The following is a 115,343-nucleotide window of genomic DNA, read 5'->3' as shown; positions in this document are numbered from 1 at the left end:
ATCGATTGTTTCATAATTTTGTTTTTCAGCTTCTACATATACATTGATATCTTTACCGTCTTTTTTAATTGTTGTCAGAACAGGGCGATCATGTTGATTAGAAAGTCCCATTCCAATTTGAGCAGCCGTTAAGCCCATTTTACTCAGCTTTTCTTGATCTGCGACTAAAGTGTACTCTGCATATGTTTTTGCAATACTAGAATCTATATCTTTTAAGTCTTTATTTTTCTTCATGATATTTTGAATATCTTTTACGACAGGCTTAATGTCTTCTGAGCTATCTCCGTAAACGTATAGTTTAATTTCGTTACTACCGCCACTTGCTCCGAAGTCTTGGTTTTTCCATTCACCTTTTCCAGACATTTTTTGTAAATCTTTCACGACTTCTTCTTTTTCTTTTTCGAAGTTTTTCGTGTCGTTATCATATTGAACGAAGAACATAGCTTGATTTGTTTGACCAGGGCTCATTGGATTCTCTCCACCTAATGAGAACTGAATTGTTTTCACGTCTTTATTATCTTGGAAGTGCTTCTCAGCTTTCGTTGCAATTTTTTCAACGTCTTCTAATGTTTGACCTGGTTCAGGTTTGTATGTTGCGATAATCATTTTTTCTTCTTCAGAAGGTAAGAAACTTACACCGATAACCGGTACAAGTGCGAGACTACCAACTAATAGAAGGACAGCAATACTAGATGTAATAATTTTGTGATTTAAAGCCCATTCAAGTATACGTTTATACCCATTTGCTAATTTGCTTGGTTTCTCTTCATGATGTACCTCTTTTTCCCTCGTGCTTTCTTTCTTAAATAAGGAATGGGCAAGCATTGGTACGATTGTAACAGCCACTAGTAACGATGCTAATAAAGCGAAGACAATAGTTAAGGCGAATGGTAAGAACATTTCACCAATCATACCTTTTACAAGTCCTAGCGGTAAGAATACAGCGATTGTCACAATGGTAGAAGACATAATCGGAATAAACATTTCTTTCGTAGCTTCACGAATTAAATCTCTTCCGCGCAATTTCTCTTCTGATAACGACATACGTCGGTAAATATTTTCAATAACAACAATTGAGTCATCAACAACACGGCCTATAGCAACTGTCATTGCTCCAAGCGTCATAATGTTAAGCGTAATATCCATTTGCTTTATGACTAAAACAGCAATTAATAACGAAAGTGGTATTGAAACGACAGAGATTAACGTTGTTCGAATATTTCGTAGGAACAGCATAATAATAACAATCGCAAAGATAGCACCGAAAATTGCTTTGCTTAGCATTGTTTCAACTGACTTTTCAATAGGTGCACCTTGGTCGAATGTTGAAATGATCTCTAAATCTTTATATTTTTTCTCAAGATCTTTTACTTTATCTTTTACTGCATTTACAACATCAACTGTATTTGCATCAGAGGCCTTCACAATTTGAATTCCAATTGCTTCTTTTCCATTTGTTCGAGAAATGGATTCTGCTTTCCCAACTTCTTTAATTTCAGCAATTTCGTCTAATGTAACTGTTGGAATTCCGTTCATAGCAGCTGGATTCATTTGCGGCGTTTGTGCACCAGCGCCAGCATTTTGACTACCTTGACCGTTAGGTGATGAAGGTATAGCTGGGATTTTGAGTTCTTTTAATGCTTTAATCGTTGTAATATTGCCATCTACAACAACTGATTTTTCCGTGTCTTTAAACGTATATAGGCCAAGTGGTAAAGATACATCCGATCCTTTAATTACATTTTTTACAGTATCTTCACTTAGTCCTAGTTCTTTCATTTTATCTTTCTTGAAGACGAGCTGTACTTCATCTACTTGTTGGCCTGCAATTTGAACAGATGCAACACCATCAAGTCCTTTTAAGCCCGGTACAATATTTTTCTCTACATTTTCAGTTAAGGTAGCTAAAGATTCATTCTTGCTTGCTACGCTTAACGAAATAACAGGAAAAGCATTGAAGTTTACTCGTGAAACCTTAGGGTCTTTAACACCGTCAGGGAGCTTTACATTTGTGAGAGCTTCTTTAATTTCTGTTTCTGCTTTTTCCATATTTTTATCAAAATCGTATTCTACTTGAATAGAAGATGCGTTTTGAAAAGATGATGAGCTAACAACGTTAACACCACTTAAATTTTGTAGTTGTTCTTCCATCGGCTTTGAAACTTTATCGGCTACTTCTTCTGGTGTAGCACCAGGATAGACCGTAGTTACTGTCACAATCGGTGTTGTAATATCAGGAATTGTTTCCAGCTTCATATTGAGGCCAGAGTAAATTCCCGCAATAGTAACAATAATGGTTAGTAGCCAAACTGCGAACTTATTTTTTAACGAGAAATTGATGATTTTGTTCATGTTTGCGCTCCCTTTGTATTATATTGACCAACTGGTCAGTCTAATACATAATATAACTGACCAGTTGGTCAATCGTCAATAAAAAGAGATGGTATAATAAATCCATAATAAGATGCGAGATTAAATTTAGGAGAGAAGATATGAAAGAAAAAGAGCGTTTAATTATAGAATCGGCTATGAAGTTATTTGCTACTAAGGGTGTAAATGCGACATCAGTGCAGGAAATTGTGACAGCTAGTGGTATATCTAAGGGAGCTTTTTACTTATATTTTAAATCAAAAGATGAGCTTTTATTAGCGACACTTCGATATTATTATGACAAAATTCAAAAGAAAATGCTGGATATTGAGCAAGAGTCTTTGTTACCACGTGAAAAATTTGCAAAACAATTACATTGTCAGTTTAATGATATACAAAAGCATAAAGAGTTTATTATTATGCATGCGAGAGAAAATGCGATTCCGTTTAATAAAGAAGTGGAAGAATTTATGATGCGGATGAAGTTAGAGTCTCATGCATTTTATCGAAATAGTTTATTGTCCATTTATGATGAAAAGATTATGCCATATTTATTGGATTTAGTAATTATGGTGGAAGGCATATGCCGTGGGTATTTAGAATTAATTATTTTACAAGCAACAGAAATTGATTTATCTTACATCTCTGCTTTTATTTTAAAAAGAGTAGATAATTTAGTAGATGGCTTGGTAGAATCTTCGGAAGAACCTATTTTACACGAAGAAAAGCTTGGAGAATTTCTTTGTAAATCAGAGCTCATTAAGGAACAGGTTAAAGAGCATTTTTTAAAAGAAATTATTGGATTTAAGCGTACTCTAGCTGATCAATTAGAGGACGATGAGCTGCTAGTAACATTAGATGTTTTAGAGGCGGAAATACGATTGCTTAATCCAAGAATTCCGGTAATTAGAGGTATGTTAGCAAATTTAGAGGTTTATCCGGAATTAAAAGAATTTCGCTTACGCCTTATAGGATACTACAATATAAAAAATTCTTAATAAAAAACTCCTTGTCTACACAAGGAGTTTTTTATTAAAGATTACTTACTATTTTGAGACCATTTTTCTACATCCCAAACCTTTGTGATCCAATCTTCATAGAATTCCGGTTCGTGACATACAAGGAGAATTGTTCCTTTATATGCTTTCATAGCCTTCTTAAGTTCTTCTTTTGCTGTAACATCAAGATGGTTTGTCGGCTCATCAAATAGTAGCCAGTTACTTTCTTCACCCATTAGCTTACATAAACGAACTTTTGCTTGTTCTCCACCACTTAATTGACTTAATGGACGAGAAATATGTTCATTTTTTAATCCGCATTTCGCTAACATCGCACGAATTTGATGCTGGTCTAGGCCAGGGAATGTATTCCATACATCATCAATTGGTGTTATATTATCAGCTTTAACTTCTTGCTCAAAGTATGCAGGCTCTAAGAAGTCACCAAGACTTGTTTTACCGTTTAAAGGTTTAATTTTACCTAAGATTGTTTTTAGTAGCGTTGATTTACCAACACCATTACATCCAACAATAGCAATTTTTTCACCACGCTCAATTGTCATTGATAACTTTGGTAGTAGCGGATGTGTATATCCGATTTCTACATTTTCACCTTCAAAGACGAAGCGACTACTTGCACGACTTTCTTTAAATGAGAATTCAGGTTTGATTGCTGTTTCCGGACGATCAATAAGTTCCATGCGATCAAGTTGTTTTTGACGACTCTTTGCACGACCTGTCGTTGAATAACGAGCCTTGTTCTTTGCAATGAAGTCTTCTTGCTTTTTGATAAACTCGCGCTGCTTTTCATAAGCGTTTATATGTTGATTTTTATTGATTTCTGCTAGTTCTAGGAATTTTTCATATGTCGCTGTATAGCGTGTCATTTTTGTGAATTCTAGATGGAAAATAACATCAACACATTTGTTCATAAATTCCGTATCATGAGAAATCAATAAGAATGCATGTGGGTATTCTTTTAAATAAGTTGTTAACCAATGAATATGTTCAACGTCTAAATAGTTAGTAGGTTCATCAAGCAATAACACTTCTGGTTGTTCAAGTAATAGCTTTGCAAGCAATACTTTTGTACGTTGTCCACCACTTAGTGCTGAAACATCACGATCTAAACCAATAGCATCAATTCCAAGACCACGTGCAGCCTCTTCAATTTTCATATCTAGTAAATAGAAACCACCTGCTTCAAGTGCATCTTGTATTTCTGCCATTTGCTCAAGAAGTTCTTCTAGTTCTTCTGGTGTAGCAGTTCCCATTTTTTCTGTAACTTCATTTAAAGCTGTTTCCTTTTCGAATAACGGTAAAAATGCATCCGCTAGTACGTCACGAATTGTACGTCCAGGCGTTAAAACCGTATGCTGATCTAAGTAACCGTAATGTGTGCCTGGTGTCCATTCTACACGACCTTCGTCATGAATAAGCTGACCAGTAATGATATTCATAAATGTTGATTTACCAACACCGTTTGCACCAACTAATCCAACGTGCTCACCTGCTAATAATCGCATAGATACATCTTTAAATAATGTACGATCGCCAAATGTATGTCCTAATTTTTCAACTGTTAATAAGCTCATAGTATCCTCCGTCCAACTTGAAATAGTACCTTGAATCATGATACTAAATTCTTTCATATAATGCCATCATTTCAAAATGTATATATTTTCAAAAAAATAGTTGCATTAATTTTCTGAAAATATATAATATAATTGAACAGTGGTTAATTATATGTGTGAGGTATGAAATATGTCGCCAAGGAAAGCAGTTAAACAAGAACTAACAAGAGAAATGATTATGAATGTAGCTAGGGAGCTATTTATAGCACAAGGATATCAACATACTTCAATGCGCAAAATTGCAACAGAACTTGGATATAGCCATGGTTCGATTTATTATCATTTTAAAAACAAAGCAGAGCTATTTTACGCAATGGTGGAACAGGATTTTCAATTATTAAACAAAAAGTTAGATGAAATTTGTAATCAAAAGTTATCGAGAGAAGAGCAACTAAGAGCAGTTTTATTCGGTTTTATTGAATTTGGTCTAAGAAATCAGAGTCATTATGAAATTATGTTTTTAATTAAAGATGCCGAATTAAAAGAATGTTTGGCAAATAGTCCTAATGTTAGTTATGAAAAATTTGCGAAGGTTATTTCTTTTTTATGTGATGGGGAATTAAATGCGATGATAATATGGTCTGTTTTTTTATCATTACATGGATTTGTAGCACATTATTGCAGAAGTGGCCAAACGTTTGAAGAACTACAAGGTTTGGCTAAGGTACATGTAGAGTTTATTTCAAAATCGCTTCTTATGTAAGTGATTTTCTTTTTAATATTAATTGAACAGTGGTTAATTAATTTAGGAGGGGATTTATAATGAAAAAGGCTTTAGTATTAGGTGCTTCTGGTTCAATGGGTTATGCAATTGTAAACGAATTATGTGGCCGAGGGATTCATGTGGTTGCTTTTGCAAGAAATAAGGAGAGATTAGGTGCATTATTTTCTGGGAACAAACATGTAGAAGTTGTAGCCGGCGATGTATTTGTAAAAGAGGATATAATGAATGCTGCTAAAGATGTTGATATTATATTTCATGTTGTAAATATTCCGTATTCAGATTGGGAGAAACAGCAAGAGAAATTATTAATAAACATATTAGAGGTATCGAAACATTACGGTATCAAACTAGGGATAGTTGATAATATTTATGCGTATGGAAGGCAAGGGGAAGGGCTTGTAAAAGAAGAGGCTAAAAAAAGACCACACACAAAGAAAGGGAAGATTCGTTTACAACTTGAAGAGATGGCAAAACAAGCTAATGTACGAATGTTTATTGCTCATTTCCCAGACTTTTATGGTCCAAATGCAGAAAGCACACTTGTTCATCATACATTAAAGGGAATACTTGCAAATAAAATGTCTAGCTTTGTTGGAGATAAAAAGATTGCCCGTGAATATATTTTTACACCAGATGGTGCAAAAGCAATGGTTGAATTAGCTTTACATGATGAGGCCTATGGACAAAATTGGAACATACCAGGTTATGGTGTTATTACAGGTGAGGAAATGATTCAACACATACGGGAATTAACGGGATATACGAAACGAGTAATAACTGTAAAAAGAGGAATGATCCAGTTTATTGGTTTGTTTGATAAGCAGATGAAAGAATTTATGGAAATGCTATATTTGACGGAAAAACCAGTTGTATTAAGCGGGGAGAAATATGAGAGGTATATCGGGGATATACCAAAAACTTCGTATTATAATGGGCTAAAAGAAATGATTATATCTATGCAAAAAAAGGGTGTGTAAATGTTAGTATATAAAAAAGTTACTTCTACCTACAGAAGTAACTTTTTTGTTATGCCTTTTGTTTAACTTCACTAACTTTCTTTTCAGCTACAATAAAATGCGGTCTACGTTTTGTTTCATAATAAATACGACCGATATATTCACCAATAACACCTAGGAATATGAGTTGAATACCGCCAATAAATAGTATAGCGGAAATGAGAGTAAAGTAACCAGGAACTTCCACACCACCAAGGATAATTTGAACGAACGTAGTGATTACATATAAAAGTCCAAAAATGGTTGTTAGTAATCCAAGATATATAGATAGGCGTAACGGTTTATTATTGAATGAAATTACACCATCAATTCCGTAATTTAATAATTTCGAGAAGGTCCATTTACTTTCTCCATCAGAACGTAATACATTTTCATATTCAATAATTAATTCGTTATAACCAATCCAAGAGAATAAGCCCTTTGAAAATCGGTTGTACTCACTTAAGGATACTAATGAATCCACTGCTCTTCGACTTAAAAGTCTAAAGTCACCAATACCATCTACTAATTCAATATCTACAAACTTATTCATCACCTTATAGTAAAGACGAGAGACGAAAGAGCGAACGGGTGAATCACCAGTTCTTGTCCTTTTTGCAATGACTTGGTCGTAGCCATCGTTATATCCTTCTAACAGTTCTTTTATTAACGTAGGAGGGTGTTGTAAGTCAGCATCCATAATAACAATGGCATCGCCTGTAGCGTATTTTAAGCCAGCTAACATTGCAGCTTCTTTTCCGAAGTTTCGACTAAACGATATATAGTGTACCGATGAATCTGAACTAGCTAAATCACGTAAAATATTTAATGTATCATCTTTACTACCATCATTAACAAAAACAAATTCATAATCGGTAGTTAATTTATGAATTTCAAGAGAAGTCTCTGAATAAAAGGCTCGAAGCACCTTTTCTTCATTGTAGCATGGTACAACGATTGAAAGAGTCATTTTTGACACTCCTTGTTTGTAGTGGGTTAAAACAATGTTATGCGTTTTTATATGAAGCTATCCAATTGGATAGCTTCATGATTCATTGATTGCTCATTATTGCTTTTTAAAAGAAAATTTTCGTCGTGCTTTTGGATTTGTGAAAATTAGTAAAGCTACACAAATAATTAGTGAGATAATTGATATAATCATACCTAATTTGAAGTAAGGTGTAACGTAAGTCATTTCGATTACATGTGAGCCTTTTGTAATGGGAACACCGATAAAGGCAGAATTCGCTTTCGTAAATTCCTTTTCTTTTCCATCAACTTTTATAGTCCAACCTTTACTATATGGAACAGATAAATATAGGAGCCCGTCTTTATTTGAGTTGATATCCCCTTTTAAATAATTGTTCTTATAATAAATATTTTCAAGTCTATTTTCAGTTAATTTTTTTGTTTCTTTTTGTACACTTTCATAGTTTACGATATTTGCTTGTAAGTCACCTAATTCATACTCACCTGCCATATCAATAGAGATAGTTAGGTTTTCTGGACGCTCAGTGCCTAAATTGTAAACAAATCTTTCTAACGGATACGAGTATGCACCAGCATCGTCACCTTTTCCGATTGTTTTTCCATTAACAGTTGCATTGAATGTACCTGTATTTTTCAATTTTAATTCTATCAGTAGGTCACCAGGCGTATTAGGATAATTGATAGGTACGATCATATTTCCAAAGCCATGAACAATTAGTTTATTTCCTTCTTTTACCATATTTTCGAATTTTGCTTTTTCCATTTTAATAGATACTGCCATTGACTTAAGGTCTTGTTTATTAAAATGGTTTAATGAAAATTCTTTTGTATTATTAACGACAACAGCATGTAATAATAATTGATCACGCTGAGCGAAGTTTAATTTAGAAAACTCTTCTTCACTTATAGCCGAATCATATACATACCCTAACGGTAAGGTATAGTTATTTTTGTAAATATTATATGGTCCTACTTGCTGTAATAGTTTATATCCATAAGGTACATTCTTTGGATCTGTATCAGCACTTAATACGCGATATTTTATACCTAGCATATTTTCAAGTAGCAGTCGACTATCAGCTTGATAAAACATTGAGGGTGTATCGTACATTTGGAATACGCCATATTTATTTTTCATAAAGTCATGGACATAATAATTAACCAAGCTTTGATATGTACTTACGCCATGATATCCTTGTAGCATTGGTGTGTTATATTCGCTATATGGATTAAGAATACGATAAAAGTCTTTATCATTTTCTTGTATGTAGCGAATTGCAGCAATTTCTTCTTTATTATCATAGCCTGGTTCGTGTAACTTTTCAGTTGAAATCTGGCTCTGTCCGTAAACGGTACTAAGTATATTATTCGCATACATATAATTCATAGAAATTGTGCTAACGAGTATGTTCAATACAACTAAAAATTGTATGAAAGGTTTAGAAATATAACGCCATAAACATACTGTAATAACAGAAAGAACGACAGTTCCGAGTAAAATGTTATCAACGTCTTGTAAAGGTTTATCAGTTACATTTATATTTGCTTTTCTATAAAATGCATAAATGAATAATCCAATAGACACTAATAAACTTATTAAATAAGTTAATTTGTAGTCTTTCTTATGAATAATCATCCAATCTAGAATGTATGCAATTGTTTGGGCAATGACAAATACAAATAAATAAAACCATCTAGATTGCATTGCTGAAAAACCATTAAATACAGAATATGTATATGGAAGCATAAACAGAATGAACATGAATAAAGTAAAGAATACTTTATTTTTAACGAGTTTATCACGTATAAACATTCCAAATACGATTAAGAATAAAATTAAAGCTGGTAAAGCTAGTTGATGATTTTCAGCACTATACATGAAGAAAATATTTTCCATTAAATCTTTATAAAATTTATCTTCAAATAATAGTGGTATCTCAAACTTTTTTGATAGTCGATCGGCGCTAAATACGGCATTAACTGATGGGAGGAAGCAAACGGCGGCTAAACCGAGTGATAGTCCGTACAATAAGCCGATTCTAATATAATAAGTTAGAAAAGAGACAATCGTTTTATTTTTTTGTGTCGCAAAGTATTGGAATAATGCATAAATGAATATGAAAATACTTGTGATAAAAGCAAAATAAAAGTTTGATGCTAACATTAAAGTAGCAGCGATTAGGAAAAGTCCGCGCTTCTTTTCAATAATATATTTATCAAGTCCCCATATTACTAATGGTAAAAATACAATGGCATCAGCCATGAAATCCCATAGTAAAGAGTGGCGGATGAAAGTAATACAGCCACCATATATAATAGCAGCAACAAAAGATGAGAATACTGTTTTATTATGGTAACGTAAAGAGCCATACATGAATAACATAGCTAAAAAGTTTTTTAAAATACTCATGTATAATTTCACGTCATACACTTGCTCAAGACTTAGTTTAGGTAGTAACAGTGTAATCCAGAAAAACGGTGATGTGCTGTAATAATAACTAAACTCTCCAAATAAATCTCCACCTAACCCATAATCAAAAGACCAGAAAAGGTTGCCATCTTTAAAGGCATGTTGCAGAAGAAACGTAAAGAAGCCAAATTGGCGTAATGCATCCCCTGTACCAGAAAAGGCTTGATTAGATGTTAAAAAGAAATAATGAAAAGCAAAAGCACACAATAATAATATTGGCATAATTATTATCGTTTTCTTGGAAAAGAACTTATTATTCGGCTTTATGCTCATAAAAATTGATAATCCTCCTTTAAAAGTTGTTATCATGTAGCAACTTGTTTTTAGGTAGCATATAAAAACACACCAATTTTTAAAGGTGTGTTCTTTAGTTTTAACATGAGAAAATATATATTTTTGTTGAAGCATATATATTTTTACAGGCGTTGAAATTCATAGTTTACATGTAATTTAGTATAAGGCATTTTCAGAAAGTAAGTCAATTTGACCTGGAATATATAGAATTTTTTTACTGAAGAAAAATAGTGGTATATAAAAAAACAAAAAGCTTTTCCATTTTTAAATAGGAAAAACTTTTTGTTTTTAAGCATGTTTGCGAATGAGCTTTTGTTTTATAAACCCTAAAACGAATCCACGTATTTGAGGGTCAATTAAAACCCCGATTATACCGTATAGTATACCAGTAAGCGTTAAAGCAACTAATGGTGGTAAGTTGATTAATGCGATTCGGTATATACCGTAACTAATAATAAAGGCTAAGGAATTAAATATAATTCCTTTAACTAATAATTGCATGCCTTTACGAATAAAGAGGGTAAATCCGATTAATAGTGTAATTTCGGTAAGGATAGCTGCGGCAGCTGCCCCCATCATTCCATATTTACTACCTAGTACAATATAACCTATGATGGCAACAACTAATCCAATAGTCATTGTTGTTGCGCGTTTCCATTGCTGGCCAATTGTTGTTAAATTGTCGGCTAGTGGATAGTTAATTGATTGTAAAATAACCATAAACGCTAAAATAGCAAGAGCGTCACCAGCGGGAGCGTACTTTTCTCCTAATAAACTAACAATCCAGAAACTTGGATCAGCAATAAAGGGGATAGAAATTCCCATTCCTAAAAAAGACATAAGTTTTAATTCAAAACTTGATAATTTTCTATGTTCTTCGATGTTTTTCTCATTACCAAAAGCAAAAAGCCTTGGATAAAAGGCAGCTGCAATTACTCCCGGTATTTGATATAGTACAGCTGGTATTTTAGATGCAGCACCAAAGAATCCAACTTGATTATATGTTGAAACCTTTTCTAAGATAATAGGCCCCAATTGTGGTAAGAGCATAATGATGATTCCATTGATTGTGAAAATAAGTAGTTGATCTAAAATACCTTTATCCCAACCCTTATGGACTTTCGTATAGCGTATTGTCATTATAAAGGCGATAACACCTGTTACAAGACTAGATACCCCGTACATGGCAGCAACCATCATAAGTGACCATTGGAAAGACATCCCTAGTAATAGGGCAGCAGCAGCTGTTACACCTTGTAGTACAGAAATAATAGCTGTAAATTGCATGCGTTCTGTTACTTGGAAGTAAGCCATCCCAACACCTTGTAAGGTTGCTCCGAACATTGTTGGTAGAACAACCCAATATACCATCGCACGTAAGTAAGCATCGGGATAGAAGAACTGGGCAAAAATAGCGAAAAGTACAGAAATTACGATAGCTAATATTAAACGAATACGTAAATAACTACTTATTAGCACGCTAATATTAGCATCGCTTCTCGTTCCTTCACGCATAAACGTATGTGTCAAGCCTGCATCTGTAAAGTAACAAATAACAGCTGAAACTGCTAACGCAGTTGTAAACATACCGTAATCACTTGGAGAAACATATCTTGCAAAGAAAATGGTTGCAATAGCCAGTACAAATCGAACAGTAATATTTCCTACAAATAGGTAGGAGGCATTTTTAAGAATCTTATTTGTTTTCATGGGAAAAAACCTTTCTATTCTTTAGGACCTTTTTTGTCTGTCCTATTTGTAAATTTGATTTGTTTACGGAAAGAGAGGTGAGTACTATATTTTCAGTTTAAGAAAACAGAAATTTAATTCGTACAAACCAAAGCATTGCATATAGTTTTTTACTACGCTTTCCGTTTTTTGAATAGATTTTACGGCAATATTTCTTTATATCTTTTTTGATTAATTGAACTTGGGCATTATTTAATTGAGAGTTTTCTTTAATGTATATACAAGCATTATTGATAACCGTATAAGGGAATAAATAAGTCTCAAGAATCTCAATAAGTGACTGAGGGTCTTTCGTAATGAAGACTTGAGATTTATTATGTACCCAGTCTTTCATACGATTGAATACTTCCAGTTCTTTAGTTGTTTTTAATTCGTAATCTTTATATTTAGAAGAAAGATTTCCTTCTGATAAGATTCTATAATATGTTAAATATTCATCGACATAGCATACATTTGTCACACTCATTAGTTTAAATAAAAACTCCAAGTCTTCTCCCCAGCTACATCCTGGTGTAAAACGGATATTATGATTCATTGCGATAGAGCGTTTGAAAATCCAAGTACTTGTTTGAGCAACAACTTGGTGTGTTAAGAATGCTTTTGCCATATCACCTTTAATAAAGTTTGTTGTATGCTCAACCTTTTCGCCTGTTTCTTCGTAGAAATTCATATAACCACAATAGCACGCGTCCATGTTGTTTTTATGCATACTCTCGATTTGTTTCTCAATTTTAGTTGGATGCCATAAGTCGTCACTATCAAGGAAAGCGACGTATTCTCCGCTAGCATTTTCAATCCCTGTATTACGAGCTACTGAAACACCTTGGTTTTTTTGGTGAACGTACTTTACTTGACCCGGATATTTTTCGGCAAGGTTTTTCACGATAGAAGGTGATTGATCTTTACTTCCATCATCTACAATTACAATTTCAATGTTTTTATATGTTTGATCTAGTATTGACTGCATCGTTTCTTCAATATATTTTTCCGTGTTATACAGAGGTATGACAACAGAAACAAGTTGCTTTTGTTCCATCATAGAATTTTTATCTCCTCAAGTTTTTTATGTCTTGCACCATATATACAAGCCCTTTGAAAGGGAGAAGATTACAAGAACATCTGTATAAGTTTAACGCATATAAACTTTGTAAATCAACTTTCTATTGTTGTACTTTGTATAAAAAGTATTTATTATAGAACGTATTGTGTTGTAAAAATATAGAAAAAAATTTTGAAGGTTATGTATCTGAAGGGAGAAGATGAGATGTTAGGGCGATTTACTCGCAAATCTAATATAGTCCTTTTAGGGATTATTATGATTGTTGGGTTTGCACTTCGTTTTGCAACTTTACAAACACATGGTGCAGATCTATCTATAGCTAGCGATGATATAGGTTATCAAAAAACGGCAAATATTTTATTGGAAACAGGGATGTTAACATACCATGAACCAGATAAACCAACGATTCATATTATGCCGGGTTTTCCAGCCTTATTAGCTGCTGTATTTTACTTTTTTGGAAATGGCAGTGAAGGTCTTTTTATAGCCAAATTAATCATTATTCTATTAGGGGTACTTAGTATTTTGCTAACTTATAAGATTGGTACTTATTTATTGAATCCTGCTGCAGGATTAATAGGTGCTTTCTTATTAGCTGTGTATCCTCCAGAGATTGTTATGGAAAATTTAACTTTAACAGAAGGGCCGTTTCTATTCCTTTCATTAGGATTAGTATATTGGAGTTTAAAATTAGCTGATACTCATAAAACGAAACATCTTCTGATTGTATTAATTTTCTATTTTTTAGCACTGTACCTCCGCGTACAAATTGCCTTATATCCAATCTTATTATTTGGGTATCTTTTAATGAAACGCTATCCATTCCGGATTATGATGAAGCAGGCGATTATAAGCATAGGAATAGGACTTATCGTACTTGGACCATGGTGGGCCCGCAATTACATTCAATTTGATAAATTTATCCCACTAACTGCAGGGGCAGGGAATCCGTTATTACTTGGAACGTATCAAGGGGAAGGTTACCCAGAAGGTAAGGATATGGGGGAACTTGAAATAGAATTACATGCAAAGTACCCTAATCTTGAAGCGCATGAATTTATGGAGTTAGAAGAAAAAATAGCCATTGATAAAATGAAAGAATGGTGGAAAACGAATAAGGGCTCTATGATAGAGAGTTATTTAGTCTTGAAACCAGAAATTCTTTGGAAAAAACCGTATTATTCTATAGAGCATAATATTGAAGTATTCAATGTTTCTGCAAAGGATATGAATGAAATATATAATTTTATTAAGACGACGTTTTTAATATGTACAGTACTTTCATTTATTTTCCTTTTAAAAAGGTGGAGAGAGACTACATTTTTATGGTCAATCCTTTTACTGCAAACAGCTTTAACATGTTTTTATGTTGCATATGAACGATATGCATTACCGTTAATACCATTCTTATTTATTATAATTGGAGTAGGGACCGTGGCAACGATTATGAAAATTAATAAATTATTAATTAGAAAAAAATAATTTGCAATAAAAAACATCTTAATTTTTTTAAAAAATTAAGATGTTTTTTTGTATATATTCATATTTAAATAGAAAACTATTCGTTATCGGTTTCAGTTTGCGTTACTTTTAATTTTTGCTTTAATAACGCATAATCTTGCGTTAATGTTACAAGTTGATGATGTAATTTAGAAATTTTTCTTGTTAAGTCAAAAATTAAGATGAAACAGAATAATAGTCCAAATAAAAATAAAACAGATGGAGGATATTCTACGTGTAATAGTTGTCCAATCCAATTTATAATTTTTTCAGTAGAACTTAAAATTGCCATTGAAACACAAACGAAAATCCATAAAATGGCATATTTAGTTTCTAAAGCTCCCCGACGAATAGAATTAATAATTAATAAAAATAATAATAGAATGAAGATAAATGAAAAGGTAATTATAGGCATTTATTATCAACCTTTCACAATTTTTTGCATCAATATAGCAAGGCTTACTTTAATCATGTAATATGCAGATTTAAGAGGTGTAATAGAAGATTGTCCCCCTTGGCGCTCTTGCATATTTACGGATATTTCATTAATGCGTAATTTTTTCTTTTTTAAATGAATAAGGACTTCTGGTTCTGGATAATCTTTTGGATAATTATGTGCAAAAATCTTAATTACTTCTCGATTGATAGCACGATACCCAGAAGTTGGATCCATAAAGGTTTGTTTTGTTAGTACTTTCAGTAGAGCAGTAAAATAAAAAATACCAACTCTTCTGGAAATACTACCTTTATAAGCTGTTTTCTCTGTAAAACGTGAACCTAGCACCATATCGCATTGGTCTTCAGCAATAGGTTTTATAATTTTGTACAAGTCATCAGGATTATGTTGCCCATCAGCATCGAACTGAATTGCAATATCATATCCATTCTCATAAGCGTATTTATAACCAGTTTGTACAGCTGAGCCAATACCTAGGTTATATGGTAAGTTCACAAGGTGAACAGGAAAATCATTTACGATTTGAGCTGTTTTATCATGTGATCCATCATTAATAACGCAAATGCTTAATTCTGTAAAATGCTGTTTTAGTTTTAATAGTCTTGTTAATGTATCTGCAATTGCTTCTTCCTCGTTATACGCAGGAATAATAATTAACGTTTTTGGTATTGAAATTGGTACCTCAATAGACATTATCGCACCATCCCTTATATACTTAATTATATTATAGTTATTTTTAAACGAACCTTATCTAATATACCATTAATAGTATAGCAAAATAAAGGAAAAACTGGTGGGTTATTTTAGGAGACAAACAGTAAATAAAAGATAAGAGCTGGAATTTTTTTATAATAAAAAATACATGCAAGGATGAAATAAACCTGTGCATGTATGAAGTGAGAGTAGCGTATTATATATTCCATGGCTTACTTAAAGTTAAAACTTCAGCCATCTCTTTACTTTTTAAACGTCCCTTTTTTCGGTTTTCCGCACGTTCTAAACCGGTTGTGTGTAACCAATGTTCTTCCTGGGTTTCAGGGAGTACTTGTGGTACGGACGAAGGTTTTCCATCTTTTATTGCCACAAATGTAATGAAGCAAGTAGCAGCAATTCTACGCTCGCCTGCTAGTAAATTTTCAGCGATTACTTTTACGAAAACTTCCATTGAAGATTTCCCTGTATAACATACAAATGCTTCATAACAAACAGAATCAGCTTGGTGAATTGGAGTTAAAAAATCAACTGAATCAATAGATGCTGTTACGCAATGTTTACGACTATGTCTTGCAGCCGCAATTGAAGCAATACTATCAATTTCTGCTAATAATTTCCCTCCAAAAAGTGTTTGGTGATTATTTAAATCGTTAGGAAAAACACGTGTTGTCTTAATTGCTTTAGATTCTCGCATGAATTTCTTTTCCATATATTCAGCCCCTATAGTCTGTTTTCAATCAGAATAATATGTGTAAGCGGAGTACTCATATTAGATATTTAATGAAGTAAAGTGTATTCCAAAAGAGAATGATTTAAACTTCTGTATTTGTATTCATATAACTGAAAGAAAATTTATTTTATCTAAAATGTAGTGTAAAAGAGGATTCGCTTACATTGCAAGTAAAAAGTAATGACTATGTATTTGTCATAGAAATTCCCTATCAGCCGTGTACCCATTCATGATAGAATCGTTTTGTTATGAATGGAAATAGAGGTGCAATGGACATATGAATCATATACAAACAAATTTTTCATCTTTCTTCAATAAAATTACGATCGGTGCGATGCTCGCATTTTTTGTTTATAGTTGTTGGGCAGCATTTGAGACAAGTAAGCAATTTTTTGGAGGAAGTACAACAAGTGTAACAATCATACTGGCAATTTTCGTCATACTCATTTTGTTAGTGGCATCAATCCTACAATATCGTTTTACAGATAAACAATTTCTTATTTTTCTTATAAGTATATCTATAGTTGTGAGACTTAGTATGCTGTTATTTGTAGATGCTCCAATAATTGGTGATATGAAAGTGATGTATGAGTCTGCAAAGCAGATTGCAATTGGTAATAATATAGGGACTGTAACTCATTTGCCTTTTATTATATATGAGTCAGTAATTATTCGTATATTTGGTGATACATTATTCGCTTTACAACTATTTAATGTGTTATTTTGCGCAGGAACCGCATTTTTTATTTATCGTATTGCGGCAATGGTTTTTGGAGAAGAATGCGGGCGTATTGCTTCTATATTTTATGCTCTGTATATTCCAAATATATTCATGAGTTCCGTATTAACTCCTGAGTCACTTGCAATATTTTTATTTTATTTTGCTTGTTACATACTTTTATATAAAGGATTAGATCATCCTTATATGTGGGTGTTTTCAGCGATTTTATTTGCATTTAGTAATATGATTTTCCCAATGGGATTATTTCTTCCTATTTTTATCACGGTATATATATTATTAATTGAAGTGTTTCAATCAGCAACGAAACAAAAAGTGTTACTAAAGATGATAGGGATACTTATTCTATTTTATATTGCTCATTTTAGTGTGAATTATGGAATTAAGACAATGGGACTGTCACAATATACGATTGCGAATGAGACGTATGTTCAATCTGTCTTAATTGGAAAAACGCAACATGAGGAAAAAATATCGAAAAATCAAAGTGTAACAGAGCATATTGATCAAAAGTTAAAAGAGATTGAGGGAGAAAGATTTAAACTTTTAGAACCGATGATAAATCAGTTTTCAGAGGAGGGGATAAATTCTATTCTTTTCAAATGTGAAAAACTGATATATATAGCCGTAACATTGTTTATGAATATAGCTCTATTACACTTCCTAATTAAGAAACAACAAAATGAGGGATATATGTTGTTCTTATTTTTAATTAGTGGCTACGTATTGTTAAAGCTCTTCCAAGTAGATATGGCATATTACAATGTAATTATGCCGGCATTGTTTATTTTGCAGAGCTTTGGTGTTTATATGAGTTATGTGTATTGTCAAAAAATATTTTTCAGAAAGTAAAAAGAATCCATTCTGGATTCTTTTTTTGATGAAAGATGAAATTTAGTAGTCAGTGCAGATGAAAAGTATGCCTGACCTGAATTTTGTCTTATCGATTTAGTTCTAGTTGCAAATTATCGGCTGTTAGAGCCATTTGTGAGGAATCATCTTGAATTCCTTTCATGACTTGTGAAATAGTTTGTAGCTCATGTTCAATTTTCTTATTCTGTTCTTTTGAGTTAGACATATCTTTTACAATTTCTTGGAAGTATCGATCTGTTGCCGACATACTATCCGTTCCTTCCGATACGAGAGAGCTAATTTGTTTCACGGAAGACGAGACACGGGTAATTTGTTCATTTGTTTTTTCGACGAGCTTTGTAACGTTAAATATCGATTCTTTCGTTTGCTCTGATAATTTTCGGATTTCACCAGCAACAACAGAAAACCCCTTCCCAAATTCTCCAGCACGTGCAGACTCGATAGCAGCATTTAGTGCGAGTAAATTTGTTTGCTCCGCGATCGATTTAACGATATCTATGATTTCGTTAATTTTGTTAGAAATATCGAGAAGTTCATGAGTATCTGTAATAATCGTTTCCATATTCATTTGAATAGATCCCATTCGTTTGTTTTGCTGGTTTAATTGTTCTTTCCCTTTATTCGCTTTTTCTTCAGATGTTGTAGCTAATGATGTACCTGTTTTAGCAATCTCTACAATAGTTTCAGACTTAGCGGTTAGTTTTTGAATAGAAGAGCTTGTCTTTTCAGATACAGCAGCTAGTTCTGTTGCGATATGCGTAATTGTCATAGCAGTTAGTTCTTTTTCTTTCTCATGCTCTTTTTGCATTCTTTCATATTCAGATTCATAAGCTGCAAGAACAAGTTCTTGTTCAAGAGTGAATAATTTATTTATGACATTTATAGAATAGGAAAAATCATCGATTGTTGTTATTTTTGTTTGCAAAATCTTCATAATAGAGCGGAATAATTCTTGATAAGCAGCAGTATACCATTTTCGATGTAAGCCAATTTGTACATGTCGTTTGGCAATCCTAACACGCTGTTCAATAAAATCTTCATGCATATTGCCGCTGAATAATTCTTTAATATGTGTTTTTAAAGTTTGCTTTAGTTTTGGAATAGAGCTGTAACGTTCAATAATAGTAATTAAATTAGGTTGTTTTGTAATGTTGGCATAGAATTTTTCAGTAATCCAATCAATTTCTGCATAAATAAAAGGCTGTAGTACTTTTACAACTTGTAAATCTTCTTTTGAAATGTGTAGCATATCCATTTGAATTTTCAGTTCAGAATTAGTAGGTACATTAAAAGTTATTTGTTGGTCCTTACTTAATTCGATTATACTAGCGTTTGTTTTATTAATATTTTTTTTGAAAACCCCAAGCATCATTCTTCCCCCTGTGTATAAAACGTTTTCAATTTTAAAACTAATATAGAGTAATTATATATGCTTATATATAATTACTCTATATTAGTTCGTAGAATAGTATATAAATTAAGAGAATTCTAGATAGAATTCTCTTAATGGCCTTTATTAATTTTAGCATGTGTTTTAAAGAAAACAGGGAAATGCACATTATATATTACAGTGACGACACGAATAACGAATGTTACTAATAAACAAACATAGAAAGCTAATACGTGCGCGCCCATAGCGTGTGTGATTAGGAAGCTAATTGCTCCTAAGATAGAAGCGATTGCGTAAATCTCTTTTCGGAATACGTAAGGGATATCTTGAGCACAAATGTCACGCAAAATACCGCCTCCAATACCTGTAATGACTCCCATTGAAACAACTAAAAATGAGGCGTCAACATGATGTGACATTGCCGCATTTGCACCAATAGCTGTAAAAACGCCTAAGCCAACAGCATCAGAAAGCATAATAACGATTTGAAGTTTATTGATGCGCTCAAAAAACATACAAGTAAATAATGCTGATAATACACTTACGAAAAAGTAAATGGGTTTTACAAATGCGACAGGGGGCAGGTTACCAATCATGATATCACGAATAATACCGCCGCCGAGCGCAGTAGCTACAGCTAAACAAAGGACACCAAATAAATCTAAATCTTTTTTTAAACCAACTAATGTACCAGAAATGGCAGCGGCGATAATGCCAAGAAACGTAAATATATCGATTAATAACATGGCCTTAATCCCTTCCTCTTAAAGATGTTCCAGAGAAAAAATATACACTAAAGTATTGGAAATAACAATTACTTTTCGTTACATGTAGAAAAACGGATAAAATACATAAAGAAAGCGTTTGAAAATGTTTAGGGGAAAACGAAGCAAGGTTAATTTTTAGTTGTAGGGTAGCCGAGTGAATGTCATTTTTTAACCGTTAAATTCTATATATCAATAAAATGATTAATAAATGTTTGCTATAATGCTGATAATAAGTGAAAGAGTGTTAGATAGTTTTTATAAAGATAGGGAAGGATAGCTAAAGGATAATATTTTCTAGTTACTAGTTACGATGGATTGGCTAGTTTCGGTATAAAAATAGTTCTCAATTTAAATATGAGTTATGTTATAATTGCTAGGTGTGTTTTAACGATAATAAATTATGATTAAAAGATAATGTTAAGATTTTGTATGGAGGTCTTGGAATGTTAGCAAATCAAGCTAGGGTTAGATTTGAGCATTTTTTGCTCTTTTTTATTATTTTACAGCCTGTTTTAGATTTATTAACGTCTCTTAGCATCACTTTATTAAAGTCAAATGCTACCGTTGGAATTTTAGTAAGATTCCTTATTATGGCTGTTGGTGGTATTTACATTTTAATTCAGGCAAAAGAGAAGGAAAATAGAAAGTTTTTAATTTATCTTATATTATTAGCCGGAGTTTTAGGGGTAGGATTTATTAATAATAAACTAGTTAAGGATCCTATTGTACTTAGTGAAGAAGTTAAATTCGTTGCGAAAGCATTATATATATATATTATGCTGGGGTCATACATTTTAGCTTTAAAATCATTGAAAAAGACAGTTAATATTAGTGATAAGGTTCGAAATAGTATTGTATATTCTACATTAATCATTAATGCAATTATGGTTATTTCTATTTCAACATCTACTGACTTTGGTAGTTATGAATGGATGAAGGTTGGTTCTCGAGGTTGGTTCTATGCAGGGAATGAACTAGGTTCAATCTTAGCTATTATTTTCCCTATTGTGGTACTATATTCTATTCAAAAAACAAAGAGCTGGAAACACATTTTATATTGGATTCCATCAATTTTAATGATTTATTCGCTAATTCAGGTTGGTACGAAAGTAGGAATGGGCTCAATTGGTGCTACGTTAGCGGCAGCAATCGGGATTATTTTACTTCAATTATTATTTGATAGAAAAAATCCGAACAAAAAATCCCTTGCGCTTAATGCAGTAATTGCTATTATCCTATTGGCCGGTGTAGTTGGAACGTTTAAACAAACGCCATTAGCACAAAATATGGGTATTCACAATAATTATTTATCAGAGCAAAATGTGGCACAGCAAGGTCAAAAAGAAAAAGAAATTAAAGAGAAGCTGAAAAAAGAGCAAGAACTTAAAGAAAAAGAAGAAAAGCACCATAAGGCTGAAAAACCAGAAGAAAAGGCGAAGATAGAAGAGGAAGTTAAGAAAGAGCTTGAGAAAGAGCAAAAGAAAGAAAATCAAGAAAACCTTATTTTCAGTGGACGTCAAGTATATGAAGAAAGACATAAGCAGTTCTTTAAAGAAGCGCCAATGTCACAAAAGTTATTAGGAATGGGTTATGCAGGTAACTTTAAATACAATGAACAAAAGCAGCCAGATCCAAAATTAATTGAAATGGACTTCCATGATTGGTTTTATGATTTCGGGATTATTGGCTTTGTATTACTAATGATTCCATTTATTTATTACGGGCTAAGAATTCTACTAGCATTTGCTACGAGATTTAAGGACATATTTAATATAAAATATGGAATGATTTCAGCAAGCTTATTGTTAGCGTTAGGTATTGCTTATATTGCAGGACATATTTTAACAGCACCAGGAGTTGGGATTTACTTTGTAGTGGTGCTAGCTTATCTAATAGTAGACCTAGAAATTGAATGATAAAAATAAAAGCTAACTTTTGTTAGCTTTTATTTTTTAGTACAGTAAAATAAAAATAGCTGGAAACGTAGCGAGGATTTAAAGGAGGAAAAAACATGAGAATATTGCATATGAATGCAGGAGCAGAAGATGGGGGAGGGAAAACACATATTATTTCACTTCTCGATCAGTTTCCAACTGGTGAAGTAGAATTAGCAGTATTTGAAGATGGAATTGTTGCGAAGGAAGCAAGGGAATTAGGGATAAAAGTCCATGTGTTTTCACAAAAATCGCGCTATGATTTATCCATTTTAAAGAATATAAGTGAATTTATTAATAAAGAAAAATTTGATGTAGTTCATACGCATGGTCCTAGGGCTAATTTCTATGTTTCTTTAATGAAAAAGAGAATAAAGGCAAAATGGGTAACGACTATTCATAGTGATCCATTTCAAGACTTTACTAAACAGGGCTTCAAAGGTTGGATTTTTACGAAATTAAATTTGAAAGCCTTAAAAAATATAGACTTATTTTTCGTTGTAACAAATAGATTGAAAAAAAGCCTGGCAGCATTAGGGATTTCAAATGAAAAGATGCATGTTATTTATAATGGAATTGAATACGATAAGGAAAAAGCAGAAGGCTATAATAAAAAAGAAATGTTCAATATTGCTGAAGATGTATTTACGGCAATCCAAGTAGCGCGATTACATCCTGTCAAAGGACATGAAGTTTTATTCGATGCGTTACAACAAACAAAATTGGAGAAAATTAAAGTATTATTAGTTGGCGATGGCCCATTAGAAGAAAATCTAAAGTCATTAGCTACTGAAAAAGGGATTAACGATAAAGTAGAGTTTTTAGGACATCGTCAAGATGTAAAACAATTATTTGCGTCGTCACATGTAAATTTATTAACTTCTCATAGTGAAGGGTTCCCACTAGTTTTATTAGAAGCGGCAAATCAACGCGTACCATCAATTGTGACTAGGGCTGGAGAAATTGAACCATTAATCGTAGATGAAACTTACGGATGGATTGTGCCAACAGATGATGGAAAGGCATTAGCATTAGCTTTAGAAGAAGCGTATGATAAGTGGAAAACTGGAGAATTAGCAGCAATGGGTAAACATATTTATGAGCATGCTACTATGAATTTCTCACTTCAAAAACTATATGAAGATACAAAGGAAACATATAAGCAATTAATAGCGAAAAACTTGTAATGATAGAGAGGATAGTTAACTATGGCAGTACAAACAGTTGATATTCTAGGCGTTCCTTTTTCTACAATGACAATGGATGAAACGGTCAAATATTTAAAAGAACAACTAGAAGCGGAGCGAACTCATACGTTTCAGGTAGTAACAGCAAACCCTGAAATTGTTATGTGCGCAAAAAAGGATGAAAAGTTCTATCAAACATTATTGAATACAGATTTAATTACACCTGATGGTATTGGGGTTGTAAAGGCAAGCGGCATGCTTGGTACACCTTTAAAAGAACGTGTAGCAGGTTTTGATTTAATGTGTAATTTACTTGCGAAGTTATCAGAAGATAGTAAACCAGTATCTGTTTTCTTATTAGGTGCAAAGCCGCATGTTGTACAAGCTGCAGCAGATCATTTAACAAAGACATATTCAGCTGTATCCATCGCCGGTACACAAGATGGTTATTTCAAACAAGAAGACGAAGAGAATATTATTTCTCGCATTCAAGAAGCAAAACCAGATTTATTACTTGTTGCACTCGGTTTCCCGAGACAAGAGAACTTTATCCAAAACAATAAGCATCGTTTAGAAACGAAAATGGCTGTTGGAGTGGGTGGAAGTTTAGACGTATGGGCTGGAGAGGTAAAACGTGCACCAAAATGGATTCAAGCGATTCATTTAGAGTGGTTTTATAGATTATGCAGTAATCCAACACGCTGGCGTCGTCAGTTAGTATTAGCGGAATTTTTAAAAGAAGTAATGCGTTCGAAAAAGTAGCGAAATATCGCTACTTTTTTTTATTTATTCATTTTTAATGAAGTGAAACTTTAATCAGTGAGTCATCCCTACTGATTATTAGCCCTCACCAATCGGGATAGACGTTTTACTTTTTGGGAATGATGAAGGAGAATTTTTTACACAAAAGTATTTTACTTATACAATTCACACATGTAAAATGATGTGTAAAGACACCTGTGTGAGGAGGACTTCTAGTGGGCAAGGTAAAAGAAATTTCGAAGCGCAAACTACTTGGTATAGCTGGACTTGGATGGCTATTTGATGCAATGGATGTTGGAATGCTTTCATTTGTAATGGTAGCCTTGCAAAAGGATTGGGGATTAACGAGCCAGGAAATGGGCTGGATAGGCAGTATTAACTCAATCGGTATGGCAGTAGGAGCGCTTATTTTTGGGATACTATCAGATAGAATAGGCCGAAAATCAGTCTTTATTATTACATTATTATTATTTTCTATCGGTAGTGGTTTAACTGCATTAACAACGACACTCGCGATGTTTCTCGTTTTACGCTTTTTAATTGGTATGGGGCTTGGCGGAGAGCTTCCGGTTGCCTCTACACTAGTATCAGAGAGTGTTGAAGCGCATGAGCGTGGGAAAATTGTTGTGTTATTAGAAAGTTTTTGGGCAGGTGGATGGCTAATTGCAGCCCTTATCTCGTATTTTGTTATTCCTAAATATGGTTGGGAAATTGCGATGGTATTGAGTGCAGTTCCAGCACTATATGCTTTATATTTAAGATGGAATTTACCGGATTCCCCAAGGTTCCAAAAAGTTGAAAAAAGACCATCTGTTATTGAAAATATAAAATCAGTTTGGTCTGGGGAATATCGTAAAGCAACAATTATGCTATGGATTCTATGGTTTTGTGTTGTCTTTTCTTATTATGGAATGTTCCTTTGGTTACCGAGTGTAATGGTGCTAAAAGGATTTAGTTTAATAAAAAGTTTCCAATACGTACTTATTATGACATTAGCTCAACTTCCAGGATATTTCACCGCTGCTTGGTTTATTGAACGTCTCGGTCGTAAATTTGTGTTGGTTACGTATTTAATCGGGACAGCTTGCAGTGCCTATTTGTTTGGGGTTGCGGATTCATTAACAGTATTAATCGTGGCAGGTATGTTACTATCCTTCTTTAACTTAGGTGCTTGGGGAGCATTATACGCCTATACACCTGAACAGTATCCGACGGTTATTCGTGGTACTGGTGCAGGAATGGCAGCAGCATTTGGGCGTATTGGTGGTATTCTTGGGCCACTATTAGTGGGGTATTTAGTTGCCTCAGAAGCTTCACTATCAATAATATTTACGATTTTCTGCGGATCAATTTTAATTGGTGTATTCGCTGTAGTAATACTTGGACAGGAAACGAAGCAACGAGAATTAGTATAAAGTGAAATTTTAAACGTAGCCCTGACCGTTTATTACCCTACACTACTCCGCTCTTTCTAGGCAGTTAATGTAGGATAAAGGAGGAGAGGAAACCGAAGTGGTTTCCTTTTTTCTGTTTTTTTAGATAAATAATGGTATAGTAAGAAAAAGGGATTATTTCTTATAAAAGCGAATGTATACAGCAGGACATATGGACAAAGAATTAGGTGGTTGAAGAAATGAAAATTTTACTGATCATGGAAGAGGCAGAAGAGAGAAGAGAGTTAGCTGAAAATTTCACTGAAAATATGAGAAATGTAGAATGTTTTGAAGCAAAGACAGGAACAGAATCTTTATTTATGATGAAAAAACATATACCAGACTTTGTTTTTTTAAGTTCCAAATTACTAGATGGTACTGGTTTTGAATATGCAAGTTTATTACGAGAAATAAATTGCTATACAAAATTTATTTTTGTAGGTGAAAACATAGAGGAATCTATTACAGCTTTTCGTTTCCAAGCATTTTATTATTTATTACGACCATTTCGTGAAGAAGATTTACAATTTCTTTTATATAAAATAGGTAAAGAACAAGGTGAGAAAGCAAAGAGTTATTTGCGGAAACTACCGATAGAAAGTCAAGAGGGTATACGATATATTCTTCCAGAAGATATCGTATATGTAAGTAAAAATAAAGAAAATAAAACTGTTTCAATTTACACAACGAATAATCAGTATATTTCAACATATACACTTCAGGAATTAGAAAATAAGCTAAATGCATATGATTTTTTACGTGTGCATAAAAGCTATTTAATTAATATGTCATATGTAAAAGAACTGAAACCTTATTATAATGGCACGTATAATTTGTATTTAGATAGGTATGATGAGTAACCGATTCCAGTCAGTCGTAATTATGTAAAACGCCTTCGAAATAACATTGAATTATAGTAGGTAATGAGAGTATTTTAACATGATAAACTGAAAATCCTTCATGATAGGGAGGATTCAAGTTAAATATTCAGAAAATTTAGTACAATCTCCACTAAGAAATAGTATTGGGGGAATTGTATGTGAAGACATTGAAATCGATTTTACTTTGGGGCGTTATTACAGCAGTAGAAGCAGGGGCTTTTGGGGTAATAGCTTTATCACAAGGTGAAACCATTAATGCTGTATGGCTCTTAGTAGCTGCTGTATGTGTATATGCAGTTGCTTATCGCTTTTATAGTAGATTTATAGCGAGAAAGGTTTTTAATTTAGATGATAATCGTCAAACACCAGCCCATACATTAAACGATGGGAAAGACTATGTTCCAACAAATAAGTGGGTATTGTTTGGACATCACTTTGCAGCGATTGCTGGGGCGGGACCTTTAGTAGGACCGATTTTAGCAGCACAAATGGGATATTTACCAGGGACCATTTGGATTATTGTTGGGGTAGTTGTTGCGGGGGCTGTCCAAGATTTTGTCATTTTATTTGCTTCGATGAGACGTAATGGTAAATCGTTAGGAGAAATGATTAAGGATGAGATTGGGCCTGTTACAGGACTAATTGCAATGATAGGTATTTTAGGAATTATGATTATTTTATTAGCAGTATTAGCGTTAGTCGTAGTAAAGGCACTGATTGGAAGTCCTTGGGGAATGTTTACGATAGCAGCAACGATTCCCATCGCTATTTTAATGGGAGTTTACATGCGCTATATTAGGCCTGGTCGTGTTGGAGAAGGGTCAGTAATTGGTATTATCCTACTTATTTTATCTCTTATTGGAGGACAGTATGTAGCAGAAAATCCAACACTTGCAAGTATGTTCACATTTAGTGGCGAAACAATTGCTATTATGCTTATTGTATATGGATTTATTGCATCTGCATTACCAGTTTGGATGTTATTAGCACCACGTGATTATTTAAGTACATTTTTAAAAGTTGGAACAATTGTTGGATTGGCGATTGGTATTTTAATTGTAGCACCTGATTTACAAATGCCAGCAGTTTCGCAATTTATTGATGGAACAGGTCCTGTTTTCTCCGGTAATTTATTCCCGTTCTTATTTATTACGATTGCCTGTGGTGCAGTCTCTGGATTCCATGCTCTTGTTTCATCAGGTACGACGCCAAAAATGATTGAACAAGAGGGACATGCACAGCCAATTGGTTACGGAGCAATGTTAATGGAGTCGTTTGTAGCTGCGATGGCAATGATTGCAGCTTGTGTATTAACACCAGGAACTTATTTTGCGATTAATAGTCCGGCAGCACTTATTGGTACGGATGTATCGCAGGCAGCTCAAGTTATTTCTTCATGGGGATTTGCTATTACACCAAATGAACTAAAAGAACTTGCTGTAAATGTTGGAGAGCAAACAATTTTATCACGTACAGGTGGCGCACCAACGTTAGCGATAGGTATGGCATATATTTTCTCACAAGTAATAGGTGGAACGGCGATGATGGCATTCTGGTATCATTTTGCTATTCTCTTTGAAGCCCTATTTATTTTAACAACGATTGACGCAGGAACGCGTGTAGGACGATTTATGATTCAAGATATTTTAGGGCATGTATATAAGCCGTTTGCGAAAACAGATTCTACATTAGCAAATGTAATAGCTACAACGTTATGTGTATTAGGATGGGGTTATTTTTTGTACCAAGGGGTAGTAGATCCGCTTGGTGGAATTAATACATTATGGCCACTTTTCGGTATTGCAAATCAAATGTTAGCAGGTATTGCATTATTACTTGGAACGACAATTTTGTTCAAAATGGGGAAAAAGGCATATGTTTGGGTGACACTTATTCCAACTGTTGGATTGCTTATTGTAACGATGACGGCGGGTTATCAAAAGCTATTTCATGAAAACCCTAAAATAGGATTTCTATCTCATGCAAAGGTGTTCCAGGGAGCATTAGATGAGGGGAAAGTGTTAGCACCAGCTAAAAATGTTGCTCAAATGAAGCAAATTATTTTCAATGATTATATTGATGCAGCGCTTTGCGGGATTTTTATGATAGTTGTAATCGCTGTATTAATTTCTGCAATTCGAATTTGGATTCAAGTATTAAGAAATAAGCCGATGCTGCTAAAAGAGGCAGCATATATTTCTAGAGATGAAAGTGAGTCGAGGAACTATTATGCTTAAACGACTACGGAAAGTATGGGGGGAAAGAAAACGCTTTATTAGTTTGCTCGTTGGGGTACCAAGTTATGAAGTATATGTGGAGCATATGAAAAAGCATCATCCTGAAGAAGAGGTTGTATGTCAAAAGCAATTTTTTGCTGAGGCACAAGAAGCAAGATTTAATGCAAAGGGTGGAAAAATATCACGCTGTTGTTAATGAAGAAGGGCGAGTTTTCGCCCTTTTTATTTTTTTGCTGTTTCACGTGGAACAGCAAAAAATAAACAAAAAACTTTGGGAATTATAGGGATTTCGTATACAATAAAGTGGGGAAGGGGATAGATGGAAAAGTAGGGAGATTATTTTATGTTAAGGGACTTATTTGTAAATACAACAATTATTCTTTCCTTTATTTTTGTTGGAGGTCAGCTTTTAAGAGATAGGCCGTTAAAAGAAGAGTTTTCTCTTTGGCAGAAATGTGTAGTAGGTATTCTTACTGGAATATTAGGTATATTACTAATGTATTTCGGTGTTCATGTTGGTACCATCCTATTGGATTTGCGCTACTTAGCTGTTATTTTAGCTGTTATAATTGGAGGCCCGATAGCGAGTACTATAGCTGTTAGTATGATTTTAGTAACTAGGTTATTATTTATGGATTATTCATTAGCTTCTCAAGTAGCTTTTTATACAATTATTGCGATAGGAGTAGGTAGTATCTTTATTTCGCGTCTAAATATCTCTCTAGGAGAAAAGTGGGCATGGTTACATACATATATTTTATCTATTCTAATCCCCTCACTATATATATGGTTAATTAAAGATATTAACATAGTAGGATTATATTTAATTTCTAGTATTATTACAGGCTACATAACATTCATAAGTGCAAATTACGTTTTACAATCCAATGAGTTATTCCAAACGATGAAGCAATACGCAACGGTAGACGCATTGACAGGTCTAGGAAACGTAAGACAGTTTGATTTAGAGATGAATCGTCATATTAGTAATAAGAACATGAAAAATGATTTGCTTTGTTTACTACTTATAGATATTGACCACTTTAAGTATGTAAATGATACGTACGGGCATCCTGCAGGGGACGAAGTGTTAAAACAAGTAGGATGTATTTTACGAGAAACTTCACAATTTCCAGATTTGGCTTTTCGAAAGGGTGGAGAGGAGTTTGCGCTTTTGATACCGAATAAGGGATTAGCTTACGGAATTCGTATGGGCGAGCAAATTCGTATAGCTGTTGAAAGTCACCCATTTCAATTGTTAGATGGAACAAAAATAAAAATTACGGTTTCGGTAGGGGTTTCAGAGTATGAAGGGTCATCAGAGCAATTTATTCAAGCGGCGGATGATGCGTTATACTACTCGAAACGAAATGGTAGAAATAAGGTCAGCTCTGCATCTTAAAGATAAGATGACCAGAAGACATAAAGCTTATAAAAAACACTCACAGAGGCAATGTATGAACCTTGTGAGTGTTTTTATTTATATATTAGACAAGTTCTTTTGATACAACGAATTTACGATATGCACCATGGTGAGTCGGACCTACGTATTCGTTAATTTTGAATGAGTAACGAATAGCAGCTGTGATGAATTCTTTAGCAGTTTTTACTGCTTCTTTCACAGGTTTTCCTTTTGCAAGTTCTGCTGTAATTGCAGCAGAATATGTACAACCTGCACCGTGTGTATTGGTTGTATCGATTTTTTCTGATTCTAGAAGATCGAATGTTTCTCCATCATATAGGACGTCGATTGCAGTTTCCGTACCAAGTTTGCTTCCACCTTTAATTAGTACGTATTTGGCACCTAAAGCGTGGATTTTCTTCGCTGCTTCTTTCATGTCCTCAAGAGAATTAATTTTCACACCGCTTAATTGGTAAGCTTCAAATAAGTTTGGTGTTACAACTAATGCCTTTGGCACAAGAACGTCACGTAAGCAATCGTTCGTTTCAGGATGTAATGCTTCATCTGCACCTTTACATACCATAACAGGGTCAACTACTACATTTTTGAAATTGTGCTTTTCGATTGTTTCTGCAACCAGTTCAATAATTTCTACTGATCCAAGCATACCTGTTTTTAAAGCGTCTACGCCAACACCTTCAATTGTTGTTTCTAATTGTGGTTTTAATGTAGAAGCTGGGATTGGAAATACGTTATGTGCCCAACCGTTATGTGGATCCATCGTTACGATTGTTGTAAGAGATGTCATTCCGTATACGCCAAGTTCTTGGAATGTTTTTAAATCTGCTTGTATACCAGCACCGCCACTTGTGTCAGAACCAGCGATAGTAAGTGCTTTATTTAATGTCATTATGAAAGCCCCCTCAAGTGATATAATGAAAACTATGTTTTCACCATTATATCAATGTTACGAATAAGTACAAAGTGAAAAGTAGATGATTTATTTTAAGAGCTATTTAAAATCTTGTATGCAGGAGACTGATTATGTTTCGAGATAATCGTACAAATGAATTAGTTATATTAAAGGAAATTGCAGAAACATTAAATACATCAAATGATACATATCATGTATTGCAAGCAGTACTAGAAAAATTGCTCAGTGTAACAGGTTTAACGACAGGCTGGATTTTTCTTGCGGATGAAAATGGGAAGTATACGAAGGTGATCGATTACCAGTTACCAGAGGCACTTACATATGAAAATAAACGCCCGATGTGTGAAGGTGAGTGTTGGTGTTTACGCGGCTTCGTAGATGGGAAATTAGAGAGAGCCGTTAATATTATTGAATGTAAAAGAATTAATAATGCAATTGAATATAATTGGGGAGATACAGAAGGAATTCTTCATCATGCTACGGTTCCTTTAAAGGCTGGAGGAGAGAAATTTGGTGTTTTAAATGTAGCTAGCCCAGGTAAAACACATTTTTCGGAAGAAGAATTAGTATTGCTCCAATCAGTTGCTTTCCAAATCGGGACAGCTTTAAAGCGAACAAAATTATATGAAAATGAAAAGCGAAGAGCACATTACTATGTGAAATTGGAGCGGTTTATTCAAGCTTTAAAAACGATTCATAAGTTTAATGTATTATCTGAAAAGGTGGTAAATCACGTAGGTGAAGTATTTCAGTGGAATCAAGTGGCGTTTTTTATTAGGGAAGAAATAGAGTTATCTTTGCGAGCTTCTTATGGGCAGGAAGAGTTACAAGAGGATGTAAAAGAAGCGGCAAAGAAGGCGTTAGAACAAGGTGAGCTAGCTCTATTAAAACGTGTAAATGGAGTTGTTATTGCTACGCCAATACATATTCAAAATCATATATTTGGTGTTTTATGTGTTAGTTTAAATAATGGAGAATTTGATGTTAATACAATAGATATAATTCAAGCGTTATCGAATCACGTTTCATTAATAATAGAGAATCTAAGATTAAACGAACAGCGCCGTGAACTCGTACGACTGGAAGAAAGAAACCGATTAGCAAGGGATTTACATGATTCTGTTTCGCAAAAATTATTTTCATTAACCTTTATGACAAAAGGGGCTGAGGCCGTTTTAAAAGGTCAAAATGAAAAGGTTGACCAATCTTTGCATGAGATGCGGGAACTAGCGCAAGGAGCTTTAAAGGAAATGAGAACATTAATTTGGCAGCTTCGTCCGGCAGGATTAGAAAAAGGTTTATTACCAGCTTTAAAGCAGTACGGTGAAAACTTGGGACTGAAAATTCGGGAACAAGTTACAGGTGTTCGTGATTTACCGCGTGTAGTAGAGGAAGCGTTATGGAGAATTGGACAAGAAGCTTTGAATAACGTAAGTAAACATGCGAATGTCAGAGAATCAACGATTTATTTCAAAGTGACAGAGAAGAATGTATCATTAGAAATAGTCGATCAAGGAAACGGCTTTGTAGAAAAGGATATAAAAGAGAAGAAATCACTCGGCATGACTACGATGCGTGAAAGAGTAGAATTAGTTGGTGGAACAATTAAAATTGTAAGTAGTAAGAAGCGAACGAGCGTAAAAGTAAATGTACCATTATGATGTGAAAATGAGGGAAGTTTGTGAAAATAAAAGTATTGTTAGTCGATGATCATACAGTCGTTTTAAAAGGATTAGCATTTTTCTTAAGTACACAGGAAGATTTAACGTTAGTTGGAGAAGCAAATAATGGGAAAGAAGCGTTAGTGAAAGTAGGGGAGACGAATCCAGATGTTGTATTAATGGATTTATATATGCCCGAAATGGATGGTGTCGAGGCGACGGCGTGCATCAAAAAAGAATATCCGAATGTGAAAGTAATTGTATTAACTAGCTTTTCTGATCAGGCGCATGTTTTACCAGCGTTAAGGGCGGGGGCAAGTGGGTATATTTTAAAAGATGTAGAACCGGATCAGCTTGTTGAAGCTATTCGAAGCGCATATAAAGGTAATATTCAATTACATCCGGATATAGCAAATACTCTTCTCTCTCAAACACTACCTGTGGAAGAAAAGGAAGAAGAACCTTCTATTCAAGTGGATGTGCTAACGGCGAGAGAAAATGAAGTGCTGCAGCTATTAGCGAAAGGGATGAGTAATAAAGAGATCGCTTCTGTTTTAGTTATTACAGAAAAAACGGTAAAAGCTCATGTAAGTAGTATTTTGAGTAAGTTGAATTTATCTGATCGCACGCAAGCGGCGTTATATGCAGTGAAAAATGGAATTGTATAAGACAAAAGTCGTAAGACCTAGTTCGCCTTTAGAAGGTGGACTTTTTTTATGGAAAAATACGTCTATGTGAGGACGAAAATGTATTGATATAAAGATAAAATATGTTTGTAAGCAACAAAACAACAATTACAAGGGATACCTTTTTTGAAAGCATATAACAACATAAGAGTGAGTACTAGGAGGAAGAAATAATGGCAACAGTTTTATTTGTTAAAGCAAACAACCGTCCAGCGGAACAAGCAGTTAGTGTAAAATTATATGAGGCATTTTTAGCGAACTATAAAGAAGCACACCCAAATGATACAGTAGTAGAACTTGATTTATATAAAGAAGAATTACCATATGTAGGTGTAGACATGATCAATGGTACATTTAAGGCAGGTAAAGGATTTGATTTAACAGAAGAAGAGGCAAAAGCAGTAGCAGTTGCTGATAAGTATTTAAATCAATTTCTAGAAGCTGATAAAATTGTTTTCGGCTTCCCATTATGGAACTTAACGATTCCAGCAGTGTTACACACATATATTGATTATTTAAACCGTGCTGGTAAAACGTTCAAATATACACCAGAAGGTCCAGTTGGTTTAATTGGAGATAAGAAGATTGCATTATTAAACGCGCGCGGCGGCGTATATTCAGAAGGTCCAGCAGCTGAGGTAGAAATGGCTGTTAAATATGTAGCAAGCATGATGGGCTTCTTCGGTGCAACAAACATGGAAACAGTAGTTATTGAAGGACATAACCAATTCCCAGATAAAGCAGAAGAAATCATTGCTGCAGGTCTTGAAGAAGCAGCTAAAGTAGCAAGTAAATTTTAATTTAAATTATAATCGTCACTCAAAGAAACAGCATTAACGTTTATGTTAATGCTGTTTCTTTATATTTTCAGCTCGTCAGCAAGCTTTTCTAATGTATTTCGATCTTGTATATAATATGTTCGGCCTTCTTTTTTTAAATAATTTTGTTGGCAAAATTGGTTTAATACATATAAAAGATGACGATAGCTGACATTTAAGTATTCTGCAGCCTCAGTATGCTTTTCTATATAACAATTATTTTGTTCTGTTAATAAAATAAAAGCAGCTAATCGATTTTCGAAAGGATAACTATAGTTTTTTGCGTAATTTTCAGTGCGAGTAATTGTCTTTTCTCCAATAAATTTGCATAAGTGCTGTAAAAATGTTGCATCTTGTAATAAAAGTTGCTGACAATCTTTAAGAGGAAGTGCTAAACAAACACAATCTTCTAGTACTTCAACGGACTTGGTGATATTTTCTACTCCTATTAATCCTAATTCCCCGATAAAAGATGGTGCTTGAATAAAATTAATTAATGAAACTTTCCCGTTTTTATGATTCATATATATTTTTGCTTTCCCAGAAATTAAGTAATAGAGATAAGGGAGGGCGTTTCCTTCGCTACATATCATCTCTTTCGTTTGAAAAGAATGCAGCTCTACATATGGCAAGACATGAAATGAAAATAGGGTATGGAATTGATGGATTCGCATGTATTGATAAATTTCTTCTTCATTTTTGCTGATTTTCATATTTTCACCCCTATTTATAGTATGAGATATCTCCTATTATCTTTACAAGAAGGAATGATACGATTTATGTAAATTTGTTTTTGTAGAAAAGAGGGTGTGATGAATTTATGAAAAAATATAAAACATTGCTATTTGATGTAGATGATACATTATTAGATTTCCAAAAGGCTGAAAAAGTAGCTTTACAGGTGCTTTTTGAAGAGAAGGGAATCCCTTTAACAGAGGAGATAGAGGCTCGTTATAAAAAAATAAATAAAGGTCTTTGGAATGCTTTTGAAAAAGGTGAACTATCACGTAATGAAGTTGTAAATAAACGATTCTCTATGTTGTTTAAAGAGTATGGAGAAGAAGTAGACGGTATATTATTCGAAAATAATTATCGTAGCTACTTAGAAGAAGGAAATCAACTCATGCAAGGTGCGTTTGAATTTATAAATCAAATTCAAGGGGAGTATGAGTTGTATATAGTGACAAATGGTGTTTCTAAGACGCAAGATAAACGTTTGCGTAATGCAGGGTTACATTCATTATTTAAAGGTGTTTTTGTTTCGGAAGATACAGGTTTTCAAAAGCCGATGAAAGAGTATTTTGATTATGTTTTTGAACGGATTCCTAACTTTGCACCTGAAGAAGGGCTGATTATTGGGGATTCATTAAGTGCCGATATTAAAGGTGGATATGTAGCGGGAATTGATACTTGTTGGTTTAATCCAGAAAGGAAATTAAATGATAGTGGGATTATACCGACATATGAAGTGCATAATTTTGAAGAATTATACGCTCTATTAAAACAGTTTGTTTAATGAAAATAGATGATTGGGGTTTATTTTACATGAATCATTTTTTCTAAAGGTCTTTTTCGAGTTAGTATGGAATATATTTCTTTTGTTGCTTTATATGAAATTGTTAATATTTATTTTAGAACATTCAGAAAAACTGTTTGACATTAGGAAATTATTGCTATAAAATCAACGGTAATTGCATAGTCTTATCAAGAAAAGGTGGAGGGACAGGCCCGATGAAACCTTGGCAACAGCCGTATAACGGAATTGTGCCAAATCCTGCAGGTAGTAATCCTGAGAGATAAGAAAGAGCCTTTAGAGCGTGTTTTCAAACTGCTCCTTTCTTGTTTTCAGGAAAGGGGCAGTTTTTTATTTTGTATAAAAGAAAGGAGAATGAGAGATGGGAGAATCATGGGGAAAAGGAACGATTTGTGTGCAAGGTGGCTATACGCCAAAGAATGGTGAACCACGTGTTTTACCACTTTATCAAAGTACAACGTATAAATACGATACTTCGGATGATTTAGCAGCCCTATTTAACTTAGAGGCAGAAGGATATATTTATACGCGTATTGGAAACCCTACTCTAGCTGCATTTGAGCAGAAGTTATCAGATTTAGAAGGCGGGGTAGGAGCTGTTGCAACGGCTTCTGGGCAAGCGGCTATTATGCTCGCAGTTTTAAATATTTGTAGTAGTGGAGACCATTTACTTTGCTCTTCAACTGTTTACGGGGGAACGTTTAATTTATTTGGGGTGAGTTTACGTAAGCTTGGCATTGATGTTACGTTCTTTAATCCCAATTTAACGGCAGATGAAATTGCGGCACTTGCTAACGATAAGACGAAGCTCATTTATGCAGAATCATTAGGAAATCCAGCGATGAACGTTTTGAATTTTAAAGAATTTTCAGATGCAGCGAAAGAGTTAGAAGTGCCTTTTATCGTGGATAATACATTAGCAACTCCTTATTTATGCCAAGCATTTGAGCACGGAGCAAATATTATCGTTCATTCTACGACGAAATATATTGATGGTCATGCAAGCTCTTTAGGCGGCATTGTCATTGACGGAGGGAACTTCGATTGGACAAATGGGAAATATCCTGAACTTGTTGAACCGGATCCAAGTTATCACGGCGTAAGTTACGTTCAAAATTTTGGTGCAGCAGCTTATATTGTGAAGGCGCGTGTTCAATTATTAAGGGACTACGGAAACTGTATGAGCCCATTCAATGCGTATATTAGCAATATCGGCTTAGAAACGCTGCATTTAAGAATGGAGCGTCATAGTGAAAATGCTCTCGTAGTTGCTAAGTGGCTTGCTAACCATGAACGTATTGAATGGGTGAATTATCCTGGATTAGATAGCAATGAAAATTACTCATTAGCACAAACGTATTTGAAAAAAGGTGCTAGTGGTGTTTTAACATTCGGCATTAAGGGCGGATTAGAAGCGGCGAAAGAATTTATCGCAAATGTAAAACTAGCAACTCTTGTAACGCATGTAGCGGATGCACGAACTTGCGTTATACATCCTGCTAGCACAACGCATAGACAATTAAGTGCTGAAGATCAGCGTCTAGCTGGCGTTACATCAGATTTAATTCGTTTATCTGTTGGCATAGAAGATGTTTCTGATATTATTGCAGATTTAGAAGCGGCGCTAGTCGGAGGCAAAGAACATGCCGATCATAATTGATAAAGATTTACCAGCTCGCAAAGTGTTGCAGAAGGAAAATATATTTGTAATGACGAAGGAGCGAGCAGAAACACAAGATATTCGGGCATTGAAAATTGCTATCTTAAATTTAATGCCTACAAAGCAAGAAACAGAAGCGCAATTACTTCGTTTAATTGGCAACACACCGTTGCAATTAGATGTTCATTTGCTTCATATGGAATCACATTTCTCTCGCAATGTAGCGCAGGACCATTTAATGAGCTTTTATAAAACATTTCGTGATATTGAAAATGAAAAATTTGACGGGCTCATTATAACAGGAGCACCAGTTGAAACTCTTTCTTTTGAAGAGGTAGATTATTGGGAAGAGCTTAAACGTATTATGGAGTATTCAAAAACGAATGTAACATCTACGCTCCATATTTGCTGGGGGGCACAGGCTGGCTTGTATTATCATTATGGTGTTCCAAAGTATCCTCTTAAGGAAAAAATGTTCGGTGTATTTGAACATGAAGTTTGCGAGCAACATGTGAAATTGTTACAAGGGTTTGATGAATTGTTTTTTGCTCCCCATTCTCGTCATACAGAAGTACGAGAGAGTGATATTAGAGAGGTGACAGACTTAACATTATTAGCAAATTCTGAGGAAGCGGGTGTTCACCTGGTCATTGGGCAAGAAGGAAGGCAAGTGTTTGCCCTTGGGCATAGTGAATATAGTTGTGATACGTTAAAGCAAGAATACGAACGAGATCGTGACAAGGGATTAAATATTGATGTGCCAAAAAACTATTTTAAACATAATAATCCAGATGAAAAGCCCCTTGTTAGGTGGAGGAGTCATGGGAATTTATTGTTTTCTAATTGGTTGAATTATTACGTGTATCAAGAAACCCCTTATATATTGTAAAGAAAGATTGTGTAACACGTGGCAACGTTTTCCTTGTAAAGATTAACCTTTATTTTTCCGAATGTTCGAAATACATTGTTTTTCAGATTTTTTATTCATATAATTTCATCTAAACACAATTTTTGAGGGGTGGACAGTACTATGAAAGAAATTCAAGTTGGTTTATTAGGTCTTGGGACAGTTGGGAGTGGTGTAGTTCGTATTATTACGGATCATCAAGAAAGACTCATACACCAAGTAGGTTGTCCAGTGAAGGTAACGAAAGTATTAGTGCAAAACATTGAGAAAGAGAGAGAAGTAGAGGTACCTTCTACTCTATTAACACAAGATGCAAATGAAATTTTAGATAATCCAAATATTGATGTTGTCATCGAAGTAATGGGTGGCATTGATGATGCAAAATTATATATTTTACAAGCTTTAAAAAGCGGAAAGCATGTTGTAACTGCAAATAAAGACTTAATGGCATTACATGGAGCTGAATTATTAGCGACAGCAAAAGATAATAAAACTGATCTCTTCTATGAAGCGAGTGTGGCAGGGGGAATTCCAATTCTACGCAGTATTGTAGAAGGACTCTCTTCAGATCTTATTACGAAAGTCATGGGAATTGTAAATGGAACGACAAATTTTATTTTGACGAAAATGTCAGACGAAGGGAGAGCATATAACGACGTGTTAAAAGAAGCCCAACAACTTGGATTTGCAGAAGCAGATCCAACATCAGATGTAGAAGGTTTAGATGCAGCAAGAAAAATGACGATTTTAGCTACTCTCGGTTTCTCTACAAATGTAGAGCTTGGAGATGTGAACGTAAAAGGAATTACCTCTATTACAGAGGAAGATATTGAATACAGTAAGAGCTTAGGTTATACAATTAAATTAATCGGTCTTGCAAAACGAGATGGTGAAAAATTGGAGGTTACGGTTGAACCAACTTTACTTCCAAATACACACCCTCTTGCGGCAGTACAAAATGAATATAACGCTGTGTATGTGTACGGTGAAGCAGTTGGGGAAACGATGTTTTATGGACCAGGGGCAGGAAGTTTACCGACAGCGACAGCTGTTGTTTCGGATTTAGTTGCTGTAATGCAAAATATTAGATTAGGGGTAACAGGAAATAGTGCTGTAGTCCCACAGTATCAAAAAGTATTAAAAGAGCCAGACGAAATAGTCGTGAAAAAGTTTTTAAGACTGCATGTAAAAGACGAAATTGGTGTATTTGCAAAAATTACTTCATTGTTCTCTGAGCGCGGAGTTAGCTTTGAGAAAATTATTCAAATGCCGCTTGAAGAGAAAGGAAAGGCTGAAATTGTAATTGTAACGCATCGTGCGTCTCTTGCTGATTATGATTATATTCTACATACGTTGCAAGGGTATGAAGAAATAGATTGTTTGAAAGCGAACTATCGAATTGAAGGGGATGCTAAGTAGTATCTCTTACCATAAAACAGAAAGAGCCTATTAAGCAGCTTGCTTAATAGGTTCTTTTCTATTTAAAATCTGTGTACCAACTTGAATAAATGCTTGGATAATCCAGCCTGTTGTAAAGGATAAGATGATGGTTCCAAAATAGATAGGTCCATCTAATAAAAAGCTTAAAGTTAAAAATAAAAAGGCTAATGAAATCTCTGTTCTTCTAAACGTCCATTTTTTCTTCTCAGCAACGGTTAAAACGAAAGCTTCTTGAGGCGCTGCGCAAAGGTTTGTAGAGACGTAAAGACCAATTCCAGCTCCAACGAATAGATTTCCGCAAATAAGTGTTATATATTTTGGAAGAGAGCGGATAGCGTCCATAATAGTTATAATGGAACCAATCCAATCAACAAAAAGAGAAATAAGAACCATCGTTACAATTGTACCGATTGTAATTTGTTTTTTATTCCAAAAGAGTACGATAAGTGTAAAGGCAAAGTTAATCATGAAAATCCAAAAACCAATACTTATCCCAAAATTTTGATATAGTGCAATAAAGAAGGAATCATAAGGGCTAAGTCCAAAGGAAGTAATTGTCGTCATCATATTAATACCGATGGCAAGAATGAGTAAACCGCCAATGAAAAATATATATTCTAATTTGAATCGAAGCATAGTTGTATATCCTTTCTAAATGTATTTGCTAGGAAAGGATATATTGTGGAAAGCTTACCAGGTCAAGAGAGAATTTTTGTGAGAAGGGGAAAGTGAGATGACAAATATAAGAAAGATTGCTGAACTTGCTGGAGTATCTGTTTCAACTGTTTCACGTGTACTAAATAATCATCCGTACGTAAATGAACAGAAACGAAAAGAAATTTTAGCGATTATAGAAGAATTAAATTACACGCAAAACGTGAATGCAATTCATTTAGTGAAAGGAAAAACGAATGTAATTGGCGTTTTATTGCCACACGTAAATGATCAATATTATAGCGCTATTATTGAGGGGATATCAAAAGAAACGGCAAAGAATAATTATAATATGATGCTTTGCCAGACAAATTATAGCGAAGAAAGAGAACTAGAAATTTTAAATATGTTAAAAATGAAAAAGCTTGATGGGGTTATTATTTGTTCTCGGGCAAATAGTAAGGAGAAGCTTGAAGAATATACGAAATTCGGCCCGATTGTTATGTGTGAAGAAATAGATTCAAAATGCATTTCAAGTGTCCATATTGATTACTACAAAGTATTTTCACGTGGGATGAAAAGCTTAATAGATGCCGGTCATACAAGTATTGGATATTGTATTGGAAGAAGTAATAGCGTTAATAGCCAAAGACGAAAGAGGGCGTATGAAGATTCGCTTCAAAAGAGTATCGTAACACCGTTAGAGACCTGGAAATTTGAGGGGTGTTTTACAGTGGAAGATGGACGCAATGTAATTAGAGAATGGGCTCATATGTCAGTAAAACCGACGGCGTTCCTTGTATCTTGTAACCATATTGCAGCGGGGATGGTTACAGAAGCAAAAAAACAAGGAATTCGTATTCCAGAGGATATTACGATTATTGGGTGTGATGATCAAGAGGTGGCAGATATATTGGGTATAACGACGATTTCGCATTCTAGTAAAAACGTTGGATTGAAAGCGTTTGAATTATTATATGAAAAGATTAATGAAGAGAAATTAGATGTGAAGCATATAGAGTTATTACCAGAGTTAGTAGATAGAGAAACGACATAATTGAGAAGGTGTGAAAATCGCTTTTCAAAATTTCGTTTGGTATAATTATGGACAATCTATGAGGGCTAAAAGGGGTTTTGATATGAGATCAAAAGTAGTAAAAGTAATTCTACTCATTACAATTGCATCTTTCTGTTTATTTGCATATGGCTTTGTTTCAGGTGTAAATGATGTATTAAATCCGAAAGCTTCAAATTTAATTAAAAAGACCGATGTAGTGGCAAAAGAGAAAAAGAAAACGGGAACGTTACAAATCGTTAGTTTAGGTGATTCATTAACGCGTGGCGTTGGTGATAAAGAAGGAATTGGCTATGTTGGGCGAATGAAAGAGGATTTACAAAAAGATTATAAGCAAAAAATTGCATTAACAAATTTAGCAGTTAGTGGTGCAAAAATGCCCGATTTATTAAAACAAATTGAAAGTAATGGCGCTCAATATTTAATTAAGCAAGCAGATGTAATCGTGTTAACGATTGGTGGGAATGATTTGTTCCCAGGCTGGGAATCGCTTGGGAAGATAGATTTAGATACGTATCGTCCTGACACAGAAACGTTTCAAAATGAAGCAAAGAAAATTATAGAAGAAATTCGTAAATTAAATACAGATAGTCCAATTTTTTGGCTTGGTTTATACAATCCTTTTGAAGATGTAGAAGATTTAAAAGGGTCTTCAAACATTGTTGTGGACTGGAATGCATCTTTAGAGAAGTTAGCGCTAAACGATAAAAATGTGTATATTACACCGACATTTGATTTATTCCAAAACCGCGGAAAAGATTTATTATACTCTGATCATTTTCATCCGAACGAAGTAGGTTATACGTATATGGCAGAACGTTTAGTTCAAAATGTTGTAAGTAAATTAAAACTAGAACAAGGAGGGGTAAAATGACGACGATACTTTCCGTACGAGACTTGAAGAAGGTAATTGGAAAGAAGACTCTTGTAGAGGACATTTCCTTTGATGTAAAGCAAGGAGAAGTGTTCGGGTTCTTAGGACCAAATGGTGCTGGAAAGACGACTACCATTCGAATGTTAGTCGGATTGATTACGGCGACAGAAGGTACGATTTCTATCGGTGGTTATTCGATTAAGGACAATTTCAGAGAGGCGATGCGTCAAATTGGGAGTATCGTTGAAAACCCAGAGTTGTATACATATTTAACAGGATGGGAAAATTTAAAGCAATTTGCTCGTATGTTAGGTGATATATCAGATGAACGTATTATTGAAATTGCTGAAATGGTTCATTTAGATGAAAGAATTCATGACAAGGTAAAAACGTACTCACTTGGTATGAAACAACGCCTTGGAATTGCGCAGGCGCTCCTTGGGAATCCAAAATTGCTCATATTAGATGAGCCAACGAATGGTTTAGATCCAGCAGGGATTAGAGAACTTAGGGAATTTATACATAAGCTTGTAAAAGAAGAAAATATGAGCGTGTTTATTTCAAGTCACTTGCTAAGTGAAGTGCAAATGATATGCGATCGCGTTGCTATTATTCATAAAGGAAAGATGATAACAGTTGCCAAGGTTGAAGAATTAATTAAAACAGCAAGTGATCGTGTAGAATGGATTGTTACACCAATTTCTAAGGCGAAAGATATGTTAGAAGCAGCCGAAGAAGTAAGAGAAGTGAGTGTAGAAGGCGAGCGATTATTATGCCGCATGGATATTGCATCTATAAGTAGTTGGAATAAACACTTGGTAGAAAATGAAATAGATGTACATAGTGTTAAGGAGCTTGTATTTACGCTAGAAGATTTATTTATTGAACTCACAAGGGGTGAGCAGCATGCGTGAATTTGCGAATCTAGTTTTAAATGAATCAGAAAAGATTTACCGTAAGAAACGTATTTTTGTTGTTATGCTTATTTTAGCAATCTTAATCCCGCTTTTTGTGTATGCGCAGTATCGCGAAATAGAAACGACACAAAAAAGACTCGGTACAACTGATTGGAAGGTTTCATTGCAACAGCAAATTGTTGATTCTCAGAACCGGTTGAATAATTCTAGATTGCCAGAAGAATGGCGTGATTGGTTAAAGGTAAGAGTTGAACAACAACAATATTATTTAGATCATGATATTAATCCGATGGCGCCAGGTGCACCGACTTTTGTCAGAGCATTTATTGAACAAGGAATTACATTGTTTATTCCGCTTCTCGTAATGATTGTCGCCATTGATATCGTTTCTGGAGAACGAAGTGATGGGACGATGAAGATGTTACTTACGCGGCCGATTCGGCGCTGGAAAATACTCCTTAGTAAATACGTGACGATGTTATTTTTCATTTCGCTCATACTGCTCCTTGTAGGTTTGTTTGCTTACATATTATCAGGGCTTGTATTTGGATACTCGGGATGGAATTTACCTGTTTTAACAGGATTCGTCATTGATAAGGAAACGTTAAATACGAACTTTGTGCACCTTATTCCGCAGTGGCAATACATCTTAATGGCGTATGGACTAGCCTGGTTTGTTGCTATCGTTGTCGGAACTATATCATTTATGGTCTCTGTTTTAATTCGTAATACACCAGCTGGTATGGGCGTTATGCTAGCTGCATTAATTGCAGGCGGTATCTTAAGCTCATTCGCAACATCTTGGGAAGGCGCGAAATATATTTTTAGCGTGAATTTATCATTAACGGATTATTTATCAGGAAAATTACCTGCATTACAAGGCTTATCAATGGGATTTTCTTTGATGAATTTAACTGTTTGGGCAGTTGTTTCTCTTATTATTTCGTTCTTAGTATTTACAAAACAGGATATGTTGAATTAATTGGACAGGAAGTGAAAGCATGGAAAATGTTTTAAGAAATGATTGGGGACCATTACTGGCACCAGAATTTGAGAAAGAGTATTATCTTACTCTATCCAGTTTTTTGACAGAAGAATACAGCACGCATGTTGTTTATCCGAAGGTGGAAGATATTTTTAACGCTCTTCAGTATACAAGTTATGAAAATACAAAGGTTGTTATTTTAGGACAAGATCCGTATCATGGACCGAATCAAGCGCATGGTTTAAGCTTTTCTGTACAACCTGGTGTTAAAACACCACCATCATTGTTAAACATGTATAAAGAGCTTCGAGATGAATATGGTTATGAAATTCCGAATAACGGTTATTTAGTAAAATGGGCGGAGCAAGGAGTATTACTACTAAATACCGTATTAACAGTTCGTCAAAGTGAAGCAAATTCTCATAAGGGAAAAGGATGGGAGCACTTCACAGATCGTGTGATTCAACTGTTGAATGAACGTGAAAAGCCAGTTATTTTCATATTGTGGGGGCGCCATGCGCAGGCGAAGAAGAAGTTAATTACGAATCCGAATCATCATATTATCGAGTCTGTACATCCAAGTCCATTATCAGCAAGACGTGGTTTCTTTGGTAGTAAGCCATACTCTAAAGTAAATACGATTTTAGCTAATATGGGCGAAAGAGAAATTGATTGGGAAATTCCAAATTTATAAATAGAAAAGGTAGTTAACAGTCGTTAACTACCTTTTTATTATTATTGCTCGTTCTTTAATTTTGCATCTAGTACAAAAGTACCAAATGGGATAACTGATGAAACGAATGCTCCAAGTGCCCATAAAATTGATTTACGGTGTACGATTGTTACTTGAATTACTGCAAAGATGAATAGAATAAATAGAACACCATGAGCCATGCCTGTAATTTTAACAGCTGTTGCAAATCCTGCGAAATATTTCAATGGCATTGCTACAAATAATAGTAATAGGAAAGAAATACCCTCAACTAGTCCAATTGCTCTTAATCGTCCGATTGGTGTAGATAACATAAAGTAGCCTCCTTTAACGAATGCTTGTATATAGTAAATTTGTATTCTTTTTCAAAATAAAATAGTCTATTTTGTTTCATTATATACAAAAAGAAAGTTTACACTACGAGAATAGTGCAAAGTTCAAAATATAGTCACAAAAGCATGAGAATTTAAATAAAAACCTATTTGAAGTATTTGACTTCAAATAGGTTTTGTGAATGAAAATATTAAACAAGTACATCCGTTTTTAAAACAAATTTCTCTACAACTTTTGCAACACCATCGTTCATATTTGTATCTGTTACGTAATTTGCAATTTCTTTAATATCATCAGGTGCATTGCCCATTGCAACGCCAAGACCAGCAAATTCAATCATTGCTTGGTCGTTATAGCTATCGCCCATTGCGATAACTTCTTCACGCTTAATGCCAAGCTTTTGAATCAGTTTGTTTAAGCTCGTTCCTTTTGTAACACCGGCTTCAGTAAATTCTAAGAAGAATGGTTTCGAACGCATCACGCTTAATTGGCCTTCTAGTTGTTTTTGTAGTTTCTTTTCAACTTCAACAAGGCGTTCAGCTTCTTTATTCATTAATACTTTTACTACAGGCTCTTTAACTGCGGCTTTAAAGTCATCTACTACAACAATTGGCATACCAGTAATATCGCCCTCAATTTCAGTATAAGGATTATTTTCTTCCGTTACGATATCATCGCCCATATAAGTATGAAGCCATACATCTTCAGTTTTACTAATTTCAAATAGGTTGTGAACGATTTCAGGAGATAGTGTACTACTAAAGATTTCTTCGTTTGTTTTACAGTTAATAATTTTTGCGCCATTAAAAGATAGAATGAAACTGCCGTATTCTTCTAAGCGAAGTTCTTTGGCTACATTGCGCATACCAAACGTTGGACGTCCAGAAGCAAGTACAACCTTTACCCCTTGCTCTTGTGCAGTCATTAACGCTTCTTTCGTACGAGGTGAAATAGTATGGTCATCACGTAATAAAGTATCATCTAAATCTAAAACAATCATTTTATAAGTCATATAGAAAATTCCTTTCTTTAATTGAAATCAAAATACATGTTCATGAAGATGTTGAGGAATAATAGTAAGACATCAAACCTCTTTGAAAAGAAGTAGATAAATCATTATGAGTGTGTTGCTCATAATATCGGTTAATAATCATTGGGGATGGATAAAACCCCAATGATTCAAGTTTGATTTTATCGTAACAACTCTAAAGGTAGAGTGCAATAATGGAAGTTTTCCAATTTACGATATTTGTTTTGCTGTGGAACGAGAAAATAGTATTTCTAGCAAAATGGCCATTACAGATCCAAGAACGAGACCGTTACTTAAAAACGATGCTAGAAATGGTGGAAGTGTGGAATATGCTCCTGCTGGAACAAACATAACTCCGACTCCTGTGAAGATTGAAAGACCGGCTACTTTAAATAATCGTTCTTTATCCTGGACAGTTTCGTATTCTCGAAAGGCAAGGCCAATCATGCTTGCGAATACAGGATAAATAGCGGCATAACCAACTGCAACAGGGATTGCTGCAAAGAATGAAGTGATCTTTGGAAATATACTAACGACAATAATAAAGCTTGACCCTAATATAAACGGGAGACGTTTATAAATATTAGTCGTTGCAATAAAACCTGCTGATCCAGAAATAGCGACAGGCCCAATAGCTGAAAATAGGCCGCCTAGCAATTGGTTGATTCCTGTTATAATGCCAGCTTGTTTAAAACGATCTGGTGCTGCATTCTTTTCATACTTAGAGACAATCCTTTGCACAACACGAATACTTGCTAACATATTTGTTAGAAGTAATAGTGTAACGAAAACGACCGTAATTGCCATGTTCCATTCAATACGAGGCATTCCGAAAACAAATAGAGACGGAAAACGGATTATATCTGTCACAGGCGTTACTGGATTTGATAACCCGAAGCATGCGAATAATATCCAGCCGCATACGATACTGAAAAGAACAGAATATTGTCCAATAATAGGTAGCTTCATGATGAAAAAGGATAGTAAAATAACAATGAGTGAAAGAATAAATACGTTAGGTTGTACTTCTGTATGTTTTCCATCAAGGCCAAACATTCCCTTTAAGAAGGAGCCACTAAGCTGCGCAACAAGAAGAAATAAATATGTTCCAATGACTGTCGGTGTAAAATAGCGAACGAGTTTATCAATAAGTCCAAAAGCGCTAAGAATAATACAAATAATACCGCTTAATAGGAAAGCATATTGAAGAACTTTAAGTGTCTCATTGTTTGATCCAAATAATACGACGCCTAAACTTGCGTAAAGGGAGAAAATTCCCCACCAAAGTCCAGCAGGACCTTCTTGAATAGGAAGTTTATGCCCAAATATAGCTTGCAAGAGACCAGCAAAGCCTAGAACAAATAATGTTCTTTGTACGAATGCGATAGCTTCAGCGCCATCAAGACCATAACTAGTTGCGACACTAATTGGTACAATAAGGCTTCCAGCTAAAATAAATAGTGCCCATTGTAAGGCGGAAAGAAATGTCTTCATTATATCAACCTCTTTCATAGATTCCGTATCTAGTATATACGTATTTTATTTCCACTGGCAAAGATTGTAGATAGAGAAAAGAGTTGAAATACGGTATGAATGCACGTAAGCAATTATGGATCGCAGTTATATGTATGACTTTTGTTGTAATTCTAGGAACGATAGGATTTATGACAATTGAAGAGATTAGTTTGTTTCAAGCATTTTGGATGACGATGATTACTGTATTGACTGTTGGATACGGAGATGCTGTTCCTGTAACGCAAGCGGGGAAAGTATTTGCGCTCCTTATTATTCCTGTTGGCGTAGGTATTGTTACGTATGCAATTGGGGTAGTGGCAGCTATGATTATTGAAGGGAATTTATTTCATGCAGTGCGGAGGAAGAAGATGGATAAACAAATAGCGCAGTTGAAAAATCATATTATAGTATGTGGTTGCGGTAGAGTGGGGCTTCAAGTTGTACATGAATTGCAAGAAAAGAAAATTCCATTTGTTGTTGTCGATAAAGATGAAAGTGTATTAGAGAAGGGAAAGCTTTTGTATATACATGGAGATGCGACGGAGGATCAAGTTTTACATCATGCTGGAATTTCAAAAGCGGCTGGTTTAGTTGCTATCGTAGCAAATGATGCTGAAAATGTATTTATTACATTAACAGCAAGAGGATTAAACGATGCAATTAAAATTGTGGCGAGATCTGAAAAGCCAGAAACTGAAGAGAAATTAAGGCGTGCGGGTGCAAATAAAGTTATTAATCCATCCAGTATGGCAGGAATTCATATTGCAAAAGGTATTGCGAATCCATTAACAGTTCATTATATTGATACAGTGCTGTATGGGATAGAACAGTCATTTGTCATTGAAGAAATTTTAGTTGGAAAAGATTCAATATTAGTTGGTAAATCGTTACTAGAGAGTGATGTGAGGAATCAGTTTGATGTAACGATATTAGCGATTTTGAGAAATGGGGATATTATACATAATCCAACGGGGCAGGAAAAACTGCAAGAACATGATATGATAATAGTATTTGGTTTAGTAGAGAAGCTGAAGCAATTTGAGAAAGAACTACAAAGTACGAGGTGATAAGGAATGCAAATATCGAGCGATAAGATTTTAAATAAAATGGCGAATGAAATTGCAAAGGCAAAAAGTAGTGAAGGACAAAAATCAAAAGATCATTTATTAGTTGTGCGTGCTTTATGCGATTTACTATTAGATGAACAGGTTGAATCTTCTACGTATAGGGAGCCGCAAATTCAATCGCAAGTAATTGGATCGCAGCCTATAAAGACAGTTCAACCAGTTATGCCAGTTTCTGGAGAACCTGTGTATATTAAAGAAGAAGGTGCAAATGGTAATTCTTTATTTGATTTTTAAGGATTAAATCGTTTGGCTTATATGAAAAAATTGCTTATGATAAAAGTAAAAAAGGGGAATTAAGATGAAAATTTTCTTTTTACTAGGTTGTATTGCAGCGGGGCTATCTGTTGCGTTAGGAGCCTTTGGAGCACACGGTTTAGAAAATAAAATTTCTGCGAAAATGTTAGAAGTTTGGAAAACAGGTGTTACATATCAAATGTTTCATGCAGGTGGACTATTCGTAGTTGCTTTATTGATGGATAAGGTTCAATCATCACTTTTAACTACTGCTGGTTGGCTTATGGTAGCTGGGATTATTATGTTTTCAGGCAGTTTGTATGCATTAAGTACGACAGGTATTAAGTTCTTTGGCCCAATTACGCCTCTTGGTGGCGTAGCGTTTATTGTAGCATGGATTTTAGTCGGAACTGCAGTTGTAAAAGGTTTATAAAAAAACAAAAGCTGGCATATGCCAGCTTTTTTTATGGTCTTGGAGCATAAGTTGCTTGTTGACTAGGTAAGTACGTAATTTCTTCGGGGAATTCCACATAATCTAAGTAAATCATTAATAGTAAAAAACGTTTCCCTGATTGTGGCTCACTAATTACAATATGATCGCGACCAGCTGCTTCGATAATACCTGTATACGATTGGGTACCGAGTGAGCTACCACGTTCATAAGTCATTACAACCGTAGCTTGCTTACCCTTGTTTAAACGAAGGATATTTTCAATATAGGATTGTTCTAATGGTAACATGCCTTGAGAAACGGCATATTGAGCTTGCGCCGCTTGTTGTTGCATTGCTTGCTGTTGTTGCTGTTGTTGTGGAGTCATTTGCTGCGGTTGTACATAAGTTCCAGATGGTTGATAAAATCCAGTTCCGTAATACGGGTTTTGTTGCTGTGCCATTCAAAAATCCCTCCTTATTATCAATCCTTAATAAACGCTAGGACAATCTTCGCCAGATGGCTGGAAGAAGCAGTGCTTTTTGAAGCGACCAGAGTTTTGTTGATTATACCAAGTTGACGGACAAGGGCCTTCAGGTCTAAAAAACCATAAGGAAAAATTTGCAGGCCAAAAGCGTTGTCCCTGAATCGTTCGCCTTGCTAAAGCAATATCTTGTTCCCTTGCACGTTGATAAAAATACCCTTTTTGTGTTGCCTCAAAACCACCAGGATTTTGATACACCATTTGACGTAAATTACGTATTTTTTTAAAATCTAAACAATTTCCACGGACACGATTTACCCCAACGTTCCCGACCATCAACATCCCCTGTTGTCCTTCTCCTTCGGCTTCAGCACGCATCAGTCTAGCTAATAACTTTACATCTTCTTCGTTATAAGCAATAACGCCCATTATGTGTCACCTCTCTTTTTGGAATACCTTGTGGAAAGAGGTTTATCCCGCATTAACGGGCAGTAAGACTCCCACCTTAAAATTGGGCTGGAGCAAAGAAGGTGGGTGGGAGATCAAACTGCCCGTAAAAGCCCGATTAGTTCAACTAATAATCAGTGGGAATGAACAAAACCCCCACTGATTAAAGTTTCACTTTATCTCTAGATGAAGTGTGTAACAATTACTAGTTCATACGTATGAGGAAAAGGACTCAGATATGACAACCAAACGAAGTTTTACATGGAGAGAAGAAAATAAAAAAAGCTAGCGTGAGCTAGCTTTTCATCATTATTAAAATACTTTAGACCATAAGTTTGAGAAGAAATCTCCAATAGAGCGCATTGATAATACAAACCAATTTGCTTTTTCAACTTCTTCTGTCGTTTTTGCAGTAGCTTTCATACTTTTACTACCGTCTAAGAAACCATATTTATCAGTTGATTCTAAAGTAATTGAGCCTACTTTGGTATCTTTCTTAACAGGAGCAACTAAATGTCCATCTTCAGCAAGGGATTTATCTAATTCAGTCCCAATTTTATAAGGCTCTTTGCTACCTTTTTTCGCAATTACTGTTATTTCTTTTTCGGGTGCAACAGTTACTTGGTCTTCTTTCCCTTTTACTACAGAGATTGTATTGTTTTTATTAACTTTTAATTTTTGTTTTTCAAAGTTATTAAATCCATGTTCGATTAATTCACGAGATTCTGTGAAGCGTTCATCCATTGATTTTGTTTTAATAATAACCGAGATAAGACGAACATCACCACGTTTCGCTGTAATAGTGAACCCATATCCAGCGGTATCAGAACTACCAGTTTTTAAACCGTCCGTTCCATCATAAGAGAAGGCAGCGCCTGGTAACATCCAGTTCCAGTTTTCCATACGAATTGGTTTTGGATGATTGTCTGGGAAGTTTCTAAATCTTTGTTTTGTATCCTCTAGCATTTCTGGATACTTTGTAATAATCGTTTTTGCAAGAATACCCATATCGCGAGCTGACATGGAGTTTTCTCCGGTCGGATCTGTTCCTTCAGGATGTTTTCCTTTTAAATCAGCATTATTTAACCCGGTAGAGTTTACAAATTTATATTTCTTTAACCCTAGCTTTTTTGCATGTTCATTTGCAAGATTTAAGAAGTTTTTCTCACTTCCTGCAAGAAGTTCTGCTAAAGCAATACTAGATCCATTTGCAGAGAATATAACAATAGAATGATATAATTCTCTTACAGTATATTGACGTCCTTTCTCGAACGGTACATTAGAGAATTCATTATTACGAGAGACTTCATAAGCGTAATCAGAAATATTTACTTTCGTATCCCAAGTGATTTTTCCTTCTTTAATTGCTTCTAAAACAGCGTAAACAACAATTAATTTTGACATACTAGCAATAGCTAGCAATTCATCTGGATTTTGCTCGTGAAGTATTTTTCCTGTATCTGCATCAAATAAAAGTGCAGCAGCAGCCTCAATATGTATTTTTTCTTCCGCATGGGATGTTGTTACTCCTAAGGAAGAAATTGACAATACAAGCAATAGTAAAATAGACAAGATTTTTTTCATATAGATTATCACCTTCGCATCGTTATTTAGCATATAGCTCGTATCATTTTAGCATAAATTTGGATATAGAAAGGTTACAATTTTGTAAGGTATTTGAAAGAGATTTGTCGATTTTTGTTCAAATTTGCGGAGAAAAGCAGTTTTTTGAGGAGAAATATGGAGGGTAATAAAAAAAGGAACGAATTTCGTTCCTTTTTTTACGATTTTATATGTGTAAAAATTTCTCTACCTTGTCGTCTGGTAAAATGTTTCCAACGAAAAATGTTCCGAATTCACCATAACGAGCACTTACTTCATCGAAGCGCATTTCATATATAAGTTTTTTAAATTGAAGAACATCGTCAGCGAATAATGTTACGCCCCACTCAAAATCGTCGAATCCAACTGACCCTGAAATAACTTGGCGTACTTTACCTGCGTATTGACGACCAATTTTACTATGACTGTACATCATTTTTTTACGCTCTTCCATAGGAAGCATGTACCAGTTGTCATCACCTTGGCGACGCTTATCCATTGGATAGAAGCAAATGTGATTTGCTTTTGGTAGTTCTGGATATAAGCGAGCTAAGATTTGTGGGTTTTGATATGGATCTTCATCAGCTGGAAGGTAGTTGCTTAGTTCAACAACAGATACGTAAGAGTATGCAGGAACCATATATTCAGCTAATGTTGTTTTATTCAATTCTGTCTCAATTTCATTTAACTCTTCCATTGTTGGACGTAAAATCATAAGCATAATATCAGCTTTTTGGCCAACAACTGTATACATTGCATGACTACCTTTTTTCGCAGTAGATACTTCGTTCCATTTTTCAACGACATTTAAAAATTCAGACACAGCTTGTCCGCGTTCGTCGCTAGATAATGTTTTCCATGCAGCCCAATCAATAGAACGTAAATCATGTAAACAATACCAGCCATCTAACGTTGTTGTTGCTTCACTCATTCTATTCACCTCAGTTAATGATAGTTTTACACGTTAACTATAGCATATATAGTTTTAAAATCATCTATATAAAGCTTTGGCGCATAAAATTGTCACATTTAAATTTACTTGAAAATAGGAGGAGATAAGGATTAAAGGGGATTTATTTTTAGGCTGAATTTTATGAAAATATAATCATTTTCATTTTATCTATTTTTTGGGAGCTATAAGTTTAAAATATAGAAGAAAAGCAGTATTCTTAAAGATAGAGTTTTTTTAACATATGTAGGAGGGTTTATTCGTGAGCAACTTATTTACAACAGTAAAAGAAAAAGTTCAAGGAAAAGGCATTTCTATCGTACTTCCTGAAGGAACTGATGAAAGAATTTTAGGCGCTGCAGAGCGTTTAGCAAAAGAAGAGTTAGTAAAACCAATCTTAGTTGGTAATAAGGAAGAAATTAGCGCAAAAGCTGCTAGCATGAATTTAACATTAGCAGGCGTTGATATTTATGACCCAGCTACATATGAAGAAATGGATGCAATGGTAGCATCTTTCGTTGAACGCCGTAAAGGTAAAGCAACTGAAGAAGACGCTCGCAAAATCCTTAAAGACGAAAACTACTTCGGTACAATGCTTGTATACATGGGCAAAGCACACGGTTTAGTAAGTGGTGCAGCTCACTCTACAGCTGATACAGTTCGTCCAGCACTTCAAATCATTAAAACAAAACCAGGCGTTACAAAAACTTCTGGCGTATTCATCATGGTACGTGAAGAAGAGAAATATGTATTCGCTGATTGCGCAATTAACATTGCACCAAACAGCCAAGATTTAGCTGAAATTGGTATCGAGAGTGCAAAAACTGCTGAATTATTCGGTATTGACCCACGCGTTGCTATGTTAAGCTTCTCTACAAAAGGTTCTGCGAAATCTCCAGAAACAGAAAAAGTTGTAGAAGCAACTCGCATTGCAAAAGAAATGGCTCCTGAATTAACTTTAGATGGAGAATTCCAATTCGATGCTGCATTCGTACCATCTGTAGCTGAGAAAAAAGCTCCAGGTTCTACAATTAAAGGTGATGCTAACGTATTCGTATTCCCAAGCTTAGAAGCTGGTAATATCGGTTACAAAATCGCTCAACGTTTAGGTAACTTCGAAGCAGTAGGACCAATCTTACAAGGTTTAAACATGCCTGTAAATGACCTATCTCGTGGATGTAACGAAGAAGAAGTGTACAAGTTAGCTTTAATTACAGCAGCTCAAGCACTTTAATTCTATAATGAATTGAAATAAAGACCGTCGCTATAATAGCGACGGTCTTTATTTTTCTAAGCCAAGTGCTTTATTGTTACGATCAATAATCCGTTGTAAATTCGTCTCATATAAAGGTATTTCATCTATTGTTAATTGAGATGGTGTTAACTTCGGAGCGAATTGCTGCAATGTTTTTAAAAGGCGCATCATTAAATCTTGTACTGTAATGGTTTCGCCAAGTAATTCTGAAAGTGAAGCCATCGTACTCGGTACAATTTCAGGATACGTAAAGCGTGTTTCTTCTCCTTGAATGGCTAGGTTATAGAAATCACGAACGAGTGCGGCACGCTCAGAGCCACTTCCTGTAGCACAAAGATAAATTTGGACAGCGACACCCCCGCGAATACGGCGCTGTGAAATGCCAGCGAATTTTTGATCGCGAATACTTAAGTCATAGCTACCAGGACAGTAAGAACCTACAATTTCTTTTGCCTCGATAGTAACGTCGTAATCCTTTAACATCTCCTTAATTAAATGCCACATCGTATCGTATCCAAGATCAATATCGATACCTTTTTCTGTTTCTTGGAATAAAAGTGATACGTTTAAAACACCTTCATCAAGCACGACTGCAAGCCCGCCAGAATTACGAACAATAACATTGAAGTTGTTCTTTTTTAACAAGGAAATGCCTTCTTCTAAGTGTGGTAGGCGTGAATCTTGAATGCCAAGAACAATTGTATTGTGATGAACCCAAGAACGCATTGTTGCAGCTGATTGACCATTTCCAATGCTTGTGCACAGTGTGTCATCCATTGCGAATGACTGCAATGCATGGAATGTTGGTCCCAAACTAGATTGATCTACAATACGCCACTCTGGCTGAGATAAAATGGAACGGGAATTGCTCATATAACTAACCCCTTATCTTTAAAATGACAATCTCTATTATAGCAAAAAAATGAAGAATAGAGTTTTCTCATATATAAAGGGGAAGTTTAGATGTGAAAGAATAAAAAGGATGCATTATATGCATCCTTTTTATTCTGCAATTTTTTCTAAATTACCGTTTCGATCCATTCGGAAAGATGTTTGAGAACGTTCTTCGTCATCCATGACTGCCAACTTACGAGCTCGGTTCATAATGTTCATAAGTGTTTCGTAATCTTCTTGTACAGTATGAGATTGCTTTTCTAATTTTTCTAGTTTCTTTTCTAGTTCTTCATTTCGAAGGATTTGTGCTTTAATTTCTTGTTTCAATCTCGTATTCTCGTTTTCAAGAGCTGTTACTTTTATATTTGAGGATCCAACTGTTTGTAAGAAATAAATAACATCTTGCATTGTCATAGAGCTTTTTGCAACAGGAACGGTAGATTCTTGATATGGAATAGCTTCTTTATATTGTACAATTGATTCCTCTTGTACGAATTCTTCATAATCAGTTATCGAATCTGAAGCTGGTGGTGTATAAAGTAAACGTTTTTTCGCTTGCTCACCGCTTGCAGCGCGCATTTTATCTTTACGATGTTTTTTTGCTAGTTGAAGAGCTTGTTCATAGCTATAGCGAACGACAGCATTCCAGCGGAAACCACAAGCAGCGGATGTACGATTTAACTGATCCCCTACTTCCTCAAATGCATTTAATTGCGTACTTCCTTCTCGAACATGACGAAGTACCGTTTCAGCAAGTAATAAATCATCCTCATCTGTCCAAGCATCTTGTCTTACTTTCATAGATTCAACTCCCTTTCTTTTTATGAACTTCCTATTTTTATAATGGGCAAAAAAATAAACTTTTATACAAAGCCTTTAAAAATATGGTAGATTTCGATGAAAGGTAAAAATTTTCCCATGAATGGTGAGCGCTTCTGTAGGAGAGCATATAAATATGTAGCATTATGTAGAGAATAGGCCCTGTAGGGAAACTTGCAACGAGCTTCAAAGAACGGTAAAATACCATTTAGTGTTTATTTTTAAATGTACTTGAGAAAAGTTTAAAATAGAGGAAGTGTTATATAATGGGAAACGAATTTCGCGTGTGCGATGACTGTCAGGCAACGAACGTTAAAACGTTAGTTCCGAAGTTAAAAAAAGTAGATTCATGTGCAACGATTGAAGTTGGATGTCAGTCTTACTGTGGTCCTGGTCGTAAAAAATCATTCGCATTTGTAAATAACCGTCCAGTTGCGGCTCCAACAGAAGATGAGTTAATCGTAAAAATTGAAGCAAAGTTAAATAAGTAAGAAAAAGAAGAGTGAAAAGATTACTCTTCTTTTTTATGCCCATAAGAGGAACGATTTATTCTGCGAAAGTGCTCTTGTGTGGACGAACGTTTTCTAAAGGATGGATATAACTTTTGTATTAAAGTTCTAATTTATATAAATTTGTATTTCAAAATAATGGTTGACAGTCTTTTAAAGCGATAGGTAGAATAGAAGTGTCTGATTCTGAGAATCATTATCAGGAAAATAACAATTCACCTAATTTTTTTATTACTATTTGAGAATAAATTTCATTTTAATAAATATATGTTGTTGGTTAGGATGGTTGAGGGATGGAAGCGAGCGCAAGCAGTATAGAACAGCAAGAAGAGAATGTTAAAGAGATTAAGAGCAGACCGCTCATTGCTTCTATTATTTTAGTAGCGGGTACAGTTTTGTTAGCTTTAAGCATGGCAGTTTCTATTTCTTTTGGGGCTGCAGATATTAGTTTAAAGACTGTATGGCAAGCTGTATTTCAGTTTGATGGATCTATTACACATCATAACGTAATTCAAGAGCTTCGCATGCCTAGAGCAATAGGGGGCGTAGTTGCAGGTGCCTTTTTAGCGGTATCAGGAGCAATTATGCAAGGCATGACGCGAAATCCACTTGCTTCACCATCGTTAATGGGGATTACAGATGGTGCAGTATTTGGAATTGCAATTATGTATGCATTTTTTCCTAATTCACCTTATTTGATGTTTGTTATTGCATCTTTTATTGGAGCTGCGTTTGGTGCAAGCATTGTATATGGAATTGGGTCTTCTTCACCAGGTGGATTAACACCTGTGAAATTAGCTTTAGCAGGTGCAGCTATTAGTGCTTTATTAGGGGCAATTTCATCTGGAATTGCATTGTATTTTAATCTTGCTCAAGAGGTGAGCATGTGGAATGCAGGCGGAGTTGCTGGAGTGAAATGGCAAAGTATTAATATGTTAGTGCCAATTGGCCTTGTTTGTCTTTTTATCGCAATTATGATGTCGAGATATATTACAATTTTGAGCTTCGGTGAAGAAATTGCGATTGGACTTGGTCAAAATACGACATTAATTAAATTTATCGGAACAGTACTTGTTCTTGTTTTAACGGGTTCCGCAGTTTCCATGGCAGGATCAGTTGGATTTGTTGGTCTTGTAATCCCGCATATGACTCGTTTCCTTGTAGGCTCGGACTATAGATGGGTTATTCCATGTTCTGCGGTCTTAGGCGGGCTGTTAATTGAATGTGCAGATATGTTATCTCGCGTTATTAACCCGCCATTTGAAACGCCAATTGGAGCAATTACAGCGCTAATTGGGGTTCCATTCTTCCTCTACTTAGCACGTAATGAAGGGAGAGGAAAGATGTGAGGACGAGTGTCTTAACAAAAAAGAACATTTCTATATTAACGATTTTAGTAGGACTAATCGTTTCTATATTTCTTATTAGTTTAAATACAGGAACTTTTAAAATACCGCCAATGGACGTATTAAAGTCATTGGTTGGAATAGGGGCTGAAGATCAGTCTGTTATTTTATTTGAATTCCGCATGCCGCGTATGGTGATTGCTATACTAGTCGGATCTGCTTTAGCGATGTCAGGTGCGATTTTGCAAGGATTATCACGAAATCCACTTGCTGATCCAGGTATTATCGGTATTAACGCTGGAGCGGGATTAACAGTTGTTATATTCGTCTACTTTTTCTTTGGAAAAGTTGGGACTGGTACATTTTTATCTGTATTTATCCTTCCATTCTTCGCGTTGGTTGGTGCAATATTAGCGGCGGTTATTATTTATTTACTAGCATGGAAAGACGGCGTTTCATCAACGAGATTAATACTAGTTGGTATCGCTGTTGCAGCCGGGTTTGGTGCTGTTAGTTTAATTTTTTCTATGAAGATGACATCTAACGATTTTCGTTTTGCTACGATTTGGTTAGCAGGAAGTCTATGGGGCACAGATTGGAAGTTCGTGCTAAGTGTACTTCCATGGATGGTTATTTTCTTGCCACTTGCTATTAGTAAGGCGCACATATTAAATGTAATGAACCTAGGCGATTCTACAGCAGTTGGTCTTGGTTTAAATGTAGAAAAGGAAAGACGTAAATTATTATTTATTGCAGTTTGCTTAGCTGGTGCATCTGTCGCTGTTGCCGGAGGAATTGGTTTTATCGGTTTAATGGCTCCGCATTTAGCGAGGCGCCTTGTTGGTGGTAAACATCAAATTATGCTGCCTACTGCTGCACTAATAGGGACGTTTTTACTCTTATTCGCAGACGTAATTTCAAGAAGCGTGTTAACAACTTCAGAAATACCGGTCGGTCTTGTTATTTCTGTAATTGGTGCACCATATTTCATATACTTACTTATGAGGACAAAATAAAGGGAGGCTTTTTGTATGGCAACTTTAGCAGTTGATGCGGTATCTGTTGGCTATAATGAAGGGTTAATTATTGATGGATTAACAGTTGAAATTCCGGAAGGGAAAATTACAACAATTATTGGACCAAATGGTTGTGGGAAGTCCACATTATTAAAAACGGCTTCTCGTATTTTGAAGGCGAAAAAAGGTACTGTTTATCTTGACGGAAAAGCAATCGAGAAACAACCAACAAAAGAAATCGCAAAGAAAATGGCGATTTTACCACAGACTGCAGAAGTGCCAACTGGCCTTACTGTGTTTGAACTTGTTTCATATGGACGTTTTCCTCATCAAAAAGGATTTGGAACGTTGAAAGAAGAGGATTATCGTTACATTCATTGGGCACTTGAAGTGACGGGAATGACAGAATTCGCAAATCGTTCAGCAGAGGCGTTATCAGGCGGGCAACGTCAACGTGTATGGATTGCGATGGCCCTTGCACAAGGAACAGAATTACTTGTATTGGATGAACCAACAACGTACTTAGATATGGCTCATCAATTAGAAGTATTAAACTTATTGAAAAAATTAAATGAAGAAGAAGGTAGAACGATTGTTATGGTTATCCATGACTTAAACCACGCTTCTCGTTTCTCAGATCATATGATTGCATTAAAAGCAGGTAAGTTAATGAAACAAGGAACGCCAGATGAAGTTATGACAAGTGAAACACTTCGCAGTGTATTTGAGATTGAAGCTCAAATCGTTCCTTGTCCAGTAAACTGTAAGCCAATTTGTTTAACATATGATTTAGCGATGATTAGTAATCAATTGCGTAAAAAAGCATAAGTAGAACCCCCTCGTGAAGAGGGGGGACTTCTAATGGACGTTGAGCTTCTTATATAAGGATGGGAAGTTGAACGCCCGTTAGAATGGGTTATTAACAACAATTAATAAATATATATAAATTAATTGTTATATTTGTTTCTTATAGTTCATTGTAACTTATAAGATAAATACAGCTAGAAGGAGTGGGAACATGAAGAATTTTAAAATGGCACTATTAGCAATGGTACTAGTTGTGACTTCTGTACTATTTGCAGCTTGTTCTAACAAAGAAGAAGAAAAGAAAGCAGATGCAAAGACTGAAGAGCGCACTGTAAAACATGCAAAAGGGGAAATTAAAATTCCTGCAAATCCAAAGAAAATTGCTGACCTTAGTGGTTCAACAGAAGAATTATTAATTTTCGGTATGAAACCGGTTATTACTGCTAATACATCTCAAGAAAAAATTGATGCACATATTGAAAAGAAACTAAAAGACGTTAAACCAGTTGGTTCTGCTTGGGGCGATAAAATTAACATCGAAGCAGTAGCTGCTGCAAAACCAGATTTAATTCTTGTAAATAATCGTCAAGAAAAGATTTATGATCAATTATCTAAAATTGCACCAACAGTTATGTTAAACACTCCATTAGATCAATGGCGTCCAAAATTCCAAGAAGTAGGTCAAATCTTCGGTAAAGAAAAAGAAACAAAAGAATGGTTCAAAAAGTATGATGAAAAAGCAAGCAAATTACATGACAAAATCGTCGCTAAAACTGGTGAAGCAACATTTATGAAAATGGCTGCATATCCAAATGCTTTCCGCGTATACGGTGACTACGGTTACGGTAGCGTAATCTTTAATGATTTAAAACTACCAGCAGTTAAAGGTACACCAACTGATAAACCGTTAGTACAAGTACAAAAAGAAGCTTTAATCGATTACAACCCAGATTACTTATTCGTATTTACAACTGGTGACGGTTCTCAGCGCTTAAAAGAATTCCAAGAAGAATCAATTTGGAAAAACATGAACGCTGTTAAAAACAACCACGTATTTACAATTAAAAATGAAGACTTAAACAAAGGTTACTTCCCACTAGGGAAAGATATGATCTTAGACGAAGTTGCTGAATTCGTTTTAGGTAAATAATGTATAAAGGAAATCACTTTTACTTCGGTAAAGGTGATTTTTTCTTTTTATAAAGGGAATTAATACAGTCTTTCATTTCTTTCTGTTTCTCATTTCGTTTATAATATAAAGTAAGAATGTAGTAAAGAAAGGGGGATGTCGGAAAGTGGTATATTTAAACGACAAACTCAGCGAAACAAAAGTGTTTAAAGACCCAGTACATAAATATGTGCACGTGCGTGATCGTGTTATTTGGGATTTAATCGGAACGAAAGAATTTCAACGCTTGCGCCGTATTAAGCAGCTTGGAACGACATTTTTTACATTTCACGGTGCAGAGCATAGTCGCTTTACTCATTCGTTAGGTGTATACGAAATTATTCGTCGTATGATTGATGATGTGTTTGATGGCAGACCAAATTGGAATGCTGAAGATAGATTGTTATGTTTATGTGCGGCATTACTTCATGATGTCGGCCACGGCCCATTTTCTCACTCGTTTGAAAAAGTATTTTCATTAGATCATGAGAAATTTACGCAAAAGATTATCGTTGGCAATACGGAGATTAATGATGTATTAAGTCGTGTTGATAAGGAGTTTCCACAAAAGGTAGCAGATGTAATTGCAAAAACGTCTACTAATAAATTAGCGATTAGTATGATTTCGAGTCAAATTGATGCGGATCGTATGGATTATTTATTAAGAGATGCTTATTTTACAGGCGTAAAGTACGGAAACTTCGATATGGAACGTATACTGCGTGTAATGCGTCCGTATGGGAATCAAGTAGTCATTAAAAATAGTGGTATGCATGCTGTTGAGCATTACATTATGAGTCGTTATCAAATGTATTGGCAAGTATATTTCCATCCGGTAACGCGAAGTGCAGAAGTTATTTTAACGAAGATTTTACACCGTGCGAAATCACTGCACGAGAAGTATTACACATTTAAAAATCATCCTGTTCATTTCTATTCTTTATTTGAAGAAGAAGTAACAGTAGAGGATTATTTAAAGTTAGACGAGAACGTTATGTATTACTACTTCCAAGTATGGCAGGAAGAAGAAGATCCAATTTTAAGCGATTTATGTCGCCGTTTTATGAATCGAAATCTATTTAAATATGTAGAGTTTACAGATAAACACGGTTTAGATAATTGGATGGAGTTAAGTAGTTTATTTAAAAAGATTGGACTTGATCCGGAGTATTATTTAGTAGTTGATTCAACATCGGACTTACCGTATGACTTTTATCGTGCAGGAGAAGAAGAAGAGCGTCTGCCAATCCTGCTTCTTATGCCAAACGGAGAGCTTAGAGAGCTTTCACGTGAATCGGATATTGTTGAGGCGATTACAGGTAAGAAAAGAACGGATCAAAAGTTATTCTATCCACATGATTTAATCTATGAAGATGGAAGAAAAGGAAAATATAAAGAGAGAATTATTGAGTTGTTAGAAGGAAAGAAATAAGAAGCAGCTAATGGCTACTTCTTATGAAAAAACTTGAAATTATTTGTCGCTTAAGCGTTTTCCGCCAACTGCATAATGGTTTTTAGACATTTCTTCGATGAAAACAACGATGTTTTCTTCAGGAGCACCAGTTGTTTCGCTTACTGCTGCTGTTACTTTCTCAGCAAGAGCTTTCTTTTGTTCTTCTGTGCGTCCTTCTAGCATTTTCACTGTTACGTATGGCATGTACAATCGCTCCTTTTATGTAAGTTACACTCTTATTATAGCGGATTATGGGGAAGAACAATCGAAAAAACAAATAATTTCTTTTTTTGACATATGGAAGAGGAGATGAAGTATGGATCAGTTATTTAGATATCCATTGCACGAAATTCCGTTGGTAGCAATGGCGATTATTATTGCATTATCCGTTCATGAATTTGCACATGCATATGTTGCATATAAATTTGGGGACGATACAGCAAAGAGACAAGGGCGTTTAACGTTATCACCGATGGCTCATTTAGACCCTATCGGTTTGATTGCAGTATTAATTCTTGGATTCGGTTGGGCAAGACCGGTTCCTGTTAACCCATATAACTTTAAAAGACCGCGTCTTGCAGGCATATTAGTTTCAATTGCAGGGCCGATTAGTAACTTAATTTTAAGTGCAATTGGTTTAATTATTTGGTATAGCTTATTAAAATTTGGTGTATTATACTCAATTCCATCTGCAGTAGCAGATACGTTAGCTCAATTTTTCCAGATTTTTATTATGCTGAATATCGTTTTACTTGTATTTAACTTATTACCGATCCCACCACTTGATGGGTATCGCGTAGTGGAAGATTTAGCACCAGCAAATATTCGCGCGAAAATGACACAGTATGAAAAATACGGGGCAATTGCGTTATTAATTCTCGTTATTACACCGCTTAGTAATTACACAATTCAACCTATTTTTCAGGTAGTTATTCCGCATGTATTTGTATTTTTAGATAGCATCATTGCGCCTATTTTTGGCCTTTTATAATTTTTAAGTGAGGAGGATTTTACATATGACAGAGAAAAAGAAAAAAATCGGTTTTAATATCGTGAAAAATGATTCAACAGATGGACATGGTGGATTTGGTGTTGGGGCATTAAGCTTAGAAAACATTTCACCTGTATTTGTTGATGTACTAGAGAAGACTGCATTCGTTGATATCGGTGCGATGCATGCGCGTAGTACAGTAGAAAAAGGTATTAAGTTTTTAACAAATAAAGATGAAGTTCCAAACGGAAAACCATTTTGGCTTGTTTGGGTAACGATTGAAAGAACTGCGACAGGTGCGTATTACGCAGGTGTAACAGCTTGTGAAATGACAGTTGACCGTGAGATTCGCCGCGGATATAAATCACTTCCAGAACACGTAAACAAAATGGATAAATCAATGAAGCGTCACATTATGGTTGACCATATGGATGAATCATCTAAAAAAGTACTTGGTACGTTCTTGAAAGAACATAATGAAGCGATTTGGAACGAATCTGGTGAAGAATTGCGCCGTGCATTATTAAGTGAATAAAAAATAGCTGACGGATGCCCGTCAGCTATTTTTTTTACCAAGGAAGATATTTTTTCCACCAACTTGTTTTTTTCTTTTCTTCAGTCGTTTTTTCAAATTCTTCTTTATCATCGACGTGATCCATACAATATTCAGTCGGTTCGGTACCTTTAGCGAAGTACATTTTCACAGAAATAGGACAATTTTTTGTAGCAATTTTACCGTTCTCTGGGTTGATATTAACCGCTACGACGTCACCTGGTTGTTTAAATTCTTTTTTTGGCTGTCCATCTAAGCCTTTCTCCATCGTATCAGTCCATATTTTCTTCGCATATCCTTGTTCTGCTACGTTTGAAATAGATTTAGGTTGATCGTATCCGACCCATACACCAGTTACGATTTGCGGAGTAAATCCGATCATCCAACTATCCGTTTCAGTAGAACCAGATTTTCCGGCATATGTTCTTGATAATTTTGATAACATCGATTGGCCAGTTACAGCAGCATAACTGCTTAGTTTCTTATTAAACATACCAGTCATCATTTCTTCCATTACAAACGCTTTGCTCTTGTCGAGAACTTGTTTACTCTCTAAATGAGCATCGTATAATATATTTCCTTCATGATCCATAATGCGGCGAATGAAAGTAGGTTTTACTTCTTTTCCACCGTTTGCGAACATGCTATAAGCGTTGACCATTTCAATTGGTTTTACTGGTGATGTACCGAGAGCTAGAGAAGGCACATCTTTTAATGCACTTGTAATTCCAAATTGTTTCGCTGTTTTTGCAAGCGCGTCATCTCCTAAAAATAAATTCGTTTTCACAGCATATATGTTATCAGAGACTGCGAGAGCTTGTGCCATCGTTACGAAATCATCGGCATAATAATCTTTATAGTTCTTCGGTTTATACTTTGAAACACCGTCACCTAAGGTGAATACAGTATATTCGCTTTTTAAGCGCGTAGCAGGTGTGAATCCTCGTTCTAATGCCGCATAATATAGAAATGGCTTAAATGTAGAACCAGGCTGACGGATGGCTTGTGTAGCCCTGTTAAATTGACTCGTAGTATAATCAGTTCCGCCAACAAGAGCAGCCACTTCACCTGTCGTTGGATTCATAGAGACGAGAGCAGTTTGTATGTTTGTTGTGTCAGGTATATGATCTTTTACAGCTTGTTCTGCTACAGCTTGTAGTTTAGGGTCTAGCGTTGTATAAATTCGCAAGCCACCTCGTTGTAAAGCTTGTTCGTCTAATCCAACATCACGAAGAAGTGAAGCTTGTACAGCATCTTGGAAATATGGTGCGACCTCTGCTACTTTTTTCGTATCTAATGAGGCAAAAGTTAGTGGCTCTTTCTTCGCTAAGGCTGCTTGTTGCTTCGTAATATATCCTTGTTCTACCATTTCATCTAATATGAGGGCTTGTCGTCCTTTAGCACGATCCTCTTTCAAAAAGGGAGAATAGACACTTGGTCCTTTTGGGATACCTGCGAGCATACTAGCTTCTGCTAATGTTAACTCTTTTGCTGTTTTATCGAAATATAGACGGGACGCAGCTTCGATGCCATAAGCGCCATGTCCGTAATAAATTGTATTTAAATATCCTTCTAAAATATGATTTTTATTATAGTTTACTTCAAGGCGGACAGTGTACATTGCCTCTAATAATTTCCGTTTCCACGTTTTATCATGATCTAAATACAGATTACGCGCGTATTGTTGTGTAATTGTACTAGCTCCTTGTACCTTTGCCATTGCTTTTAAATCAGCAACAATTGCACCTGCAATCCGTTTTAAATCGAAGCCGTGATGTTTATAAAATCTTTGATCTTCAATAGAAAGGGTCGCTTCTTTTACATAAGGTGAAATTTCATTAAGAGAGACATTGTAACGTTTTTGAATTTCGTTACTTTGTCCAATAACGGTATCATCGTTTGCGTAAAAGACGCTTGTTTGCGGGACCGCAACAGGAGGAGGTCCCATAATTTTTGCAACTATAATAATAACAAAAAAAGAAAAAACGAAGAAAAGGACGCAAGAAAACATTGCGGTGAAGAAAAGACGTTTATATTTTTTAAGTTTTGGATTCATAGTTTGATCCATCTTTTTTCAGCCCCTCATTAATACAAGCGTTATTGTATTAGTATTGAGGGTTTTCGTTTATTTTAAACAATGAAATTTCGAAAATAAAAAAGCCCCTTCCATTAAGAAAGGAGCTCAAAGGCACGTGCTGGCCAATCGGTAATGATGACATCTACACCATAATCAATCATAGTTTGTAAATCTTTGTATTCGTTAATTGTATATGGACGGAAAACATATCCTTGCTCTTGTGCTAACTGCACAAATTCTTTCGTTAATAGCTGGAAGTTTGGATGTAATCCACTTGCTTCTCTATGTTTTGCTTCGGCAATTGGATCAGCAATCGGTGTATCATATAAAATTGCTCTTGGAATTTCAGGAGCAATTTCTGCTAATAATGAAACAGAGTCATGGTTAAATGATGAAAATACAATTTGATTTGAAAGATGATATTCACGCACAAGTGCAACAACTTTTTCCTCAATATTTGGGTAATGAATAACATCTGTTTTTAATTCGATATTTAGTTGTAAGTTCGTTGTGGAAAGCCAAATGAAAACCTCGCGCAACGTTGGAATTTTTGCTTCTTGGAAAGAAGGGGCTTTATGGCTACCAGCGTCCAATGATTGTAATTCCTCTACCGTTTTTTCAGAAACAAGTCCAACGCCATTTGTTGTACGATCGACGGTTTCATCGTGAATTACGACAAGTTCACCATCTTTTGATAGGTGGACATCGAGTTCAATTCCGTGAGCGCCAATGCGTTCAGCTTCTTGGAAGGCAATCATCGTATTTTCGGGATGTGTTCCTTTTACTCCGCGGTGAGCAAAAATAAGTGGTTTACTCATATGAAAATCTCCTTATTATCTCTTTTCTTTCATTATGAAACTGCTTTAGGGAAAATACAATTGAATATGACAAACATTTACAAAAGTCTAACAGTTGCAGAAAAGTTAACGTTAACGTAAAATGTAATAATTGAGTGAAGGGAGGAATAAACATGTATAAAATTGATGAAGTAACAAAGCAAGTCGGTTTAACAAAACGTACACTTCGTTATTATGAGGAAATTGGTTTAATTCATCCCCCAGAACGTAGTGAGGGGAATATTCGTCTGTATACGGATGAGGATATTGCCAGAATTAAAAGAATTGTAGAAGCGAAAGAAGTGCTAGGAATCACACTTCAAGAAATGCAACATTTCTTATCACTAAAAGAAAGAATGGAGCAAAGAAGAAATAGCGAGAACCCTCGTGATCGTGAAGTGATTCAAGAAATTAAAGATATGCTTGAAAAACAAGTGCAAACGTTAGACGAAAAAATGGAGCAAATGCAACGTGTAAAGGCAGAACTCGAAGATAGTTTACATCGTGCAGTAATATTTTTAGAGAGCACAAAAGGAGAGTAATCAAAATGGAGAGCAAACAAAAACTAGGGAGATTGATTACAGTGGTAGCTACCTTTCTTGCCTTTTCGGGTATAGGGGTAGTTGACCCAATCTTGCCGATTATTGCTGAGAAAATTGGTGCAACGCATTGGCAAGTTGAAATGTTATTTACCGCTTATATTTTAACGATGGCAATCATGATGTTACCAGCTGGTATATTTGCATCGAGATTTGGTGATAAACGAATGATGACAATCGGTCTTGCGATTGTGACTGTATTTGCGTTTATATGCGGTATATCGCAAACGATTGCTCAATTATCTCTTTTCCGTGCTGGATGGGGATTAGGAAATGCGATGTTTTTTGCGACAGCAATGACACTGTTAATAGCATTAAGTAAAGAAGTTCATGAAGCAGTAGGATTATACGAAGCAGCTATCGGCTTAGGTATGGCTGGGGGGCCGTTATTGGGTGGAATACTAGGTGGACATTCTTGGCGTTATCCGTTTTTCGCGACGAGTATTTTAATTTTCTTAGCATTTATTTTAGTATTCTTTTTTGTAAAAGAACCAGAGCGAAAGGTGAAGCGTAAGGCTGCTGGCGTAGGGGAATTACTTAACTTGGTGAAGTATAAACCATTTATGCAAGGTGCTATTTCAGGGATGCTATACTACTACGGATTTTTTGTTGTGTTAGCATATTCACCACTTATTATGCATTTATCAGCTATTCAATTAGGCTTTGTATTTTGCGGATGGGGACTGGCGTTAGCTTACGGTTCTGCAATTTTAGCACATAAGCTAGAAGGGAAATATGAACCAAAAACATTATTGAAGGGGAGTTTACTCGTATTTGCGATTTTCTTAATTGCACTATTCTTTGTGAAAATTATGTGGTTACAAATTACTCTTATCGTTTTATCAGGATTGGCATCTGGCTTAAACAATGCATTATATACAAGTTATGTAATGGATATTTCACCTTATGAAAGATCTGTTACGTCAGGTGTTTATAACTTTGTTCGTTGGTTAGGTGGTGCGATTGCTCCAATTTTATCAGGAGTTATCGGGCACACAGTTTCACCACAAAGCCCATTTTTAGTTGGGGGAATTGTTGTGTTAGTTGGTTGTATTATGATCTTAATTCCAATTCGTAAACCAGTAGAACTAGAGACGAAAACCCTTTCTTAAGAAAGGGTTTTCTTTATACACATATGTTAGAACCCTCTGACTAAAATATATTTTCGGTATTTTTGTACTTTTAACTATACATTTTGGATGTTTTGTTTTATTTTTGTTAGGGGACATTAATGATGTCCCTATTATAAATTTGCATTGAAAGGCGTGATTGTACGATGGAACTATGGTTCACTGAAAAACAAACAAAACATTTTGGGATTACGGCGCGTATTAACCGCACATTACATACGGAGCAAACAGAATTCCAGAAACTTGATATGGTTGAAACGGAAGAGTTCGGAAACATGCTTATTTTAGACGGCATGGTTATGACAACAGAAAAGGACGAGTTCGTTTATCACGAAATGGTAGCGCACGTACCTTTATTTACACATCCAAACCCTGAAAACGTATTAGTTGTTGGCGGCGGCGATGGCGGTGTTATTCGCGAAGTGTTAAAACACCCAAGTGTAAAGAAAGCAACTCTTGTTGAAATCGATGGAAAAGTAATTGAGTACTCTAAACAATACTTACCATCAATTGCAGGCGCATTAGATAATGAGCGTGTAGAAGTAAAAGTAGGAGACGGTTTCCTACACATCGCAGAAAGCGAAAATGAATACGACGTAATTATGGTAGATTCTACTGAGCCAGTAGGCCCAGCAGTAAACTTATTTACGAAAGGTTTCTACGCTGGAATCTCTAAAGCGTTAAAAGAAGATGGTATTTTCGTTGCACAAACGGACAACCCTTGGTTCACACCAGAACTAATTACAACTGTGTTTAAAGACGTAAAAGAGATTTTCCCAATTACTCGTTTATACACAGCGAACATCCCAACTTACCCAAGTGGTCTTTGGACGTTCACAATTGGATCTAAAAAACATGATCCATTAGAAGTAAGTGAAGAGCGTTTCCACGAAATCGAAACGAAATACTACACAAAAGAATTACACAATGCAGCATTCGCATTACCGAAATTTGTTGGCGATTTAATTAAGTAAGAAATCGAGTTTGAACAAATAAAGTGTAGGTAGCTCATTTAAGGTGTTTGTCCAGAAGACTTGAACATGCTAGCTACTTACACTCCTGTAAAGAAAATCGTCTTCTTATTGTTAAAAAAGAAGACACCGGTAAATCGAGAAAGAGGAGCAGTTCGCTCCAAATTTGAGAAATAATGAAAGGTTGGGATACCTTAAGTTCCACATAAGGAGGAAAAGAATATGCGTTTTGATGAAGCTTATTCAGGTAAAGTATTTATTAAAAGTCATCCAAGTTTTGAAGAGTCAAAGGTAGTTATTTACGGGATGCCTATGGATTGGACAGTAAGTTACCGTCCAGGTTCTCGCTTTGGTCCTGCACGTATTCGTGAAGTATCAATCGGTCTTGAAGAATATAGCCCATATTTAGATCGTGAATTAGAAGAGGTAAAATATTTTGATGCGGGTGATATCCCATTACCATTCGGAAACGCACAACGCAGTTTAGACATGATTGAAGAATATGTATCAAAACTTTTAGATGCCGATAAGTTTCCACTAGGTCTCGGCGGTGAGCACCTAGTGTCTTGGCCAATTTTTAAGGCAATGGCAAAAAAATATCCGGATTTAGCAATCATCCACATGGATGCTCATACTGATTTACGTGAATCGTATGAAGGGGAGCCTTTATCCCACTCTACACCAATTCGTAAAGTGTGTGATTTAATTGGTCCGGAAAACGTATATTCTTTCGGAATTCGTTCTGGAATGAAGGAAGAATTTGAATGGGCGAAAGAAGTAGGTATGAACTTATATAAATTTGACGTATTAGAACCATTAAAAGAAGTATTACCGAAACTTGCTGGACGCCCAGTCTATGTCACAATCGACATTGATGTATTAGACCCAGCTCACGCTCCAGGAACAGGAACGTTAGAAGCTGGCGGTATTACATCTAAAGAATTATTAGATTCCATCGTAGCAATTGCAAATTCAAATATAAATGTAGTTGGAGCAGACTTAGTAGAAGTAGCTCCGGTCTACGACCATAGTGATCAAACACCAGTCGCAGCAAGCAAATTCGTGCGGGAAATGCTGCTCGGTTGGGTGAAGTAAAAGTGAAGCCGACTGTTTAGACCCGGTGAATAAGGTTCTTCCCTGCAAAAGGTGCTTTTTACCTTTTAGCAGGGAAGGTTCTTAGACGCAAGGGTCTAGGAGGCGTAACTGGATAGAAATAAAAGCGGAAGCGGCTCGCTCAGAATGTGTCGGTAAGTCGATATATAAAAAAATCGTCGATATAATCTTATTTACCATGGCAAGACATGAAAAAAAGAGTTATTCTCAAAAGGTGAGAATAACTCTTTTTCTTATGCAACTTTCTCTTCCGAATTAACGCCGCGAATTTCATCAGCAGAGCGGATCGGATATTTGCGGAACACAATAGATCCGATGTATCCGATAATAGTGGTAACGATTCCACATAGTACAGCAGCAATCGTTACTTTTATAACGTCATTAAATCCGAATAGGACGAGAAGACCTGGAATTGGTGATGCTGTTCCTGGTGCATTATTAACAAGCTGGAATAGCGATGTAATAATACCGGCAAGTGCACCGCCAACGAAATTTGTCATATAAATTGGAATTGGATTTGCTGAGACAACATCGGCTTGTGTTAAAGGCTCGATTGCTACAGCAATTGTATCTTTCTTTGAACAAATTTTTAATCGTTTAAAGAAAATAAAGTTCATCGGGGCTGAAGCTGCTACGGCAAGACTACCAATTGCCATTGGTAAACCTGTTAATCCAAGCATTGCAGTTAGTGCCATAGAACTCAGTGGAGAGGTAGAAATAACTGTTATTAATCCACCAAGCATAATACCCATAATGATAGGACTCTCTGTAGTTGCAACTGAAATCATAGAACCGATTTTACCAAGTGTTGCGTTAACGAGCGGATCCATAAGCATTGCCATTCCACGTGAGATTGGTGCAGCGATAAATAGGATTGCTAAAAATTCCACACCAGCTGGTAATTTCTTTTCGAGAAATTTCACGACGAAGGCACAAACGTATCCAGCGAAAAATCCTGGTAAAATACCGAATCCACTAGTAGCGATACCAATTAAAACAGCGTATACGGGGGAAACACCGATTGCTAATGCGACTAAAATCGCTGCTGCAACACCGCTCATACTACCAGAAGCTTCTCCTACTGATTGTAAAAAGTCATTGTGAAACATTTCTCCACCTATATAACGGTGAAATGCTTCAATAAGAAAACTTGCGATTGCTGCATTAGCTAAAGCACCCATCGCCTTCATTCCGTAAGGCGCACGGTAACTGAAAAGTGTAAATAGACAAAGTACAACAAGTAATAGTGCTAAACCTTGCAAGATAGCCATTTGAAAACTGTCTCCTTTGATTTTTGTAATAAAAATTCGTATCATTCAATAATAATATAAAAGTGTATGAAACGGAAAAATTTTTTCTTGGGAACTTGCTGTAAGAAAAAATCCCTTACAATAATGTAAGGATTGTGTAAGACTTTTCGATAGAGTATAGTATACCCTTTTCCGTATAATACAGGTATAGACATAACATTAGTGAGAAAGAAGTGTAAAACAGGAGGCGCATGTATGAAATTGGTCATTAAAGTTTTAGCTGTATTCGCCATTATTCTAGGGGGAACAGCGTATTATTTGAATACAAAAACAGAAGGTGTACATGCTTTTGTAGACAACTTCTTTTCAAATAAAGAAATACAAGATTATTATGCGGTCGTAGATAAAGGTGAGAAAAAAGACGGTGAGTATTTGTATACATTTAAAGGGTATACAGAGGACGGAAATCAACAAATTATTAAAAGAATGGTAAATCGTGAATTGCATGCAGGTGCTTTTATAAAAATTTATGCAAAAGGTATGCAAGGAAAAGGATGGGCTGAAATAACGAAAGAGTCAATCCCGCAAAAAGCGTTGCAAAAAATAGAAAAACCATAAAAGGAGCGACTCATTCGCTCCTTTTTTAGTACGCTAAAATAGTGATAGATGTCTTTTCTTTGTTAGAAATAATTTTTGCACGTCCACCAATTGGGAAAGTGAAAATCGGGGTTGTATGCCCGAAACTTGCGTTTGCAATAATAGGAATATGTGCAAGTTCAGGTTTTGAAGCAATCATTTCTTGAATGTCCGCTATCGTACATTCTGCTTCTTTTTGCATTCTTCCTATTACAATACCTGTTATATGTTCAAAATTAGGTTGCTGCATAAGGGAATGTAGATAGCGATCAAAAGTTTTAAGTGTCGATTTTCCTGTTAAACTGTCTTCTTCAAGGAATAAAATTTTGCCCTTTAAGTTTGGCATATATGGTGTGCCTTGTAGTAAATTAAGTGTGCTCATATTGCCACCGATAATTTCTCCTGTCGCTTCCCCCTTTTGAATTGGAACATACCCTTCATTTTTAATAAATTCTCGATTTTCCTGATCCATATACCAAGAATCATCGCTCCACGTTTCCGCCGGAATGATTTCAATAGGCTCATTAGCGGTTAAGCATTGTAAAAAGTAATCAGCCGTGTAATGGAGTCCTTTTTCCATTCCAAATGAAGAGAAGTGGGGACCTGAATATGTAACGAGACCCGTTTTTGCGTAAATTGCATTATTTAAGGCAGTAATATCAGAATAACCACAGAAAAATTTTGGGTTTTCACGAATTAAATCAAAATCGAGATATTTCAATAAACCATTCGAGTTGTATCCGCCAAGTGTAGTTAAAATAGCTTTTACATTAGGGTCTCTAAATGCTTCATGGAGGTCTTGGACGCGGGAAGAAATAGAAGAGGAAGCAAATCGATCTATCTCATCGGCATATTTTGAGAATGTCACTTGAAAGCCCATGTCAGTTAATCTTTTTATAGCAAGTTTTCTATTTTCATTTGAAACAATACTTAAACTACAGGATGGTGAAATCACGCGTATTTCATCACCCTTTTTTAACTTTGTTGGTATCATTGAATTCACCTCTATAATTAAAAGAATATTTAGATTTAAAAAATATTTTATCATATGAAATAAAGTAGGAGGGAATTATTTTTTGAAATGGAGTTTTCCTGATTTTTCAGCAGACAGACAGCGTCTTTTTTTGATATGATAGGAAAAGTGATTTATTATAAGTAGTATTTAATATCTATAACATTTGAAAGGTGTGCAAGACGTGAAGAAACAACTTGCAGGCTTGCCGGTACACGTTCATTTCGTAACAGAAATCCGTGAAGGGGCGAGGAAGGAAACCGTTGCTTTTGAAGAAAATGGTCAATACTATGTAAAAGGTCAAGGTACATATGTAACATTCCAGGAGCCGAACGAACAAGGCGAAGTGAAAACAATTATTAAAATTCAAGATGAACAAGTTCTCATTATGCGTTCAGGTGCTATTTCTATGCGTCAGACGCATGTGAAAGGTGAATGGACAACGGGTACGTATACGAGTGAACTTGGTACGTTTGCACTGCAAACGAAAACTGATAACGTTCTTTTTAAATGGTCGGATGAAAAGAAAAAAGGACAACTCTTCTTAACGTACGCATTGCTTCTAAGTGAACAAGAAGCTGGCAGATATACAATTACAATTAATTTGAAGGAGGCAAAATAATGAATTCCTTAGAACAGGTAAAAGGATTGATTAAAGAAGAAATTCAAGCTGCTGTATTAAAGGCAGAATTAGCGACAGAAGAACAGATTCCAAACGTTGTATTAGAATCTCCAAAAGATAAAACAAATGGTGACTTCTCTACAAACATGGCAATGCAACTTGCACGCGTTGCGAAAAAAGCACCTCGTATGATTGCAGAAGAACTAGTTGCAAACTTCGATAAAGCAAAAGCTTCTATTGAAAAAATCGAAATCGCTGGTCCTGGTTTTATTAACTTCTATATGGATAATAGCTACTTAACAGATTTAATTCCAACAATCGTAAACGCTGGTGAAGCTTACGGTGAAACGAACACTGGTAAAGGTGAAAAAGTACAAGTTGAGTTCGTATCTGCGAATCCAACAGGTGACCTTCACTTAGGACATGCACGTGGTGCGGCAGTGGGTGACACTTTATGTAACGTATTAGCAAAAGCAGGATACGATGTATCTCGTGAGTACTACATTAATGATGCCGGTAACCAAATTCATAATTTAGCTCTTTCTGTTGAAGCTCGTTACATGCAAGCTTTAGGTTTAGATAAAGAAATGCCAGAAGACGGTTACCATGGTGCGGATATCATTGGAATCGGTAAACGTTTAGCTGAAGAGTTTGGCGATCGTTACGCAAAAGCTGATGCTGAAGAAAGCTATGAATTCTACCGTTCATACGGTTTGAAATATGAGTTAGCAAAACTTCAAAAAGACTTAGAGAGCTTCCGTGTTAAATTTGATGTATGGTTCTCAGAAACATCATTATACAAAAACGGAAAAATCGATGCTGCACTTACTGTATTAAAAGAGCGTGACGAAATCTTTGAAGAAGGCGGAGCAACTTGGTTCCGTTCAATGACTTACGGTGATGACAAAAACCGTGTATTAATTAAAAATGACGGTTCTTACACATACTTAACGCCAGATATTGCTTACCATCGCGATAAATTAGAGCGTGGTTTCGATAAGCTAATCAACATTTGGGGTGCTGACCACCACGGTTACATTCCTCGTATGAAAGCTGCTATTCAAGCGCTAGGTTACGATAAAGAAACACTTGAAGTAGAAATCATCCAAATGGTACAACTATACCAAAATGGTGAAAAAATGAAAATGAGTAAGCGTACAGGTAAAGCAGTTACACTTCGTGAGCTTATGGAAGAAGTAGGCGTGGACGCAATGCGATACTTCTTCGCAATGCGTAGTGGTGATTCTCATTTGGACTTCGATATGGACTTAGCTGTATCAAAATCTAATGAAAACCCAGTATACTATGCACAATATGCTCATGCTCGTGTATGCAGTATCCTTCGTCAAGGTGAAGAGTTAGGATTAGCTGCAGATGGAGACGTGAATTACAAACTTGTTACTTCTGAGAAAGAAGTAGAGTTACTGAAAAAGCTTGGTGAATTCCCAGCTGTAGTTGCGGATGCAGCACAAAAACGTCTGCCACACCGCATTACAAGCTATGCATTTGAATTAGCAGCAGCATTACACAGCTTCTACAATGCAGAAAAAGTATTAAACCAAGATAACTTAGAATTAAGTAAAGCTCGTTACGAGTTAATGAAAGCAGTACGCACTACGCTTCAAAATGCATTAGCAATCGTAGGAGTATCTGCACCAGAAAAAATGTAATGAAGAAAAGCGGAGCCGACTGTTTAGTCCCGAAGGCTAAGGTTCTTTCCCACAGAAGATGCATTTTATCTTCTCGTGGGGAAGGTTCTTAGACAGAAGGAGCTAGGAGGCAGAGCTGGACATAAAGAAAAGCGGAAGCGGCTCGTTCAGAATAGGGGGGGGATGGAGCTCCTGACAGAGAGGCGTACTTTGCCTCGGAGGAAGGCGCGAAGCCACCGAGTATTCTAGCCGCTGGAGCTAGACAATAAAGAAAAGCGGAAGCGGACTTTCGTTTTTAAATAAAAGGCAATCACATGATGTTGTGATTGCCTTTTTGTATGGAGATAATAAAAAAATAAAATTTTATCAAACAAAAGGATAATTTGCGTCGTCTTATATAAATGACAGGAGGCTTATGATGGAAGAAAAGGTAGAAGAATTAATTGATATATATAAGCAGCAAATATATTCCTTATGCTATAAGTTAGCGAAAACGAAAGAAGATGCGGAAGATATTTTTCAAGAGACGTGGATAAAGGTTTTTTCATCAAGGCATCAACTTTCCTATGTGGATAATTATAAAAAATGGATTGCTACAATTTGTGTTCGTACGTTTTATGATTTTTATCGTAAGAAAAAAAGGTGGAAAGATCGAATATTGGATTTGTTTCATAAAGAAGATGGTGGAGAAATAGATTTCGCAGATGAAGTAAATATATCAGAAGAATGTATTCAAAAAGTGGAAGCGGAAATGATACGGGAAGTTATACAGTTATTGAATGAAAAGTATAAAACTGTGCTCGTACTCTACTATTATGAACAATATTCTTATAAAGAAATGAGTGAAATATTAAATATACCGATTGGTACAGTGAAATACCGCCTTAATTATGCGAAGAAGCAAATTCGAGAACATTTGGAGGGGTTCGTTTATGACGGAAGATAAGTTTGATCAGAAGATAAAAAGTAGCTTAGCGGGAGAGATGGTTCCTAACGAAGAGCTAATAAACCATACGAAACAGAGCGTGCGAAATGCTCGAAAATTAGAAAAGAGATGGGTTGTTTTCATTCATGCTATTTGGATGATTGTATTAACAGTCACCCTAGAGCAGTTTGTTAGTCATTTGGATCATAAAATATCTGTCATTATAACGATAGTTATTATGATGCACATATACATTCCTATATATGTTGTCATACAGGCATTTTTAAAGAAGGAGTATAAATTACATGATAGGGTTCGCTAATCCATTTGTAGTATTTGAGATAGCTGGGATTACAATGTTTTTGGCTTTTATAGCACTTTTAGTATGTGTAGCATCATGGGTATATACAGATGCGAAAACGCGTGGAATAAGTAAGTGGTGGAGTGTTATAGCGATTATATTGCCATTTTTTATTGGAGTTTTGTTATATATGACACGCAGAAATAGCCGGAAAGTAGAAGGAGAATATACGATGAAGGGTATGAAAAAGCAAAAGGTAACATTAGTTGTTATATTTGCAAGTGCGATGTTTGTATTACTTAGCGGCTTTGCTTTCGTTCAAACGTTAGATGATATGTGGAGAGCTGGTGATATATATTTAGAAAATGAGAAGAAAGGGGAGACAAGTTACGAGGCAAAATTCTCATCATGGGATATTGCTGGGAAAGATATTGAACTGGAGTATGCAAAAGATACAGAAGTAACATTTTCTTATGAAACAGATGCAAAGCGTGGTAACTTATGCTTTAGCTTGTATGAAAGACAAGGAGAAGGGATAAAGGAATTAAAGGAGATTTGTGAATCGAAAAAAGGTACTTTTAAAGCTACATTAAAAGCAAATGAAAAGTATGTATTCAATATAAGTGGTTTAATGGTGAAAGATGGTTTTGTAAAAGTGAATTGGGAAGCAAAATAAAGGGCCCCTGAGAAAGGCCCCTTATTTTATTGGATTGTATAAGTAACAGAAAAACTAACAGGACTATAGTAAACGTAAGGTGCATGAAATTGAACATACATATTTCCATCTGTTTTTGCAGTGAAAATTCGGCCGTAACCATCAGAATAACGCCCAATAAGGTTATGATTTGAGTCATAAACACTGTAACTAGGAGTTTTGCTGTTAGGATGAATTGTTAGTTCTTGTCCTTTTTGAAGGAAAATAGGTTCTTGTTCAGAACTACCTCCAGTTTGCAAAGAATAAAATTTTGTAAAGCTTTGTTCTTGAGCGGCAGCAGCGACTTTTGTTTCAGGAATAAACGCGGTAGCTCCGGTAATTCCTGCTAAAGTTAACGCACCTACTAAAATCATTTTTTTCATAATAGAAAAAGCCTCCTTATTAGTTGTAATCGGTGTTGTTACAGTTAATATTGTATACGATAATGAGTAGGATAAAATATGCTTTTATTGATTAAGCAGCTTTCTGCTCAGTTTGAGTAATAGGTTTTTGAAGCGAGTTATAAACTCCTGTTCCGATAACGTCTAATGCCATTTTCATTCGTTCAGGTGAAATGTTTTCTAATACGTTATCTTGGGGTGTATGGTATACCTTCTCGATATGATAGATTAATGGATTCCAACTATCGACACCCATCCAAATAAATAGAGCAGCAGGAATACCAGCTTCAGCAAACGGTACGTGATCACTGGAGCCAAATTTCCCTTGAAGAACGAGGTCATTATTTAATTGTTTACCTGCTTGCAAGGCAGCATCTGTTACAAAGTTTGTAGAGCCATCAGGTGTCATAGCGTATAAATTCTTTGCTTTATCATAATTTGTTGCAACCATATCAGCATTAAAGACGCCTAAAATATGGTCACGTTCTTTTTGGGATAGACTATTAACGTAATAATCCGAACCAAGTAATCCAGTTTCTTCAGAACCAAAGGTAATAAAGCGAATTTCTTTATCAGTTTCTACATTTTGAAAAGCACGAGCTAGTTCTAATACTAATCCAGTTCCAGAAGCATTATCATTTGCGCCAGGTGCTCCAACAACACTATCATAGTGCGAGCTTACAACGACTGCTTTTTCATTACCTGTACTCTTTTTTGGTTTCTTTTTTGCGATAACATTTAGAGATGTTAATTTAGATTCATGTCTCGCTTTTAGGGAAAGAATTGTTGTCTCTTTTTTAGCGATTTCTTCTTTAAATGCATTTCCTTGCGCATAAGCAAGACCAAAGACAGGGATAGATTGCTTTTTCGTTAGGCGGGGATTGAAGGTTTGTCCATAATTTCCGCGTCCGCCAATTAAACTGTATAAAAGAACACCTTTTGCACCTTTGCTAACAGCATTTTCAACTTGTTTATTATAATCTGTAACTGTCGTTCCTCTTTCAAATAAAACAATTTTACCGTTTACTTCATTTGGAATATCTTCTAATTTTGTCCCACCTTGAACAAAGATAAGGGGAGCTGTAATAGCTTCTGTAGATATTAGTGCATTAGGAGCAGCACCAGCTTGCCAATTACGTTTTGTTGATAGTGGTGATTCAATGAATCCAACGTATTGATCGGGCACCTGAAATGGCTGATATTCTACGTCATAACCCATTGATTTAAGCTGCATACCAATGTAACGAGAAGCCGATTCTTCGGATTTTGTTCCACCGGGTCGAGGCCCAATTGTTTCAGATAAGAAACGAACATGTTCAATGGCGCGGTTTGGATCAATTTGTTTTGTAATAGATGGAGTTTGTGGAACTTCTGAAGTGGAATCCGCTTTTGCTTGCCCAATTGGAGCTAAGCTAACAGCAAGTGATATAGCAAGCAAAGAGCTTACTATTTTTTGTTTCAATGATTTGCTCATTTTTTCCTCTCCTATTCTTCTATTCTCTCTGACTGACAAAAGAAGACGGATAATGACTTTATTTTACCTTTGTGTCTTTTATTTTTCAATATTCTGACATTGAGAAATAAAAACAATATATGCATATTTGCATATTTTTGAGGGAGATATGTATGCTATCATTTTAAACGAAGGTTCGCTTTCTACTCTGAAAGCCCCTACATTGCATGAATCTAGTGTACCCAAACTTTAGATTATGTAGAGGAATGGAACCACTGTAGGGTTTCATTCCTCATGTTTGAATCAGTTGATGGTAATTATGTTTCCGCATTTCATAATTATTATCAGTGATATATGTAAGGCATCCATATGAAAATACGAGGCTGTTCAAAGGTTTTCCGTACTTTTGGGCAGCCTCACCCCGTTAAAAGGACGATACTTTATGTATCGTCCTTTTTGTATAAAAAAACACCCAATCAATTGAGAGATTGATTGGGTGTGAAAAAATTATTAATAATTTTTTTTGCGTTTTTTAGCTAAAATACTTAATAATCCAGCTAGTAGAAGAACGATACCTACTGTTTGTGTAGGATCTTCTTTATGACCTGTATTTGGAAGGTGCTTATCCGTATTTCGATCATCTTGCTGTTTGTTATCTGTTTCATTTGATGTTTCTTCGGAAGTTCCGTTTTTGTGTTTCTCAGATGTTTCATTGCCTTTGTTTTCTTCTTTATTTGGAGGAGTAACTGGCTTGTCATCTCCACCTGACGAAGATTCAATCTTTTTATTTGAAACTGTAATTTGTAGTGGTGTAGCTTGGGCTTTATCAATTGTAAAGTTTATTGGTGATGCATCTAATTGATAGCCTTTAGGAGCCTGTGTTTCTACTAATTGATAATTACCAGGTTTCAAATCATTTACGATTACTTTTCCGTGTTGGTCTGTTTTTAAACCTTCTCGGATGATTTTTCCATCTTGGTCTAAAATATTGAAAATGGCACCTTCAAGTGTTCCATGGTGATCAATATCAACTTTAGTTAACTCAATTGAACCTGTTGTTAAACTATTTAAAGCTGTAACAGAGGTAATCTGAGATTGTCCTTTCGTAATTGTGAAAGGAATTGGTTTAATGTTTAAATCATAGCCAGTTGGAGCTTTCGTTTCAATGAACTGATAATCTCCTGGACGTAAATCAGAAACAGAAATCTTACCATCTTTATCAGTAGTTAAATCAGAATGAACATCCTTACCGTTCATATCTACAATTTTAAAGATAGCCTCTGCAAGAGTAGTACCATCGATGTCATCAACTTTAGTTAATTCAACTGCGCCTTTAGTTAAGCTGTTAGTAGCAGTAACAGAAGCTTTAGCAGTTTGACTCTTTTCAATAGTAAACTTGATAGGATTTTGATTTAAGTCATAATGCTTAGGAGCTTTCGTTTCAATGAACTGATAATCTCCCGGACGTAAATCAGAAACAGAAATCTTCCCATCTTTATCAGTAGTTAAATCAGAACGAACATCCTTGCCGTCCATATCTACAATTTTAAAGATTGCTCCTTCAAGAGTAGTACCATCGATGTCATCAACTTTAGTTAATTCAACTGCGCCTTTAGTTAAGCTATTCGTAGCAGTAACAGAGGCGATTTTTTCTTGGCCTTTTTTAACTGTGAACTTAATAGGTGTTTTGTTTAAGTCATAGTGTTCAGGAGCTTTTGTTTCGATAAACTCATAGTCTCCTGGCGGTAATTCATCCACAACTAAACGGCCGTTTTTATCAGTAGTTAAATCGGTACGAACATCGTGTCCATCCTTATTAACAATTTTAAATACTGCACCTTCAAGTGTTGTGTTTTGCTTGGCATCATCAACTTTAATTAACTCAACACTACCTTTCGTTAAGCTATTAATAGCTGTAACGAAGACATGCTTTGTTTGACTTCTTTCGATTGTGAACTTAATTGGTTCTTCATTTAAGTCGTAATGTTTAGGAGCTTTTGTTTCAATAAATTGATAGTCTCCTGGTTGTAAGTCTTTAGCGATGATTTTTCCATCTTTATTGGTAACTAAATTCGTACGAATGTCGTTACCGTTCAGATCAGTAATTTTAAATACCGCACCTTCTAGCATTTCTTTCTTATCTATAGAGTCAACTTTCGTTAATTCCACGCCACCTTTTGTTAGGCCATTCTTAGCAGTAACAGAAGCGTGAGTTAGTTGACTTTTTTCGATAGTGAAGCTAATAGGTGTTTTATTTAAATCGTAATGCTTAGGAGCTTTCATTTCAATGAATTGATAGTCTCCTGGGCGTAAGTTCGTAGCAGTAATCTTACCATCTTTATCAGTAGTTAAATCAGTGCGAACAATTTTACCTTTCGCATCGATGATGTTAAACACTGCATCAGAAAGTTTTGTATCTGGATTTATATCATCCACTTTTATTAATTCTACAGCACCCTCAGTTAAGCTATTTGTAGTAGTAACTTGGAGCTTTTCTTTTTGGCTTTTCTTAATTGTAAACTTAATAGGTGTACTATCTAATTTATAGTGTTCAGGAGCTTTCGTTTCAACAAACTGATAGTCCCCAGGACGTAAATCAGAAACAGAAATTTTTCCATGTACATCTGTTGTAAGCTCAGTGCGAATGTCATTACCATTCATATCAGTAATTTTAAATATCGCATCTTTAAGAGCGGTACCATCAACATCATCCACTTTAGAAAGCTCCACAGTGCCTTTCGTTAAGCTATTTGTAGCTGTAACAGAGACAGGCTCAGCTTGGCTCTGTGTGATTGTGAATGGAATTGGCTCTTTGTTTAAATTGTAGTGTTTCGGAGCCGTTGTCTCGATGAATTGATAATCACCAGGACGTAGGTCAGAAACGCTAATTTTACCTTGTTGATTCGTAACAAGATCTTTGCGAATTACAGTACCATTCATATCTACAATTTTAAATACTGCGCCTTCAAGAGTAGTGCCATCAACGTCATCTACTTTAGAAAGTTCCACGCCGCCTTTTGTTAAACTATTTTTCATAGTAACGGTAGCGATATCTTTTTGGCTTTTTTCAATTGTAAATATAATTGGTTTTTTGTCTAAATCATAGTGTTCAGGAGCCGTTGTTTCAACGAATTGATACGTACCAGGACGTAAGTTTTCGACAACGATTTTACCTTCACTGTTTGTTTTTAAATCTGTTTTAAGTACCTTGCCATTTTGATCTAGTAAATTAAATACCGCATCGGCAAGTTTTGTTTGATCGTTTAAATCATCAACTTTAAGTAATTCGATACTACCTTGTTTTAAGCTATTTGTAGCAGTTAAAGAAATAGATTTCTTCTGTCCTTTTTCAATAGTGAATTTGATTGGTGTTTCATCTAAAACATAATCCTTAGGAGCTTTCGTTTCGATGAATTGGTAATCACCAGGACGTAGGTCGTTAATTTCGATTAGTCCTTGTTCATTTGTAACAAGGTCTTTATGAACTACATCACCGTTCATATTAACAATTTTAAATACTGCATCTTTAAGAACAGTGGCATCAACATCATCTACTTTAGAAAGTTTAACAGCACCCTTTGTTAAAGCATTTGTAGCAGTGACATGAAGAGCTTCAGTTTGGCTCTTTTTAATTGTAAATACGATAGGTTTTTTATCTAAAACGTAATGTTCAGGAGCAATTGTTTCAACGAATTGATACGTACCAGGACGTAGATTTTCAACAACAATTTTACCTTCATCATTTGTTTTTAAGCCTTCTTCAACTAGCTCTCCGTCTGCATCTAATAAATTAAATACGGCGTTAGCAAGTTTTGTATTTATATCAATATCGTCAATCTTTGTTAGTTCAACGCTACCTTTTTTCAAAGCATTTTTACCTGTAACATTGATCTCTTTCGTTTGACTTCTTTCAATTGTAAACGGAATTTGTGTTTCTTCTAATACATAGTGCTCAGGAGCTTTTGTTTCAATGAACTGATAGTCTCCAGGGCGTAAATCAGAAACAGAAATTTTTCCGTTTTTATCTGTAACAAGATTCGTATGAACTTCCTTACCGTTCATATCAACAATCTTAAAGATTGCACCTTCGAGCATCGTACGATCGATGTCATCGATTTTTGTTAATGTTACTGCACCTTTCTTTAAACTGTTAGTAGCAGTAACAGTAATATTCTCTTTTTGACTTTTTTCGATAGTGAACGGAATAGGCTCTTTGCTTAAGGTATAGTCTTTTGGAGCTTTTACTTCAACAAATTGATAGTCTCCAGGACGTAAATCAGAAGCAGTAATTTTACCGTTTTTATCAGTCGTTAAACCTTTGCGAATTACCTTTTTAGTATCATGAGCGTCAACGATTATAAATTCTGCACCTTCAAGAGTAGTGCCATCAACATCATCAACTTTTGTTAAAGTGACGCCACCTGTAAGTAAACTGTTTTTTACAGTAACAGGGATAGGAAGATCTTCCTTACTACCTTTTTTAATTGTGAACTTAATAGGTGTTTGATCTAATTTATAATGTTCAGGAGCTTTCACTTCAATAAATTGATAATCGCCTGGTGCTAAATCAGGGATGACTAATACTCCGTGTGCATCTGTTATTAAATCTTTCATAATTTCTTTGCCAGTTGCGTCTTGTAATGTGAATACAGCGCCAGCAAGAGCTTTCGCGCTCTCCACGTCATCTTCTTTAATTAATTTGACCTTTCCTTTCGTCAAACTATTTTTGAAAGTAATAGGGATGAGTTTTTGTTGACTCTTTTCAATTATAAATTCAATTGGTTCTTCATTTACATCGTAATAAGTAGGAGCCTTCGTCTCGATTAGCTTATAATTACCCGGACGTAAGTCTTGTACTACTAATTTACCGTCTTTATCAGTAGTAAGTTCCGTACGAACATCCTCACCTTTGTCATTAACAATTTTAAATACTGCACCTTCAAGGGTTTCCTTAGCATTTACAGAATCAACTTTTGTTAATTCAATACCACCTTTTGTTAAGCTGTTAGTAGCTGTAACGTTAATAGCAGTCGCTTGGCTCTCCTTAATTGTAAATTCAATAGGTGTTTTATTTAAGGCATAATGCTCAGGAGCTTTCATTTCGATAAATTTATAGTTACCTGGACGTAAACCAGTAGCAATAATTTTACCTTCCTGATTCGTAACTAATTCTGTACGGACATCTTCATTTTTATTATTAACGATTTTGAATACGGCACCTATAAGTGCAGTGCCATCAGTATCATCGAGTTTTGTTAGTTCAACATCGCCTGGTAGTAGACCATTTTCAGCTGTAATAACAATCGGTGTTTTTTGACCTTTCTCAATTGTAAATTCAATTGGTGTTGATCGCAGTTCATAATGTTCAGGAGCTTTTGTTTCAATAAATTTGTATTTGCCTGGACGTAAGTCAGAAGCTTTAACAGTTCCGTTTGTGTCGGTAGTTAATTCTGTACGAACGTCTTCGTTCTTATCATTCACGATTTTGAACATAGCTCCAGCAAGAGGAGTCTTTTTATCAAATTCGTCGACTTTTAATAGCTCAACAGCACCTGTAGTTAAACTGTTTTTTGCAGTAATTGAGATAATGCTTGTTTGACTTTTCTCGATTGTAAACGGAATTGGTTCTTTATTTAAGTCATAGTATTTAGGTGGTGTTGTCTCAATAAATTGATAATCACCAGGATCTAAATCTTTAACGGTCAAAGTTCCATCTTTTTCTGTTTTTAAGTTTGTACGGACATCTTCATTTTTGTCGTTAACAATTTTGAATACCGCACCTTCAAGGGTAGTGCCATCAGTATCATCCACTTTTGTTAACGTAATGTCACCTTTAATTAAAGCGTTTTTTGCTGTAACAGAAGCGACTGTAGTTTGGCTTTTTTCTATTTCAAATAGAATAGGCGTTTTGTCTAATTCATAATGCTCAGGAGCTTTTGTTTCGACAAATTGGTATTTACCCGGACGTAAATCTTTTGCTTCTATTTGTCCATGTTCATTTGTTGTTAATTTTTCATATCCAGGAATATTTTTTCCGTTGCGATCTTGAACAGTAAACTCTGCCCCTGCTAAAGTTTTATTATAATTATCCACTTTTGTTAAAAGAGCAGATCCTTTAGTTAAACTATTTGTCGCAGTTAGATTTACTACTGTTGTTTGATCTATAGAGATAGTAAACGGAATAAGTTTGCTATCTAATTGATAATGCTCAGGAGCCTTCGTTTCTTGTAAGTAGTAAGTTCCTGGTTTTAGTTTATCTATAATAATTTGTCCGTTATTATTTGTTGTTAATTCTTTGTGTTCTGGAATTACTTTTTTATCTTTATCCAGTAGTGTGAAAATAGCGCCTTGTAGTGTTGCATTTTTGTTCAGGTCATCAGATTTTATTAAAACTACTTTCCCGACAAATTTCTTATTTGCAAGTTTATATGTTGTAGTCTCTTGTGTACCAAGTTCAACAATTTTCCCTTGTTTTAAATCCCAGCTAATTACATAGCCTTCAGGAGCCTTTGTTTCTTTTAATAAATATTTATCACGTTTTAAATTATTAAATTTAGCGATACCGTCTTTGTCTGTTGTAATTTTACGGATAACAGTTTTACCTGTACGATCGTATAAAGTAAATTCTGCCCCAGCTAATAGTACGTTCTTATTGTCGTTATCTACCTTTATAATTTCAAGGTTTCCACGACCTTTGGTAGCAGATCCTCCACCTGAACCAGAAGACATTCTCACTTCAATTGTTTCAGTAGTTTCTGTGTTTTTAACTGTCAACTTATTGCCTGTGATTTTCGCTTTATTACTTACTTTTTCTTTATCGTCTGCATTAATAAGTGAGCGATATTCTAAAATATAAGCTCGATCAATTTTTTTCAAGAAGGCAATTTCGAAATGTTGCTTTCCGGTAGTATTGTCTGTTGTTATTTTGAGTTTATAGTCTGTTCCTTCTTTTAATTCGTTTACTTTATCTTTTGTTAAATTTCCATATGGATCAACAGTTGTAGGATATAAGTGGAATGAATCTTCCACAATTACCTGATTTTCGGTTGGGTCATCTGTTACAACCGCATCCGCAATGGTTGATTGGCTTTCGTTAATTGCGATACTCCAATTAATATAGTTGTCGTCTTGCACAGCTTTTTTAGTAACGAAGCTGCCACCTTTATTTACTTGAGTATCACCTGTAAGGGTGTTAACAATTTTAGAGCCATCTTTTAAATCTGCCTCGTTTTTGTAAGTGCCTTGGATAAGTTCACCATCAAGGCTTGTTTTAAAGATAATATAGTAAGGTGAATTAATTGATTGTTTGAAATGAACCTTTAGGGTGTTTTTATTTTTCTCTGTAGGTTCTTCAAGTTCATATTTCTCAGTTGGTACAGCATTACCAGGTTGTGCATTATCAGGATTTCCATTTAAAATCATATCGCGTACTTCAATGGATCCAGGAACTAATTTTTGTTTATCTTGTATTACGTCTATAACAGAAGGATCTTTAATCTCAACATTATTATAGTTAAAGCCTATTATCCAAGTAATTTCCTTCGTTTGAGCGTTATAAGAACCGTACTTATAACCATTTGCCTTTGTGAAAGTATCAGGATCGAAATTAGCTTCAACTTTATTTGATTGTGGCTTAGAATCCGTATCTATCCAAGATAGGTTACCTGTATTTTTAAATGAAGTTTTACCACTTTCTAGCTTTGTATAATCAAAGTCTGTCGTATATTTTACAACTAATGTCTTTGTCATATTAGACTGATATGTACCTATAAGAGTAATTTTGAAGCCTTTATCTGTTGCATCTAAAACATAGTCAGTCCCAGCTTGAAGGGTATAATTTCCATCTTTAATTTCTAGTTTTTTATCTTTTAATTGTAATCCACCATGATCAAAGGTGTCCGTAATGATCGCGTTGTTTAATGGGTAGTTGTTATTATTTACTATAATTGTCCAAGTTGTTGTTTTGTCTTTATAATTTGTTTCAGCTTTATTATTAGATTTAATAATATTTTGCTGCTTGAAGCTAGCTTCATTTTCTTTACTTGAATCATTATCAGCTGTAACTTTATTTTTTACTTTTCCATCTTCTATAACTTTATTAGTTGGCTTGGTTTTATAGGTAATCACATAAGCACTATTAATATCATCGTTAAACTGTAAATCGAATCCATTCTTCTTGTTATTTACAGTGTAATTATTCACAGCGTCACCTGTTACAAGCGTTCCCTTTTCATTATATGAAGCGTTTTTCACAACAATAGAATTTGCATCTAGTTCGTGTGTATCGTCAAAAATATCTTTTAAAATCGCGTCTGCTTTTTTGATCTCTCTTTGATCACCATTGTAAGTAATTGTCCACTCAATTGTTTGCGTCTTTGGATCATATTTACTTGTTTTATTTAAGTGTGTACCACGAGAAACCGTTACAGTAGAGCTTGCGTTTTGTTGCTTTTGATTATCACTCGTTATCGTAACGTTATTTCGAAAACTTTTAATATTTTCATCAGTAATTTTTGTGGCATATTCGATTTGATATGCTTTATTGATAGAATCTTTAAAAGCAATCTCCAATTTTGAGCCATCTGATGAAATAATATTGTAATCTGTTGGCTCAGCTTCTGCACCACGCATTACATTTCCATTAACATCAACTTCTAAATAATAAACTTTAATAGAATCTTTATTTAAGCTTGTACCCTGTGGGATGTTATCTTTAAAAACAGCATTTTTAAGGGTTTCTTTCGTTTTGTTCATCTCTACTTTCCAATTAATTTCATTTGTATTAATTGGTCTATCAGGTACCCCTTTTTTATTCGTAGCTGTTTGTACATTAGGCTTAAAGTCAACTGTAATAGAAACATCCTTATCTTTAATTGGGAAAGGAATTTCTTGTGTTGTTGTACCTTTAATTTCAGCTTTATTAAATTCTGTCTTTAATTGTAGGTTACCAGCAACATCTGGATGCTCTTCAACATAATCGTTGAATGTCATCGTGACTTTTCCGTCTTTTGTAACAGTAAAATTACCAATTTGATTGTTTTCACTATCATATAAAGGACTGTTAATTGTATTGTAGATCTTAAAATGTTTAGGAAGATCAAAAATATAGTAATCTCCGCTTTTCACATTCATTGATTTTAAAAGCTCCCATGTAAACTCAATATTGGCAGGGGAATCTGTGCTTGGACGGTTATCCTCTGTAAATGGTTTTCCGTCTTTATCCGTCAACTTTACACCGGTTAAAATGTTTGTTGTTATTTGCTTTGGACCTGAATTTGTATTCTCAACAGGGCTGCTTGCTAGCTTATGTTCTGGATTGCCAGTAGCAATTTTAGCTGCTGGGTTTTGTTCCGGATTATCGGTAACAGGTTTAGTTGCTGGGTTTTGTTCCAGATTATCGGTAACAGGTTTAGTTGCTGGGTTCTGTTCCGGATTATCGGTAACAGGTTTAGTTGCTGGGTTTTGTTCCGGATTATCAGTAACAGGTTTAGTTGCTGGATCTTGCTCCGGATTGTCAGTAACAGGTTTAGTTGCTGGATCTTGCACTTGTTTATTAGTATCCTGTTTGGTGCCATCTTCTTTAGAGTCTTCTACCTGAACAGGAACTGATATAGGTTGAACGATTGTTCCTAAAGGAAAAGCGATTTGAACTGATTTTTCTCCAGTTTTTAAAGTTGAGTTAAACACGGTATCAACTTTAATTTTTCCTTTAGCGTCTTTCAAATTTTCTACTTGATCATTAAATATTAATTTTAATTTATTATCTTTAGCTGTTATAAAATATTGACCAATATTTTTTTGATCTGTTACTAAATCCCCTTGCAAATCTTTAGATACTTTTAATGCAAGTGGTATTTGAACTACTGCTGTATCATTTGCATGTGCAACTTGTTGATCCTTTATTGACCAAGCGTATTCTACTTGAATGGTTGATCCTATCTTTATTAAGTTGTTAGGATTTTTTGCTTCGTCAATAATATGATTCGTTGCATCTTTCATTTCAACAGTGTCAAATAAGGAATCTCCTGTTAACGTTTCCGCTTTTACTTGATTGTATGGAAAACTAGCAAGCTGCGAAAATAGTACGAATACAATTAAACATATATTGAAAAGTTTTTTCATTTTTCCTCCTCTGAACATTCATTTGTCCATTGGGGACTTATTCCACATGAACAAATGGAATATTAAAAGTATTTGTTATAAGCTATTTGTTTTTGCTATCCCTCCGTTTCTATACGCGTTCTCAGACAAACTGGATTATGTTCAAAGTAATATTATTTAACGTAAAACAAAATGTATATTTACACAGTTATTTGGAAATATACACAATTCGACAAAAAATGTCGAAAAAAATACTGATATAAAGAATGATATCAGACCTTTATATGTGAGATAGTTTTCATGTATATCTAGTAAAAAAGAATGGTTATAAAGGTAAGTTTTACGATACATACTAACCAAGGTAGTGTATCCCCTTGTGAAGGCTTATTTTTGCCTTAAAGTTATGTGGAAATAAAAATCTAGATAGGGTTGTTTTTGGTCAGAATGAAGACAATATGTACTTTGAAAATAGCCATCTATTTTGTCTAAAGAGAGTTGTACGATTAGTGGACCGAAGTTGAAAGACGATAGTTTCTTACATTGTTAGAGGGATATAAGGATTACAGAATATTCGACTAACCCGTTACTACGGTCATTTTTGAGACTGTTTAAACAATAAAAAAGAAGGTGTTTTCCTCCTTAGCTACAATATCTTTTTAGTAAAGATAAGCTTAAGTAACCTCCGCTAAAGATTATATACTTAAATGATAAAGAGTTCAACAATAGTTCACATATTTTCCCAAAATTAAAAAACGGCTGTTTTATGTGGAATAAATCTACAAAACAGCCGTTTTTTTATATTAGATTTCTGTTAAGATTATTGGTTCGCCGCGTGTTACGACAACGGTATGTTCACATTGTGCAACAAGACTTTTATCAGGTGTAATGAATGTCCAACCGTCGTCACCACGCTCAATAATATGATCAGCTTTCATAGATATGAACGGTTCTACAGCGATAACAAGACCGTCTTTTAGAAGCGTATTATCCATTGGATCATAGTAGCTTAAAATGTGATTTGGTGCTTCATGTAAGCTAAGACCAATGCCGTGACCAGTTAAGTTTTGAATAACATTGTATCCACTTTTATGTGCGAAGTTTGAAACAGCACGACCAATTTGATTTTGTTTTGAGCCAGCTTTAACCTTTTTCATTGCTGCCCAAAATGCATCAACCGCTGCTTGGCAAAGCTTTTCTTTTGCCTCGTCTTCTCCAAGTACAAATGAAATACCTGTATCAGCATAATAGCCATCAAGTGCAGCAGATACATCGACGTTTACTAAATCGCCTTCTTTTAATACACGATCTCCTGGAATACCATGAGCAACTTCTTCATTTACACTAATGCAAGTTACACCTGGAAAATCATATTCTTTTTCAGGTGCAGAAATAGCACCATGCTCATCTAATACTTTTTTACCGATCAAATCAAGCTCTTTCGTTGTCATACCTGGCTTCGCTTGTTTTTTCATTTCTTCACGTGCAAGCGCAACGATGCGGCCGATTTTTCGTAAGCCTTCTAAATCTTGTTCATTACGAATAATCATGAAAACCACTGTCCTTCCTCGAATATATATCTTATCCGATTGTATCATGTTTATTTTCGTCCTGCTACTTGCTTGCGGTATGCGGGCTGATTCCTCTCACAAGGAATATATGACAATTGTCATATCGATGTCATGACGTATCATACTGTTTCCTAAGTTTTCCAGGTAATACAATGTAAATATAAGAAACAGTGGGGGTGGAGAGATGGAAAAGATTATTGAAGTAAATGGTGTTTCTAAAACATTTAAACATAAAAACGCAGTAAATAACGTTTCATTTCACGTGGATAAAGGAGAAATAGTAGCATTACTTGGACCAAATGGTGCGGGGAAGACGACGATAATTTCGATGATGCTTGGATTAAAAGATCCTACAGAAGGTACGGTTTCTATATTTGGAAAGAGTCCAAAGCAGAGAGGCGTTCGTAATAATCTTGGGGCAATGTTACAAGAAGTAAGTGTGATTGATAGCATTACAGTGGAAGAGGCAATAGAGCTATTCCGCAGTTATTATAAGAATCCTGTAGCGAAAGAAACGTTACTGCAGTTATCAAATTTAGAATCAGAGCGAAAGCAAAGATGTGAGAAATTATCAGGTGGGCAAAAAAGAAGGTTAAACTTTGCGCTTGCACTTGCGGGAAATCCGGATTTGTTATTTTTAGATGAGCCGACAGTCGGAATGGATATTACGTCTCGAAGAACGTTTTGGGAAACGATTCGAAAGTTAGCAAGTGAAGGGAAAACGATTATTTTAACGACGCATTATTTAGAAGAAGCAGATGCTTTAGCAAATCGTATCTTATTATTTGCGAACGGAAAGATTATCGCAGATGGTACACCAGACGAAATGAAAGCAACGATTTCGAGAAAAACAATCACATTTTATTCGAAGGAAAGCATTCCTACAAAATTACTAAAGGAATTACCAAATGTAACAGAAGTAAAGTCAAACGAAGGACGCTTCATTTTAACAACGGAGGATACGGATGCAACTTTAAAAGCCATTTATCAAAGGAGTTTACCTGTAACAGATGTTTCAGTTGAACGTGGAAGCCTTGATGAGGCATTTGAACAGTTTGTCGCAAATCAGAAGGGGGAAATCGCATGAGAGCGTTATGGATGCAATGCAAAATAGAAATTTTACGTACATTCCGCAATAAATTATTTATTTTTTTCTCATTATTAATGCCTGTTATGTTTTACTACATTTTTACAAATGTTGTTCAAGTACCACAAAACGGAGATGCGTGGAAGGCACACTATTTAATTTCGATGGCAACTTTCAGCATTGTAGGGACTGCACTCTTTAGTTTCGGTGTGAGACTTTCTCAGGAAAGAGGGCAAGGGTGGACACATCTTCTAAAAATTACACCGCTTCCAGAGGGAGCATATTTAACAGCAAAAATTATCGCTCAAACAGTAGTAAATGCTTTTTCAATATTAGTTATCTTTATTGCAGGGATACTAATTAATCATGTTGAGTTAACGGTAGGGCAATGGATTGGTGCGGGGCTATGGTTATTGTTAGGGGTAACACCATTTTTAGCATTAGGAACAGTAATAGGTTCCATTAAGAAGGCGGACGCAGCTGCTGGCTTAGCAAATATTTTAAATATGAGTTTAGCTATAGTTGGCGGGTTATGGATGCCGATTGAAGTATTCCCCAAAATATTAAGAACGATTGGTGAGTGGACACCGACATACCATTTCGGAAGTGGTGCGTGGGATATTGTAGCTGGAAAATCAATTGGATGGGAAAATATCGCGGTATTAGGAGGTTATTTCCTTATATTTGTTGTAGTATCAATATATATAAGAAAAAGACAGGAAGCGGTATAAATGATAGAGAAAAAGAGGATTGAGGTTTTTCCGAAACATATGGGGTTCTTTCCGTATATGTGGCTTGTGTATTTAGCGTTTCCGATTTATGCACTTGTACAAGAGGAGGGCTTAAGGTTAATGTTTGGGGCTGGTATGCTAATTCTTTTTGTATTAGCATACCAGCTGTATTTTGTTACAAAAATGTTCGCGATGTGGGCTTGTATGCAAATGGTTATAGCCTTGTTATTTAGTTTTTTTTATAGTCCGTATCTTATTTTTTTATGTTTTTTCACATCAAATGCCATAGCATTCGCACCTACGAAAAAAATATTTCGAATACTATTGGGATTATTAGTTGTAACACTTATAACATTTGTATATGGTGCGGGTTTTTCATTTACAAGCTTTATAAATACTGTACCGATGCTTATTTTAATGCTTGTTGCGCCTTTTGGGATGCGCAATTTTAATCAAAAAAAGATATTAAGAAATCAATTAAACGAAGCAAACGAGCAAATTAAAGACTTAGTAAAACGTGAAGAACGGCAGCGGATTGCGAGAGATCTTCATGACACATTAGGGCATACGTTATCTCTTATTACTTTGAAAAGCCAGCTTGTAGAGAAGTTAATTGTGAAAAATCCAGAGCGTGCAAGTGTGGAAGCGAAGGAAATTACACAAACGTCTCGTACAGCCTTAAAGCAGCTGAGAGAATTAATTTCTGATATGCGTATGATTACGGTAGAAGAAGAGCTAGAGCAAATAAAGGCAATCTTACAAGCAGCTAATATTGAATTAGAAGTGAGGCAAGAAGCAAGCTCGAGCTCGTTATCACCAATTGAACAAAATATTGTCGGGATGTGTTTACGTGAGGCCGTTACAAATGTTGTAAAACATAGTAAGGCAACGCGGTGCGCAGTTTCTGTATTAGAATCGCAAGGTGAGATGATTTTGAAAGTAGAAGATAACGGAATTGGTTTAACAGATCAAAATCATGATGGAAATGGTATCCGCGGCATGAAAGAACGAATTGCTCTTATTGATGGATTTGTTGAACTAGGTACAATCAATCCAGGGACGTTGTTAACAGTAAAAGTTCCAGTTGTTATTAGAACAGGAAAAGATGAGGTGAGGGCATGATTCGAATTATTATTGCAGAAGATCAACGGATGCTTCGTGGTGCATTAGGTGCCTTACTTGATCTAGAAGATGATATCGAAGTAATTGGGCAAGCGGCAAACGGGGAAGAGGCGCTAAAATTAATTGAATCGTTAAAACCGGATATCAGTATTATGGATATTGAAATGCCAATTCAAAGTGGATTAGATGTTGCTGAAGCGTTAAAGAAAGAAAAATCACCATGTAAAGTTATGATTTTAACAACATTTGCACGGCCAGGATATTTTGAAAGAGCAATGAAAGCTGGCGTGCACGGCTATTTATTAAAAGATAGCCCAAGTGAAGATTTAGCAGCAGCAATTCGTAATGTAATGAAGGGGAAACGAGAGGTCTCCCAAGAGTTAATGTTCGGTCTATGGCAGGAGCAAAATCCGTTGTCAGATCGCGAAAAGGAAGTATTGTTGCTTGCGAAAGAAGGAAAGACGGCAAACGAAATTGCGAAGGCACTTTATCTTTCACCGGGTACAGTACGTAATTATATTTCTGAAGTATTAACGAAGCTCGATGCGAAAAATAGAATTGAGGCAATTACAATTGCGGAAGAAAAGGGTTGGATATAAGAAGAAGTTTACCTAAGAGGAGTAAACTTCTTCTTTGTTATTGTACTTCTATTACCTTATTTACTTTTTGTAACGACTTGTAACCATGTGCTTCAAATGCCTTTGCAAATTCATTTGATACGGCAGTGCCATATAAATCTTTTGCAGCTTGTACGATGTGAGATTGAAGTGATTCAAAGTCTTCAGCGGAAGTTGCATAATTTTGCAATGCACGCATAACAACTTTGCTTACTTTTTCATTGCCTTGTTTTTGAACAGCAACACCGTTATATGTTTTACCTTCAGCTAATTGATATAATACGTGACTGATAATACCAGAATTCACGTGAGATTCTTGATTATTACCATCATTATAGAAATCTTGTAAATTTGTATATAATTTATGACCGCCGTCACCAATTTCCCTTGGGATATCACGAATTGTTAGGCCACCTAATGTATCGCCCATAATCCAGTTTCCTTTATCTTTCTTTACGTAATATTCGATTTGTGTACCCCAGAAATCCGCTAATCCCTCGTTTAGTGCAGATGTTTCAGCGCTTGGATATCTCACGACTTTATTTTTCGTCGTGCCACTGAATACAGCATGTCCAAATTCATGAGCTGTTACATCAAGAGCTGATGTTAGTTTGCCGTCTAAACCATCACCAAATACCATTTGGTTCCAAGCGGGATGCCAAAATGCATTTACATAGTCTTCTTTTATACCATCACTAACTTCAGTAGAATCAAAACCGTGTACACTAGCAACAACTTTTGAATCTTTATTATCGTAACTTTTTAGATTATGTTCTTTCTTAAAGTAATCATAAATATCACTCATGTTCTTCATAGCGCCCGCGGCTTCTTTATCTGCAAAATTAGGAGTGCTACTTGAAATTAGTGTCCCTGGATAACCAGCTTGACTATATCCCCCGAGGGAATCGGCGTAGTTTGCATTATAAATATAAATACCATTTCCGCGTGATAAATCCGCTAAATAAAATTTCCCATCAGTTCCTTTGGCAATATTGAAAGAGATGTTTTCTTGAAGTGCATTTTTCCCAGTTCCTTGCTCACTTGCAGTGGATAATCTAGGTGATGTTACTTGATTTATAGTCTTATTCTCTTTGTTTTTAATGAATTTTTCTTGGAAAAGTACTTCGCCAGTTTTTAGATCAACGATAGCATTGCCATTTATAATTTGTTCATTGTTTTCATAAGTAAATGTAATAACAGTTGCGAATGTATAATAGCCATCTTTTTTCTTATAAACAACGGTTTCGCTAGAGAATTCTGTCTCAACCGCATCACTTGGAATTTGAACTATATCGCGTAATTTAGATTTCACTTCATTTTTCGACAAAAAATTTGTTATAGTAAGATTAGGTTGTTGATTTAAATTTTGAACAACTTTACCACTAACAGTTGTGATCACTCCATTTTTATCTACTTTTACAATGAGATCTTGGCCATATACTTTATAGTTTTTATATGTTTGTGCAAGGCGAACTTCGGTTTGATTTTCTTTGGTTTCTTTATTTGTAGGTTGGAAATCTACATTTTTTTCAGTAGTGACTTGTTCTTGTTGAGCTTTAGCCCCATCTACCTCACCTTTTAAATACTTTTTAGCAATATTTTCTTTCGTATCATTTTGAGGTTGTGTTAATTTCCCGATTGTTAAACCAGGCTGAGCAATTTCAACTTTGACTGCACTTTTGTCTAATTCTTGAGCATGAATAGCTTCTGTTGATAAAGGGTAAAGAAGACCGAATGTAACGAAAGCACTGGCAAGTTTTCTATAATTCATCTATAACACTCCTAATCTATTATTGTATGTGAGATGAATTGTATGAAAAATTTGCCGAATTTTATATATATTATGCATTATTTCATATCAAAAATTGTCGAATGCACATTATTGTAGTGGTATGACAACTTAAAAAATTAGATTGTTATAATGGGATGGTGAGTAAGTATGCAAGCAGAGAAATTAGGAAGTGAAATTAAGAAAATTAGAGTGTTAAGAGGACTAACACAAAAACAGTTATCCGAGAACATATGTCATCAATCGGAAGTAAGCAGAATTGAATCGGGTGCAGTATACCCAAGTATGGATATATTGCAAGGTATTGCAGCGAAATTACAAATTCCCATTATTCATTTTTATGAGGTACTCATTTATTCGGATATTGAAAGAAAAAAACAGTTTAAAGATCAAGTCATTATGCTTTGTAAGCAAAAAAGATATAAAGAAATTTATAATAAAGTATGGAATGAGCTGAAAAAGGAAGAATATCATCCTGAATTCCAGCAATTTCTTCAATGGCAATATTATGTAGCTGCTTACGTGTTGAAAAAAGTCGATTACGAATATTGTATTTTAGAATTAAAGAAATTGCTCAATCAACAATTGACAGGAATTGATGTATATCAGAATCTTTATATTGAAAACGCAATTGCAAACATTTATGCTGAAAATGGCTATTTGAAGAAGGGTATTGATTTATTTGAACAAATATTAAAACAATTAGAGGCATTGCATGATAATGAAGAATTTGACGTGAAGGTAAGGTATAATCATGCAAAAGCATTATACTTAGATAGTCGATATGAAGAATCACTTTATCAAGTAAATAAAGCGATTGAAATATCATGCCGAATTAATAGTATGGCATTAATTGGACAGCTATATTATCAAAGAGGTGAATGCCTAAGGAAGTTGGAGTATGAAGAGGCAGAGATTGAAGATGCATATAAGAAGGCAAGTTTCTTTTTTGATATATTAGAAATGCATGCATATAAAGAAGCGCTCGTAAATAAAATCAGCAGATAAACAACCTAAAAAGTGGATATGCATAATTGCATACAATGTGAATAAATTTTCATGATATATTAAAAGTAAAAAATGTGGGTGATGGAATATGAAAAAATTACTTATTGGTAGTTTATTAACGTTAGCAATGGCATGGGGTATTTCATTAGGTGATACAACATTAGAGAAAAGTCAAATAATTTCTCATAATGATCAAGAGGTACAAGTAGCTGCAGATTTACCTTTTGAGTTTTAAAAAACAACCGCCTTATTTAGACGGTTGTTTTTTTATGGAGTAACATCCAAACGTCTTTACTAGAAACAGGTTTGCTAATAAAGAATCCTTGAATGTGATCACAATTTTGTCTATGTAAAAATTCCCATTCTTCTTCCGTTTCTACACCTTCTGCAATCACTTCTAAATTTAGTTCTTTTGATAGTGTAATAATGGAAGAGACAATTGCTTCTTCTAAAGGACTATTTGTAATTCCACAAATAAACTCTCGAGCAATTTTTAATGTGTTGATTGGATATTTTGTTAAATAAGCTAAAGAACTATAACCAGTTCCAAAGTCATCGATTGAAATTTGAATGCCGAGATTTTGAAGCTGTTCTAGTTTTGCAACTACAGATTGATTTTGATTAATTGCGATGCTTTCCGTAATTTCAATATCTAGTGCTTCTGGTTTCAGTTCTGTTTCTTCTAACACCTTTGAAATAGTTGGGATTAAATCAGCATGGTTAAATTGAACAACAGATAAATTCACACCAACTTTTAAGTGAGAAAAACCTTGATTATGCCATCTTTTTGCCTCTAAACAGGCAGTACGTAAAATCCAATTACCAAGTTCAATAATAAAACCAGTTTCCTCTGCTAGAGGAATAAATTGGGCAGGAGATACGATACCGAGTTTTGGATGCTTCCAACGTATTAATGCTTCAAAACCGATAATTTCTTTTGTTTTTGTGCTTACTTGTGGTTGGTATTCAAGGAAAAATTCATTTTGTTGTAATGCTTTTGAAAGTTCACCTTCTAAGAATTGAATTTCATTTTGAGCGATACTCATTTCTTTTGAGAAGAAAACAAATCTGTTTTTTCCATTTGCCTTCGCACGGTACATAGCCATATCAGCATTTTTCATTAACTCATTTACATCAGTTCCATAATCAGGATACATCGCAATTCCGATACTCGGTGTAATAGAGAGTTCTTCGCCTTGAATGAAGAATGGTTTGTTTAAAATAGTTAAAATCTGTTCAGCTATAAAAATTGCACTTTTTTCTGAGTACATTTCTGGTAATAGAATGGTAAACTCATCTCCACCTTGGCGAGCGACGACATCTTTTGAACGCAAGCAACCGCGTAGTCTGTTTGCTACTTCAATTAATAATAAATCTCCGACGTCATGACCAAGTCTATCGTTAATTTTTTTAAATCGATCTAAATCAAGGAACATGACGGCGACATCATTTGCGTTAGTTTGGGCTGTATTCAAAATGGCTTTTAAATCTTTTTCGAACTTTCGGCGATTTGGTAATCCAGTAAGTGCATCGTGAAAGGCTAAATGTTCTACTTGTTTTTGTTTTTCATATAAAGTGGTAATATCACGCGCTATCCCAAACATTCCGACCACTTCTTTGTTTATAAAAGTAGGGATAAGTGTAATATGGAGATAATAATAATAGCCTTCTTGTTCTTTTGTACGAACTTCTAACGTTTGTGGCTTACCTTCCTTTGTAATTTGTAAAGCCTTCTTAAGTAGTTCGTGGTCTTTTGAATCAATGAAGTGTACCAGAGAATAGCTTGCCACTTCGCAATAATAGGCAGTAAATAAGCTTTCGCATGCCTTATTAGATTGTTGAAAAATGCCATTCATATTTAAAGAGAAAACGGCATCGGGATGATCTTCGAATAAAGATTTATAGCGTTGTTCACTTTTTGATAATGCAAATGCACCTTCTTCAACTTCGCCCTCTAGTTGTGTAGTCAACTGTTCATATGTATGGATTAGTGCTTGATTATCTTTCCACATGTAAAGTTGCCGCAAGAATAACAAAATAAGTGATAACACGAGGCCGATTAACATGAATTTATCATCCCAAGGTTGAATGATAATAAAAGAAAAAGTAATAATTATACTAAAATAAGGTAGTATAAAACGTATATAATCGAATCGATAATATTTTGCTTTCGTTTCATGCTGCATTGGTTTATCCAAAATATATAGTATGGAAGAAAGTCCAATTAATAAAATAGAAGCAGTGTGTATTAAATAATTAATTTCAGCGGAAGTTTTCATCCCAAAATTCAATTGAAACAGATGAATATAACCGTATACGAGTATAATAGTGAAACCGATAATTAATGCGATTCTACTAGAAGAATATTGTTCTCTTCTATATAGGCTAATAACGGCGTAAATTACTAATGATTGTGCAATAAAATACCCAATTAAAATCCAAGTGTCCTTTGTTAACATGCGGAAGCTTGAAATATCTAAGATAAAAGTTAAGGTGAAATAAATGTTCATAATAATAATAAAGATGCTATCGAATGAGAATTGAGAAAGTCCCTTAATAGAGTAATTTTTTATAAACTTTATAGCAAATCCAACAAAGAGCAAAATATATTGTATGATAAAAAAAGGTAATGCTTTATATGAAAATATAGATTGATTATGCATGGAAATCGAACTAAGAAATAGGGTTATCTCCATAACTAATCCACATAGGCAAGTGCATAGTAATAAAATCCAAAATAGTTTATCACTGCGTTTCATTTTTTTAATAGCTTTATATAAACAGTGGCAAGAAAAAAGTGCAGCAAAACAGAATAAGAAAAGAATCCCAATTTCCTTTATATGCGACTCATTTGGAATAAAGAGTATCCAAAGAGCAAATATAGATATGTATATTATGACAAATTGTACATACTTTTTTTGATTAATCATATTATGACTCCGTTTCAATAAAGTTGAATCTCGGGGGAATGCTAATTTAAATAATAGCATATAAAATAGGATGTTTTTTACTATAAAAATTACTTTTTTGAAAAAATGGTGCAAAGTTACAATTTACCACTGTAACATTGCACCACTTATTCTTTTAATGCCTCTTATAGCAGAAAGTTCATCTATTAATCGGAATAGTGCTAAGTCTTTTTGTTTACTTTCAATCATAATATCGAAATTATGATTGTTTTTTTTTGCAACGTGTAAGAAGGGCTTAATAAACTCTAAATCGATATATTCAGCATGAGCCCTAAATTCTTTTTCCGATCTTGGGGAGGAAATGTGAACTTTAGGAGAGATATTTGTATGTGACCAAGTTTCAAAAATTGCAGGAAGCAACTCTTCTAGTGGTTGCTCGCAAAGATTGGCCATATGATGATGATAATCAAATACAAATGGGATATTTTCTTTTTGGCAAATTGATAAAGTTTCAGAAGTTGTATACGTTTTATCATCGTTTTCAAGGGTCATTTGTTTTTTTATATGTGCAGGAAGTTTTTTTATGTTTTCATGGAAGCGCTCAATTGCCTTTTCTTTATTTCCATAGGCTCCACCTACATGAATATTAATGTAAGAAGAATCTGCAATGCCTATAGCATCCAATATTTTATAATGATAAGTCATATCCGTAATAGCGTTAGTAGTAATATGTGGCTTGTCACTTGTAAATAAAGTAAATTGATTTGGATGAAAACTTATTCGTAAATTGTGTTCTTTAATTAAAGCCCCTATTTTACGCCAAAGTGGTGTGAATACCCCAATATAGTCAAACTCGACTTCGGGATGTGTTGCAAGTGGGACGATGGAAGACGATAGGCGATATAGCGGGATTTCATGCGCTATATTGTAATGAAGGATACGTATTGTGTGCTCTAAATTTTGCCTTATAACATGGTACAATTTGTCTTCTCGCTCTTGTTTGCTGAGTTTCTTAAAGCTTGTAAACGTCATTGTTTTGGCAGGAGAACAGTCCCAGAGTGCCATTGCATGTGAGACATATCCAAACCGCATAATCATATGAGATACACCTCTTTTATTCATTGTCTTTCCTATAAAAAGAAAGCAAGCATTGTTCCAATCCATTCTTTTCCTCTATCGATAAGAGAAGGTGGGTTTACATCGCTATAGGAAAGTACGGATGCATTCTCTAGATCTTCATGGAATTTATTTTTTACTGTTCGAATGAAATGTTTATTATATAACAGGCAGTTTATTTCATGGTTAATATATAAACTTCTCATATCAAAGTTTGCTGTTCCAATATCACAAATATCATCATCCACTATAATAATTTTGGCGTGAAAAAAACCTTGTTGAAATGCGTAAATATTGCAACCAGCCTGTATTAATTTTCGGCAGTACGGGAATTTTGCTTCTCGAACGAGAGGGTGATCAGCTTTTTCTGGAACGAGAATTGTGATTTGAACCCCTCTCTCTCTTGCTTTTAATAAGGCATTCATAATTTTTTTTCCAGGAATGAAATATGGTGTACCAATACAGATTTCTTTTTTTGCTCCGTTAATTAAATGTAAAAAAGTATGCTGTAAATAAGCACCATCAGTCGGAATAAATTGATGCATTATGGTACCTGGGTTTTGTTTTGGAAAATAAAGAGAAACATCCAATAAATTCTGTTTCGTATCATCAAACCAGTCATGCAAAAATTGCTTTTGTAAATCTTGAACCCCTTCTCCTGTAAGACGTAAATGATAGTCTCGCCATAATCCTAAATATTCATTATGCCCTAGATACTCTTCGCCGATATTAAAGCCCCCGATATAGCCAGTTTTCCCATCAATCACTGTAATTTTTCTATGATTTCTTTGATTGGCAGAAAAGAAAAGTAGAGGAAATTTTATCTTATGACAAAATGAAAAAGATACACCATGTTTTCGCAGGGAGCGAATAGCTTCGTTTGATAAATAATGGCTGCCAAATCGATCAAGTAAAAGTCGTACTTCAATTCCTTCCTGAGCCTTATCAATCAGCAACTTTAAAAATTCACGACTGATTTTATCGTTTTTTACAATGAAGAATAAAATATGAATGTGGTGCTGTGCTTGTTTTATATCAGTAAATAAGGCGTCATACAAATCTTTCCCGTATGTATAAAGGTGAAAATCACTTTGACGTAAAGGGAAAGTGCGAGAGCTTACCCGCTTTAAATGAAGAAGTCTCCCGTATGAAAGGTCAATTGTAATCCAAAGAGCAACGGATATTAACAAAAGAGATAAGTAGAGCATCAGTGAATTCCCTCCTTCGCATTCTTTTCACCTTCAGTGTGTTACAAATGATACGGGTAGCGCGGTTGTTATTATAAATTTCATCAGAGGATAGTATGTTGCACTGATTAAAGTTTCACTTTATCCCGCTTTAACGGGCAGTAAGCTTCCTACTTCAAAAACTGATGAATAAGTAGAAGTTAGTTTGGAAATCAACTGCCCGTAAAAGCCCGATTGGTTCAACTAATAATCAGTGGGGGATGAACCACCCCTACAGATTAAAGTTTCACTTTATAGTTTCACCGAAATAAACAGCTTTATGAAAAAATGTGTTGTTCTATAACAAAAAACTGTTGACTGAATGCTCACTCATTATATAATGGGGGTAGGGGATATAATTCAGAAAATTATATATTTTTGAAGATTCTAAAAAGAAAGAGGGCTTACAAAGAGAGGGGTAGCATAAAAATGAATAGCTTACTGATCATTAATTGGCTGGCTGCCATTGCTGTTATTGCTTATGCAGGATATTTGTTTGTATATCTTATACGGACGAGAATAGCCTACATACAATTAGGAAAAAAAATTGAATTTGACCGTCGTTTTAAAGAGCGTTGGGATCTTCTTAAGGTCAATGTTTTCGGTCAGAAAAAGCTGCTGAAAGATAAGAAAAGCGGCATCATTCACGTTATGTTCTTTTACGGATTTATTCTTGTCCAATTTGGAGCAATTGACTTCGTTTGGAAAGGACTCGCACCAGGATCACATCTTCCACTTGGACCACTATACCCTGCATTTACATTCTTCCAGGAAATTGTCACACTTGTTATTTTAATTGCAGTATTTTGGGCTTTTCATAGACGTTATGTAGAAAAGCTTGTTCGTTTAAAACGTAACTTCAAATCAGGTCTTGTTCTTATCTTTATCGGTGGTTTAATGATCTCTGTGCTACTTGGTAACGGTATGGGACTTATATGGCATGGCGAGGAGCTTTCATGGAGTGAACCAATTGCTTCTGCAATCGCTTACGTTTTTAGCGGGATAAATGAAACCGTAGCCATTTCAGTGTTCTATTTCTCTTGGTGGGTGCATTTACTAATTTTGTTAACGTTTTTAGTGTATGTTCCACAATCAAAACATGCGCATTTAATTGCGGGACCAGCTAATGTATTTTTCGGTCGTATTTCAAATCCAGGGAAGCTTGAAAAGATTGATTTTGAAGATGAAACACAAGAAACATTTGGTGTTGGTAAAATTGAAGACTTTAGACAAAATCAACTTATTGACTTATACGCTTGTGTAGAGTGTGGCCGTTGTACAAATATGTGTCCAGCAACAGGCACAGGGAAAATGTTATCGCCGATGGACTTAATATTAAAACTTCGCGATCATTTAACTGATAAAGGGGCTGCGGTAACATCAAAAGCACCGTGGGTTCCAGTAGTTGCCTTCAATAATACACAAGGAAATCAGTTAGCGATGATGGCAGCTGGAAAAGGACAACAAGAATCAGCGGCTACAACGCTCGCTTACGATCCGAGTTTAATCGGAGATGTTATTACAGAAGAAGAGATTTGGGCATGTACAACGTGTCGTAACTGTGAAGATCAATGTCCAGTTATGAATGAGCATGTTGACAAAATTATTGATTTACGTCGATATCTCGTTTTAACAGAAGGAAAAATGGACGCGGAAGCACAACGCGCGATGACAAACATCGAGCGTCAAGGAAATCCGTGGGGTCTGAACCGTAAAGAGCGTGAAACATGGCGCCAAGGTGATGACGAAGTAACAGTTCCAACTGTAAAAGAAAAATCAAAAGCTGGTGAGGAATTCGAGTATTTATTCTGGGTTGGTTCAATGGGATCATACGACAACCGTAGTCAGAAGATTGCAATATCATTTGCGAAGTTAATGAACGAAGCAGGCATTTCATTCGCAATTCTCGGTAATAAAGAAAAGAATTCTGGAGATACACCACGTCGCCTCGGAAATGAATTTGTATTCCAAGAGATGGCGACAAAGAATATCGAAGAATTTGAAAAGGCAGGAGTGAAGAAAATCGTTACGATTGATCCTCATGCTTATAACACATTTAAAAATGAGTATCCGGACTTTGGCTTGCAAGCAGAAGTCTATCATCATACAGAATTGTTAGCCCAGTGGGTGAAAGAAGGGCGTTTAAAGCCTGTTCATGCTATTGAAGAAACAGTTACGTACCATGATTCCTGTTATTTAGGAAGATACAACGAAGTGTACGAAGCGCCACGTGACATTTTGAAAGCGATTCCTGGAGTGAATCTTGTAGAAATGGCACGTAACCGTGAGACTGGAATGTGTTGTGGCGCAGGTGGTGGCTTAATGTGGATGGAAGAAACAACAGGCTCTCGTATTAACGTTGCTCGTACAGAACAAGCATTAGCTGTACAGCCATCCATTATCGGTACAGGTTGTCCATATTGCTTAACGATGATCAGTGATGGCACGAAAGCGAAAGAGGTAGAAGAAAAAGTTCAAACTCTTGATGTGACAGAGATTTTAGAACGATCTGTTATCGGACAGAAAAAAGAAGCGATGTAGTTTATAAGAATGTATACAACTTTAGAAAGAGGTGCAATGATTGCACCTCTTCTCAACGTAGGGATACCGAGCGAGCGCTCAGTGTTAAAAAATGAAATGGGGGAAAGAAACATGAGTAAAACAGTTATTTTAAGTGCTGCAAGAACACCAGTTGGAAAATTCGGAGGATCTTTAAAAGATGTAAAAGCGACGGAACTTGGAGGAATTGCAATTAAAGCAGCGCTTGAAAGAGCAAATGTTGCAGCTAGTGATGTTGAAGAAGTTATATTTGGAACGGTTATTCAAGGTGGACAGGGACAAATTCCATCGCGCCAAGCTGCAAGGGCTGCAGGAATCCCTTGGGAAGTGCAGACGGAAACAGTCAATAAAGTTTGTGCATCAGGCCTTCGTGCGGTTACGTTAGCGGATCAGATTATTCGTACTGGCGATCAATCACTGATTATAGCTGGTGGTATGGAGTCGATGAGTAACAGTCCTTACATTTTACGCGGAGCAAGATGGGGATACAGAATGGGCAACAACGAAGTTATTGATTTAAACGTTGCTGACGGTTTAACATGCGCATTTTCAGGTACACACATGGGTGTTTATGGCGGAGAAGTTGCGAAGGAAGATGGAATTTCTCGCGAAGCGCAAGATGAATGGGCATATCGTAGCCATCAGCGTGCGGTTTCAGCGCATAAAGAAGGACGTTTTGAAGAGGAGATCGTTCCAGTAACGATCCCGCAAAGAAAAGGCGATTCTATTGTCGTTGCAAAGGATGAGGCGCCACGTGAAGATACAACGATTGAAAAGTTAGCAAAGTTAAAACCTGTATTTGATAAGACAGCGGCGGTGACAGCTGGTAATGCGCCAGGCTTGAACGATGGTGGTGCCGCACTTGTATTAATGAGCGAAGACAGAGCGAAGCAAGAAGGAAGAAAGCCATTAGCGACAATTTTGGCGCATACAGCAATTGCAGTGGAATCTAAAGATTTCCCAAGAACGCCAGGTTATGCAATTAACGCATTGCTTGAAAAAACAGGCAAGACAATTGAAGATATCGATTTATTCGAGATTAATGAAGCATTTGCAGCGGTAGCAATTGCAAGTACAGAAATCGCAGGAATTGATCCAGAAAAATTGAATGTAAATGGCGGCGCAGTAGCGATGGGACATCCAATTGGAGCAAGCGGAGCGCGCATTATCGTTACACTAATCCATGCGCTTAAGCAGCGCGGCGGCGGAATTGGAATTGCTTCGATTTGTAGCGGTGGCGGTCAAGGGGACGCAGTGATGATTGAAGTTCACTAATTAAAGTTCGAGGGTATAAAATTTATTAACAATTAAGGGGGAAGAAAAAATGGGTGTACAAAACATTGTTGTAATTGGTGCAGGGCAAATGGGATCAGGAATTGCACAAGTATGTGCAATGGCAGGATATGACGTGAAGGTACAAGATTTAAAACAAGAGCAATTAGATAGAGGTTTGGCTATCATTACGAAAAACTTAGCGCGCCAAGTAGAAAAAGGACGCATGAAGGAAGAAGAGAAGGAAGCGACATTAAATCGTCTTACAGTAACGCTTGATTTAGATTGTGTGAAAGAAGCGGATCTTATTATTGAAGCAGCTGTTGAGAAAATGGATATTAAAAAGAAAATCTTTGCGAATCTAGATGAAATTGCTCCAGAACACGCAATTTTAGCGACGAATACGTCATCTCTGCCAATTACAGAAATTGCAGCGGTAACGAAGCGTCCGGAAAAAGTAATCGGTATGCACTTTATGAATCCAGTTCCAGTTATGAAGCTTGTTGAGATTATTCGTGGTTTGGCTACAGATGATGCGGTATATGAAGCAATTGAAGATATTACGAAAAAAATTGGGAAAGTACCAGTTGAAGTAAATGATTTCCCAGGTTTTGTATCAAACCGCATTTTGTTACCGATGATTAACGAAGCAATTTATACGTTATATGAAGGTGTAGCGACGAAAGAAGCAATTGATGAAGTAATGAAGCTGGGTATGAACCATCCGATGGGGCCTTTGACGCTCGCTGATTTTATCGGTTTAGATACGTGTTTATACATTATGGAAGTGTTGCATGAAGGATTAGGAGATAGTAAATATCGCCCATGTCCGTTATTACGTAAGTATGTGAATGCAGGATGGTTAGGTCGTAAAACAGGTCGTGGATTCTACGTTTACGAATAAATTCCCCCTTTGTTACAAAATAGTGGTCTTACCAAATTGTTAAAAGGATATATAGCAAATGGAGGCGGAGTATATGAACTTTCGTTTTAATGAAGAGCAGCAAATGATGAGGAAAATGGTTCGGGATTTTGCACAGAAGGAAATAGCTCCCTTTGTTCCTAGTATGGAACAAGGGGTGTTCCCAAAAGAGGTTTTACAAAAGATGGGTAATCTTGGATTAATGGGGATTCCAGCGCCTGCAAAATACGGCGGGGCAGAAATGGATTTTATTTCTTACATTCTAGCAATTGAGGAAATCTCAAAGGTAAGTGCAACAGTTGGTGTAATTTTAGCTGTACATACGTCAGTTGGAATGAATCCGATTTTATATTTCGGAACAGAAGAACAGAAGAAAAAATATGTTTCTAAACTTGCAACCGGGGAATATTTAGGCGCATTTGCTTTAACAGAGCCAAATGCAGGATCGGATGCAGGGAGTTTGAAATCAAGAGCTGTAAAAAAAGGCGATCATTATATTATTAATGGATCGAAAGTGTTTATTACAAATGGTGGTGAAGCAAGTACGTACATTGTATTCGCTTCTACAAATCCAGATGCAGGAAAAAGTGGTATTTCTGCATTTATAGTAGAGAAAGATACACCTGGTTTAATCATCGGAAAAGATGAACATAAGATGGGGCTTCTCGGTTCTCGTACGGTACAACTTACTTTTGAAGATATGAAAGTGCCAGCTGAGAATTTACTTGGGGAAGAAGGACAAGGATTCAAGGTGGCAATGGCGAATTTAGATGTTGGGCGAATTGGAATCGGTGCACAGGCGTTAGGAATTGCTGAAGCGGCGCTTGCATGTGCGATTGATTATGCAAAAGAACGAGAGCAATTTGGGAAACCAATTGCGGCGCAGCAAGGGATTGGCTTCAAACTTGCAGATATGGCAACAAGTGTCGAAGCAGCAAGGTTACTCGTATATAGAGCGGCGTCTCTTAGGGCACAAGGATTACCATGCGGTAAAGAAGCATCTATTGCGAAATTATTTGCTTCTAAGACAGCGGTTGAAGTCGCGATTGAGGCGGTGCAAGTATTTGGTGGTTACGGTTATACGAAAGACTATCCAGTAGAACGATTTTTCCGTGATGCGAAAATCACGCAAATATATGAAGGAACAAGTGAAATACAGAAACTTGTTATTAGCCGTGCTTTATAAAAGGGCGAGGGGGAGACGGAGATGCATTTTAAACTATCAGAAGAACATGAAATGATAAGAAAAATGGTTCGAGATTTTGCTAAAAATGAAGTAGCACCAACAGCAGCTGAGCGTGATGAGGAAGAGAGATTTGATCGAGAGTTATTTGATCAAATGGCAGAGCTTGGTTTAACCGGTATTCCGTGGCCTGAAGAATACGGAGGAATTGGAAGCGATTACTTAGCATACGTAATTGCTATTGAAGAATTATCTCGAGTTTGTGCTTCAACAGGTGTAACACTATCTGCACATACTTCACTTGCGGGATGGCCAATTTTTAAATTTGGGACAGAAGAACAAAAGCAAAAGTTTTTACGACCGATGGCTGAAGGGAAGAAAATTGGTGCATACGGCTTAACGGAGCCAGGATCTGGATCGGATGCTGGTGGAATGAAGACAATCGCAAAGAGAGATGGCGACCATTATATTTTAAATGGATCAAAAATTTTCATTACAAATGGCGGTATTGCTGATATTTATGTTGTTTTTGCGCTAACTAATCCTGAATCGAAGCAGCGCGGTACGAGTGCATTTATTGTAGAAAGTGATACACCGGGATTTTCAGTTGGGAAGAAGGAGAGCAAGCTAGGGATTCGCTCTTCACCAACGACTGAAATTATGTTTGAAGATTGCCGTATTCCTGTAGAGAATCTACTTGGAGAAGAGGGGCAAGGATTTAAAGTTGCGATGCAAACATTAGATGGAGGTCGTAACGGTATTGCGGCGCAAGCTGTTGGTATTGCACAAGGGGCTTTAGATGCTTCTGTAGAATATGCAAGGGAGCGCCATCAATTTGGAAAGCCAATTGCGGCGCAGCAAGGGATTGGCTTTAAACTTGCGGATATGGCAACAGATGTAGAAGCGGCACGCCTTTTAACATATCAAGCGGCTTGGCTTGAATCAGAAGGGCTTCCGTATGGAAAAGAATCAGCGATGTCAAAAGTATTTGCGGGGGATACAGCGATGAAGGTGACGACTGAAGCGGTGCAAGTATTTGGTGGTTACGGTTATACGAAAGATTATCCAGTAGAGCGTTATATGCGAGATGCAAAGATTACACAAATATATGAAGGAACACAAGAGATTCAGAGGCTTGTAATTTCTCGTATGTTAACGAAGTAGGAACGAAAGCGTAGGTATTTTCCTACGCTTTTTCCTTCCAAAAAATAATAGAGAGAGGTGAAGGTAATGGTTAAACATAATGTACATGCATCGGTGAAAGATGAAAAATTAGTTGCGTTAAGACGTGAACAAATGATTAAAGGTGCGGTGCAACTGTTTAAACAAAAAGGATTTCCGCGTACAACAACGAGAGAGATTGCAAAAGCGGCGGGATTTAGTATAGGGACACTTTATGAGTACATTCGTACAAAAGATGATGTTTTGTATTTAGTTTGTGATAGTATATATGAACATGTAAAAGAACGATTAGAGGAAGTAGTATGTACAGAAAAAGGGAGTATAGAAAGTTTAAAGATAGCGATAACGAATTACTTTAAAGTGATGGACGAATTACAAGAAGAAGTATTAATTATGTATCAAGAAGTACGTTTTTTACCGAAAGAATCTCTCCCATATGTATTAGAAAAAGAGTTTCAAATGGTAGGAATGTTTGAGGATATTTTAGAACAGTGTACGGAAAATGGAACGTTTATATTAAATAAAAAAGAAATACAGCTTCTTGCACATAATATTTTTATACAAGGACAAATGTGGGGGTTTAGACGCTGGGCGCTGCAAAAACTGTATACGCTTGAAGAATATACAGAAATGCAAATTAGGTATGTGTTGCAAGGTGCCCATATGCTTCCGAAATAAGGAACAGACAAATTATTAATTTTATTACCATATAAAAGTTTCCCGTTTTTTTTGTAGCATATTTGTGCGACTTTTGTTTATAATGAATAGTATGGATTTTTTTAAGCAGACCGTTATATATAAGGTTATATTTGATGAAAGGAAGTGCCGCATAAGTGAATTTTAAGCAATATTCACCAGAAGAGCTAAAAGAATGTTCAATGATTGAAGTTGTACATAGCGTTTTAGGGGATAAAAGACAAGCAACGACATTCAACGAGTTGGTTCAAGAAATCGCTCAAGTGCTGGGACTATCTCAAGAGCAAGTTAATGCGAAACTCGCACAATTTTATACAGACTTAAACATCGATGGACGTTTCATTAATTTAGGAGAAAATCGTTGGGGACTACGCAGCTGGTACCCATATGAGCAAATTGATGAAGAAATCTTACCGCAGCCAAAACCGAAGAAGAAACGTAAAGTTGAAGAAGACGGTTTTGACGACTACATTGAAGAAGATGAAGATGACTTTGACGATGCAGACGGAAATGCAGACGAAGAAGATGATGTAGAAGATTTGGACAAGGTTCTTGAAGAAGAAGACGGAGATGACGACGATCTTGATGATTTAGAAGAAGATGAAGAAGACGACTTCGCTGAAGAAGAACTTGAGTATGATGAAACTGAAGAAGAAGAGGAAGAACTGTAGTTCTTGACTTTTCATTATCGTCCATGTAGAATCATTTTTGGGCTCTTTAAAAAAGGACGATAATACTTTTAAAGTGTAAATATAAAAGAAAATTGCTCCCTACTTATTACTTTATGTGATGAGGGGAGCAATTTTCTTTTTTGTTTTTTGTTTAGAAAATAAAAAGAGTCTAACAATAAGATGGATACAGTGTTATCTACATACGTTGCGCTTTGCAACGGTGATTATATAACAGCAAAATAGAAGGGAGCTTTTTCATGACTAAGTATATTTTTGTAACAGGCGGTGTAGTATCGTCTTTAGGAAAAGGTATTACAGCAGCATCTCTTGGAAGACTTTTAAAAAATCGTGGTTTAAATGTAACGATTCAAAAGTTTGATCCATACATTAACGTAGACCCAGGGACTATGAGCCCATACCAACACGGTGAGGTATTCGTAACAGATGATGGCGCAGAAACTGACTTAGACCTTGGTCACTATGAGCGTTTTATCGACATTAACTTAAACAAATACAGCAACGTAACAACAGGTAAAATTTACTCTTCAGTTCTTCAAAAAGAGCGTCGCGGTGAATATTTAGGAGGAACAGTTCAAGTTATTCCTCACATTACTAACGAAATTAAAGAGCGCGTATATCGTTCTGGCCGTGAAACAAATGCGGATGTTGTTATTACAGAAATCGGTGGAACTGTTGGTGATATCGAGTCTCTACCATTCTTAGAAGCAATCCGTCAAATTAAGAGCGACATCGGTCGTGACAATGTAATGTACATTCACTGTACGTTAATCCCGTACTTAAAAGCAGCGGGTGAAATGAAAACAAAACCAACACAACATAGTGTTAAAGAACTTCGTAGCTTAGGTATTCAACCAAATATTATCGTTGTTCGTACAGAACTTCCTGTTTCTCAAGATATGAAAGACAAGCTTGCATTATTCTGTGACATCGATACAAAAGCAGTTATCGAAGCTCGCGATGCAGATACTTTATATGCGGTTCCATTATCTCTTCAAGAACAAAACATGGACCAAATCGTTTGTGATCACTTAAAATTAGACAATCCAGCTGCAGATATGACAGAGTGGACTGCGCTAGTTAACAAGGTACGTAACCTTTCTAAGAAAACAAAAATCGCTCTTGTTGGTAAATATGTAGAACTTCAAGATGCATATATTTCTGTTGTAGAAGCACTTCGTCATGCTGGTTACTCATTCGATACAGATGTAGAAGTAAAATGGGTAAATGCTGAGCACGTAACAGCAGAAAATGTACAAGAATTAGTAGGAGACACAGATGGTATCCTTGTACCAGGTGGCTTCGGCGATCGTGGTGTAGAAGGTAAAATCGTTGCGATTCAATATGCTCGTGAAAACAAAGTTCCATTCTTAGGAATTTGCTTAGGTATGCAACTTGCATCAATCGAATTCGCACGTAATGTATTAGGTTTAGAAGGTGCTAACTCTTCTGAGATTAACCCTGATACACCATACGCAATCATTGACCTATTACCAGAACAAAAAGATGTAGAGGACCTAGGTGGTACACTTCGTCTTGGTCTATACCCATGTAAGCTTTCTGAAGAAACAAATGCTTACAATGCTTATAATGAGCCGGTTGTATATGAGCGTCATCGTCATCGTTATGAGTTCAACAACCAGTTCCGTCCGGATATGGAAAAAGAAGGATTCGTATTCTCTGGTACAAGCCCAGACGGTCGTCTAGTTGAAATCATTGAATTAAAAGACCACCCTTGGTTCGTAGCAGCACAGTTCCACCCAGAACTTGTTTCTCGTCCAAACCGTCCACAACCATTGTTCCATGACTTCGTAAGAGCTTCTATTACGAATAAAGAGAGCAAGTAATAAAAAAAGCGCCGTCACTTTAAAGTGACGGCGCTTTTTTTTAATATTCGTTTAACATTTCATCGATTGTAAATTTGATTCCGTGATAAGCAAATAAAGCTACTATTAAGCTTGGGAACCCGTAGCGATTACCTTCATCGTCTGGAATAAGGCCTTTTAACAGTTTTGTATCAATATGTACGTCTGTATATTGTTCCAGTGATTTCGTACCTTCTTGAAGAGCAGAAATGCCGACAATAGAGTGTCCCTCTTCTTGTAGTTTTTTTGCAATTTCTACAACTGCTTCATCTGTTGAAAAACGGCTAATAAGAAGTACACGATCCGCAGAGGTTACTTCTGCTTCTTTACCATTTTCAAATAAGCGTTTTGCTTGCTTCATTGGTTCAGCACCGAATAGTGCTTCGGTAACAACACCATCCATTTCATTTGTACCATATAAATAAATGAAACCATCGCCAATTAGTGCTTGAGCAAGTAAACGAGCGCTATCTTCTATATTCATTTCTTCTTTTTGAGAAACTCTGGAGAAATAACCACTTAATTGAGTTGAAAAAATTTTTAACATAATGTTACTCCCTTCGTACGTGTTTGCCGGCTTTCATTATAGTTTATTTTTTTAGAAAGGTGAAATCGTAGGGTAGCATAACAAAATAGGAAACGGTAAAATAAGAAAGAATAGGAAGGAATTTGCCAAAGAATAGCGAAAATAAATCGTTAAGATATAAGAAGCTTTAAATCTTGTACTTACACAGAAAGGTTGGGAATTATGGAAGGTAAAATTTTAATCGTTGATGATCAATATGGGATTCGTGTGTTATTACATGAAGTGTTCCAAAAAGAAGGTTATCAGACATTCCAAGCAGCGAATGGATTTCAAGCTTTAGATATCGTGAAAAAAGATAATCCGGATTTAGTAGTATTAGATATGAAAATTCCAGGCATGGATGGTATAGAGATTTTAAAGCATGTAAAAGAAATTGATGAGAGTATTAAAGTCATTTTAATGACTGCTTATGGAGAGCTTGATATGATCCAAGAAGCAAAAGATTTAGGTGCTTTAATGCATTTTGCTAAACCATTTGATATTGATGAAATTCGTCAAGCTGTGAGAAATGAGCTCGCTGTAGAGGCGTAAAAATGAATTTTTTATAAAAAATATGGAAAAAAGCGTTTACATGGACTATTGTGCAGGTGAATACGGTTGAGTTTTTGAGTACAAGTTGTTATCCTATTGAGTGTAGAAAAAAGTCCGGTATGTAGATATACATATTTTACCTTATTCTGGTCATACTACCAGCGATAAGAACTTATCGGATACAAAAAACGTTTTTTAGGAGGATTCACCATGCCTTTAGTTTCTATGAAAGAAATGCTAAACAAAGCACTAGAAGGAAAATACGCAGTTGGTCAATTCAACATGAACAACTTAGAGTGGACTCAAGCTATCTTAGCTGCTGCGGAAGAAGAAAAATCTCCTGTAATCCTAGGTGTATCTGAGGGTGCAGCTCGTCATATGACTGGTTTCAAAACAGTTGTAGCTATGGTTAAAGCTTTAATCGAAGAAATGAACATCACTGTTCCTGTAGCGATTCACCTTGACCATGGTTCAAGCTTCGAAAAATGTAAAGAAGCAATTGATGCAGGTTTCACATCTGTAATGATCGACGCTTCTCACCACCCATTCGAAGAAAACGTTGAAACTACTAAACAAGTAGTAGAATACGCACACGCTCGTAACGTATCTGTTGAAGCTGAGCTTGGAACAGTTGGCGGACAAGAAGACGACGTAATCGCTGAAGGCGTAATTTACGCTGATCCAGCAGAGTGTAAGCACCTTGTTGAAGCAACAGGTATCGATTGCCTAGCTCCAGCTTTAGGTTCTGTACACGGTCCTTACAAAGGTGAGCCTAACTTAGGATTCGCTGAAATGGAACAAGTTCG

The 115,343-nt window shown here is 35.5% G+C and carries 100 protein-coding genes, 1 pseudogene and 1 riboswitch (2 of these 102 running past the window's edge); of the genes and pseudogenes, 63 read left to right on the top strand and 38 right to left on the bottom strand.

Annotation, left to right across the window (positions count from 1 at the left end; all coding sequences use genetic code 11):
- Positions 1-2,352 carry the 5' portion of an efflux RND transporter permease subunit gene (locus tag NZ044_RS26775; RefSeq protein WP_001033480.1) on the bottom strand. 765 nt of this gene lie to the left of the window's left edge, so 2,352 of the gene's 3,117 nt are visible here — the first part of the coding sequence; the start codon lies at positions 2,350-2,352; its stop codon lies beyond the left edge, outside the window.
- Between the two features lie 140 nt (positions 2,353-2,492).
- On the opposite strand from NZ044_RS26775, the gene NZ044_RS26770 reads away from it, so the two are divergent.
- A complete protein-coding gene (locus tag NZ044_RS26770; protein WP_098506357.1) occupies positions 2,493-3,368 on the top strand; it encodes a TetR/AcrR family transcriptional regulator in 876 nt (291 codons plus the stop codon).
- Between the two features lie 41 nt (positions 3,369-3,409).
- On the opposite strand, the gene NZ044_RS26765 is transcribed toward NZ044_RS26770, so the two are convergent.
- Positions 3,410-4,963 (bottom strand): ABC-F family ATP-binding cassette domain-containing protein, encoded by a 1,554-nt coding sequence (locus NZ044_RS26765; protein WP_002083531.1) that lies wholly within the window; start codon positions 4,961-4,963, stop codon positions 3,410-3,412.
- A gap of 169 nt (positions 4,964-5,132) precedes the next feature.
- Here NZ044_RS26765 and NZ044_RS26760 point away from each other — a divergent pair, with 169 nt between their 5' ends.
- Complete coding sequence (locus NZ044_RS26760; RefSeq protein ID WP_000074952.1) at positions 5,133-5,705, top strand: TetR/AcrR family transcriptional regulator; 573 nt, start codon at positions 5,133-5,135, stop codon at positions 5,703-5,705.
- Between the two features lie 59 nt (positions 5,706-5,764).
- On the top strand, positions 5,765-6,703 hold the full coding sequence (locus NZ044_RS26755; RefSeq protein WP_000709952.1) for an NAD-dependent epimerase/dehydratase family protein: 939 nt from the start codon (positions 5,765-5,767) through the stop codon (positions 6,701-6,703).
- A gap of 49 nt (positions 6,704-6,752) precedes the next feature.
- On the opposite strand, the gene NZ044_RS26750 is transcribed toward NZ044_RS26755, so the two are convergent.
- The 4 genes from NZ044_RS26750 to NZ044_RS26735 all read right to left on the bottom strand — a co-directional run bounded on the left by NZ044_RS26750 (position 6,753) and on the right by NZ044_RS26735 (position 13,263).
- Positions 6,753-7,691, bottom strand: a complete 939-nt coding sequence (locus tag NZ044_RS26750) for a glycosyltransferase family 2 protein (protein WP_000175828.1) — start codon at positions 7,689-7,691, stop codon at positions 6,753-6,755.
- Between the two features lie 96 nt (positions 7,692-7,787).
- Positions 7,788-10,454: a YfhO family protein gene (locus NZ044_RS26745; RefSeq protein WP_340950051.1), complete on the bottom strand. Its 2,667-nt coding sequence runs from the start codon at positions 10,452-10,454 to the stop codon at positions 7,788-7,790.
- A 309-nt stretch (positions 10,455-10,763) separates the two neighbouring features.
- Positions 10,764-12,185 (bottom strand): oligosaccharide flippase family protein, encoded by a 1,422-nt coding sequence (locus NZ044_RS26740; RefSeq protein ID WP_000856134.1) that lies wholly within the window; start codon positions 12,183-12,185, stop codon positions 10,764-10,766.
- A 97-nt stretch (positions 12,186-12,282) separates the two neighbouring features.
- Positions 12,283-13,263, bottom strand: coding sequence for a glycosyltransferase family 2 protein (locus NZ044_RS26735; protein WP_079246223.1), 981 nt, complete (start codon positions 13,261-13,263; stop codon positions 12,283-12,285).
- 225 nt (positions 13,264-13,488) lie between these two features.
- On the opposite strand from NZ044_RS26735, the gene NZ044_RS26730 reads away from it, so the two are divergent.
- The gene (locus NZ044_RS26730; protein ID WP_000901472.1) at positions 13,489-14,766 is read left to right on the top strand and encodes a glycosyltransferase family 39 protein; all 1,278 of its coding nucleotides are present in this window, start codon (positions 13,489-13,491) and stop codon (positions 14,764-14,766) included.
- Positions 14,767-14,842: 76 nt separating this feature from the next.
- Here NZ044_RS26730 and NZ044_RS26725 read toward each other — a convergent pair whose 3' ends face one another.
- The 3 genes from NZ044_RS26725 to NZ044_RS26715 all read right to left on the bottom strand — a co-directional run bounded on the left by NZ044_RS26725 (position 14,843) and on the right by NZ044_RS26715 (position 16,664).
- On the bottom strand, positions 14,843-15,199 hold the full coding sequence (locus NZ044_RS26725) for a DUF2304 domain-containing protein (RefSeq protein WP_001121769.1): 357 nt from the start codon (positions 15,197-15,199) through the stop codon (positions 14,843-14,845).
- Between the two features lie 6 nt (positions 15,200-15,205).
- Positions 15,206-15,934, bottom strand: a complete 729-nt coding sequence (locus NZ044_RS26720; RefSeq protein WP_000021478.1) for a glycosyltransferase family 2 protein — start codon at positions 15,932-15,934, stop codon at positions 15,206-15,208.
- Positions 15,935-16,151: 217 nt separating this feature from the next.
- The gene (locus tag NZ044_RS26715) at positions 16,152-16,664 is read right to left on the bottom strand and encodes an acyl-CoA thioesterase (RefSeq protein ID WP_000412126.1); all 513 of its coding nucleotides are present in this window, start codon (positions 16,662-16,664) and stop codon (positions 16,152-16,154) included.
- A gap of 298 nt (positions 16,665-16,962) precedes the next feature.
- Here NZ044_RS26715 and NZ044_RS26710 point away from each other — a divergent pair, with 298 nt between their 5' ends.
- Positions 16,963-18,276: an ArnT family glycosyltransferase gene (locus NZ044_RS26710; RefSeq protein WP_001015635.1), complete on the top strand. Its 1,314-nt coding sequence runs from the start codon at positions 16,963-16,965 to the stop codon at positions 18,274-18,276.
- 88 nt (positions 18,277-18,364) lie between these two features.
- Here the strand turns inward: NZ044_RS26710 and NZ044_RS30905 are convergent, their stop codons facing one another.
- From NZ044_RS30905 to NZ044_RS26700, 3 genes and pseudogenes are all read right to left on the bottom strand, one after another.
- A complete protein-coding gene (locus NZ044_RS30905; RefSeq protein WP_374058700.1) occupies positions 18,365-19,066 on the bottom strand; it encodes a methyl-accepting chemotaxis protein in 702 nt (233 codons plus the stop codon).
- Positions 19,067-19,120: 54 nt separating this feature from the next.
- A pseudogene (locus NZ044_RS30900) lies at positions 19,121-19,666 on the bottom strand (protoglobin family protein); the annotation flags it as partial.
- Positions 19,667-19,800: 134 nt separating this feature from the next.
- The gene (locus tag NZ044_RS26700) at positions 19,801-20,433 is read right to left on the bottom strand and encodes a trimeric intracellular cation channel family protein (protein WP_000924367.1); all 633 of its coding nucleotides are present in this window, start codon (positions 20,431-20,433) and stop codon (positions 19,801-19,803) included.
- 464 nt (positions 20,434-20,897) lie between these two features.
- Between NZ044_RS26700 and NZ044_RS26695 the strand changes: the two genes are divergently transcribed.
- From NZ044_RS26695 to NZ044_RS26660, 8 genes are all read left to right on the top strand, one after another.
- Positions 20,898-22,370 carry an O-antigen ligase family protein gene (locus NZ044_RS26695; protein ID WP_000880761.1) on the top strand — a complete coding sequence of 491 codons (1,473 nt, stop codon included), beginning with the start codon at positions 20,898-20,900 and terminating at the stop codon, positions 22,368-22,370.
- A 95-nt stretch (positions 22,371-22,465) separates the two neighbouring features.
- Positions 22,466-23,575 carry a glycosyltransferase family 4 protein gene (locus NZ044_RS26690; RefSeq protein ID WP_001221223.1) on the top strand — a complete coding sequence of 370 codons (1,110 nt, stop codon included), beginning with the start codon at positions 22,466-22,468 and terminating at the stop codon, positions 23,573-23,575.
- Positions 23,576-23,596: 21 nt separating this feature from the next.
- Positions 23,597-24,337 carry a WecB/TagA/CpsF family glycosyltransferase gene (locus NZ044_RS26685; protein ID WP_000290744.1) on the top strand — a complete coding sequence of 247 codons (741 nt, stop codon included), beginning with the start codon at positions 23,597-23,599 and terminating at the stop codon, positions 24,335-24,337.
- Between the two features lie 215 nt (positions 24,338-24,552).
- The gene (locus NZ044_RS26680) at positions 24,553-25,752 is read left to right on the top strand and encodes an MFS transporter (protein ID WP_000521108.1); all 1,200 of its coding nucleotides are present in this window, start codon (positions 24,553-24,555) and stop codon (positions 25,750-25,752) included.
- A gap of 218 nt (positions 25,753-25,970) precedes the next feature.
- Positions 25,971-26,630, top strand: a complete 660-nt coding sequence (locus tag NZ044_RS26675; RefSeq protein WP_340950050.1) for a LytR/AlgR family response regulator transcription factor — start codon at positions 25,971-25,973, stop codon at positions 26,628-26,630.
- Positions 26,631-26,809: 179 nt separating this feature from the next.
- Positions 26,810-28,888 (top strand): carbon starvation protein CstA, encoded by a 2,079-nt coding sequence (gene cstA, locus NZ044_RS26670; protein ID WP_340950049.1) that lies wholly within the window; start codon positions 26,810-26,812, stop codon positions 28,886-28,888.
- Positions 28,881-29,084, top strand: a complete 204-nt coding sequence (locus NZ044_RS26665; RefSeq protein ID WP_000919819.1) for a YbdD/YjiX family protein — start codon at positions 28,881-28,883, stop codon at positions 29,082-29,084. The genes cstA and NZ044_RS26665 overlap by 8 nt, the downstream gene beginning before the upstream one ends.
- A gap of 147 nt (positions 29,085-29,231) precedes the next feature.
- Positions 29,232-30,290, top strand: coding sequence for a GGDEF domain-containing protein (locus NZ044_RS26660; RefSeq protein ID WP_000942919.1), 1,059 nt, complete (start codon positions 29,232-29,234; stop codon positions 30,288-30,290).
- Positions 30,291-30,375: 85 nt separating this feature from the next.
- Here NZ044_RS26660 and pdxK read toward each other — a convergent pair whose 3' ends face one another.
- Positions 30,376-31,200 (bottom strand): pyridoxine/pyridoxal/pyridoxamine kinase, encoded by an 825-nt coding sequence (gene pdxK, locus NZ044_RS26655; protein WP_086398004.1) that lies wholly within the window; start codon positions 31,198-31,200, stop codon positions 30,376-30,378.
- Between the two features lie 134 nt (positions 31,201-31,334).
- On the opposite strand from pdxK, the gene NZ044_RS26650 reads away from it, so the two are divergent.
- The 3 genes from NZ044_RS26650 (at position 31,335) to NZ044_RS26640 (ending at position 34,371) form a co-directional block, all read left to right on the top strand.
- Positions 31,335-32,885: a GAF domain-containing sensor histidine kinase gene (locus NZ044_RS26650; RefSeq protein WP_000488152.1), complete on the top strand. Its 1,551-nt coding sequence runs from the start codon at positions 31,335-31,337 to the stop codon at positions 32,883-32,885.
- A 20-nt stretch (positions 32,886-32,905) separates the two neighbouring features.
- Positions 32,906-33,553, top strand: a complete 648-nt coding sequence (locus tag NZ044_RS26645) for a response regulator (RefSeq protein WP_000695816.1) — start codon at positions 32,906-32,908, stop codon at positions 33,551-33,553.
- A gap of 191 nt (positions 33,554-33,744) precedes the next feature.
- Positions 33,745-34,371, top strand: coding sequence for an FMN-dependent NADH-azoreductase (locus tag NZ044_RS26640; RefSeq protein ID WP_000246718.1), 627 nt, complete (start codon positions 33,745-33,747; stop codon positions 34,369-34,371).
- 59 nt (positions 34,372-34,430) lie between these two features.
- Here NZ044_RS26640 and NZ044_RS26635 read toward each other — a convergent pair whose 3' ends face one another.
- The gene (locus NZ044_RS26635; protein WP_000703316.1) at positions 34,431-35,102 is read right to left on the bottom strand and encodes a transcriptional regulator YeiL; all 672 of its coding nucleotides are present in this window, start codon (positions 35,100-35,102) and stop codon (positions 34,431-34,433) included.
- 107 nt (positions 35,103-35,209) lie between these two features.
- Between NZ044_RS26635 and NZ044_RS26630 the strand changes: the two genes are divergently transcribed.
- The 4 genes from NZ044_RS26630 to NZ044_RS26615 all read left to right on the top strand — a co-directional run bounded on the left by NZ044_RS26630 (position 35,210) and on the right by NZ044_RS26615 (position 39,909).
- Positions 35,210-35,905 (top strand): YjjG family noncanonical pyrimidine nucleotidase, encoded by a 696-nt coding sequence (locus NZ044_RS26630; protein WP_000760177.1) that lies wholly within the window; start codon positions 35,210-35,212, stop codon positions 35,903-35,905.
- Between the two features lie 182 nt (positions 35,906-36,087).
- Positions 36,088-36,192: riboswitch (SAM riboswitch) on the top strand.
- Positions 36,193-36,284: 92 nt separating this feature from the next.
- Positions 36,285-37,583, top strand: a complete 1,299-nt coding sequence (locus NZ044_RS26625; RefSeq protein WP_000504772.1) for a bifunctional O-acetylhomoserine aminocarboxypropyltransferase/cysteine synthase — start codon at positions 36,285-36,287, stop codon at positions 37,581-37,583.
- Entirely contained in the window at positions 37,567-38,472 is a 906-nt protein-coding gene (metA, locus tag NZ044_RS26620) for a homoserine O-acetyltransferase MetA (RefSeq protein WP_001121542.1), read from the top strand. Before NZ044_RS26625 ends, metA begins: the two co-directional genes overlap by 17 nt.
- Positions 38,473-38,613: 141 nt before the next feature.
- Positions 38,614-39,909, top strand: coding sequence for a homoserine dehydrogenase (locus NZ044_RS26615; protein ID WP_000659105.1), 1,296 nt, complete (start codon positions 38,614-38,616; stop codon positions 39,907-39,909).
- Positions 39,910-39,939: 30 nt separating this feature from the next.
- On the opposite strand, the gene NZ044_RS26610 is transcribed toward NZ044_RS26615, so the two are convergent.
- Positions 39,940-40,566, bottom strand: coding sequence for a YczE/YyaS/YitT family protein (locus NZ044_RS26610; protein ID WP_000943409.1), 627 nt, complete (start codon positions 40,564-40,566; stop codon positions 39,940-39,942).
- A 97-nt stretch (positions 40,567-40,663) separates the two neighbouring features.
- Here NZ044_RS26610 and NZ044_RS26605 point away from each other — a divergent pair, with 97 nt between their 5' ends.
- From NZ044_RS26605 to NZ044_RS26585, 5 genes are read left to right on the top strand one after another with little or no spacing between them, the layout of a single operon-like run.
- Positions 40,664-41,641 (top strand): LacI family DNA-binding transcriptional regulator, encoded by a 978-nt coding sequence (locus NZ044_RS26605; RefSeq protein WP_000181962.1) that lies wholly within the window; start codon positions 40,664-40,666, stop codon positions 41,639-41,641.
- A 10-nt stretch (positions 41,642-41,651) separates the two neighbouring features.
- Positions 41,652-42,533 carry an SGNH/GDSL hydrolase family protein gene (locus NZ044_RS26600; RefSeq protein WP_118961598.1) on the top strand — a complete coding sequence of 294 codons (882 nt, stop codon included), beginning with the start codon at positions 41,652-41,654 and terminating at the stop codon, positions 42,531-42,533.
- Positions 42,530-43,447, top strand: coding sequence for an ABC transporter ATP-binding protein (locus NZ044_RS26595; RefSeq protein ID WP_000207706.1), 918 nt, complete (start codon positions 42,530-42,532; stop codon positions 43,445-43,447). The genes NZ044_RS26600 and NZ044_RS26595 overlap by 4 nt, the downstream gene beginning before the upstream one ends.
- Entirely contained in the window at positions 43,440-44,432 is a 993-nt protein-coding gene (locus tag NZ044_RS26590) for an ABC transporter permease subunit (protein WP_001206482.1), read from the top strand. The genes NZ044_RS26595 and NZ044_RS26590 overlap by 8 nt, the downstream gene beginning before the upstream one ends.
- A 19-nt stretch (positions 44,433-44,451) precedes the next feature.
- A complete protein-coding gene (locus NZ044_RS26585) occupies positions 44,452-45,129 on the top strand; it encodes a uracil-DNA glycosylase (protein WP_000432545.1) in 678 nt (225 codons plus the stop codon).
- A gap of 41 nt (positions 45,130-45,170) precedes the next feature.
- Here the strand turns inward: NZ044_RS26585 and NZ044_RS26580 are convergent, their stop codons facing one another.
- From NZ044_RS26580 to NZ044_RS26570, 3 genes are all read right to left on the bottom strand, one after another.
- On the bottom strand, positions 45,171-45,461 hold the full coding sequence (locus NZ044_RS26580) for a DUF3817 domain-containing protein (RefSeq protein WP_000953395.1): 291 nt from the start codon (positions 45,459-45,461) through the stop codon (positions 45,171-45,173).
- 209 nt (positions 45,462-45,670) lie between these two features.
- Positions 45,671-46,492 carry a Cof-type HAD-IIB family hydrolase gene (locus tag NZ044_RS26575; RefSeq protein WP_000221388.1) on the bottom strand — a complete coding sequence of 274 codons (822 nt, stop codon included), beginning with the start codon at positions 46,490-46,492 and terminating at the stop codon, positions 45,671-45,673.
- A 228-nt stretch (positions 46,493-46,720) separates the two neighbouring features.
- Positions 46,721-48,004 carry a purine/pyrimidine permease gene (locus NZ044_RS26570; RefSeq protein ID WP_000847020.1) on the bottom strand — a complete coding sequence of 428 codons (1,284 nt, stop codon included), beginning with the start codon at positions 48,002-48,004 and terminating at the stop codon, positions 46,721-46,723.
- A gap of 95 nt (positions 48,005-48,099) precedes the next feature.
- On the opposite strand from NZ044_RS26570, the gene NZ044_RS26565 reads away from it, so the two are divergent.
- The 3 genes from NZ044_RS26565 (at position 48,100) to NZ044_RS26555 (ending at position 49,819) form a co-directional block, all read left to right on the top strand.
- Positions 48,100-49,092, top strand: coding sequence for a potassium channel family protein (locus tag NZ044_RS26565; RefSeq protein WP_000993978.1), 993 nt, complete (start codon positions 48,100-48,102; stop codon positions 49,090-49,092).
- A 6-nt stretch (positions 49,093-49,098) separates the two neighbouring features.
- Positions 49,099-49,386, top strand: a complete 288-nt coding sequence (locus tag NZ044_RS26560; protein ID WP_001167339.1) for a YwdI family protein — start codon at positions 49,099-49,101, stop codon at positions 49,384-49,386.
- A gap of 64 nt (positions 49,387-49,450) precedes the next feature.
- A complete protein-coding gene (locus NZ044_RS26555) occupies positions 49,451-49,819 on the top strand; it encodes a DUF423 domain-containing protein (RefSeq protein ID WP_000688315.1) in 369 nt (122 codons plus the stop codon).
- Between the two features lie 31 nt (positions 49,820-49,850).
- Here the strand turns inward: NZ044_RS26555 and gerQ are convergent, their stop codons facing one another.
- From gerQ to hemQ, 4 genes are all read right to left on the bottom strand, one after another.
- Complete coding sequence (gerQ, locus tag NZ044_RS26550; RefSeq protein WP_000068647.1) at positions 49,851-50,279, bottom strand: spore coat protein GerQ; 429 nt, start codon at positions 50,277-50,279, stop codon at positions 49,851-49,853.
- A 27-nt stretch (positions 50,280-50,306) separates the two neighbouring features.
- The gene (gene cwlJ / locus NZ044_RS26545; protein WP_000538164.1) at positions 50,307-50,729 is read right to left on the bottom strand and encodes a cell wall hydrolase CwlJ; all 423 of its coding nucleotides are present in this window, start codon (positions 50,727-50,729) and stop codon (positions 50,307-50,309) included.
- Positions 50,730-51,059: 330 nt separating this feature from the next.
- Positions 51,060-52,331, bottom strand: a complete 1,272-nt coding sequence (locus NZ044_RS26540; protein WP_000722876.1) for a serine hydrolase — start codon at positions 52,329-52,331, stop codon at positions 51,060-51,062.
- Positions 52,332-52,536: 205 nt separating this feature from the next.
- Positions 52,537-53,280 (bottom strand): hydrogen peroxide-dependent heme synthase, encoded by a 744-nt coding sequence (gene hemQ, locus NZ044_RS26535; protein WP_001287601.1) that lies wholly within the window; start codon positions 53,278-53,280, stop codon positions 52,537-52,539.
- Positions 53,281-53,560: 280 nt separating this feature from the next.
- On the opposite strand from hemQ, the gene pta reads away from it, so the two are divergent.
- A complete protein-coding gene (pta, locus tag NZ044_RS26530; RefSeq protein WP_000067215.1) occupies positions 53,561-54,532 on the top strand; it encodes a phosphate acetyltransferase in 972 nt (323 codons plus the stop codon).
- 48 nt (positions 54,533-54,580) lie between these two features.
- Here the strand turns inward: pta and NZ044_RS26525 are convergent, their stop codons facing one another.
- The gene (locus NZ044_RS26525; protein ID WP_000071959.1) at positions 54,581-55,426 is read right to left on the bottom strand and encodes a lipoate--protein ligase family protein; all 846 of its coding nucleotides are present in this window, start codon (positions 55,424-55,426) and stop codon (positions 54,581-54,583) included.
- 129 nt (positions 55,427-55,555) lie between these two features.
- Complete coding sequence (locus NZ044_RS26520; protein ID WP_000868355.1) at positions 55,556-56,248, bottom strand: RsfA family transcriptional regulator; 693 nt, start codon at positions 56,246-56,248, stop codon at positions 55,556-55,558.
- Positions 56,249-56,532: 284 nt separating this feature from the next.
- Here NZ044_RS26520 and NZ044_RS26515 point away from each other — a divergent pair, with 284 nt between their 5' ends.
- The 6 genes from NZ044_RS26515 to NZ044_RS26490 all read left to right on the top strand — a co-directional run bounded on the left by NZ044_RS26515 (position 56,533) and on the right by NZ044_RS26490 (position 62,544).
- Positions 56,533-56,757 carry a DUF1450 domain-containing protein gene (locus tag NZ044_RS26515; protein WP_000526079.1) on the top strand — a complete coding sequence of 75 codons (225 nt, stop codon included), beginning with the start codon at positions 56,533-56,535 and terminating at the stop codon, positions 56,755-56,757.
- A gap of 311 nt (positions 56,758-57,068) precedes the next feature.
- Positions 57,069-58,124: a FecCD family ABC transporter permease gene (locus NZ044_RS26510; protein WP_000388296.1), complete on the top strand. Its 1,056-nt coding sequence runs from the start codon at positions 57,069-57,071 to the stop codon at positions 58,122-58,124.
- Complete coding sequence (locus tag NZ044_RS26505) at positions 58,121-59,137, top strand: FecCD family ABC transporter permease (RefSeq protein WP_001260753.1); 1,017 nt, start codon at positions 58,121-58,123, stop codon at positions 59,135-59,137. The genes NZ044_RS26510 and NZ044_RS26505 overlap by 4 nt, the downstream gene beginning before the upstream one ends.
- A gap of 15 nt (positions 59,138-59,152) precedes the next feature.
- Positions 59,153-59,965: an ABC transporter ATP-binding protein gene (locus NZ044_RS26500; protein WP_000212066.1), complete on the top strand. Its 813-nt coding sequence runs from the start codon at positions 59,153-59,155 to the stop codon at positions 59,963-59,965.
- Positions 59,966-60,155: 190 nt separating this feature from the next.
- Positions 60,156-61,094 carry an ABC transporter substrate-binding protein gene (locus NZ044_RS26495; protein WP_000787726.1) on the top strand — a complete coding sequence of 313 codons (939 nt, stop codon included), beginning with the start codon at positions 60,156-60,158 and terminating at the stop codon, positions 61,092-61,094.
- Between the two features lie 145 nt (positions 61,095-61,239).
- Positions 61,240-62,544: an HD domain-containing protein gene (locus NZ044_RS26490; RefSeq protein WP_000262742.1), complete on the top strand. Its 1,305-nt coding sequence runs from the start codon at positions 61,240-61,242 to the stop codon at positions 62,542-62,544.
- A gap of 39 nt (positions 62,545-62,583) precedes the next feature.
- Here the strand turns inward: NZ044_RS26490 and NZ044_RS26485 are convergent, their stop codons facing one another.
- Positions 62,584-62,769 carry a 2-hydroxymuconate tautomerase gene (locus tag NZ044_RS26485; protein WP_001147171.1) on the bottom strand — a complete coding sequence of 62 codons (186 nt, stop codon included), beginning with the start codon at positions 62,767-62,769 and terminating at the stop codon, positions 62,584-62,586.
- Between the two features lie 112 nt (positions 62,770-62,881).
- On the opposite strand from NZ044_RS26485, the gene NZ044_RS26480 reads away from it, so the two are divergent.
- Both NZ044_RS26480 and NZ044_RS26475 read left to right on the top strand, forming a co-directional pair.
- Positions 62,882-63,556: a site-2 protease family protein gene (locus tag NZ044_RS26480; protein WP_000372445.1), complete on the top strand. Its 675-nt coding sequence runs from the start codon at positions 62,882-62,884 to the stop codon at positions 63,554-63,556.
- A gap of 25 nt (positions 63,557-63,581) precedes the next feature.
- Positions 63,582-64,091 (top strand): YwhD family protein, encoded by a 510-nt coding sequence (locus NZ044_RS26475; RefSeq protein WP_000136681.1) that lies wholly within the window; start codon positions 63,582-63,584, stop codon positions 64,089-64,091.
- Positions 64,092-64,125: 34 nt separating this feature from the next.
- On the opposite strand, the gene NZ044_RS26470 is transcribed toward NZ044_RS26475, so the two are convergent.
- Positions 64,126-66,177, bottom strand: a complete 2,052-nt coding sequence (locus tag NZ044_RS26470) for a transglycosylase domain-containing protein (protein ID WP_000372951.1) — start codon at positions 66,175-66,177, stop codon at positions 64,126-64,128.
- 101 nt (positions 66,178-66,278) lie between these two features.
- Entirely contained in the window at positions 66,279-67,004 is a 726-nt protein-coding gene (locus NZ044_RS26465; RefSeq protein WP_000042780.1) for a glycerophosphodiester phosphodiesterase, read from the bottom strand.
- Between the two features lie 152 nt (positions 67,005-67,156).
- On the opposite strand from NZ044_RS26465, the gene NZ044_RS26460 reads away from it, so the two are divergent.
- The 4 genes from NZ044_RS26460 (at position 67,157) to speB (ending at position 70,817) form a co-directional block, all read left to right on the top strand.
- Positions 67,157-67,564 carry a MerR family transcriptional regulator gene (locus NZ044_RS26460; RefSeq protein WP_098506362.1) on the top strand — a complete coding sequence of 136 codons (408 nt, stop codon included), beginning with the start codon at positions 67,157-67,159 and terminating at the stop codon, positions 67,562-67,564.
- Positions 67,565-67,569: 5 nt separating this feature from the next.
- Positions 67,570-68,733: an MFS transporter gene (locus NZ044_RS26455; protein WP_000444236.1), complete on the top strand. Its 1,164-nt coding sequence runs from the start codon at positions 67,570-67,572 to the stop codon at positions 68,731-68,733.
- Between the two features lie 164 nt (positions 68,734-68,897).
- The gene (gene speE, locus NZ044_RS26450) at positions 68,898-69,725 is read left to right on the top strand and encodes a polyamine aminopropyltransferase (RefSeq protein WP_000424696.1); all 828 of its coding nucleotides are present in this window, start codon (positions 68,898-68,900) and stop codon (positions 69,723-69,725) included.
- Positions 69,726-69,944: 219 nt separating this feature from the next.
- Positions 69,945-70,817 (top strand): agmatinase, encoded by an 873-nt coding sequence (speB, locus tag NZ044_RS26445; RefSeq protein ID WP_001209831.1) that lies wholly within the window; start codon positions 69,945-69,947, stop codon positions 70,815-70,817.
- Between the two features lie 251 nt (positions 70,818-71,068).
- On the opposite strand, the gene NZ044_RS26440 is transcribed toward speB, so the two are convergent.
- Positions 71,069-72,106, bottom strand: coding sequence for a PTS sugar transporter subunit IIC (locus NZ044_RS26440; RefSeq protein ID WP_000996325.1), 1,038 nt, complete (start codon positions 72,104-72,106; stop codon positions 71,069-71,071).
- A gap of 234 nt (positions 72,107-72,340) precedes the next feature.
- Between NZ044_RS26440 and NZ044_RS26435 the strand changes: the two genes are divergently transcribed.
- Positions 72,341-72,703, top strand: coding sequence for a YxeA family protein (locus NZ044_RS26435; protein WP_000779933.1), 363 nt, complete (start codon positions 72,341-72,343; stop codon positions 72,701-72,703).
- Between the two features lie 25 nt (positions 72,704-72,728).
- Here the strand turns inward: NZ044_RS26435 and NZ044_RS26430 are convergent, their stop codons facing one another.
- Positions 72,729-73,715, bottom strand: a complete 987-nt coding sequence (locus NZ044_RS26430; RefSeq protein ID WP_000613237.1) for a S66 family peptidase — start codon at positions 73,713-73,715, stop codon at positions 72,729-72,731.
- A 202-nt stretch (positions 73,716-73,917) separates the two neighbouring features.
- Between NZ044_RS26430 and NZ044_RS26425 the strand changes: the two genes are divergently transcribed.
- The 5 genes from NZ044_RS26425 to NZ044_RS26405 all read left to right on the top strand — a co-directional run bounded on the left by NZ044_RS26425 (position 73,918) and on the right by NZ044_RS26405 (position 77,906).
- Positions 73,918-74,355: a DUF1934 domain-containing protein gene (locus tag NZ044_RS26425; RefSeq protein WP_098506365.1), complete on the top strand. Its 438-nt coding sequence runs from the start codon at positions 73,918-73,920 to the stop codon at positions 74,353-74,355.
- Positions 74,355-76,025: an arginine--tRNA ligase gene (gene argS / locus NZ044_RS26420; RefSeq protein WP_001086463.1), complete on the top strand. Its 1,671-nt coding sequence runs from the start codon at positions 74,355-74,357 to the stop codon at positions 76,023-76,025. The genes NZ044_RS26425 and argS overlap by 1 nt, the downstream gene beginning before the upstream one ends.
- A 397-nt stretch (positions 76,026-76,422) precedes the next feature.
- Entirely contained in the window at positions 76,423-76,950 is a 528-nt protein-coding gene (locus NZ044_RS26415; protein ID WP_000391648.1) for an RNA polymerase sigma factor, read from the top strand.
- The gene (locus tag NZ044_RS26410; RefSeq protein ID WP_000133816.1) at positions 76,937-77,251 is read left to right on the top strand and encodes a hypothetical protein; all 315 of its coding nucleotides are present in this window, start codon (positions 76,937-76,939) and stop codon (positions 77,249-77,251) included. Before NZ044_RS26415 ends, NZ044_RS26410 begins: the two co-directional genes overlap by 14 nt.
- Positions 77,235-77,906, top strand: a complete 672-nt coding sequence (locus NZ044_RS26405) for an ECF-type sigma factor negative effector (RefSeq protein ID WP_000578914.1) — start codon at positions 77,235-77,237, stop codon at positions 77,904-77,906. Before NZ044_RS26410 ends, NZ044_RS26405 begins: the two co-directional genes overlap by 17 nt.
- A gap of 26 nt (positions 77,907-77,932) precedes the next feature.
- Here NZ044_RS26405 and NZ044_RS26400 read toward each other — a convergent pair whose 3' ends face one another.
- From NZ044_RS26400 to map, 4 genes are all read right to left on the bottom strand, one after another.
- The gene (locus NZ044_RS26400; protein ID WP_000738257.1) at positions 77,933-78,307 is read right to left on the bottom strand and encodes a hypothetical protein; all 375 of its coding nucleotides are present in this window, start codon (positions 78,305-78,307) and stop codon (positions 77,933-77,935) included.
- 91 nt (positions 78,308-78,398) lie between these two features.
- Positions 78,399-79,799: a M28 family metallopeptidase gene (locus NZ044_RS26395; protein ID WP_118961597.1), complete on the bottom strand. Its 1,401-nt coding sequence runs from the start codon at positions 79,797-79,799 to the stop codon at positions 78,399-78,401.
- A 489-nt stretch (positions 79,800-80,288) separates the two neighbouring features.
- A complete protein-coding gene (locus NZ044_RS26390) occupies positions 80,289-89,900 on the bottom strand; it encodes a SpaA isopeptide-forming pilin-related protein (protein WP_340950048.1) in 9,612 nt (3,203 codons plus the stop codon).
- 779 nt (positions 89,901-90,679) lie between these two features.
- Positions 90,680-91,474, bottom strand: a complete 795-nt coding sequence (gene map, locus NZ044_RS26385; RefSeq protein WP_002083543.1) for a type I methionyl aminopeptidase — start codon at positions 91,472-91,474, stop codon at positions 90,680-90,682.
- Between the two features lie 157 nt (positions 91,475-91,631).
- Here map and NZ044_RS26380 point away from each other — a divergent pair, with 157 nt between their 5' ends.
- From NZ044_RS26380 to NZ044_RS26365, 4 genes are read left to right on the top strand one after another with little or no spacing between them, the layout of a single operon-like run.
- Complete coding sequence (locus tag NZ044_RS26380; protein ID WP_000411122.1) at positions 91,632-92,534, top strand: ABC transporter ATP-binding protein; 903 nt, start codon at positions 91,632-91,634, stop codon at positions 92,532-92,534.
- Positions 92,531-93,265 (top strand): ABC transporter permease, encoded by a 735-nt coding sequence (locus NZ044_RS26375; RefSeq protein WP_001202431.1) that lies wholly within the window; start codon positions 92,531-92,533, stop codon positions 93,263-93,265. The genes NZ044_RS26380 and NZ044_RS26375 overlap by 4 nt, the downstream gene beginning before the upstream one ends.
- Positions 93,266-94,387, top strand: coding sequence for a sensor histidine kinase (locus tag NZ044_RS26370; protein ID WP_340950045.1), 1,122 nt, complete (start codon positions 93,266-93,268; stop codon positions 94,385-94,387).
- Positions 94,384-94,986 (top strand): response regulator transcription factor, encoded by a 603-nt coding sequence (locus NZ044_RS26365; protein WP_000619243.1) that lies wholly within the window; start codon positions 94,384-94,386, stop codon positions 94,984-94,986. The genes NZ044_RS26370 and NZ044_RS26365 overlap by 4 nt, the downstream gene beginning before the upstream one ends.
- A gap of 37 nt (positions 94,987-95,023) precedes the next feature.
- Here the strand turns inward: NZ044_RS26365 and NZ044_RS26360 are convergent, their stop codons facing one another.
- Positions 95,024-96,775: a M4 family metallopeptidase gene (locus NZ044_RS26360; RefSeq protein WP_016099330.1), complete on the bottom strand. Its 1,752-nt coding sequence runs from the start codon at positions 96,773-96,775 to the stop codon at positions 95,024-95,026.
- Positions 96,776-96,943: 168 nt separating this feature from the next.
- On the opposite strand from NZ044_RS26360, the gene NZ044_RS26355 reads away from it, so the two are divergent.
- Both NZ044_RS26355 and NZ044_RS26350 read left to right on the top strand, forming a co-directional pair.
- Positions 96,944-97,801, top strand: coding sequence for a helix-turn-helix domain-containing protein (locus NZ044_RS26355; RefSeq protein ID WP_001147494.1), 858 nt, complete (start codon positions 96,944-96,946; stop codon positions 97,799-97,801).
- An 88-nt stretch (positions 97,802-97,889) separates the two neighbouring features.
- A complete protein-coding gene (locus tag NZ044_RS26350; RefSeq protein WP_000734733.1) occupies positions 97,890-98,036 on the top strand; it encodes a quorum-sensing peptide PapR in 147 nt (48 codons plus the stop codon).
- Between the two features lie 16 nt (positions 98,037-98,052).
- Here the strand turns inward: NZ044_RS26350 and NZ044_RS26345 are convergent, their stop codons facing one another.
- The 3 genes from NZ044_RS26345 to cls all read right to left on the bottom strand — a co-directional run bounded on the left by NZ044_RS26345 (position 98,053) and on the right by cls (position 103,034).
- The gene (locus NZ044_RS26345) at positions 98,053-100,731 is read right to left on the bottom strand and encodes a DUF4084 domain-containing protein (RefSeq protein WP_002162962.1); all 2,679 of its coding nucleotides are present in this window, start codon (positions 100,729-100,731) and stop codon (positions 98,053-98,055) included.
- Positions 100,732-100,854: 123 nt separating this feature from the next.
- Positions 100,855-101,808, bottom strand: coding sequence for a UV DNA damage repair endonuclease UvsE (uvsE, locus tag NZ044_RS26340; protein WP_014895365.1), 954 nt, complete (start codon positions 101,806-101,808; stop codon positions 100,855-100,857).
- A gap of 32 nt (positions 101,809-101,840) precedes the next feature.
- Positions 101,841-103,034, bottom strand: a complete 1,194-nt coding sequence (gene cls / locus NZ044_RS26335) for a cardiolipin synthase (protein ID WP_000966425.1) — start codon at positions 103,032-103,034, stop codon at positions 101,841-101,843.
- 447 nt (positions 103,035-103,481) lie between these two features.
- Here cls and NZ044_RS26330 point away from each other — a divergent pair, with 447 nt between their 5' ends.
- The 8 genes from NZ044_RS26330 (at position 103,482) to pyrG (ending at position 113,402) form a co-directional block, all read left to right on the top strand.
- Positions 103,482-105,593 (top strand): heterodisulfide reductase-related iron-sulfur binding cluster, encoded by a 2,112-nt coding sequence (locus tag NZ044_RS26330; RefSeq protein ID WP_001086753.1) that lies wholly within the window; start codon positions 103,482-103,484, stop codon positions 105,591-105,593.
- Positions 105,594-105,602: 9 nt separating this feature from the next.
- A complete protein-coding gene (locus tag NZ044_RS26325; RefSeq protein ID WP_118961594.1) occupies positions 105,603-106,886 on the top strand; it encodes an acetyl-CoA C-acetyltransferase in 1,284 nt (427 codons plus the stop codon).
- A gap of 49 nt (positions 106,887-106,935) precedes the next feature.
- On the top strand, positions 106,936-107,787 hold the full coding sequence (locus tag NZ044_RS26320; RefSeq protein ID WP_000538874.1) for a 3-hydroxybutyryl-CoA dehydrogenase: 852 nt from the start codon (positions 106,936-106,938) through the stop codon (positions 107,785-107,787).
- Between the two features lie 73 nt (positions 107,788-107,860).
- Positions 107,861-108,991, top strand: coding sequence for an acyl-CoA dehydrogenase (locus NZ044_RS26315; RefSeq protein ID WP_001011191.1), 1,131 nt, complete (start codon positions 107,861-107,863; stop codon positions 108,989-108,991).
- A gap of 21 nt (positions 108,992-109,012) precedes the next feature.
- Positions 109,013-110,152: an acyl-CoA dehydrogenase AcdA gene (gene acdA, locus NZ044_RS26310; RefSeq protein ID WP_000545547.1), complete on the top strand. Its 1,140-nt coding sequence runs from the start codon at positions 109,013-109,015 to the stop codon at positions 110,150-110,152.
- A gap of 66 nt (positions 110,153-110,218) precedes the next feature.
- The gene (locus NZ044_RS26305) at positions 110,219-110,848 is read left to right on the top strand and encodes a TetR/AcrR family transcriptional regulator (protein ID WP_000238594.1); all 630 of its coding nucleotides are present in this window, start codon (positions 110,219-110,221) and stop codon (positions 110,846-110,848) included.
- 155 nt (positions 110,849-111,003) lie between these two features.
- Positions 111,004-111,537, top strand: coding sequence for a DNA-directed RNA polymerase subunit delta (gene rpoE, locus NZ044_RS26300; protein ID WP_001009774.1), 534 nt, complete (start codon positions 111,004-111,006; stop codon positions 111,535-111,537).
- Between the two features lie 257 nt (positions 111,538-111,794).
- Positions 111,795-113,402: a CTP synthase gene (pyrG, locus tag NZ044_RS26295; protein WP_000170448.1), complete on the top strand. Its 1,608-nt coding sequence runs from the start codon at positions 111,795-111,797 to the stop codon at positions 113,400-113,402.
- A 40-nt stretch (positions 113,403-113,442) separates the two neighbouring features.
- Here the strand turns inward: pyrG and NZ044_RS26290 are convergent, their stop codons facing one another.
- Positions 113,443-113,967, bottom strand: a complete 525-nt coding sequence (locus NZ044_RS26290; protein WP_000912391.1) for a DUF2529 domain-containing protein — start codon at positions 113,965-113,967, stop codon at positions 113,443-113,445.
- 201 nt (positions 113,968-114,168) lie between these two features.
- Between NZ044_RS26290 and spo0F the strand changes: the two genes are divergently transcribed.
- Both spo0F and NZ044_RS26280 read left to right on the top strand, forming a co-directional pair.
- Positions 114,169-114,537, top strand: coding sequence for a sporulation initiation phosphotransferase Spo0F (gene spo0F, locus NZ044_RS26285; protein ID WP_000398594.1), 369 nt, complete (start codon positions 114,169-114,171; stop codon positions 114,535-114,537).
- 210 nt (positions 114,538-114,747) lie between these two features.
- Positions 114,748-115,343: the 5' portion of a class II fructose-bisphosphate aldolase gene (locus tag NZ044_RS26280; RefSeq protein WP_001131856.1), read on the top strand. Its footprint extends 262 nt past the window's final position; 596 of the gene's 858 nt are visible here — the first part of the coding sequence; it begins with the start codon at positions 114,748-114,750; its stop codon lies off the right edge, out of view.

Source organism: Bacillus sp. FSL K6-1338, assembly GCF_038006965.1.
GTDB classification, from domain to species: Bacteria; Bacillota; Bacilli; order Bacillales; family Bacillaceae_G; genus Bacillus_A; species Bacillus_A thuringiensis_S.
Note: the sequence above shows the minus strand (reverse complement) of the source record. Positions and strands in the feature narration are given on the sequence as shown.

Excerpts from the sequence above, each read along its gene's own strand:
- cwlJ (WP_000538164.1), bottom strand. The coding sequence starts at position 50,729 with ATGGGCGTTATTGCTTATAACGAAGAAGATGTAAAGTTATTAGCTAGA.
- NZ044_RS26415 (WP_000391648.1), top strand. The coding sequence starts at position 76,423 with ATGGAAGAAAAGGTAGAAGAATTAATTGATATATATAAGCAGCAAATA.
- metA (WP_001121542.1), top strand. The coding sequence starts at position 37,567 with ATGCCGATCATAATTGATAAAGATTTACCAGCTCGCAAAGTGTTGCAG.
- NZ044_RS26390 (WP_340950048.1), bottom strand. The coding sequence starts at position 89,900 with ATGAAAAAACTTTTCAATATATGTTTAATTGTATTCGTACTATTTTCG.
- speB (WP_001209831.1), top strand. The coding sequence starts at position 69,945 with ATGCGTTTTGATGAAGCTTATTCAGGTAAAGTATTTATTAAAAGTCAT.
- NZ044_RS26395 (WP_118961597.1), bottom strand. The coding sequence starts at position 79,799 with ATGAGCAAATCATTGAAACAAAAAATAGTAAGCTCTTTGCTTGCTATA.
- NZ044_RS26440 (WP_000996325.1), bottom strand. The coding sequence starts at position 72,106 with ATGGCTATCTTGCAAGGTTTAGCACTATTACTTGTTGTACTTTGTCTA.
- NZ044_RS26305 (WP_000238594.1), top strand. The coding sequence starts at position 110,219 with ATGGTTAAACATAATGTACATGCATCGGTGAAAGATGAAAAATTAGTT.
- NZ044_RS26580 (WP_000953395.1), bottom strand. The coding sequence starts at position 45,461 with ATGTTATCTACACCAATCGGACGATTAAGAGCAATTGGACTAGTTGAG.
- NZ044_RS26570 (WP_000847020.1), bottom strand. The coding sequence starts at position 48,004 with ATGAAGACATTTCTTTCCGCCTTACAATGGGCACTATTTATTTTAGCT.
- NZ044_RS26745 (WP_340950051.1), bottom strand. The coding sequence starts at position 10,454 with ATGAGCATAAAGCCGAATAATAAGTTCTTTTCCAAGAAAACGATAATA.
- NZ044_RS26635 (WP_000703316.1), bottom strand. The coding sequence starts at position 35,102 with ATGAAAATCAGCAAAAATGAAGAAGAAATTTATCAATACATGCGAATC.
- NZ044_RS26455 (WP_000444236.1), top strand. The coding sequence starts at position 67,570 with ATGGAGAGCAAACAAAAACTAGGGAGATTGATTACAGTGGTAGCTACC.
- NZ044_RS26710 (WP_001015635.1), top strand. The coding sequence starts at position 16,963 with ATGAATCATATACAAACAAATTTTTCATCTTTCTTCAATAAAATTACG.
- NZ044_RS26765 (WP_002083531.1), bottom strand. The coding sequence starts at position 4,963 with ATGAGCTTATTAACAGTTGAAAAATTAGGACATACATTTGGCGATCGT.
- map (WP_002083543.1), bottom strand. The coding sequence starts at position 91,474 with ATGATACAATCGGATAAGATATATATTCGAGGAAGGACAGTGGTTTTC.
- NZ044_RS26495 (WP_000787726.1), top strand. The coding sequence starts at position 60,156 with ATGAAGAATTTTAAAATGGCACTATTAGCAATGGTACTAGTTGTGACT.
- acdA (WP_000545547.1), top strand. The coding sequence starts at position 109,013 with ATGCATTTTAAACTATCAGAAGAACATGAAATGATAAGAAAAATGGTT.
- NZ044_RS26625 (WP_000504772.1), top strand. The coding sequence starts at position 36,285 with ATGGGAGAATCATGGGGAAAAGGAACGATTTGTGTGCAAGGTGGCTAT.
- NZ044_RS26370 (WP_340950045.1), top strand. The coding sequence starts at position 93,266 with ATGATAGAGAAAAAGAGGATTGAGGTTTTTCCGAAACATATGGGGTTC.
- NZ044_RS26575 (WP_000221388.1), bottom strand. The coding sequence starts at position 46,492 with ATGACTTATAAAATGATTGTTTTAGATTTAGATGATACTTTATTACGT.
- NZ044_RS26695 (WP_000880761.1), top strand. The coding sequence starts at position 20,898 with ATGTTAGCAAATCAAGCTAGGGTTAGATTTGAGCATTTTTTGCTCTTT.
- NZ044_RS26630 (WP_000760177.1), top strand. The coding sequence starts at position 35,210 with ATGAAAAAATATAAAACATTGCTATTTGATGTAGATGATACATTATTA.
- NZ044_RS26565 (WP_000993978.1), top strand. The coding sequence starts at position 48,100 with ATGAATGCACGTAAGCAATTATGGATCGCAGTTATATGTATGACTTTT.
- NZ044_RS26725 (WP_001121769.1), bottom strand. The coding sequence starts at position 15,199 with ATGCCTATAATTACCTTTTCATTTATCTTCATTCTATTATTATTTTTA.
- NZ044_RS26605 (WP_000181962.1), top strand. The coding sequence starts at position 40,664 with ATGACAAATATAAGAAAGATTGCTGAACTTGCTGGAGTATCTGTTTCA.
- NZ044_RS26685 (WP_000290744.1), top strand. The coding sequence starts at position 23,597 with ATGGCAGTACAAACAGTTGATATTCTAGGCGTTCCTTTTTCTACAATG.
- NZ044_RS26510 (WP_000388296.1), top strand. The coding sequence starts at position 57,069 with ATGGAAGCGAGCGCAAGCAGTATAGAACAGCAAGAAGAGAATGTTAAA.
- NZ044_RS26770 (WP_098506357.1), top strand. The coding sequence starts at position 2,493 with ATGAAAGAAAAAGAGCGTTTAATTATAGAATCGGCTATGAAGTTATTT.
- NZ044_RS26610 (WP_000943409.1), bottom strand. The coding sequence starts at position 40,566 with ATGCTTCGATTCAAATTAGAATATATATTTTTCATTGGCGGTTTACTC.
- NZ044_RS26290 (WP_000912391.1), bottom strand. The coding sequence starts at position 113,967 with ATGTTAAAAATTTTTTCAACTCAATTAAGTGGTTATTTCTCCAGAGTT.
- NZ044_RS26460 (WP_098506362.1), top strand. The coding sequence starts at position 67,157 with ATGTATAAAATTGATGAAGTAACAAAGCAAGTCGGTTTAACAAAACGT.
- NZ044_RS26410 (WP_000133816.1), top strand. The coding sequence starts at position 76,937 with ATGACGGAAGATAAGTTTGATCAGAAGATAAAAAGTAGCTTAGCGGGA.
- NZ044_RS26500 (WP_000212066.1), top strand. The coding sequence starts at position 59,153 with ATGGCAACTTTAGCAGTTGATGCGGTATCTGTTGGCTATAATGAAGGG.
- cls (WP_000966425.1), bottom strand. The coding sequence starts at position 103,034 with ATGCTCTACTTATCTCTTTTGTTAATATCCGTTGCTCTTTGGATTACA.
- NZ044_RS26480 (WP_000372445.1), top strand. The coding sequence starts at position 62,882 with ATGGATCAGTTATTTAGATATCCATTGCACGAAATTCCGTTGGTAGCA.
- gerQ (WP_000068647.1), bottom strand. The coding sequence starts at position 50,279 with ATGGCACAGCAACAAAACCCGTATTACGGAACTGGATTTTATCAACCA.
- argS (WP_001086463.1), top strand. The coding sequence starts at position 74,355 with ATGAATTCCTTAGAACAGGTAAAAGGATTGATTAAAGAAGAAATTCAA.
- NZ044_RS26315 (WP_001011191.1), top strand. The coding sequence starts at position 107,861 with ATGAACTTTCGTTTTAATGAAGAGCAGCAAATGATGAGGAAAATGGTT.
- NZ044_RS26380 (WP_000411122.1), top strand. The coding sequence starts at position 91,632 with ATGGAAAAGATTATTGAAGTAAATGGTGTTTCTAAAACATTTAAACAT.
- NZ044_RS26325 (WP_118961594.1), top strand. The coding sequence starts at position 105,603 with ATGTATACAACTTTAGAAAGAGGTGCAATGATTGCACCTCTTCTCAAC.
- NZ044_RS26525 (WP_000071959.1), bottom strand. The coding sequence starts at position 55,426 with ATGAGCAATTCCCGTTCCATTTTATCTCAGCCAGAGTGGCGTATTGTA.
- NZ044_RS26555 (WP_000688315.1), top strand. The coding sequence starts at position 49,451 with ATGAAAATTTTCTTTTTACTAGGTTGTATTGCAGCGGGGCTATCTGTT.
- NZ044_RS26345 (WP_002162962.1), bottom strand. The coding sequence starts at position 100,731 with ATGATTAATCAAAAAAAGTATGTACAATTTGTCATAATATACATATCT.
- NZ044_RS26700 (WP_000924367.1), bottom strand. The coding sequence starts at position 20,433 with ATGTTATTAATCGATATATTTACGTTTCTTGGCATTATCGCCGCTGCC.
- NZ044_RS26430 (WP_000613237.1), bottom strand. The coding sequence starts at position 73,715 with ATGATACCAACAAAGTTAAAAAAGGGTGATGAAATACGCGTGATTTCA.
- pyrG (WP_000170448.1), top strand. The coding sequence starts at position 111,795 with ATGACTAAGTATATTTTTGTAACAGGCGGTGTAGTATCGTCTTTAGGA.
- NZ044_RS26755 (WP_000709952.1), top strand. The coding sequence starts at position 5,765 with ATGAAAAAGGCTTTAGTATTAGGTGCTTCTGGTTCAATGGGTTATGCA.
- NZ044_RS26470 (WP_000372951.1), bottom strand. The coding sequence starts at position 66,177 with ATGGATCAAACTATGAATCCAAAACTTAAAAAATATAAACGTCTTTTC.
- NZ044_RS26365 (WP_000619243.1), top strand. The coding sequence starts at position 94,384 with ATGATTCGAATTATTATTGCAGAAGATCAACGGATGCTTCGTGGTGCA.
- NZ044_RS26720 (WP_000021478.1), bottom strand. The coding sequence starts at position 15,934 with ATGTCTATTGAGGTACCAATTTCAATACCAAAAACGTTAATTATTATT.
- speE (WP_000424696.1), top strand. The coding sequence starts at position 68,898 with ATGGAACTATGGTTCACTGAAAAACAAACAAAACATTTTGGGATTACG.
- NZ044_RS26730 (WP_000901472.1), top strand. The coding sequence starts at position 13,489 with ATGTTAGGGCGATTTACTCGCAAATCTAATATAGTCCTTTTAGGGATT.
- NZ044_RS26465 (WP_000042780.1), bottom strand. The coding sequence starts at position 67,004 with ATGAGTAAACCACTTATTTTTGCTCACCGCGGAGTAAAAGGAACACAT.
- NZ044_RS26640 (WP_000246718.1), top strand. The coding sequence starts at position 33,745 with ATGGCAACAGTTTTATTTGTTAAAGCAAACAACCGTCCAGCGGAACAA.
- NZ044_RS26560 (WP_001167339.1), top strand. The coding sequence starts at position 49,099 with ATGCAAATATCGAGCGATAAGATTTTAAATAAAATGGCGAATGAAATT.
- NZ044_RS26715 (WP_000412126.1), bottom strand. The coding sequence starts at position 16,664 with ATGGAAAAGAAATTCATGCGAGAATCTAAAGCAATTAAGACAACACGT.
- NZ044_RS26590 (WP_001206482.1), top strand. The coding sequence starts at position 43,440 with ATGCGTGAATTTGCGAATCTAGTTTTAAATGAATCAGAAAAGATTTAC.
- NZ044_RS26355 (WP_001147494.1), top strand. The coding sequence starts at position 96,944 with ATGCAAGCAGAGAAATTAGGAAGTGAAATTAAGAAAATTAGAGTGTTA.
- NZ044_RS26350 (WP_000734733.1), top strand. The coding sequence starts at position 97,890 with ATGAAAAAATTACTTATTGGTAGTTTATTAACGTTAGCAATGGCATGG.
- NZ044_RS30905 (WP_374058700.1), bottom strand. The coding sequence starts at position 19,066 with ATGACAATTACGCATATCGCAACAGAACTAGCTGCTGTATCTGAAAAG.
- NZ044_RS26405 (WP_000578914.1), top strand. The coding sequence starts at position 77,235 with ATGATAGGGTTCGCTAATCCATTTGTAGTATTTGAGATAGCTGGGATT.
- NZ044_RS26595 (WP_000207706.1), top strand. The coding sequence starts at position 42,530 with ATGACGACGATACTTTCCGTACGAGACTTGAAGAAGGTAATTGGAAAG.
- NZ044_RS26330 (WP_001086753.1), top strand. The coding sequence starts at position 103,482 with ATGAATAGCTTACTGATCATTAATTGGCTGGCTGCCATTGCTGTTATT.
- NZ044_RS26400 (WP_000738257.1), bottom strand. The coding sequence starts at position 78,307 with ATGAAAAAAATGATTTTAGTAGGTGCGTTAACTTTAGCAGGAATTACC.
- NZ044_RS26735 (WP_079246223.1), bottom strand. The coding sequence starts at position 13,263 with ATGATGGAACAAAAGCAACTTGTTTCTGTTGTCATACCTCTGTATAAC.
- pdxK (WP_086398004.1), bottom strand. The coding sequence starts at position 31,200 with ATGACATTAAATAAAGCACTTACTATCGCTGGTTCTGACACAAGTGGC.
- NZ044_RS26375 (WP_001202431.1), top strand. The coding sequence starts at position 92,531 with ATGAGAGCGTTATGGATGCAATGCAAAATAGAAATTTTACGTACATTC.
- NZ044_RS26675 (WP_340950050.1), top strand. The coding sequence starts at position 25,971 with ATGAAAATTTTACTGATCATGGAAGAGGCAGAAGAGAGAAGAGAGTTA.
- NZ044_RS26740 (WP_000856134.1), bottom strand. The coding sequence starts at position 12,185 with ATGAAAACAAATAAGATTCTTAAAAATGCCTCCTACCTATTTGTAGGA.
- NZ044_RS26435 (WP_000779933.1), top strand. The coding sequence starts at position 72,341 with ATGAAATTGGTCATTAAAGTTTTAGCTGTATTCGCCATTATTCTAGGG.
- NZ044_RS26650 (WP_000488152.1), top strand. The coding sequence starts at position 31,335 with ATGTTTCGAGATAATCGTACAAATGAATTAGTTATATTAAAGGAAATT.
- NZ044_RS26475 (WP_000136681.1), top strand. The coding sequence starts at position 63,582 with ATGACAGAGAAAAAGAAAAAAATCGGTTTTAATATCGTGAAAAATGAT.
- NZ044_RS26760 (WP_000074952.1), top strand. The coding sequence starts at position 5,133 with ATGTCGCCAAGGAAAGCAGTTAAACAAGAACTAACAAGAGAAATGATT.
- NZ044_RS26585 (WP_000432545.1), top strand. The coding sequence starts at position 44,452 with ATGGAAAATGTTTTAAGAAATGATTGGGGACCATTACTGGCACCAGAA.
- NZ044_RS26750 (WP_000175828.1), bottom strand. The coding sequence starts at position 7,691 with ATGACTCTTTCAATCGTTGTACCATGCTACAATGAAGAAAAGGTGCTT.
- NZ044_RS26485 (WP_001147171.1), bottom strand. The coding sequence starts at position 62,769 with ATGCCATACGTAACAGTGAAAATGCTAGAAGGACGCACAGAAGAACAA.
- NZ044_RS26665 (WP_000919819.1), top strand. The coding sequence starts at position 28,881 with ATGCTTAAACGACTACGGAAAGTATGGGGGGAAAGAAAACGCTTTATT.
- NZ044_RS26515 (WP_000526079.1), top strand. The coding sequence starts at position 56,533 with ATGGGAAACGAATTTCGCGTGTGCGATGACTGTCAGGCAACGAACGTT.
- NZ044_RS26520 (WP_000868355.1), bottom strand. The coding sequence starts at position 56,248 with ATGAAAGTAAGACAAGATGCTTGGACAGATGAGGATGATTTATTACTT.
- hemQ (WP_001287601.1), bottom strand. The coding sequence starts at position 53,280 with ATGAGTGAAGCAACAACAACGTTAGATGGCTGGTATTGTTTACATGAT.
- NZ044_RS26360 (WP_016099330.1), bottom strand. The coding sequence starts at position 96,775 with ATGAATTATAGAAAACTTGCCAGTGCTTTCGTTACATTCGGTCTTCTT.
- NZ044_RS26615 (WP_000659105.1), top strand. The coding sequence starts at position 38,614 with ATGAAAGAAATTCAAGTTGGTTTATTAGGTCTTGGGACAGTTGGGAGT.
- NZ044_RS26660 (WP_000942919.1), top strand. The coding sequence starts at position 29,232 with ATGTTAAGGGACTTATTTGTAAATACAACAATTATTCTTTCCTTTATT.
- NZ044_RS26320 (WP_000538874.1), top strand. The coding sequence starts at position 106,936 with ATGGGTGTACAAAACATTGTTGTAATTGGTGCAGGGCAAATGGGATCA.
- uvsE (WP_014895365.1), bottom strand. The coding sequence starts at position 101,808 with ATGATTATGCGGTTTGGATATGTCTCACATGCAATGGCACTCTGGGAC.
- NZ044_RS26690 (WP_001221223.1), top strand. The coding sequence starts at position 22,466 with ATGAGAATATTGCATATGAATGCAGGAGCAGAAGATGGGGGAGGGAAA.
- spo0F (WP_000398594.1), top strand. The coding sequence starts at position 114,169 with ATGGAAGGTAAAATTTTAATCGTTGATGATCAATATGGGATTCGTGTG.
- NZ044_RS26540 (WP_000722876.1), bottom strand. The coding sequence starts at position 52,331 with ATGAAAAAAATCTTGTCTATTTTACTATTGCTTGTATTGTCAATTTCT.